Origin of the sequence: Brachybacterium sp. GCM10030268 (genome assembly GCF_042666305.1) — a bacterium.
Taxonomy (GTDB): Bacteria; Actinomycetota; Actinomycetes; order Actinomycetales; family Dermabacteraceae; genus Brachybacterium.
On the sequence record NZ_JBHTCW010000010.1, the window covers coordinates 1 to 111521 of the forward strand.

Genomic DNA, 111521 nt, shown 5'->3' on the forward strand with positions numbered 1-111521 from the left:
GTGCTTGGAGTGGTGCAGCTCCATGATCTGCCCCGAGATGGACGGCGCGAGAGCCCCGTAGTCGTAATCGAGATCCGGAAGCGTGTATTCCGCCATGTCGTTCCCTTTCGGTAGACGTTCGGTCGTGCTCGCGCGCTCCGCGTTCGAAGCGCATCGCCTCTCATCCTTCCACTTTTCGCCGCCCGTGGCAGGGCCGAGATCATCCTCGATCCGCTCCGCTCGGCAGCCGCCCGCGGGACAATGGGCGGGTGAGCGACGATGACCAGCGGCTGATCACGCCCTCCGTGCAGAGCGCGGAGGGCGCCGGCACCGACCGGACGTTCGACAGGTCGGTCGACGCACCACAGCACCGCGAGCTGCCGGAGAGCCTGCACCCGGCCACGCGGGCATGGTTCGCCCGGGATCTCGGTGCGCCCACCCCTGTGCAGTTGGGCGCCTGGGACGCCGTGGCCTCGGGCGAGGATGCCCTGGTGATCGCACCGACCGGTTCCGGCAAGACGCTGGCGGCCTTCCTGCGCGCGCTGGACGATCTCATGTTCGCCCCGTCGGCCGAGGAGCAGCGCAGGGAGCGCACCCGGGTCCTGTACATCTCCCCGATGAAGGCGCTGGGCGTCGACGTCGAGCGCAATCTGCGCCGCCCGCTCGCCGGCATCGCCGCGCAGGCGGAGGCTTCCGGACACGAGGCGGCACCGGTCCGAGTGGGCGTGCGCTCCGGGGACACCACCTCCTCCGAGCGGCGACGGCTGATCGCTCACCCGCCGGACATCCTGATCACCACGCCCGAGTCGCTCTTCCTCATGCTGACCTCCGCCGCGCGGGAGACGCTGATGGACGTGGACACCGTCATCCTCGACGAGGTCCACGCGGTCGCCGGCAGCAAGCGCGGCGTGCATCTGGCCTTGTCCCTGGCGCGGCTGGATGCCCTGATCACGGGTGGCGACGCGCCCGGCGAGCGCCGTCGGCCGCAGCGACTGGGCCTCTCGGCGACGGTGGAGCCCGCTGAGGAGGTCGCTCGCTTCCTCTCCCCCGCCGGAACCAGGGCACGGGTGGTCTCCCCGCCGGGCGCCAAGCAGTGGGACCTCGGCGTCACGGTGCCCGTACCGGACATGGACGACGTCGCTCCCCCGGCCGACGCGGTCGACGAGGAGGACGTCTCCGGCACGATCTGGCCGCACGTGGAGCGGGCCGTCCTGGCCGAGGTCGAGGCGCACCGCTCCACGATCGTCTTCTCCAACTCCCGGCGTCAGGCCGAGCGGATCGCCGAGCGGTTGAACCTCCTGCATCGACGGCTGCGCGCGAGCGAGCCCGAGGCGATCCTCGAACGTGCCGACCTCCAGGGCGACAGCGGTAGCGCTGAGGCCGGCGAGATCGCCCGCGTCCATCACGGCTCCATGTCCAAGGAGGCGCGCCGGCAGACGGAGGACCTGCTCAAGGCCGGGTCGCTGCGCTGCGTCGTCGCCACCTCCACGCTCGAGCTGGGCATCGACATGGGGGCGGTGGACTGCGTCGTGCAGGTCTCCGCGCCGTTCGCGGTCGCCTCGCTGCTGCAGCGCGTGGGCCGGGCCGGCCACGGGGTCGGCGACGTCTCCCGCGGGAGGCTGCATCCACTGCATGCGCTGGACGTCGTCCACTCGGCGCTCATGGTGCGCGAGGCGGCGGCGGGCCGGCTGGAGCCGCTGGAGGTGCCTCGCAACGCCCTGGATGTGCTGGCCCAGCACACGCTCTCAGCCGCCGCCCTGGACGAGCTGGATGTCGGTCGGTGGCTGGAGGTGGCCCGGTCCGCCCACCCCTATGCGGAGCTTCCCCGCAGCGCGTTCGATGCCGTTGTCGACATGCTGACCGGGCGATACCCCTCGACCGCCTTCTCCGAGCTGCGGCCCCGGCTGATCCACGATCGCGAGCGGGGCGTGCTGACGGCCCGGCCCGGCGTGCAGCGCCTGGTGGTCACCAATGCCGGCACGATCCCCGACCGTGGCCTGTTCCCGGTGTTCCTCGAAGCCGGCGCGGAGCAGCCCCGCCGGGTCGGCGAGCTGGACGAGGAGATGGTCTATGAGTCCCGCCGTGGTGATGTGATCACGCTGGGCACCTCGAGCTGGCGGATCGAGGAGATCACCCATGAGCGGGTCACCGTCTCCCCCGCCCCCGGATTCTCCGGGCGGCTCCCGTTCTGGCACGCCGACAACGCGACCCGGCCCCCGACCCTGGGTCAGGCGATCGGCGAGTACCTCGAGGAGCTCGCCGAGCAGGATCCCGGCGAGCGCGAGCAGGCGCTCACGGGCCTGGGTCTGGATCCCCATGCTCGCGCCCAGGTGCACCTGCTGCTGGAGCGGCAGAACCAGACCGCCGGGGTGATCCCCAGCAGCCGGCGCCTGGTCCTCGAGCGCTTCATCGACGATCTCGGCGACTGGCGGATCGTGGTGCACTGCGCGCTGGGCCGGCGGGTCACCGCCCCGTGGGCACTGGCGATCAGCGACCGGCTGCGGGAGACCGGCGGCTCGCAGGTCCAGGTCGTCGCCACGGACGACGGCATCGTGCTGCGGCTGCCGCAGGGTGCGGCCGCACCGACCGCGGCCCTGGTGCTGTTCTCCCCCGACGTCATCGAACAGACGGTCCACCACCTCGTGGGCTCCTCGGCCCTGTTCGCCTCCCGCTTCCGCGAATGCTCGGCGCGGGCGCTGCTGCTGCCGCGCCGGGTGCCGACCTCACGGGCGCCGCTGTGGCAGCAGCGACAGCGCTCGGCCACCCTGCTGGACGCCGCCCGGGACCATCCGGATTTCCCGATGATGCTGGAGGCGGCGCGGGAGTGCCTGCAGGACGAGTACGACGTGCCGGCCCTGACCGCTCTGCTCGGCGATCTCGAGGCCGGCCGCATCGAGCTGGTCGAGGTCGACGTCGACCAGCCCAGCCCCATCGCCCGCGCCGTGATGTTCGGGTACGAGGGCACCTTCATCTACGACGCCGACGCCCCGCTGGCAGAGCGCCGCACCGCGGCCCTGACCCTGGATCAGTCGGTCCTGGCGGAGCTGCTGGGGACCGTGTCGCTGCGCGAGCTGCTGGTGCCGGAGGCGATTGCCCGCGTCTGCGCGGACGCGCAGCTGCTCAGCCCCGAGCGCGCGATCCGGGACGCTGAGGATCTGGCCGACGCCCTGCGCCGGCTGGGGCCGCTGACCCAGGCGCAGGTGCTCGCGCGCTTCTCGCGCACCGGCCCGGTTGCCGATTCCGATACCGATACCGATACCGATGCTGCGCCCGCGCCCGACCCCGCCACCGTCCGCGGCGCTGTCGCGGAGCTCGAAGCGGCGGGCAGGATTCTGCGACTGCACTGGCACGACGACGAGCATCTCGCCCTGGTCGAGGAGGCAGGCCTGTGGCGGGACGCCGCCGGGAACGAGGTGCTGCCCAGCGGCGCTGAGGGACAGCTGCCGGCGGTGGTGCTCGACCCCGTCGAGGACGCCGCGGTGCAGGTCGTGGCGCGGTGGGCTCGCTCGCACGGCCCCTTCACGGCCGAGGAACTCATCGAGGATCTTCCGCTGCCGCCCGAGACCGTGCGGTCGACCCTCGCGGAGCTCTCCGCGCGGCGGGTGCTCTCCCGGGGCGGTTTCCTCCCGGGCCGCGAGAGCGAGGAGTGGGTCGATGCCGACGTGCTGCGGCGGATCCGACGGGCCTCGCTGGCCGCCTCCCGCCGTGACATCGCGCCCGTCTCGCCCGCTGCCTTCGCCACCTTCACGCTGGGATGGCACGGCGTGGGGAGGGAGCCGGCAACCCCAGCAACGCCTGCAACCGACCCGGATGCTGCCGCGGACGCAGTGGCGGACGTCATCGACCAGCTCACCGGATTGGAGGCGCCGTTGAGCGTGTGGCGGGAGGATCTGCTGCCCGTGCGACTGGGGGCCTCCGCCCAGCGTCTGCTCGAGGAGTCCCTGTCGCGCGGCGAGGTGGTCCTGACCGCCCGCGGGGGCGGCGGCTCCCGAGAGCCTCTGGTCAAGCTCCATCTCGCGGACGCGATGGCGCTGGGGATCGATGGCGAGGAGATCGCCGGGGCCCGAGCCGCCCTGGAGGCGGGGTCCCTTCCTCGGCTGGTCCTGGACGCGCTGGATGATGCCGTCGGCCCGGTGCGCCTGTCCGACCTGGCCGCCGCGGTGCGCCGACGGCGCGGGGATGACTCCTCCCTGTCGCTGGCCCAGGTGGCCGCGGCGCTCGAGGAGCTGGCCCTGGCGGGCCTGGCGACCCCTGGTTCGCTCACCGCGCTGCCGGGCCAGCAGGCCGCCTCCCGTCCCGCGCCCGCTCGGTCTCCCGGCCGCCGCGGCGGGTCCGCCTCCCGGCGGGGCCGACGCGGTGCCGCCCGGCTGTCGGCCTCCCTGCTGCGCGCGGAGAGCGAGGATTCGGCCCTGGCGTCGCTGACGGGACCGGCCGCCCGGGGGCGCTGGAGCGCGGTGCGGATCCCGGATGTCGACCCCTCGGCCCGCCGTGCGGCACGGGTCGCCCTGCTGATCGATCGCCACGGACTGCTGACCCGCGGCGCGGTCACCCAGGAAGCTGTCCCCGGCGGGTGGTCCTCGGTGTTCCGCGAGCTGGCCGATCTCGAGGACTCCGGCTCTGTGCGCCGCGGCTACTTCGTCGAGGGCCTGGGCGCCGCCCAGTTCGCCCAGGCCGCTGCCGTGGACCGACTGCGCTCGGCCCAGCCCGGCGGCCCCACGGTGGTCCTCTCCGCGCTGGATCCGGCGAACCCCTTCGGCGCGGTGCTCCCGTGGCCGGAGTCCCGCGCGGCGGGGCGGCCACAGCGTCGCGCCGGGGCGCACGTGGTGATCGTCCGTGGCCGGGCGGCCGCCTACCTCGAAGCCGGTGGCAGGTCGCTGCGGTGGTGGCTCGAGCACGACGAGGGCTGCGAGCACGAGGCGGCCTCGGCCCTCGCGCAGGCGGCCGATGCGGGGCGCCTGGGACGCGTCGCGATCGAGAAGATCGACGGCGTGGCCGTCACCGCCCCCGAGGCCGAGCAGACCGCCGCGTCCCGCCGAGCCGTGGACGCCCTGCTGCGCGCCGGCTTCTCCCGCGCCCCCAAGAGCCTCCGCTTCCACGGGCGGTAGGAGAGCGACCGTCGGCCGCTGAGTATCTCTGAGCGGTCACGATGTCCGAAAAGCACTGGACTGACCGGCCCGGGCCGTCGACGATGGCGGGTGACGCCCTGCGGGCGCCTCGTCCGACGGCCCGGCCCAGCTGCCCGGGCCGAGCACATCCTCGTCCGCCCCCGCCGACCACGTCCACGTCCAGGAGGCGCCCCCGTGAACGCCGACCGTGAAGCAATCCGCACCGAGGGCCTGGTCAAACGGTTCGGCGACAACGTCGCGGTGGACGGTATCGACCTCGTCGTCCCCCGCGGTGGGGTATACGGGGTGCTGGGCCCCAACGGCGCCGGCAAGACCACCGCCATCCGCATGCTCGCGACGTTGCTGCGGCCCGACGCCGGCCACGCCCAGGTGCTCGGCCACGATGTCGTCGCCGAGGCCCGCACCGTGCGCGAGAAGATCGCCTTGACGGGACAGTTCGCGTCGCTGGACGAGGACCTCACCGGCATCGAGAACCTGATGCTGTTGGGACGCCTGCTGGGCTACAGCAATCGCCGCGCCCGCTCCCGCGGCCTCGAGCTGCTCGACGCCTTCGGTCTCGATGACGCCGCCGGCCGCCAGGTCAAGAAGTACTCCGGCGGGATGCGCCGCCGCCTCGATATCGCCGGGTCCCTGCTGGTCACCCCCGAGCTGATCTTCCTCGACGAGCCGACCACCGGCATCGATCCGCGCAGCCGCAACCAGGTGTGGGACATCGTGCGCACCTTGGTCTCCGCCGGGACGACCGTGCTTCTGACCACCCAGTACCTCGAAGAGGCCGATCAGCTCGCCGACCGCCTCGCCGTCATCGATCACGGCCGCGTGATCGCGGAGGGAACCTCCGGACAGCTGAAGGCCCAGGTGGGCGCCGGGGCACTGAAGGTGCGGGTCGCCGACCCCGCGCAGCGGGAACTGGCGGCCGACGTCCTCACCCGCGCCACCTCGGCGGAGGCCACGCGGGAGCCGGATCCCTCGGCGCTGGTGGTGCGACTGGAGTCCACCAGCGGCGCCGCCGGCGCACTGCGAGCGCTGGAGGAGTCCGATGTCGAGGTCGAGTCCTTCGCTCTGGGCCATCCCAGCCTGGACGAGGTCTTCCTGGCGCTCACCGGTGAGCACGCCGACACAGCCCGCAGCACCGACGATGACGGAACCCGCGCCGACGAGGAGAGTGTGAGCACGTCATGAACCAGGCCACCGTCTCACCGGGCACCGCGACCGCGACGGCCCCGGACCGGATCCGCAGCGTCCTCGTCGCCCCCGGGGATCGTCCCCGCCGCGCCTCGGCGCTCAGCGCCTGCCTCACCTACGGCTGGCGTGCCCTGCTGAAGATCAAGCACGTCCCCGAGCAGCTGTTCGACGTGACGATCTTCCCGATCATGATGACGGTGATGTTCACCTACATCTTCGGCGGGGCGCTGGCCGGGTCGGTGGGTCAGTACGTGCAGTTCCTGATCCCGGGCATCTTCGTCCAGACCCTCATCATGATCACGATGTACACCGGGCTCACCCTGAACCGTGACATCTCCAAGGGAGTCTTCGACCGCTTCCGCTCCCTGCCGGTGTGGAGGCCCTCGCAGCTGGTGGGCGCGCTGCTCGGGGATCAGGTGCGCTATGCGCTGGCGGGAGTGATCATCTTGCTGGTGGGCGTGGTGATGGGATTCCGTCCCGACGGCGGCCTGATCGGGGTGCTGGCGGCCTTCGCCCTGCTGCTGGTGTTCTCCTTCAGCCTGTCCTGGGTGTGGACGATGATCGCGCTGATGGTGCGCAGCGAGCAGGCGGCGATGGGCGTCTCAATGTTCATCCTGATGCCGCTGACCTTCGCCTCGAACATCTTCGTCAGCCCCGAGACGATGCCGAGCTGGCTGCGGGCGGCCGTCGAGGTCAACCCGATCTCCGTGGTGGTCGGCACCGTGCGTGAGCTGATGAGCGGGACGTACGACGGCGGGTCGCTGCTGACAGTGTTCATCTACTGCGCCGCCCTGGTGGCCGTGTTCGGGCCGATCTCGATGGTGATCTACAACCGCAAGTCCTGAGCGGCACGATCCCTCAGGGCACGATCCGACGCGGTGCCCCCGCCTCGTCCGTGCCCAGCCAGCCCCGCAGGATCAGCACCAGCGCGGCGCCGGAGAGGACCCCGTCGGCGATCCCCACCGGCAGCAGCAGGACCGTCAGCACCAGCGTGACCGCACAGTTGACCAGAGACAGCACCAGCCCCCAGAGCCGGTTCCGCAGCAGCGCGATGCCGCCGATGATCCTCAGCGCGGCGAAGACTCCGCTGAGAGCCATCATCGAGTAGAGGTTGTCCTGGAGATACGCGAGAGCGAAGATCTCGGTGCGCTCCGTGATCACCTCCGGCGGGATGCGCAGGGCCAGCAGCGCCAGCAGGCCGAGGGCGGCGGAGGCCTCCATGAGGACGCCCTGGACCAGCAGCAGCACAGCTGCCACCTGCAGCTGCCGGCGCCGGGAGCGCGATGTGTTCTCCGCCATGGTGACCAGACAACCATTGCCCCGGTCACCGTGGGGCTCGTCCGTACGATCGGCCTGTCGGATCCTCGGTAGACTCCGGGGCCGTCAGCCTCCATAGCTCAATGGATAGAGCAACGGCCTTCTAATCCGTAGGTTGCAGGTTCGAGTCCTGCTGGGGGCGCCCCGCAGCTTCACCCGAGGGTGAAGCGTGCCGCCGCCGCGACCGCGAGGGTGAGGTAGGCCAGCGGAAACGCGATGTTGTGCAGCACGCGCTCGCTCACATGCCTCCAGACGGCGCCGACGTAGAACAGCACCAGGCCGGTGGCTGCCACGAGGCCTACCCAGGGCAGCCAGAGCAGCCCGACGACGAGGCCGAGAGCCCCGGCCGCCTTCAGAGCCGCGAGGAGGGGAAGCACGGATCTGCTCAGGCCGACCTCGTCGGAGTTCTCCAGCACGAACTTCGCGGGAAGGAGATCCGCCACGACGATGGCGATGATCGCGGCGATGCACACGACCAGGAGGACGTTCAGTACCGTGATCAGCATGGCGCGCTCATGCCTCGTAGTGCCCGAGAACCGTCGCCGGTTGCGGCGGCACCGGTCGCCCGACCCAGTCGGCGATCCTCTCCCGGACAGCCAGAGACTCGGGCAGGCTGGTCAGGGGATTCTCAGCGGCATCGCGCAGATCCAGCAGCAGCAGTATCTCCGGAGGTTCTCCTACCCGGATGGCCGTGTACTCCACGCCGTCCGGGGCAGCTACAGCAAGGGCGACGAAGAGCTCGTGGAGCGCTGATTCGATGTCCGCCAGACGGTTCGCGTGAGGTCGGAAGCGAACGATCTGTAGAGTCATGGTCAGGCCTCTCGTGCGGGGGTCGTCAGGTGGGGCTTCCTCACTCCTTCTGACGTCCCGCCCCCGACAAAGGTGACCCATGCTCGAGGATTTCGAGAACGTTCGGCCCCATCTGCTCGCCGTCGCCCTCCGCATCGTCGGCTCCGTGCACGATGCGGAAGACATCGTGCAGTCGGCCTACCTGCGTGCCCGACGGGCCGACTCCGCTGAGATCCAGAACCCGCAGGGATGGCTGACCACGATCACCGCGCGACTGTCTCTCGACCATCTCCGCTCCCAGCGGCGCCACCGGGAGCTTCCCCTGCCCGAGAAGGATCCCGCCGACGAGGCGCTCGCGCCCGAGGAGCACGCGCTCCGGCGCGACGACGTCTCCCGGGCACTGCTGGTCGTCCTCACGCAGCTCACCCCGCCCCAGCGAGTCGCGCTGGTCCTCCATGACATCTTCGGCGTCCCCTTCGAGCAGGTGGCCTCGGTGCTCGAGACCTCACCTGCTTCGGCGAAGAAGCTGGCCAGCCGTGCTCGTCATCGAATCGATCCCGAGCAGCCGACGGATCCGGCCGTGCACGCGGAGCACACGCGCGTCGTGGCCGCCTTCCTCGAGGCGGCCGGCAGTGGGGATCTCGAGCGGCTCACCCGCCTCCTCGCTCCCGATGCCGTGCGCGTCGCAGATCGCACTCTGCTTCCGTCTCAGACTCCGACCGTCGTGCACGGGGCGCGAGCCGTCGCGAAGGAGACCCGCTCGTTCCGCCACCGCATCCTCATGGGCGTCCCGCTCCTCATCGACGGTCTTCCCGGCGCGGTGATCGCTCCCGGCGGCATCCCGCTGATCACCGTCAGGCTGACCATCGATGGCGGTGCCGTCCACCGCGTCGATCTGGCCCCGTACCGTCGCGAGCATCTCCGTGTGCCGGGCACGACGTCGGGTGTGGTCAGGATGCTGCGAAGTCCGCGCGGTGGTCCCGTGCCCACTGACAGAAGGTGAGCGGCGGCCTGCCAAGGACCCGAGCGACGTCCTCCGAGACCGGTTCAGGAGTGTCGGCACTTGCAGCCCAGGCCGCCAGGATCATGTCGGCGAAGTCCTCTCCCACTTCTGCGGCCAGAGCGGGCCGCGCGTCAGCCGCCGTCTGCTCCTCCCAGACGGCGTCGTGCTCAGCCTCCTCGGCGATGACGCGGACCTGATCGATCTGGCTGATCGCCTCCGGTCCGGTGAGGACGTAGGAGCGGCCCGCGTGACCGTCGTCGACGAGAGCTCGCACGGCAACCGCCGCCACGTCCTGCTCGTGGACGAGCGAGCGGCGCATGCGGCCGAACGGCGCCCGCACGACTCCGCGATGGATCTGGTCGGACCACGCCAGGGCATTGACCGCCAGCCCGGAGACCCGCAGGAAGGTCCACTGGGGAACCGAGTCCCGGATGGCTCGCTCCACTGCACCCCAGACGCCGCCCTCCTCCGCCTCGGTCGCGGACAGGTAGACGACGCGTCCGACGCGACGAGCCAGGGCCTCGATGACCTCCCCCGCGCCGGCGGCCTCGTCGTCCGTTCCCGGCCAGATCAGGTAGGCGGCTGTCGCGCCCCGCGCCGCGGCCGCCACGTCGGCGGGACGCCTCACGTCGCCCGCCACGACGTCCGCCCCCTCAGGAAGAGCCGCTCGCTCCGGGTCGCGGGTCAGCGCTCGCACGCGATACCCCTCGGCGAGGAGCCCTGCTACGACGTGCCGGCCGGTGTTTCCCGTGGCGCCGGTGACCAGGATCGAGGGTGTCATCGTCTCTCCTCCGTGGTGGTCGTCTTCGTGCACTGACTCACACTGAGGGCTGAACAATGGTTGAAGTCAAGGGTGCCCGAGAGCCACGGAGATCTCCGACCGCACAGCCCGTCGGGCCCGATCGGCACCGGACATCGTCACCATGTCGGCACCGTGGCGGAGGAGGACTACGCTCGAGGACGGTCCATGGCTTGAGGCGTCGAGGCACCGCGCAGCTCTTGCGAGCGGGCGGGCGCGTCCAGTGTCCGAGCATCAGCCCGAGCATTCGACTCCCGAGGAGCCCCCATGATCATCAAGGCCCTCACGGTCGGCGGCATCGCCCTCCTGCTCGCGCTCCGGTTGTTGCGGGGACGCTTCGGGGCCCGCCTGCTCGGGGTCTCCGTCCGCGTCCTGAACGTGGTCTATCTCCTGGCGCTGGTGCTCGCCGCTGCCCTCGCGGTGATCTTTGAGGCGTGGGTGCTGCTGGTGGTGGTCGCCGTCCTGCTGGTGCTCAGCGCGGTCGAGGAGATCCGTCGGCGTGCCCGTCGCAGAGCCGACCCGCCCTCGCGCGCCCGCGATAGTGTGGTCCGGTGACATCCACCTCCTCCCGCGCCATCAACGACCGCATCATCTGGGTCGACTGCGAGATGACCGGCCTCGACAGGGAGCGCGACGCGCTCGTCGAGATCGCCGTCCTCGTCACCGACGCCGATCTGAACATCCTCGGCGAGGGCATCGACCTCGTCATCAAGCCTCCGGCCGAGGCTGTCGAGGGCATGGATCCCTTCGTGGTGAACATGCACACCACCTCGGGACTCATCGACGAGTTCGATGCCGGAATGAGCCTCGAGGAGGCCGAGGAGCTGTGTCTTGCCTACGTCCAGGAGTTCTGCCCCGAGCCGGGCAAGGCACCGCTGGCGGGCAACAGCGTCGGCACCGACCGCGTCTTCCTGGACCGCGACCTGCCGGTGTTCGCGGGCTGGCTGTCGTACCGCACGATCGACGTCTCCAGCTTCAAGGAGCTCGCCAAGCGCTGGTTCCCCCGCGTCTACTACAACATCCCCGCCAAGCACGGCGGCCACCGCGCCCTCGCCGACATCCGCGAGTCCATCCAGGAGCTGAAGTACTACCGCCAGGTGCTGCTGACCGCCGAGCCGGGCCCGACCACGGCCCAGGCGCAGGAGGCGTCCCGCACCTTCGAACTCACCGAGGAGACGTCCGTGACCCCTGCGCCCGGCCCCCACACCCCCTGGCTCGACCGCCTCTCACACCGCACCTGGCTGGAGGGCGAGGGCGATGAGCTGCTCGTGTTCGGCTCGGAATCGGTCCGCGAGGACGGCGGCTTCGCCTGGCTCGACGAGGACGGCGCCCCGGATCTCTCGCGCCCCTCCGAACTGTGGATCACCTGCCGGATGACGCACAGCTTCGCCCTCGGCCACCTGCTGGGTCGGCCCGACTTCGGCCGGTTCGCCGACCACGGCGTCGCCTCGCTGCGGGGCGTCTTCCTCGATGCCGAGCACGGCGGCTGGTTCGCCTCGGTGGCCGACGGCAAGCCCGTCGACGACTCCAAGCAGGCCTACGCGCACGCCTTCGTGGTCCTGGCCGCCTCCTCCGCTCTCGCCGCCGGCCGTCCCGGTGCCCAGGAGCTGCTGGACGAGGCCCTCGCGGTGCTCGACGAGAAGTTCTTCGAGGAATCCGCCGGCATGAGCGTCGATACCTTCGACCGCACCTTCACCGAGTGCGAGGAGTACCGCGGGATCAACGCGAACATGCACACGGTCGAAGCCCTGCTGGCGGCGGCCGACGTCACCGGTGAGCGTCGCTGGTTGGACCGCGCCGTGGGCATCATGACGCGCGCGATCGACGAGTTCGCCCGCGCCAACGACTGGGCCCTGCCGGAGCACTACGACACCGACTGGAACCCGCTGCTGGACTACAACCGCGACCAGCCGAACCACCCCTTCCGGCCCTACGGCGCGACCGTCGGCCACTGGATCGAGTGGGCCCGCCTGGTGCTGCACGGGCGCGCCGCACTGATCGCGGCCGACGGGCAGGCGCCGGAGTGGATGCTGGAGGCCGCCACCGCGCTGATGGAGAAGTCCGCCGCCAGCTTCGGCGCCGACGGAGCGCCCGGCTTCGTCTACACCGTGGACTGGGACGGCACCCCGGTGGCCCGCGAGCGGATGCACTGGGTCGCCGCCGAGGCCGTCGGCGCCGCTGCCGTGATGTACCAGGTCACCGGCGATCGCGTGTGGGCCGAGCGCTACGAGCAGTGGTGGGAGTACATCTCCACCTACCTGCTCGACGCGGACGGCGGCTCCTGGTTCCACGAGCTCGATGCGGACAACGAGCCCCAGGGCGTGACGTGGCCCGGCAAGCCGGACATCTACCACGCCTTCCAGGCCACGCTCATCCCCCGCCTGCCGGTCACGCCGACGCTTGCGGCGGCTCTGGCCGACGGCCAGCTCGATTCGAACCTCTGAGCCGGTCGCTGCGCTAGCCGCTCGACAGGACGACGCCGCTCCGGCGGCGTCGTCTCAGCTCTCGTCGAGCCGGTCGATGGCCGTCTGGAGCCGATCGATCTTCCCGTCGAGTTCACCGGTGCGGCCGGGACGGATATCCGCCTTGAGCACCAGCGAGACGCGGGAGCCGTAACGGCCCGCTTCATCGGTGGCGCGCCGCACGACGTCCATCACCTCGTCCCACTCCCCCTCGATCTCGGTGAACATCGAGGAGGTGCGATGTGGGAGGCCGGAGTCGCGCACGATGCGCACGGCGGCGGCCACGGCATCGTGGACGCTGGCACTGTCGGCGTCGTCGGTGAGCCGGCGTGCGATGGCGGGGTCGGAGGGTTCACCGGTGGGCTGGATGGAGAAGGCAACGATCATGGGTGCAGTCTCCGCCCCATGAACGCCCGGTGCAATGCGTCTCACATGCTCACCGGCGCTCTGGAGGCGGTGTTCGAGGCTCGGAGACGGTATGCTCGTCTCTCGTTGCGGGCCACGGTTCGCACATGGTGGTCGTAGCTCAGTTGGTAGAGCTCCTGGTTGTGGTCCAGGCGGTCGCGGGTTCAAATCCCGTCGATCACCCCATCTGACCTGCGGAAACAGGTCCAACGTGCCGTCCGGAGATCGCTCTGGACGGCACGATTGCTCCCAAGCTGACTTCACGGCGCCAGCGTCGCGCTCACCAGGAACGCCTTCTTGCCGTTGTGTGCCGCGCGCGGCCATGATGAAGCATGGACATCGACGAACTGCTCGAACTCGAGCACCAGGGCTGGGGCGCGCTCTGCGACGGCACCGGGGCGGACTTCTACGGCGAGATCATGACCGAGGACGGCGTCATGATCCTGGCCCACGGCTACGTCTTCGACCGGCAGAGCGTCATCTCCTCGCTGCGCGATGCCCCGACGTGGGACCGCTACGCGATTCGCGACGAACGGCTGATCGGCGCCGGTGCGGAGACAGCGATCGTGGTCTACTCGGCGCTCGCATTCCGCGGGGACGAGGAACCCTTCAACGCCCTCATGTCCTCCACGTACACGCGGCGGGACGGCCGGTGGCGGCTCGCCCTCTATCAGCAGACACCGGTCCCCGCCGATACATCTGCTCAGGCCTGATCCGGAACGGATCCGCCGGTGAGCGACGAATCGGACGTGCGGCGCCTGGCGATGGCGCTGCCGCAGGTCACGGAGAAGACCTCATACGGCACCCCGGCCTTCTATGCGGCCGGGAAGATCTTCGCCCGGATGCACGAGGAACCCGGCGTCCTGGTCTGCTGGCGCTCCGACCTCGACCAGCGCGAGGTGCTGCTGGCTGCCGACCCCGCCGCGTTCTTCACCACGCCGCACTATCGCGGGCACGCAAGCGTGCTGGTGCGCCTCGAGCGCATCTGCCCGGACGAGCTGGCGGAGCTGCTGGCCGAAGCCTGGGAGGCCCGGACCGGTCGCCGAATATGACCGCCTGGCCCCATGCCCACGCACTCACGGCTGTGACGACCATGAGAGCCGGAGGCGCGGGTCACTCGATGAGGACCTCGCGCATCTCCTGCCAGAAGCCGGTGACGTGGGCGCGCGCCGCCTGCTCCGCGCGGTCCGCGTCGCCCTCGATCACCGCGGTGAGGACATCGACGTGCTCGTCGACCGCCTCGTCCAGGCGCTGGACCCGTTCCAGGCCGAGGAACCACAGGCGCAGACTCAGAGTGAGGTAGGTGCCGAGGGTGTCCTGAAGGTAGCGATTGCGCGTGGCGCGATGGACGCAGTGGTGGACGCGCTGGTCGGTGCGGATCAGTGCGCGGATAGTCTGGGCCTGCTGGGCATGTCGGGCCTGCTCGATCTCCGCCAGCAGCTCCGCGGCCAGGCGCCGGTCCTCGACGTCGGCTCGCTCGGCCGCCAGGCGGGCGCCGAGCCCCTCGAGGTCGACCCGCACCTCGGAGACGTGCTTGAGATCGCGCACCTCCACCGGCGCGACCACCATCCCGCGACGGGCATAGACGGTGACCAGCCCTTCGTCGGCCAGGCGCCGCACCGCTTCGCGCACAGGGGTCCGGCCCAGCTGCAACCGGTCACGGAGCTCGGATTCATCGAGCCCGGACCCCGGCGGCAGGGCCAGGGTGACCAGCAGATCTCGGATGCGGTAGTAGGCGATCTGTGACAGCGACGCCGGGGTGATCCCGGGCGGGACGAGCACCGTCAGGCCGTCGAGCGCCCCGCCCCGACCGTCGCGGTCGTCGTCGTCGCGGTCTTCGTCGTCCGAACCCATGGCGTCACTCCCCTCGCTGATATATCTTGAGGATACCCACGGAGAGTTCGGGAGGACGCCATGGCACAGTTGCCGGACCGCGCAGACATCGTCGTCATCGGGGCCGGGGTGGTGGGCAATGCCGCTGTCCGGCATCTCGCCGACCTCGGATGGCGCAACATCGTCCAGATCGACAAGGGTCCCCTGCCGGACCCGGGCGGCTCGACGGGGCACGCCTCGAACTTCGTCTTCCCCGTCGACCACTCCAAGGAGGTCACCGACCTGACGGTGGACTCGCTTCGGCAGTACGAGGAGCTCGGCGTGCTCTCGATCTGCGGCGGCATCGAGGTCGCCCGCAGCCAGGAACGGATGCAGGAGCTCACCCGCCGCATGACCTCGGCGAGATCCTGGGGCGTCGAGGCGCATCTGATCAGCCCGGCCGAGATCCAGGAGCTCGTGCCGTACTGCAACGCGGACCTCCTGATCGGAGGGTTCCACACGCCCACCGGCGCGATCGTCGACCCGCTGGCTGCCGGCGCCCTCTTCCGCCAGTACGCGGAGGATCTCGGCGCGCTGACCGTCTGTCCCGAGACCGAGGTGACCGACATCCAGGTCACCTCCGGCAGGGTCGAACGCGTCGTCACCGACCGCGGCGAGATCGAGACCGAGCTCGTCGTCGTGGCCTGCGGCGTCTGGAGTCCACGGATCGCCGCGCTGGCCGGGGCATCGATCCCGCTCACCCCGGCCGTGCACCAGATGATCGACGTCGGCCCCATCCCCGAGCTCGAGCGCAGCGAGGAGTGGATCAGCTTCCCACTGCTGCGGGACATGGACTGCCTGATGTACGAGCGCCAGCGCGGGCCCGACCTCGAGATCGGCTCCTACGCGCACCGGCCGCTGCTGCACCGTCCCGAGGAGATCCCGCCCTACGGAGCGCCGGGTCAGGCCTCCCCGACCTCCTTCCCGTTCACCGAGGAGGATTTCACCCAGCAGCTCGAGCACGCACGGGAGATGTTCCCTCAGCTGCTGACCGACCCCGAGCCGCCCCGTCAATCGGCCCTGAACGGGCTGCTGTCGGTGACACCCGACGGCGGCGCGCTGGTCGGCGAGACCCCCGAGGTGCGCGGACTGTGGTCGGCGGCGGCCGTGTGGATCAAGGAAGGCGCCGGGGTGGGCCGCATGCTCGCCGAGCTGATCACCGACGGCGTCAGCGAGATCGACCACCACGGATCCGACATCGCCCGCTTCCACCCCGCCGCCCGCACCCAGGCCCACGTGCTCGCGCGCGCCGCGGAGGGCTTCCCGAAGATCTACGGCATCAGCCATCCCCGGGAGCAATGGCTCTCCGATCGCCCCCTGCGCACCAGTCCGTTCCATCCGCGCACCGACGCGCTGGGGGCCGAGTACTTCGAGGCCGCGGGGTGGGAGCGGCCGCAGTGGTACTCCTCCAACGCCGACCTGGTCGAGGAGTACACCGGGCAGATCACCCGGCGCGACAGCGAGTGGGACGCGCGGTGGTGGTCCCCGATCATCGAGGCCGAGCACCTGGCGATGCGCGAGCGGGTCGCGATGATCGACCTCGGCGCCTTCGCCATCTTCGACATCTCCGGGCCCGGCGCCCTCGCCCTTCTCGAACATCTCGCGATGGCGAAGGTCGACGTGAAGGTCGGGCGCGTGGTCTACACCCCCATGCTCACCCCCGCCGGCGGGTTCCGCTGTGACCTCACCATCGTGCGCCGCGGGCCCGAGGAGTTCCGGGTGATCACTGGCGGCGCCGAGGGCAGCAGGGACCTGAAGTGGCTGCGCGACCACCTGCCGGCCGACGGCACCGTGCACCTGGAGGACCGGACCTCGGCCCTCAGCACGGTCGGTGTCTGGGGCCCGCGGGCACGGGCGCTGGTCTCGTCGCTGACGACACATGATCTGTCCGACGCCGCCTTCGGCTTCGGCACCTCGCAGGACGTCGAGCTCGGCTCGGTGCCCGTCTCGATGCTGCGGATCTCCTACGTCGGCGAGTTCGGCTGGGAGATCCATGTCCCCAGCGAGCACGGTCTGCGCCTGTGGGACATGCTGTTCGAGGCCGGCCAGGAGCACGGAGTCCGTCCCGCAGGCATCGGGGTGTACGGCACCACGGGCCGCATGGAGAAGGCCTACCGACTGATGGGAGCCGAGCTCACGGCGGAGTACGACCCGGTCGAGGCCGGGCTGGCACTGCCGAAGGTCAAGCGACCGGATTTCGTGGGCAAGCAGGCCTACCTCGAGGCACGCGAGAGCGGCCCGGCGACCACACTGTGCACCCTCGCCCTCGAGCCACCGGCCGACGGGACGCCACCGCGCTTCATGACCGGCAGCGAGCCCGTCCTCACGCCGGACGGCGCCCCGATCGTCGACGCCCGCGGTCGGCGCTCCTACGTCACCTCCGCCGGCCCGGCACCGTCGCTGGGCCGCTATCTGCTGATGGCCTACCTGCCGCCGGAGCTGGCCAGCGAGGGGACCCGGCTGCAGGTGGAGTATCTCGGCGGTCATCACCCCGTCTCGGTGCTGACCGTAGGGCGCACGCCCCCGTTCGACCCCGAGGACACCCGGATGAAGGCCTGAGTGCGGCGCGCAGAGGGCACTCCTCGTCTCAGCCGGTGACCTCCACCCGGTGCCCGAGCCGTCGGGAGATCTCCCGGGCCCCGCTCAGCAGGGTCTCGGCGGCAGCGGGCAGCTCGTCCGGGGCGAGCCGGTACGTCGGCCCCGCGGCCGAGAGCGCGGCGATCACGGTGCCCTCGGGGCCGTAGATCGGGGCCGCGACGGCGTTCAGCCCCTCTTCGAACTCCTCGACGGCCTGAGCCCAGCCGCGCTCGCGGATGATCCGCAGTTCCCGCCGCAGCAGGTCGGGCGCGGTGATGGTGCGCTCGGTGAAGCGCTCCAGGTCGGCGGCGATCAAGGGCTCGGACTCGTCGCGAGGCAGATGAGCCAGCAGCATCTTCCCGCTGGAGGTGGCGTGCAGGACCGTCCGTCCTCCGACCCAGTTGTGCAGCGCGACCGTCCGGGTCCCTTCCGCCTGGTAGAGATTCACGGCGGATCCGGAGCGGTAGACGGCGAGGTTGACCGTTTCGCCGAGCTCTTCGGCCAGCGCGTCGCACACCGGGCCCGCCTGGTCGGTGAGGTCCAGCCCGGAGCGGGTCGAGGCCGCCAGCCGCAGCACGCCGACCCCGAGCTGCACGACGGAGCCCGCTTCGGAACGTTCGACCAGGTCATGATTCTCCAGCGCCCCCAGCAGGCGCGACGCCGTGGAGACGTGGACGTCGAGCTCGCGCGCGATCTGCCCCACGCCCGACTGCCCGTCGCGCGCAAGGATCTCCAGCACCTGCGCCGCTCGTTCGACCGACTGCACCGTTCCCGTTCCCGGCATGCGATTCCTTCCATCCCTCCTGCTGATACCGCCTGCTCGCAGCGCCCGTCCGACCGACGTCGCCGCGATCGTTGCGCTATACGCAAAGCATTGCGTATAGCGCATCCATGGTGTCACAGTGGAGTACGGACGCATATTGGAGGCACACGATGACCGTGAACCAGAACCCAGGCATGCTGCTCTACCCGCGTCTTCGCAAGTCCCCGTTCTTCTACGCATCGAGGCGTCACGGGGTCGCGAAGTACAGCGTCTACAACCACACCTACCACCCCCGCCACTACGGCGACCCGGTCGCCGAGTACTGGGCGCTCCTGGAGGGCGTCACCCTCTGGGACGTCGGCGTCGAGAGGCAGATCGAGATCTCCGGGCCGGACGCCTTCGATTTCACGAACTTGCTCGTCACACGTGACCTGTCGAAGTGCAAGGTCGGTCAGTGCAAGTACGTCTTCCTCACCGACCAGCACGGCGGCATCCTCAACGACCCTGTGCTGCTGCGGGTCGAGGAGAACCGCTTCTGGCTCTCCCTCGCCGACAGCGACATCCTGCTGTGGGCCCGCGGCGTCGCCACCTACGCCGGGATGGACGTGCAGATCGAGGAGATCGACGTCGGTCCCGTCCAGGTCCAGGGCCCGAAGTCCTACGCCGTGCTGCGGGATCTGCTCGGGGACGCCGTCGCCGACATCAAGTACTACTACCTCCACGACTTCCAGATCGACGGGATCGACGTGACCGTCTCGCGCACCGGGTACACCGGCGAGATCGGCTACGAGATCTACGTCCATAACGCCTCCCGTGATGCCGAGCGGCTGTGGGAGCTGGTCTGGGAGGCCGGTGAGCCCTACGGCATAAAGGTGATCGGCCCCTGCCATATCCGTCGCATCGAGGGCGGCATGCTCGCCCACGGTGCGGATATCACCGTGGGTACCAACCCCTTCGAGGTCGGGATGGGCTACGACTGGATGGTCGACCTGAACCAGGAGGCGGACTTCATCGGGAAGCAGGCCCTGACCCGGATCAAGGCCGAGGGGCCGAAGCGCAAGCTCGTCGGCCTCGAGATCGCCGGCCCGGAGCTGGGCTCGTACAACGACGGGTCGATGATCGATCGCTTCCCCGTCCATCACGACGGCGAACGGGTCGGCGAGGTCACCTCCGCCTGCCACTCGCCGCGCCTGGGCAAGAACATCGGCCTCGCACTGGTCCCGGCCGGACTCTCGGACCTGGGCACCGAGTTCACCGTCCAGACCGGCGAACCCACCGGGGCCGGTGGCGTCTCGGATTCCGAGCCCGTCGCAGCCGTGGTGGTGCCCAAGCCGTTCATCGACCCGACGAAGGAGCTGCCCAAGAGCGACGTCAAGGAGCTGTCCGGCAGTGGCGCCACAGCAGCCTGAGAGTTCCGCGCCGTGGCCGGTGGCCATGACGGACGCCCCGCAGTTCGAGGTGATCCCGCTGCCAGGCGTCGCCGAGGAGGCGGCCCGGCAGCTGCCGGCCGGTTCACGGGTGACCGTGACGGCCTCGGGGCGCCACGGCCTGGAGGCGACGCTGGCCACGGCGCGAGAACTCTCCTCTCTCGGATTCACCGCCATCCCGCATCTGGCCGCGCGGCAGGTGCCGGGCGAGTCCGCTCTGGAGACGATCCTGACGGGCCTGGAGTCCGACGGGATCGGGGAGGTGTTCGTCATCGCCGGGGACGCGGCCGAGCCCGCCGGGAGCTTCACCGGGGCCTCGGACCTGCTGGCCGCGATGGCCGGCACCGCGCACGGGTTCACGGTGGGCGTGGGCGCGCATCCGGAGGGTCACCCGTTCGTCGACGAGGAGGAGGCGATACGTCTGCTCCAGGAAAAGGCGGCCACCGCTTCCTACCTGGTCACCCAGATGTGCTTCTCCGCGCAGCCGCTGCTGCGCTGGACGCGGCAGGTCCGTGAGCACGGCATCGAGCTGCCGGTGCGTCCCGGGGTGGCGGCGCCGACGGGCATGAAACGGCTGCTGCGGATCGCGGGCAAGGTCGGCGTCGGGCCGTCGCTGCGCCTGCTGGGCAGCCACCGATCCGGGATCCGGCACCTGCTGGGCCCGGGGTCCTGGAGCCCCGATGCGCTGCTGACCGAGCTGGCCCCGGCGTTCGAGGATCCGGCCCTGCGGCTCGAGGGCCTGCACGTGTACACGTTCAACTCGCTGGAGACCACGGGCACATGGTGGGCCAGGCAGAGCCCTGAGCAGAGGCGGCCCGCGAGCTGAGCGGCGTCCCCATCGACGCGGCGACCGGGACGGTCCCACCACTCGCTCAGGCGGATCTGGCAGGGTCGGGAGGGCTCAGACCTCCCCCGAAGGGACCACGTGGATGGAACAGCTGGACCCGGGCGCCGACGACCCCACCGAGACGGTGCGCGACCTCGTGCGTGCGCGGCAGGACCGCGTGCTGCAGAGCCAGGACGATCCAGAGCTCCTGACCGCGCAGCTCCAGCAGGTCCACCAGGAGTTCACCAGGCTGCGGATGCACTACCAGTTCGGCATCGACGAGGTCGAGACGAAGGTCAACGTGCTGCGCCAGGAGTTCGAGCAGATCCACGACTACAGCCCCATCGAGCACGTCCGCTCGCGCCTGAAGTCCACCGAGAGCCTCCTGGAGAAGGCCGTCCGCACCGGCGGCGACATGACCATCGCGGCCATCCGGGAACGGGTCCACGACATCGCCGGGATCCGCATCACCTGCAGCTTCGTCTCGGACGTGTACTGGATCGCGGACATGCTCAGCCGGCAGCCGGATCTCGAGGTGCTCACGGTCAAGGACTACATCGCCGAGCCGAAGCCCAACGGGTACCGCTCGCTGCACCTGCTGGTGCGCGTGCCCGTCTTCCTCTCCGAGCACACCGAGCATGTGCCGGTGGAGATGCAGCTGCGCACGATCGCCATGGACTTCTGGGCCAGCACCGAGCACAAGCTTTCCTACAAGTACCGCCGGCAGCTCCCGGCCCACCTGCGTGCGGAGCTCGACGACGCCGCCCGCGTGGCCACCGATCTCGATGACCGCATGGAGCGGATGCGCCGCGAGATCCGGCCGATGCCCGAGCACGGCGATACGGACGGCGATGCCGACGGCGGCCGGCGCGGGGACGAGCCCGAGGGGTCGCGCGACGGCCGGGCCCCCGGCGCCTGACCAGCCCCTCTCCCCCGCTCGCCCCTGCGGTCCGCGCAGCGGCGGACCCCACGCCCTCGGTCCGCACGCTTCCGATCCGCACGGTCGGCGCGGTTCCGTGCCGGCGCCCCGCGACCCATAATGGCCGCATGAGTGACTCGACGAAGCGCGTACTGATCACCGGAGCGACCGGGGGCGTCGGCTCCCACCTGGCGGAGGACCTGAAGCAGGACTACGACCTGGTGCTGCAGGGCCGCAGCGCCGAGAAGGCCCCGCCGGGCACCGAGCTGCAGGTCGCCGACCTCGCCGAGTACGACAAGCTGGTGGCGATGATGGACGGCGTGGACACCGTGGTGCATCTGGCCGGCGCCGCCTCCCCCGAGTCCAGCTGGGATCTGGTGCTGGAGGCGAACCTCATCGGGCTGCGCAACGTCCTGGAAGCCGCTCGTGAGGCCGGGGTGCGCCGCATCGTCTTCGCCTCCTCCAACCACGCGATGGGCATGTACGACCGCCACGAGGAGTGGCCGGTCTACCCCCATCAGATCCAGCGCGGCGATTCCCTGTACGGCGTGTCCAAGATCTTCGGGGAGGCCCTGGGCCGCTTCTACTACGACGAGCACGGCCTGGACTTCATCGCACTGCGCATCGGCTGGGTCTCGGAGGATCCGCTCGAGGCCGACGAGGACGTCCTGCGCGCCATGTGGCTGAGCCCTTCCGACTGCGCCCGCGTGGTGCGACGCGCCATCGAGGCCGAGGTGCGGTTCGGGCTGTACTACGCGATCTCCGACAATCCCAACCGGCGCTGGTCGCTGACCAACACGACCCTCGAGCTGGGCTACCGTCCCCAGGATTCCTGGACGGATCTGACCGACACCCCGGAGAAGGTCGTCGAAGGCGGAGCGGACGTCCGCGACACCTGGCCCCAGGGGTCCTGACGCTCCTCGCCGCTGCGGGTCGCGCCGTTCAGCTCTTCGTCTCCCCCGCGACGACTGCCTGTGGGTCGAGATCCAGGCGGCGCAGCAGCTGCGCGTTGGCGGCGACCACGATGGTCGAGGCCGACATCAGCAGAGCGCCGACGGCCATCGGCAGCATGAACCCGATCGGGGCGAGCACGCCCGCGGCCAGCGGCACCGCGATGATGTTGTAGCCGGCGGCCCACCAGAGGTTCTGCGTCATCTTGCGGTAGACCGCCGTGGACAGACGCAGGACCGAGAGCACTGCGCGAGGGTCGTCGGAGGCCAGGACCACGCCGGCCGAGGAGATCGCGACATCCGTCCCGGCGCCGATCGCGATCCCGACGTCCGCCTGGGCGAGTGCCGGCGCATCGTTGACACCGTCTCCGACCATGGCGACCGTCCGGCCCTGCCGCTGCAGCTCCTCGACCTTCTCGCTCTTGTGCTCCGGACGGACCTCGGCGAAGACCTCGTCGATGCCGAGCTCGCCGGCGACCGCCTCCGCCACCGGACGTGCGTCGCCGGTGATCATCGCGACCCGGACCTCGCGGTCGTGCAGGGCTGAGATCGCCTCTCGCGATTCCTCGCGCACCTGGTCGCGGAGGCCGAGGGCGCCGGCGACCTGACCGTCGAGGACCACGTGCAGCACGGTGTCGCCGCGATCCGACCACTGGTCGGCCTGTGGCATCGGTTCGAGCCGGTTCTCCTCGAGCAGCTTCGGGCCGCCGACGGCCACCGCTCGTCCGCGGATGTCGGCGGTGACGCCGACCCCGGTGGAGGCGCGGAAATCCTCGGCGCGGGGCACCTCGAGCTCCCGCTCCCGGGCGGCGGCGATGATTGCGCGCGCCAGCGGATGCTCGCTCTCGGACTCGGCCGCCGCTGCCAGTGCGAGGAGCTCGCCGTCGTCCCCGTCGATCGCCTCGAGGTCGGCCAGGGCGGGTTCACCCCTGGTCAGGGTACCGGTCTTGTCGAACAGGACCGTGTCGACCGTGCGCATCCGCTCCAGGGCCGCACGGTCCTTGATCAGCACCCCGGCGCGGGCGGCGCGCTCGGTGGCGATCGAGACGACCAGGGGGATCGCCAGGCCGAGGGCGTGGGGGCAGGCGATGATCAGCACGGTGATCGTCCGGGTGAGCGCGAGGTCCGGGCTGCCGGCGAGCGTCCACACGATCGCGGTGAGGAGCGCGGCGCCGAGCGCGAACCAGAACAGCAGGGCGGCGGCCCTGTCGGCCAGCAGCTGTGCTCGCGTACTCGAGGACTGTGCGTCCGCGACCAGTTTCTGGATGCCGGCCAGCGCGGTGTCGTCACCGACGGCGTCGATGCGCACCGTCAGGGCGCTGTCGGTCGCGACGGTGCCGGCGACCACCGTCGCGTCGGCCTCGCGGTGGACGGGCTGGGATTCGCCGGTGATCATCGATTCGTCGACATCGGCCTCGCCGTCCACGACGGTGCCGTCGGCCGGTATGCGCCCGCCCGGACGGACCCGGACGTGGTCTCCGCGCTGGAGCTCCGAGGGGGCGACCCTGACCACATCATCGTCTCCGACCAGCTTCTCCGCCTCGTCGGGCAGGAGGGCGGCCAGGGAGTCCAGGGCCGAGGAGGTCTGGGCGAGGGAGCGCATCTCCAGCCAGTGGCCCAGCAGCATGATCACGACGAGGAAGGCCAGCTCCCACCAGAAGTCCAGTTCGGAGGAGAGCAGGCCGAGGCTGGCCCCGAGCGAGGCGACGAAGGCGACGGTGATCGCCATGCCGATCAGGAGCATCATCCCGGGGGTGCGGGAGCGGAGCTCCGAGACCGCTCCGGTCAGGAACGGCCTGCCGCCCCAGAGAAAGATGATCGTGCCCAGCACGGGCGGCACCGCGGCCAGGCCCGGGAGGGCCGGCAGGGTGTAGCCGATGAGGTCGGCGAACGTGCGGCTGAGCAGGACTGTCGGGAGGGAGAGGACCAGGCTGATCAGGAACAGCCGACGGAACATCGCGACGTGGTCCTCATGCCCGCCGTGCCCGCCGTGGCCCTCCTCATTCCCGTGGCCTCCGTGGTTCCCGTGATCCTGGTGATCCCCGTGGTGCTCGCGGCTCCCGCGGCTCTCCTGGCTCTTGTGCTCGTCGTGGCCGCCGGACCCGTGATGGGCTCCGCTGCCTCCGTGGGACCCGTGGCTGTCGTGCTCGCGCAGATCTGCCCGGGCATCGCCATCGGGAGTCGGGACGCTGCTCATCGTCATGTCCTTCCTGATCGACGCGGACCTGCAGGGCGGTGGGTCGTGCTGGGCGGCGGCACGGCGTCGAAAGGCGTGACGGCGTCGGACCGCCGGCCGCGACGACGCCACCGTACCCCCCAGGGGTATCGTAGGCAACGGCCCCGAAAGGTCTCGCACCCGGCAGGAGCTGGCGCCACGCTCCGCGCGATCAATCTCGTCACGCTTGACCTTTCATACCCCCCAGGGGTATAAATCGTGGAGAGACGACCGCCGGCCGGAGACCCCGTCGGCGCCCGAGAACACGAAGGAGAGCCTCATGAGCGCGACCGCGAGCCGATTCCAGGTCACCGGAATGACGTGCGGACATTGCGAGATGTCGGTGCGTGAGGAGGTCGGCGAGATTCCCGGGGTCCAGCACATCGAGGTCAGCCACGAGACCGGCGACCTGGTCGTCACCTCGGATCAGCCCGTCGAGGACGGCGACGTCCTCGCTGCGGTCGAGGAAGCCGGCTACTCCGCGACCCGGGCCTGAGAGCCGAAGCCTGGCGAACCGACCGGTCACCCGGCACGACCGGACGCCCGAGTCGACCACACCTCCCGTATTCGAACCCGCCTCCCGAGAGAGGACCCCATGCCCACGTCACCGTCCCAGCTGCCCCTCGGCGCCGATATCGAGCTCGAGATCGGCGGGATGACGTGCGCCTCGTGCGCCAACCGGATCGAGCGCAAGCTCAACAAGCTCGACGGTGTGACCGCCTCGGTGAACTATGCGACCGAGAAGGCGCGAGTCACGATGCCCGAGGGCTACTCCCCCGAGGATCTGGTGGCCGAAGTGGAGCGGACCGGGTACACCGCGACGCTTCCGCAGCCCGCGGCCGCCGACGAGGACCCGCACGGCGAGAAGCAGCAGGATCCGGAACTCGCTTCGCTGCGACAGCGGCTGATCGGATCGGTGGTGCTCTCGGTGCCGGTCATCCTCCTGGCGATGATCCCGGCGCTGCAGTTCACCTACTGGCAGTGGGCCTCGCTCGCCCTGGCCGCCCCCGTCATCGTCTGGGCCGGCTGGCCGTTCCACCGTGCCGCCTGGGTCAACCTCCGCCACGGCGCGGCGACCATGGACACGCTGATCTCGGTCGGCACCGCCGCGGCGTTCCTGTGGTCGCTGTATGCGTTGTTCCTGGGCTCGGCAGGCATGCCCGGCATGAGGCACAGCTTCGAGCTGAGCATCGCGCCGTCCGACGGGGCGGCGAACATCTACCTCGAGGTGGCCGCCGGGGTCACGATGTTCATCCTCCTGGGCCGTTACCTCGAGAAGCGGTCCAAACGACAGGCCGGTGCCGCACTGCGGGCCCTGCTGGACATGGGCGCCAAGGACGTGGCCGTGCTGCGAGGCGGCGAGGAGAGCCGCATCCCGGTCTCCGAGCTGGCCGTGGGCGATGAGTTCGTGGTCCGTCCCGGCGAGAAGATCGCGACCGACGGCACGGTGGTCTCCGGGCGCTCCGCGGTCGACGTCTCGATGCTGACCGGCGAAGCGGTCCCCGTCGAGGTGGGCGAGGGTGACGACGTCACCGGAGCCACCGTCAACGCCGGCGGCCGTCTGCTGGTGCGGGCCTCGCGGGTCGGCTCCGACACCCAGCTGGCGCGGATGGCCGCGATGGTCGAGGAGGCGCAGTCCGGCAAGGCCGAGGTCCAGCGACTGGCGGACAGGGTCTCGGCGGTCTTCGTCCCCGTCGTCCTCACGCTCGCCGTCCTGGTGCTGATCGGCTGGCTCGTCGCGGGGTTCCCCGTCGAGGCCGCCTTCACCGCCGCCGTGGCGGTCCTGATCATCGCCTGCCCGTGCGCGCTGGGCCTGGCCACCCCGACCGCGCTGCTGGTGGGGACCGGCCGCGGCGCCCAGCTGGGCATCCTCATCAAGGGCCCTGAGATCCTCGAGTCCACGCGCCGGGTCGACACCGTGGTGCTGGACAAGACCGGCACCGTCACCACGGGCACCATGACGCTCCTCGACGTCGTCCCCGCCGCCGGCGTGGACCGCGCGGAGCTGCTGCGCCTGGCGGGTGCCGTCGAGGACGCCTCCGAGCATCCCATCGCCCGGGCGATCGCGCGCGGCGCCGCCGAGGAGATCGGCACGCTGCCCACGCCGGCCGAGTTCGAGAACCTCGAAGGCCGCGGCGTGCGCGGCACCGTCGAGGAGAAGACCGTGCTCGTCGGTCGCGAGGGCCTGTTCGCCGAGCCGGTCCCGGGCGAGAGCTCGCACGGGCTGGATGCCGGGCTCCTGGATCCTGCCCTCACCACCGCGAAGGCCGACGCCGAGCGTCAGGGCCGCACCGCCGTGATCGTCGGCTGGGAGGGACAGGCGCAGGGAGTCCTCGTCGTCGCCGACACTGTCAAGCCCACCAGTGCGGAGGCGATCCGCTCGCTCCGCGCGCTGGGACTGACACCGATCCTGCTGACTGGGGACAACCGCGCCGCCGCGCAGCAGATCGCCGCGGAGGTCGGCATCGACGAGGTGATCGCCGAGGTGCTGCCTCAGGACAAGATCGACGTGGTCTCCCGCCTCCAGAACGACGGCAAGGTCGTGGCGATGGTCGGTGACGGCGTCAACGACGCCGCCGCGCTCGCCCAGGCCGACCTGGGCCTGGCGATGGGCACCGGCACCGACGTCGCGATCGAGGCGGCCGACCTCACGCTGGTGCGCGGAGATCTCCGCAGCGCGGCCGACGCCATCCGCCTCTCCCGGCGCACCCTCGCCGTCATCAAGGGCAATCTGTTCTGGGCCTTCGCGTACAACGTGGCGGCCATCCCACTGGCCGCGCTGGGGCTGCTGAACCCGATGCTGGCGGGGGCGGCGATGGCGTTCTCCAGCGTCTTCGTGGTCATCAACAGCCTGCGCCTGCGCGGCTTCGCGGGTCGGGCCGGGGACTCGCTCCCGGCGTCTCGCTGAGCGAGCGCTCAGGTGGCCCCAGCTGCCGCTGCGCGTGCGCTCTGCATCGCGGTGCCGGCACGGCGAAGGCCCCGCCGGGATGCCGGCAGGGCCTTCGTGGTGAGGATCGGGCGGGCCCGGTCCGGGGGTCACGTCATCGCGGAAGCCGATGAGCGTTCCCCGCTGAGTCTCGGGCTGCCCCTCAGTTGGGGCTCGTGTTGTCGGTCCCGCCGAGCTCGCGGAGGAACCGATGGCATTCCTTCGCACGCTCGGCGTCCTGTTCCATGACCTTCTCGAAGAAGGCTGCGATCTCCTCCTGCTCCGCATTTCGCGCATCGCGCACGTACTGGCCGTAATCATGGCCGGCCTTGAGTGCGTGGTACTGCACGGAGATCAGGTCGAACGTGACGTCGTCGAAACCAGTCTGTCCAGCAGGCATGCATTCCTCCTTCAGATCGGCCGGAGGGCGCACCAGGCGATTCACCTCCAGCGACGTGTCACCGGTAAACCCGGCTGATACAGGCTTAACACCGCCGCCGGGAACGGACAAGCCCCGCCCCGCGAATCGAGGTCACAGGCCTTGCCGAGTGGTCAGTGCCTGCTTGTTCGCGAAAGCCATCGGGTGGCCCCGGCGTTCTCCGACTCCCCCGGGGCGCGCCGTTCTCGGGCGGTCTCATCGACATTCCACAAATCCGCAGCGCCTCACGGCGAGGGCATTCCGCCGTTGACGTTCAGCGTCTCCCCCAGCACGTAGCTGGACTCCGGGGAGGTGAGGAAGACGTAGGCCGGGGCCAGCTCGGTGGGCTGACCGGCGCGGCCCAGCGGCGTGCTCTTGCCGAACTCGGGCAGGGCCTCCTTGGGCTGCCCGTCGGAGACCTGCAGCGGCGTCCAGATCGGCCCGGGCGCCACACCGTTGACGCGGATGCCGCGCGGGGCGAGCTGCTGGGCCAGGCCCTTGGTGAAGTTGTTGATCGCGGCCTTGGTCGAGGCGTAGTCGATCAGCGTCTCCGAGGGCTGGTACGCCTGGATGGAGGTGCTGTTGACGATCGTGCCCCCGGCGGGGAGGTGCTTCAGAGCAGCCTTGGTGATGCGGTACATCGCGTGGATGTTGACCTCGTAGGTGCTGACCCACTGCTCGTCCTCGAGATCCTCGAGGCTCTCGATGGCGATCTGGCGCCCGGCATTGTTGACCAGGGCGTCCAGGCCTCCGAGCTCGCGCACGGCGTCCTCGACCAGCTGGGCGCAGAACGCCGCGTCGGAGAGATCACCGGGCAGCAGCACCGCCTTGCGACCGGTCTGCTCGATGACGCCGGCGACGTGCTCGGCATCCTTCTGCTCGGCCGGAAGGTAGTTCATGGCCACGTCCGCGCCCTCGCGGGCGAAGGCGATGGCGACGGCGGAGCCGATGCCGGAGTCGGCGCCGGTGATCAGTGCCTTGCGACCCTCGAGACGGCCGGTGCCGCGGTAGGTGTCCTCACCGCGGTCGGTGCCGGGGATCAGTTCGGCGTCGAGACCGGGTTCGGGCTGGTCCTGCTTCGGCGGCGAGACGTCGGGGAAGCGGTCGACGGGATTGACGAGTGCGAGCTGGTCGTTCGAGGCCATATGGATCCTCTCCTCGGTGCGGTTCATCTGTGCGTGACGGCCACGGTGTGCGTGGCCGCCGGTCTGGGAGGCCCGATGGGCGGTCGCGGGACGCTGCTGTGGGACCACGTGCCGGACCGCAGGTGGCCGCCGGCTCGGGCCCGGCCGCCGGTCGCGAATCAGCTGGACGGTGCGGCGCCGGAGGGGTCGAGGACGACTTTGATGCACCCGTCGTGCTTCTTCTGGAAGAGGTCGTAGCCGACGGGTGCTTCCTCGAGCGGCAGGCGATGGGTCACCAGGTCCCCGACGCCGAGCGGATCGGCGGGGTCCTCGACCAGCGGCAGCAGGTCATCGGTCCACGAGCGCACGTTGCACTGGCCCATGCGCATCTGGACCTGTTTGTCGAACATGGTCAGCAGCGGCATCGGGCTGGCGGTGCCGCCGTAGACGCCGGACAGCGACACGGTCCCGCCCCGGCGGACGAGGTCGATCGAGGTGTGCAGGGCGGCGAGGCGGTCGACGCCGGCGCGCTCCATCATCGGCCCGGAGATCGCCTTGGGCAGCTTCGCGACGAGCGAGTGGGCCAGGCCCGCGAACGGGCTCCCCTCGGCTTCCATCCCGACCGCGTCCAGCACGGCGTCGGGTCCGCGGCCACCGGTCTGCTCCCGGATCTCGTCGACGGTGTCCTCGCCGAGGTCGAACACCTCGATGCCGTGACGCTCGGCCATGGCGCGACGCTCAGGAACGGGATCGACGCCGATCACACGAGCACCGAGATGGCGCCCGATCCGCGCGCCCAGCTGGCCGACGGGACCCAGCCCCATCACGGCCAGGGTCCCGCCGTCTGGCACGTCGGCGTACTTCACGCCCTGCCAGGCCGTGGGAAGGATGTCGCTGAGGAAGAGGTAGTTCTCGTCGGGCAGCTCCGCACCGACCTTGACCAGCCCGTAGTCGGCGTGCGGAACGCGGAGGTATTCGGCCTGGCCGCCGGGGACCTGTCCGTACAGCTTCGAGTAGCCGAACAGGGCCGCCCCGGAGCCGTACTCCGTGACCTGGGTGGTCTCGCACTGGGACTGCAGCCCGCTCGAGCACATGCCGCAGTGGCCGCAGGCGATGTTGAAGGGGACCACGACGCGATCACCGGGCCGGACGTGAGTGACGTCCTGGCCGACCTCCTCGACGATCCCCATCGGCTCGTGGCCGATGACGTCCCCGGGGCTCATGAACGGGACGAGCACGTCGTACAGATGGAGATCGGAGCCGCAGATCGCGGTGGAGGTCACCCTGATCACCGCGTCGGTGGGCTGCTGGATCGTGGGGTCGGGGACGTCCTCCACGCTCACGTGCTCGGTACCCTGCCAGGTCACTGCTCTCATGATCGTGTCCTCGCCTCGATGTCATCCGTGCGGAGATCTCCACGGTAGAGGCCTGGGGCGTTCACGTCCGCAGGGTCGACCGAAAGGTCTGGGTCGGCGGCAGCTCCGGCACCGGCGCGACCACCACGTCGTGGACCTTCCAGTCCAGGTCACGGATCCGATCGCGAAGCTCCGCGCAGTTCCCGGCCCCTCCCCCATGCTGCTCATGGGGGACGACGAACACCTCGGCGTGGAAGACGTGGCCCTCGTCGCGCACCCGAGCGCGCGCCTCGCGCACCCATGGCGCCGCTTCGGCATGCTGCTCGATCTCCAGGGTCAGCGGGTGCGGCTCGGAGTCGTCATAGGTGCGAGCCTCGGTGTCGGTGAGACCGCCGATCGAGGAGCGGAGGTTCTTCAGGCCGTCGCGGAGGATCGAGACGGAGACGATCAGTGCGCCCACCGAGTCCGCCCACCACAGGCCCAGGCCCACGCCCAGCACACCGCCGATCGTCGCGACAGCGGTGGTCCAGTCCGCCTTGTTCATGTCGGCGTCGGCGAACAGCACCTTGTCGTGCAGCGGCTCGGACAGCTTCAGCTTCATCCGGCCCAGCACCACCGGTCCGATGCTGGTGACGGCCATGACGGCCACCATCAGCCAGCCCGACCAGATGCCGTGACCGGCGATCACGGTCAGCCCCATCGGGGGTCGCTCGACCGTGACCAGCGTCTTGACCGAGTCGATGGACAGGTACGCGCCCATCACCAGCAGTGCGAGCGCAGCAACCAGATGGGCGACCCCGATGGAGCGGTGGAATCCGTAGGGGTGCAGGCGATCGGGCTGCTTGCGAATACGGCGGGTGGCGATCAGGAAGGCGATCGGGGGCAGCAGAGAGAGCATGTCCTCGGCCCAGGCCGCCCGCATCGCCTGGGACTGGCCTGCCACGAGGGCCACCAGGGCGACGGTGGCCGACATCCACGCCAGCGTGATCCATTCCAGGCGGATGGCGCGCTGCAGCGCCTTGCGCTGCTCCTGGCCCATCGCATCGCGGCCCGAACCGGTGTCCTCCTCGCCGCCTTCACCATCATGCTCGCTCACAGCTCACCAGCCTCCTTCGCGAGGAACCGCTCGAGATCGACCATCAGGGCATTCTCACCGGGCTGTACACCCATCACGATCTTCACCGTCTTGCCCTCGGGACCCTCGGTGGTCGTATAGGGCCGGGTCAGGGCGATCTTCGAGGACCAGGGTGCCTTCGAGGACAGACCGCCGACGACGAGGTCGAGCTGGCCGGCCTTCATCTTCTCGGCAAGGGTGTTCTCCCCCGCCGGCACCCAGGTGATCTCGGCGTCGATGGACTCGGCGTACTCGCTCACCAGCTCCACCTCGGAGCCGCTGACCTCACCCTCGGGACCGACCTCGGTGAACGGCGGGTTCTCGCTGATCCCGACGCGCAGCTCACCGCCGGTGGCGCGGTCGAGCGTTCCCTGCGCGTCTGCGGGGAAGTGGCCCTGGCATCCGGTCGCGGCGATGACCAGCATCCCGATGAGGACCAGGAATCGTGTGATCCGTGTGCTCAGCATGAAATCTCCTCCGATGCGGCCGGTCATGCCCCGACCGGCCCTGCACCGGGACACTGTAGGCACACCACGGCCGCTGCTGCGTCCCTCAGCGGCGGGACGGACCGGGAGGTAGATCCACGAGCCGGGTCCACGCACCGCGAGGCCCGCACCGGAGCGAGGGCTCGCCGGACGCACGCCCGCCTCCGACGCGCCCGGTCAGGCCGCGTCGGAGGCGGGCGCCGTGGGGTCGTCAGTCGGTGTTGCGGCCGGTGAGCTTGTCGCGCAGGCGATCGACCATGCCGACGCCCGGGCCGACGGACTTGTGGAACAGCTCCGAGTGCGGTGCGTTCGGGTGCGGCCGGGTCGGAGCGGCCTGCTTCGCCTTCTCGACCTTCTCCGCCATCTCCACGAGCTCCCCCTGGGGGATGTTCTCCCGCAGCTTCGGGAACTGCTCGTCCTCCTCGTCGTGGACGTGGTGGTCGAGCTTGTCCTCGAAGGTCTTGATGAGGTCGAGGAACTCGGCGCCGGAGGCGTCGACGTCCTCGAGCTGCTTCATCACGTCGACGAGCTCGTCGTGCTCCTGCTTGTCGTGCTCGACCTCTTCGTCGCCGCCGGGGACGTGCTTCTGCACCGCGGGGTAGACGATCATCTCCTCCGCCACCGAGTGACGCATGACCTCGGCGATCACGGTATCGGCGGTGTCCCGGCGCTCCTGCGGGTCGGGGTTTCCCTGGATCTGCCGCAGCAGGTCCAGCATGGCGTGATGGTCGGCGGTGAGAACGTCGACGACGTCCTGCTGCGAACTCTGCGTCTCGGTCACGGTGTCCCTCCGTCGGGTGGTGTGCGGGCACGACCGGGCCCCGCTGACGGGGCCGGACTCTCGTGGCCGACGCTAACGCCCGTGTGGCGTGAAGAACACCTTCCCGACCCGGCGGTCGTTCGGGCGCAGGCCCATCATCGGACGCACGGGGCGCGGATCGATCGGCGCCGCCCTCGGACCAGGTCGACCTGTAGAGATGCGAAGAGGCCCCACCGATCCGGTGGGGCCTCTCTCGCGGGTGCGCCATCAGGGACTCGAACCCCGGACCCGCTGATTAAGAGTCAGCTGCTCTAACCAACTGAGCTAATGGCGCGAACAGATGAAGACTTTACCCGCTCATCCCCTCACGTCCAAGGTGGGCGGGCGCTCTGTGAGCGAGCGAACAGGTCACCGGCTGGTTCCGCCTCGTACAGACGGAGCGGCCGGGCATCCAGGAATCGCCTAGACTCGACCATCCCAGGAATGTCGGCGCGCGAGGGTCCGGTGGACGCTCGGCGGAGGAGGTCGGAGTGAGGATCGCGGTCACCGGTGCCACGGGTGTGCTCGGGCAGGAGGCGGTGGAGGCTCTGGTCGCCGCCGGACACGAGGTCACCGGGATCACCCGCCGCGATTCCGGCGTACCGATCGTCGAGGGACGAGGCGGCGCGGCCGTCGTCGCCGACGTGTTCGACGCCTCCGACCTCGCCCGTGCCTTCCGCGGTCACGACGTCGTCATCAACACCCTCGCCCACGTGCCCGTCGGCATGGCCGGGCTGCGCCCCCTGGCCTGGCGGGAAGACGACAAGCTCCACCTCGAGGCGTCCGTCGCGATCGCCAAGGCGGCCGCCGAGGCCGGCGTGCGCAAGCTGATCCAGGAGTCCACCATCTTCCTGTACCCGGACAACGGGTCGGACTGGATCACCGAGGATCAGCCGCTCAGCGTCCACAACCAGGCGTTCCGCCCGCGGGTGAAGGAGATGCGGGCCGCGGTGGACTTCGCGACCTCCGGTCGCAGCAGCGTGGTGCTGCGCCTGGGCCAGCTGTTCGGCCGTGACCCGCACACCACCTACGCGCTGAAGGCCACCCGCTCGGGGGACCCGATCCTGCTGGGCCGGCCCGATGGATACGTGACGCTGCTGCACCACACCGACGCCGGCCGCGCCTTCGTGGCGGCCCTGCGCGCGGACAGCGGCTTCTACAACGTCGGCGGGGAGCCGATCCCCCGTCGGCGCTGGGCGAAGGACCTGGCCATGGAGGCCGGTGTCGATCAGCCCGCGAAGTTCTACCCGGAGATCACCCAGGCGATCGTCGGCACCCGGCTGGACACGCAGCGGCGTTCGCTGCGCGTCTCCTCGGTGCGCTTCATGTCGGAGACCGGATGGTGGCCGACGATCGGCCCCTCGACCCCGGGCTGGTCCCGCCGCTGACGCGGCCCGATCGGAGCCTCGATATCGGACGCCTCCGCCGTCGTGGCCGGAGCCGGTCAGAGCGTCCGCACGACCCGCGCCGGGCTGCCGACGGCGACGCTGCGGGCAGGGACGTCCCTGGTGACGACCGCTCCCGCCCCGATCACGGAGTCCGCGCCGATGCTGACTCCCGGCAGGATGGTCGCGCCTCCGCCGATCCAGACGTTGTCGCCGACGGTGATCGGCTCGGCCGCCTCCCATCCCTGGCGACGCGGCTCGGGTTCGAGCGGGTGGACGGGAGTGAGCAGTTGGATGTTGGGCCCGAGCTGACAGTTGTCACCGATGCGTATCTCGACCACGTCCAGTGCCGTCAGGTGATAGTTGACGAAGGTGCCCGCACCGATATGCAGGTTGCTCCCGTAGTCGAGGTACAGCGGGGCTCGCACATGCGCGCCCCTGCCGAACGTGCCGAGAAGATCACCGAGGATCTCCTGGGCTGTGTCGGGGTCCTCGGCGTAGTCGCGGTTGAAGCGCGCCGAGAGGGCCAGTGCCCGGCGATAGGCCGTCTGGATCGCAGGATCATCGGCGAGGTACCAGTCCCCGGCCCTCATCTTCTCCAGCGGGGAGCGCTGGTCGTTCTCGTCGACATGGAAGCTCTGCATGATCCGAGCCTAGGCGGAAGCAGCGAGCGGTCGTACCGGTCGGGATGCTCCGCGCGGCCGGCACGGCACCGGGGTCAGCGCGGCAGGCGCATCCCCAGGCTCGGCGCGGAGTCCACGAAGCCCAGGGAGCGGTAGAGCTTCTGCCCGGGTGGATCGGCGAGCAGGGTGATGTACGGATTCGGCGGCGCGGCGGCATCGATCCGGGCGATGAGCTCCTCCATCACGGCGCGGCCGAGGCCCTGACGCTGATGGTCGGGGTCCGTGGCGATGTCGGCGAGGTGGAAGTACCAGGTGCCATCGCTCAGCACCCTGCCCATCGCGGCGAGGGCGTCGTCGTCGGTGCGCACGGTGGTCCAGGCCCAGCTGGCCCTCAGCGCACCGGCGGCCTGTGCATGGGTGCGTGGGCTCAGCCCGACGATCTGCCGCAGGCGCACGTACTCATCGCTCGTGGGCGGCTCGTTCAGGAGGCGGTACCCGGAGGGGAGGTCGACGTGGTGGTGCTCGCCTGGTGCGGAGTGACGTTCGGGCATGCTCCGATCCTGCCATCCGCGATCCCGCGATCTGCGGGCACCGGTGCAGCTCGGCCGGGTCACACCGGACACAGGCACGCACTGCCACCGGCACTCGCTGGGATCGGCGCATGGCGGTCTCGGCGATACTCGTGGGATGAGCGCTCCGTCCACTCCCCCGGCCGACGATTCGCGCTGCCCGTGCGGCACCGGTGACACCTTCGGTGCGTGCTGCGGGCCCGTGCTGAGCGAGCGGCGGCGAGCAGCCACGGCGGTGGCGCTGATGCGCTCGCGGTACACGGCCTTCGCGATACGGCACGTGGACCATCTGCTGCGTACCTGGCATCCCACCCGGCGCCCCGACCGCGGCGACCTCGCGGAGTCCGTCGCGGCCGACGTGCGATGGCTGCGGCTGGAGCTCGGTGAGACGACCGGGGGCGGCCCGTTCGACCGCGAGGGGACCGTGGAGTTCACCGCCATCGCGCGCACGCCACAGGGCCGCCAGGAGCAGCACGAGGTCTCCCGTTTCGTCCGGGAGGACGGCAGCTGGCTGTACGTCGACGGTGCGCTGTAGAGGCAGCCGTCGAGGCTGCAGAGACTCATCGGCGCCGGCCGCGCGGGGCGGCCGGCGCCGAGTGCCGGATATCAGCGGGTCGGGCCCGGTGGTCGGGCCGGTTCAGCGACGCGCTCTGCGGGCCTGCTTCGCGCCGTGCTTCGCGGCGGCACGCGTCTTCCGCGCAGCGCGGTCTGCCTTCGTCCTGACGGGTGCGACCGTGGCGGCCGTCGTCGCCTTGGCCTTCCCCGTGGTGCGAGCAGCCTTCTTCGTCACGGCCTTCTTGGCACCGGCGACGTCACGCCTGGCCGCCGCTGTCTTCTTCGTGGCCGCTGTGCCGGCCTTCTTCTGCGCCGCCTCGGGCGCCTTCCCGTCGCCGCCGGACAGGACGATCGCCGCCGTGACGCCTGCACCGATGAGGACCACGCCGATGACGCCGCCCGCGATCGCTACCGGGAGCGTCACGGGGGTCTTCTCGTCACCGGCGGCGGAAAAACCCTTCATCGAACCGACGAGTTCGTTCTTCCAGCGGGTGACCGCGTTCTTGGGGTTCACACGGTCGACCAGCTCATCGATGTCCGACGCGAGGTTGTCCTGCCGGCGATAGGCCTCGTCGCGCATGTCGTCCAGGCTCTTCTTCTTGGCCACCACTGCCTCCGGGGGGTCGTCAGGGCTTGATTGCGCCGATCGTATCGCGAGCAGGCGTGCCGCTCGGAATCCTCCGCCGCGTGACTGGTCAGCCGAGGGCGCGGGTCAGCCGCGGGTGCGGGCGAGGAAGTCCTCTGCCCCACCGACGAGCTCGATGTGCCCCGTCGGAACGTCCGCCGTGGCCATGCGCGCGACCTCGGCGGCGAACTCCTCGACCGAGTACAGCTTGCCGGCGGCCTCGCGGCGCTGCTCCAGGGCGCCCGGGCGGGCACGGTTCAGCAGGGTCGCGGTGACGGTGCCCTCGATCATGTCGCCGGAGACGACGACGAAGGAGACGCCCCGGGCGGACATCTCGTCGATCCGTGCGGTCAGCGCGGTCTCGCCGGCGCGCTTGGAACGCGCGACCTGCTCGTACTCCGGCATGGTCTCGACGTCGTCGATGAAGTGCGCCTGGTGGCTGGTCACGAAGACCACCCGGCCGCCGGTCGAGAGGTGCTCGAGGCCGGCGCTGAGTGCGTCGTTCTGGGCGTCGCGGTTCAGGCGCATCGCGTAATCCTCGCCGAGGTCGGCCTCCATGCCGCCGGAGGCGTTCAGGACCAGCAGGTCCAGGCTGCCGTAGGTGTCGACCGCGGCCTGCATGAGGGCGCGCACGCCCTCGGTCTCGGTGAGGTCGGCGCCGACGGCGATTGCCGAGCCGCCGGCCTGCTCGATCTCGCCGACGACCTTGTTGGCGCGGGGTGCCTTCTGGCGGTAGTTGATGACCACGTTGGCGCCCTGCTCGGCGAGCAGCTTCGCGGTGGCGGCGCCGACTCCGCGGGAGGATCCGGTGACGACGGCGGTCTTGCCTGCGAGGGCGCTCATGAGCAACTCCTGTGATGATTCGTGGTGAGGATTCGAGATGACGAGGGGCGAGCGGCCGCACCCTCCGGGGACGGGCCGAGTGCATCGCGCCACCAGCTCCCCGAGCCTACCGGAGCATCCCCCGGTGGCCGATAAGCTGGGCGGGCGCGCGAGTGGCGGAACTGGTAGACGCGCTGGATTTAGGTTCCAGTGCCTGAGGGCGTGAGGGTTCGAGTCCCTTCTCGCGCACGCAGCCTTTCGTCTCTGACCTCACACTTCCCGACTGCAGTCGGGACTGCACAGGCGTGGTGGGCACGGAATGGGCACTGCACCCCCTGGGGTACGACCGCGATGGGCACTCATGGTTGTCTGGCCCTCGCGGCATGCTGGCCCCCATGAGCGACCTCGCTGTCTTCTCCGCGCATCAGGCCGCCGTGCGGATCGTGCACGGGCTGGTGAACCAGTATCAGCTCACGGTCGAGGGCCCGATGCCCGTTCGGTGCACTCCAAGCTCGACACGACGTTGCCTCAGTGAGCCGGGGCCGATTGCAAATTAATTGCTGGTGAACGGGTTTGAATGCCGACGCGCTGGGATCTGCGTCGGTGCCTGAACGGGTTGGGATCAGAGGATGGATCCGTTGTTATCGGACATAGCAACTCCCGGGCATCAGCAGGGTGCCGCGGGGTGCCATGTCGGACTGCTTTGTGGCGTGGTCTTGGGTTGCTGCGGGACGAGCGGAAGGTGGGGGCAATTCGTTTCGCCCCCACCTTCCACTGCTACGACGCGCGGTAGCTGCTAGCCCTTCTTCCCAAGGGCGGGCAGTGAGCGCTGCTCCTCGAGCTTCATAGCGACGCCCAGCACGAAGAATGTTGGCGCCCATTGACCGACGAATAGCCCCCAGCGGTCGGCCTGAGCGCGCGAGTCACTGGACTTCATGGCGGACATTGTCCACTGGGCGACCGTCAGGCCGATCGACGCAAAACCAGCGGTGTACATATGATCCGACCTCAGCCCGAGGTCGCTCAGCATTTTCAGCATGATGTTCTCCATTCAGTGTGGTGGTGCGGTGTCAGACGGGCGGGCCATATTGCTTGTTCAACGCGCCTGTCGCGGCCCGGTGGCCTACTCGACCAGGTTGAGCCGTTCCGCGGTGCCATAGAGACGCAGAGCGGGTCGGTGGGCTCAGGCGTCGAAACCCTCTCGATTACCCGTCGTGCTGGGTCGCGGTGACGGCGCGGCCTGGTCGACGGCGAGGGAGGAACGACAGCGCGATCATGGTGACGCCGAGGACGAAATGGAGCCAGTTATCGGCGGTGTTCAGCGGCACGAAGTTGGCCATCGACTCCTCGCCGATGACGAGGCCGTAGATCCACAGCACCAGGTAGACGATGCCGCCGATCAGCAAATAGAGGCGGGCGAGTGATGCGCGGCTGGCTAGGGCGACCCCTGCTACGCCGTACAGCAGGTGCACGACGTTGTGCAGGATCGAGACCTGGAAAATGCCCAGTAGCATCGCTTCAGAATGATGCCCCGCAAACTGCATCGAGCCGACGTCGGTGGTCAGGCCGGGGATAAACCCGGCTATCCCGACGAGGAAAAACACGACACCGTACACCAGAGCCGCGATCTGTACTGGAGTACGGCCGAGATCATTCACAGTGGGAGAGCGGTCAGGGGTATTCATCAACAATCCTCCGATCGCGTGAGCCTCGCTCAGGTGCCGCGAGGGCACGAGAAGCGTGACGTCTACGGGAGCTTCGATGACAGCGAGTGCACACTGATCATCCTGTCGACTGCGTGTACTGAGTCACAACCTAGCCCCAGGTGGGCGGTGGGCTCAAAGGAGCCGACCGATCGGAATGAAAACGAGCCGGAAGACTGGAGATCCGGGGGCGGCCGGGAGACCTCACTGCAAGCCGACAGGGTCCAGGTCGTTGCCCTTTGGGTGGACGCACGAGATCACGTGCTGGAATCGTCCAGCGGCGGCCCCTCGGGCGAGCCAGTACGCCTCGATCAGTAGCAGCACAGCACCGAGCACTACGATCGCCCAGACAAGCAACATCGTCAGTGCCCCTACGAGTGCGGGATCCATGACGCGATCATAGCTCCACCACGCAGAACACCCCCCCTCTCCCGGCGGGGGTTCGGAGAGCGGGGGCTTCCCGGAGGACGACTCGGTCGTCGAGGGGGGAGACGAGTCGCACCCGCAAGAACGGCTCCGTCCTCACCGCTCTGCTGGTGCCTGATCATCGCTGGAAGGGACTGCTGCACGGATAGGTGACAGTTGCGGTGTTATGCCGCCAGGGTGACGGTCGGGTTCATGATGGTCTCGTATTCGATGGGGGTCAATCGGCCCAGGCGGGCCTGCCGGCGGCGTCGGTGATAGGTGCGTTCGATCCAGCTGATGATCGCGATCCGGAGCTCCTCGCGGGTCCGCCAGCGACGCCGGTTCAGCACGTTCTTCTGCAGTAGAGCAAAGAACGATTCCATGGCCGCGTTGTCCCCGGCGGCACCGACTTGGCCCATCGATCCGATGAGGTGATGACAGTTGAGAGCGCGCACGAACTTCCGCGCCCGAAACTGCGACCCGCGGTCGGAATGCACGATGCATTCCACTGTGTCACCCCGTCGCGATGCGGCGCTGTCCAGGGCGTTCACTGCGAGGCGGGCTTTCATCCGCGAGTCCATCGAGTAGCCGACGATCCGCCCGAAGAACGCGTCTTTGATCGCGCAGAGGTAGAGCTTGCCCTCATCGGTGGGGTGCTCGGAGGGGGCACCTCCCGCTTGCGGGAGAATGTCGGTCAGCCACAGCTCGTTGACGTCATCGGCGGTGAAGTCCCGCTTGACGAGGTCATCGTGCACGGGCGGGCCCGGCCTCTTGCCATTCTTCCCCCGCTTTTCCCGAAGGCGGAGTACCACTGATTGTCCCGGCAGGTCCTCCACGCGGTCCGCTCACAGACGACCTCGCCACGCTCGGCCGCTTCACCGGCGAGGAATCTGTGCCCGAACTCGGGGTCGTCGCGGTGCGCGTCGAACAGCGCGTTCGCACGGTAGGCCTCGATCAGCTCGGTCTCGGTGACCTGTTGTTTCCGCCAGCGGTAGTAGGGCTGGCGGGAGAGCTTCAGCACCCGCAGGGACACCGCGACACGGATCTTGTCGGCGGCGAGCTCGCTCACGAGCGGGTAGAGCCTTTTGACGGCAGGTTCGCCTGGGACAGCTAGGCCGCTGCGTGGCGGAGGACCTCGTTCTCCTGCTCCAGCAGCCGGATCCGCTTACGGGCATCACGCAGCTCGGCCGACTCCTCGCGGGTCTTGCCGGGCCGGTTGCCGTCCTCGATGTCGGCTTGGCGCAGCCATTTCTGCAGCGTCATCTCGTGGACGCCGAAGTCCTTGGCGATCTGCGCGATCGTGACGCCGTCCTCGCGGGACCGGGCCACTCGCACGACATCGTCGCGGAACTCCTGGGGATAGGGAGCGGGCACGGTGCACATCCTTCCTGGCCGCCCAGCGGGCAAGCCAGATCAGATGTCACCTATCCGTGCAGCAGTCCCGTGCGGCAGTCCCAGCAGTGCGTCACTATCGCCCGATTGGGTGATGCTGATCGACCTTGATGGCGGATGTTCCGGTGCGTCGCTTGCCTCAAAGTCTAGGAGCGACGTCCGTTGTGTCGCTGCGGCGATCGCGGCATGGTGTACGGCACGGCTCTCATCCAGAAGGAGTTCCACAATGAAGTTGACCGTTATGCAGTTCGTGAGTCTAGACGGGGTCTCGCAAGGCCCAGGCTCGCCGCAGGAGGATCCCAGCGGAGGATTCACACGAGGCGGGTGGCTGGTACCGCACATGGACGCAACATTCGTGGATCAGGCTTCCGACTGGTTGGAGCATGCCGATGCGCTCCTGCTCGGCCGACGCACCTACGAGGCGTTTGCCCGTGACTGGCCCCAGATCACTGATCCCGCGGACCCCTTCGCAGTGCGGATGAACAATCTGCCGAAGTATGTCGCTACGCAGACCCTTGCTGACGGCGAGTGGAATCCCACCACCATCTTGACCGGGGATGTTGAGGCGCAGATCGCTGGCCTCAAAGCCCAACCAGGCCGCGACCTGCAGGTGCACGGTAGCTCGTCGCTGGCCCAGAGCCTATTCTCGGCCGGCCTCGTCGACGAGCTGCGGTTGGTCGTAGCGCCCGTGGTCGTAGGGCAGGGCCGACGGCTGTTCCCCGATGGCGCGGCCCCGCTCGGCTTCGAACTCATGAGCAGCCGCACGACACCTCAGGGGCTGACCATCCAGGTCTTCGAGACGCGGGGGAGGCCGGATTTCGCGGCCTACGAGGGTGTCTCGGCAGTAGGGTGAGTTGTCTCGAAGCCGCTCACGGTGCTCAGTTGCCGCTGAAGATCAGACGATATCGCGGCGCGGATGCACAGCACACCCTCAAGGTCTACGTGCGCGCCATCCGAGAGACCGCGTCGGCACACTACCGCCCCGATCAGATCAGATCAGATCAGATCAGATCAACGCATGGTGTCCTCCACAACTGGATGTGGCAACTTGGGCCCCTGCTCGCTCGCGTGCCTGGACGATCGTGGCCGAGTGGGAGGGCGCGCTCGTGGGTTTCTGCGACCTAACCGACGAAGCCGAGGTGGACATGCTGTTCGTCGCTCCCCGAGTCGGCGGACGCGGCGTCGCCCAGGAGCTGATCGCGGCGGCGCTGGCTGAAGCGCGACGGCGTGGGTGCACGCGTGTCACCACCCGAGCGAGTCGTGGCGCACGAGCTGCCTTCGCGCGGAGCGGCTTCGTGGTTGACCGTGAGAACCGTATCAACATAGTCCGTGGCATCCTGGTGCCAAACTTCGAGATGCATGTCGATTTGAACGGCGCATGAGTTGTGCCGGACACCTTTCGGCAGCCCGGTGACGACGAGGCAGCATAATCGCTGCGACGAGGAGGAAGAATCACATGGAAACGAGTCCTAACAAGCAGACCGTAGAGCGTTATCTCGATGGTTTCCGGCGCACGGATCATGATCAGATCTTGGCCTGCTTGACCGATGACATCCGTTGGACGGTATTTGGCGCTTTCGTACTGGAAGGAAAGGCTGCCTATGATGCCGCCATCGAGGGCCCGGGGTTTGCTGGAGACCCCGAGCTGGAGGTGGTGCGGATGGTGGAAGAGCACGAGACGATCATGGCTGAGCTTCGGGGGCGTGTGCCCCAACCGGATGGATCGATGAAGCGGTTGGCCATGGCAGAGGTCTTCGTGATGCGAGAAGGTCTGATCTGTGAGCGCCGGGCCTGGGTCGTTCCGCTGGCCGAGGGGGACGTCTGGTGAGTGTGGCACCCGAACTCTCCGGCGCGCGATTGTTCGCAGGCTTGGCCGTGAGCGACCTCGATGTCGCTGAAAGCGGGTTCGAGGCGTTCTTTGGTGCTCCGGCATTCGCGCCGAATGAGACCGGGCGCGTCTGGACAATGTCTGATCTATGTCACATCTACACCGAGCTCGATCCAGAAGGTGCGGGGCGCTCTCGAGTCACGCTCTTCGTCGAGGATCTGCCGGGCTTCACCGCTCGTGCGGCTCGCTACGGTCAAGTCCCGGGTAGTGGTGTAGCGGTCCTTCGATGAGAGGGGTCAGGCTGTCAGGGCGGGTAGGGAGTTGGTGGTCATCTCCTTCTCGGGGGTGGTGGTGATGGTCAGGCGGCAGCGGGCGAGGACGTCGAGGCCGAGGTATCGGCGGCCTTCGGCCCATTCGTCGGTCTGTTCGGCCAGGACTGCGCCGATGAGGCGGACGATCGCGTCGCGGGTGGGGAAGATCCCGACGGAGTCGGTGCGCCGGCGGATCTCGCGGTTCAAGCGTTCGGTGGGGTTGTTCGACCAGATCTGGACCCAGACGTCCTTGGGGAAAGCAGTGAACGCAAGGACATCAGCTCGGGCGGCGTCGAGGTGCTCGGCCACAGCCGGAAGCTTCTCGCCGACGTAGTCCAGCAGCCTCTCGAACTGGGCGTTCACCGCCGCGGCGTCGGGCTGGTCATAGACGCTGTGCAGCATCGCCTTCACCGCAGGCCACATGCCCTTGGGGCAGATGCCCATGAGGTTCGCCGCGTAGTGGGTCCGGCACCGCTGCCAGGACGCGCCAGGCAGATGGGCGGCGATCGCTTCGACCAGCCCGGCATGGGCATCGGAGGTGACCAGGCGGACTCCGCCCAGGCCGCGGGAGACGAGGTCGGCGAAGAAGCTGTTCCAGGCCGCGCCGGTCTCGGAGGTTGCCACCCGCATACCGAGGACCTCGCGGTGCCCATCGCCGTTGACGCCGGTAGCGAGCAGGACCACGGCGTTGATCACCCGCCCTCGCGAACCTTCATCGTCAGCGCATCAGCGGAGACGAACGTGAAGGGCCCAGCCTCGTCCAGGGGACGGTGGCGGAACTGCTCGACGTGCTCGTCGAGATCTGCTGCCATGCGACTGACCTGCGACTTCGAAAGCGAGTTGATGCCGAGGGTCTTCACCAACTTGTCCATGCGGCGGGTGGAGACACCGGCGAGGTAGCAGTCGGCGACCACGGTGATCAGGGCGGATTCTGCGCGTTTGCGGCGCTCCAGCAGCCACTCGGGGAAGTACGTGCCGGTGCGGAGCTTGGGGACGGCGACATCGACCGTGCCCACGCGGGTGTCGAGGTCACGGTGGCGGTAGCCGTTGCGTTGAGCGACACGGTCGGTGCTGGGGCGGCCGTACTCAGCGCCGGCGACCGCGTCGGCGTCCGCCGAGAGGAGGTCGTTGATGATCGTTTGCAGCATGCTGCGCATCAGATCCGGGGAGGCCTCGGCCAGGGCTTCACCGAGCAGGCCGTGAGGGTCGACAATATGAGGAGCGGTCATCGTGATGACTCCGTTCGAGAGTGCTGTGGAAGGTTCACTCGAAGGATCACACGGTGGCCGCGTCCCCGTCCGGGACGATCACGGCAGCCACCGCGCTACACCACTATGCGGGACTCAACTCTCGCTACGGGATCTATGCCGCTTACGTCGCCCGTCGGGCGGCCGAAGGCAGGAGCAAGCGCGACGTCGTCCGTTGACTGAAGCGCTACGTCATCCGCGAGGTCTACCACCTCATCAAGGTCAACCCCCGAACCGGCGAGATCGCGGTTTTACAACTACCGCACCCTCGCAGGCGCCGAGAACGCAACGGCCGGATGGGTTAACTGGTACAACAACCGGCGCCTCCACGGCTCTCTCGGGATGCTCACCCCGATAGAGTTCGAGACGCTTTACTACGAGGCCCTCACCCGAGGGCCCGAACCCGCAAACCAGTGGCAGAGAACCCGGCCGGTTCACGGAGAAGCCGGGGGAACGGCAGGGAGGCGTGAACCCACGGTGCCGTGCGTATACGCTGTTCCTGACGACGTGAGAGCGGGTTTCGAGTCCCTTCTCGCGCACGGAACACACCCCTTTTCCGAGGAGACGCTTCATGACCCTGTTCGGGCTCGTCCGCCATGGGCAGACGGACTACAACCTCCACAACCTGTTCCAGGGCTCCTCGGACATACCGCTGAACGAGACCGGTGTCGAACAGGCCCACCGCGCCTTCGACGAGCTGCCCGACATGGTCTGGGACGTGGTCGTCTCCTCGCCGCTGCAGCGCGCCGAGCACACGGCGCGGATCATCGCAGCGGACCACGGCATCCCCTTCGGCGGCACCGAGGCGAAGCTGGTGGAGATCGACTGGGGCGAGGCCGAGGGCCGGCCGGTCGAGGAGATGCAGGAGCTCTACCCCGACCGGTCCTTCCCGGGCCGCGAGGACTACCAGGCCGTCGCCGACCGCGGCTATGACGCGCTCGAAGCGCTGGAGGAGCGCTTCCCCGGCCAGAAGGTGCTCGTCGTCGCGCACGGCACTCTCATCCGGTTCCTGCTGTCGGGCATCATCGAGCGGCCCCTGCCCTCGATCCCGAACGCGACCCTCTCGGTGATCGAGCTCGAGGACACCACCTGGCGGATCCGCATGATCGCGGGCAGAACGGTCGACAACGAGGTGGAAGTCCCCTCCCGCGACCGCAACCCCCGATTCTTCGCCGAGAAGCCCGAGGCGGCCCAGGCCGTCGCCGACCAGGACCCGACCGACGCTCTCCAGGGAGGTACCCGATGACCAACCGCACCGCCGTGGACACCGAGGGCGCATGGTTCGAACCCGAGGGCATCGAGGAACTGCGTCGCCGTCTCCCGATCCCGTACGTGGACATCGTGCCGGTGCGCACCGACCTGGACGGCAGCGTCGTCGAGGTCGGACTGCTGCTGCGGGCCGACGGGGGCGGGCAGATCGTGCGCGCCATCGTCTCCGGGCGGGTGCTGATCCACGAGACGATCCGCGAGGCCATCTCCCGGCACATCGAGAAGGACCTGGGGCCGATGGCGCTGCCGCGCATCCCCGTCTCCCCCGTGCCCTTCACGGTCGCCGAGTACTTCCCCACCCCGGGGATCTCGCCGTTCCACGATCAGCGCCAGCACGCCGTCTCCATGGCCTACATCGTCCCGATCGACGGGGAGACGGCCCCGCAGGAGGACGCGCTGGAGATGGCGTGGTTCGGGCTCGACGAGCTGCTGGCGGAGCCCTCTCCGCTCGAGGAGATGACCGGTGGCCGCGACCTGATCGTGCGCCGTGCCCTCGCCTACGTCGGCGCCACCTGAGGCGCTGACGGCCCGCTCGCGGGAACTGACCTCGTCCCTCTAGAGAACGCGTCGGGCCGCATCCAGCAGGATGCCGACCAGCTGCGTGAGCTCTTCGAGCGCCTGCTCGGGAGATTCCTCCGGCGCGCTCCCCCGCCGCGCCGGGCGGCCCTCCAGGGCCGTCTCGGCGACGTCGGCGGCGAGCTTCCAGCGCAGGCAGATCGCGGCCTCGCACCCACGGCGAGCGGCAGCGACGTCGGCCTCCGCGTCTTCGGAGCGCAGCCCCTCGACATAGGCGTCGAAGGCGTCCTCGACGAGCGAGCGGACCACGTGCGCCGACGCGTCGCCGCGCCGGACGGAGGCGAACAGCAGGGACGCGAGATCCGCGCCCACCGGGCCCGGCCCCACCGACTCCCAATCGATCAATACGCTGCGACCGCCGCTGCGCAGAGTGTTCGCGCCCACCGCGTCGTGGTGGCACAGCGTCTGCGGAAGCGCCTCGAGAATCGTGCGCACACGGGGCTGCGCGCGGATCAGCTCCTGTGCCTCGCCCACGCGGCCGGTCCACGAGAGGCTCGATGGCGTCCTCGCGCGCTCCAGAGTGGCCAGTCCGGCCTCCATCGCCTCCGGCTGCGCGTGCCGGTCGATCCAGCCGGTGAACAGCCAGGGGTGAGACGGGACCCGGTCCAGCCACCGTCCCGCCATCGCGCCGAGATCTCGCGAGATCGCCAGCAGCGACCCGCCCTCCAGGGGCCGGGGCGCCTCGTCGCGGATCTCTTCGAGCCACAGCGTGATCCGGCCGTCGGCCTTGACCTGCGAGCCGTACAGGCGCGGCGCCACCAGCGACGGTGCCAGGTCCTCGAGCAGGCCGGAGGTGTAGGCGGCGTGCTCGCGTCGGCCGTTGTCCAGCAGGTACGGCGAGGCCGTGGCCGGGCCCTCGGTCACCTTCTCGATCAGTGACCAGGGCCGGCGTCCGGTGCCGGTGACGGCCGCACCGCGCAGCCGGTGCACGTCACGGTGGGCCAGGAACGCGTCGTAGTCCAGGGGTTCGCGTCGAACGTCCTCGAGATCGACGCTCGAGGTGCCGATCATGGCAGCGACGGCCTCGCGCCACGGCGCCTCCGCTGGGTTCACGCCGTGCGCCGTGACTTCTCAGCCCAGGAGCTGGGCGACGTGCTCGGCGATGGCGCGGAAGGCTTCGCCGCGGTGGGAGATCGCATCCTTCTGCTCGGGGGCGAGCTCGGCGGCCGAGCGTCCCTCCCCGTCGGGCAGGAAGATCGGGTCGTACCCGAAGCCGCCCTCGCCGTGGCGCTCGCGAAGCAGCCGGCCGGTCATCACGCCGCGCTCGACGATCTCGGTGCCGTCGGGGGCCACCAGCGCCGCCGCGCACACGAACCGTGCCGTGCGGTACTCGTCGGGGATGTCCGCGAGCTGGGCGAGCAGCAGATCGTTGTTGGCCTCGTCGTCACCGTGGCGCCCGCTCCAGCGAGCCGAGAAGATGCCCGGGCAGCCGCCCAGCACATCCACGGAGAGGCCGGAATCGTCGGCCACCGCCAGCAGGCCGGTCGCCTCGGCGGCGGAGTGCGCCTTCAGCAGGGCGTTGCCCTGGAAGGTGACCGCTTCCTCCACCACGTCCGGCAGGTCGATCCCCGCCGAGGAGATGACGGCTTCGGCCTCCAGGCCGGGGACCGCGGCCACCAGGATGCGCTGCAGCTCGTGCAGCTTCTTGGCGTTGTGGGTGGCCAGGATGACCCGGGCTCCCTCGGGCACGCCGGCGACGCTCGCGCTCATCGCGGCTGGTCCAGGGCCTCGCGCTGGATGCCGGCGAGGGTGGTGCACCCGCCGGTGGCCAGGTCGAGCAGGGATCCGAGCTCGGTGCGGTCGAAGGGGGCGCCCTCGGCGGTTCCCTGGATCTCGACGAAGGACCCGGCGCCGGTGACCACGACGTTCATGTCGGTCTCGGCCTCGACGTCCTCGCGGTACTCCAGGTCCAGCAGCGGACGCCCGCTGACGATGCCGACACTGATGGCGCTGACGGAGTCGGTGAGGATCTCCCGGGCGGCGGGGAGGGAGGTGTGGCGCTTGCCCCAGGCGATCGCGTCGGCCAGGGCGACGTAGGCGCCGGTGATCGCGGCGGTACGGGTGCCGCCGTCGGCCTGGAGCACGTCGCAGTCCAGCTGGATCGTGTTCTCCCCCAGGGCGTCGAGGTCGATGACCGCGCGCAGGGAGCGGCCGATCAGGCGGGAGATCTCGTGGGTGCGGCCGCCGATCTTGCCCTTGACGCTCTCGCGCTGGGACCGGGAGTTGGTCGCGCGCGGGAGCATCGCGTACTCGGCGGTGACCCAGCCCGAGCCGGAGCCCTGCTTCCACCGCGGCACGCCCTCGGTGAAGGAGGCGGCGCACAGCACACGGGTGCGGCCGAACTCGATCAGGGCGCTGCCTTCGGCGTGGTCGAGCCAGTCGCGGGTGATGCGCACCTCGCGCAGCTGATCCGGGGTGCGGCCGTCGACGCGGTCACCGGCCGGCGCGGGCTCGGTCTGGGTCTGTGAGCTCACGGAGCTCCCTTCGTGGGGATGTTCAGGCGGACACGTCGAGGATATCCATGGGACGGACCACCTGGATCGGGCCGTCGTGGGCGGCGCGGGCCTCTGCGAGGGTGACGGCGGGCTCGGTCCAGGCCGGGATGTGGGTCAGCGCCAGCTGCCCGACGCCGGCGCGGGTCGCGCACTGCCCGGCGCGGCGGCCGGTGAGGTGGACGCCGCTGAAGCGGTCGTCGCGGCCCTCGATGTACCCGGCCTCGCACAGGAAGAGGTCCGCGCCGACGGCCAGGTCGTCCAGGGCCGGGCAGGAGTCGGTGTCCCCGGAGTAGGCGAGCACGCCGCCCCCGCCGGTGATCCGGAAGCCGTAGGCCTCGACGGGGTGGGTCACCGCGCGCACCTCGATGTCGAGGGGGCCGATGGAGAAGTCCCGGCGGTCGGCGAGGGCGTGGTAGGCGAACGGCACGCCGTCGACGCCGGCGGGGACGTACCCCTCACGGCACAGCACCGCTGAGAGCCGGTCCGGCAGCGGCTCCGGGGCGTGGATCGGCAGCTGCGGGAGGTCGTCGCGCTCGTGGTAGGCCCAGAACACCTCGAGACCGGTGAGGTCGAGGTAGTGATCGGGGTGGAGGTGGGAGATGATCACCGCGTCCAGCTCCGCCGGGTCGATCACGCGCTGGAGCGGGCCGAACGCGCCGGAGCCGAGGTCCATCAGCACCCGCCAGAGGCGGCCGCTGGTGTCCTCCTGCTCGATGAGGTAGCTGGAGGCGGCGCTGTCGGGGCCGGCGAAGCTGCCGCTGCAGCCGATGACGGTCAGCCTCATGCCGAGACCACCGGCAGGGAGGCGGTCATGTCGAGCGTCGGCCCGAGGAAGCGGCGCGAGAGGCGGGCGAAGGACTCGCTGCCATCCCCGTCGGCCGTCTGGGCGAAGACGTGGCGCGGCGAGCGCTCCGACTGACGCAGCTGGTCGGTGCCGCGCAGCTGGCGGTAGACGTCCAGCGCGGTCTCCTCGGCGGAGGAGACCAGGGTGACGTCCGGTCCCATCGCGTAGCTGATCGGGCCGGCGAGCATCGGGTAGTGGGTGCAGCCCAGCACCAGGGTGTCCACGCCGGCCTCACGGACCGGGGCCAGGTACTCCTCGGCGACCTCCGCGACGACGTCGCCCATGGTGACCCCGTTCTCGACGAACTCGACGAAGCGGGGGCAGGCCTGGGTGACGATCTCCAGATCGGGCGCCGCGGCGAACGCGTCCTCGTAGGCACGGGAGGTCACCGTGCCCTGCGTGCCGATCACGCCGATGCGGTTGTTGCGGGTGGCGGCGACGGCGCGGCGCACAGCGGGCTGGATCACCTCGACCACCGGCAGCTGATAGCGCTCGCGGGCATCGCGCAGCACGGCGGCCGAGGCGGTGTTGCAGGCGATCACCAGCAGCTTCACGCCGTGCTCGACGAGATCGTCCATGATCCCCAGCACCAGCGCGCGCACGTCGGCGATGGGGCGGGGCCCGTACGGACTGTGCGCGGTGTCGCCGATGTAGACCAGCTCCTCCTGCGGCAGCTGGTCGAGGATGGCTCGGGCCACGGTCAGCCCGCCCACCCCGGAGTCGAGGATCCCGATCGGCGCGTTGTTCATCCCGGCAAGGCTAGTGTCGCGGGGTCCCCGAAACACTCGTGGCGCGCTCACTGGGTGCAGTTTCACAGTCGCGCCCCTGCGCGACCCAATCGTTCCTCGCGGACCACGACGGGCTCACAGTTCGTCGCTCAGTCCACTATCCAACCGACTGAACTCCTCCCGCTCACCCTGCGCGGCCCGCTCGTTCCTCGCGGACCACTGCGGGTTCGCCGGTCGTCGTTCAGTCCAATGCCCGCAGCAGGCTCTCCTGCAGCCACGACAGCAGCTCGTAGACGGCGATGACGATGTCGGAGCCGACGGTGTCGTCGTCGGTCTCGCTCGCCCCCTCCACGCGCTCGCCGATCTGCTGCAGCATCCGCACGGTGTCGAAGTCACCGTCGCGCTGGAGGTCCAGACGGTCCGCGAGCACGATCCGCACGTCGTTCAGCGCGCGCAGCACCGCCAGGGCGTCGTCATCGTCCAGCACGACCTCGCTGTGCTCGCTGCCGCTGGCGTCCAGGATCGCCATCACGCGGCGGAGGTCGGCGAGCTTGCCGTCGGCGAGGTCCTGCTGACCCAGCCGGCGGTACTCGGCGGCGAGCGTCGGATCCTCCGAGGCCGCCGGGAACAGGCGCTTGACGGCGGAGTCCGCGGGCTCGCGGGCATCGCGGCCTGCGAACTCGGCCTCCAGCCGGCGCAGCGGGTCCTCGCTCTCGGCGGCACGACGCAGCGGATCGGCATCCGAGTCGATCCCGAGGTCGCCGCGGATCAGCTCCGCGGTCTCCTGGGCGACCTGGGCGATGATCGCCTTCTCCTCGCCGTCGAGCCGGCAGGCCAGGGAGCCGTCGGGCCGACGGCGGAACGCATGCGCCATCAGTCCTCCTCCGCCTTCTCCAACGTGGCCCGCAGGCCGTAGGAATGCATGGCCTGCACGTCGGTCTCCATGCGTTCGCGGGACCCGCGCGAGACGATCGCCCGCCCCTCCTCATGGACCTGTGTCATGAGCTGCTCGGCGACCAGGCGCGAGTACCCGAAGTAGCGGCGGAAGACGAAGGTGACGTAGCTCATCAGGTTCACGGGGTCGTTCCAGACCACCGTGCACCAGGGCCCCTCGGCGTCCATCGTCAGCTGGTTGCTGTGGGAGAGATCGGTCAGCGAGCCCGTGTCGGGCTCAGCCCGCGGCAGCTCGACCGGCATTCGTGCTCCTCCTGTGTCCCGCCACGTCCCGATCTGCCGGGACGCGGTGCCCGTCGAGTCTACGGGGCGCGCCCGGCGATCTGCTGGCCCGGCACGCATTACGGTGGACACTGTGACTTCCGCCCTGCTCACCGACCTCTACGAGCTGACGATGGTGCAAGCTGCCCGCCGGGCCGGCACCGCGTCGCGACGCTGCGTCTTCGAGGTGTTCACCCGTTCCCTGCCCGAGGGCCGCCGCTACGGCGTCCTCGCCGGCACCGGCCGCGTGCTCGACGCGATCGCCGACTTCCGTTTCGACGACGCCGATCTGCGCTATCTGCGCGGGGCGGGCGTGCTGGACGAGGACACGCTGGAGCATCTGGCCCGGTACCGCTTCTCCGGTGATGTCCACGGCTACGAGGAAGGTGAGCTGTTCTTCCCCAGCTCCCCCGTGCTGCGCGTCGAGGGCACCTTCGAGGACGCGGTGATCCTGGAGACGGTGGTGCTCTCGATCCTCAACCACGACAGCGGGATCGCCTCGGCCGGCTCGCGCATGATCACCGCGGCCCGCGGCCGCCCCTGCATCGAGATGGGTGGGCGCCGCGTCCACGAGGACGCCGCCATCGCCGCCGCCCGCGCCGCCTACGTCGTCGGCTTCGCCTCCACCTCGAACCTCGCGGCCGGCGCGCACTACCGGATCCCCGTCGCCGGCACCGCGGCGCATTCCTTCACGCTGCTGTTCGACAGCGAGGAGGAGGCCTTCCGCGCCCAGCTGGTCTCCCAGGGAACCGGCACGACGGTGCTGGTGGACACCTACGACGTGGAGACCGCGATCCGCACCGCGGTGGACCTCGCCGGGCCGGAGCTCGGAGCGGTGAGACTCGATTCCGGCGATCTCGCCGAGCAGGCCGGCGAGGTCCGTCGACTGCTCGATTCGCTCGGGGCGACGACGACCCGCGTCACCGCCACCGGGGATCTGGACGAGTACCGCGTCGAGGAGCTGGCCTCCTCCCCGCTGGACGGCTACGGCATCGGCACCCGCCTGGTCACCGGCGGCGGCCACCCCGCGCCCGGGTTCGTGTACAAGCTGGTCGAGCGCGAGGGGGCCGACGGGGCGATGCACCCCGTCGGCAAGCAGTCGCTGGACAAGGCGACGCTCGGCGCCGGCAAGCGTGCCTTCCGGATGCTGGTGGGCGATCGCGCCCACGCGGAGCTGGTGCTGCCCGGCGAGGCGGAGATCGCCGAGTTCGAACGGGAGCTGACCGCGGAGCTGCTGGCGGCCGAGGCCAACCCGGACTGGAGCCGCACGAATCTGCGCCCCCTGCAGGTCCCGATGATCCTCGGCGGCGAGCCGACGGACCCGCTGCGTCCCCCGGAGCGGGTCGAGAAGGCGCGTCAGCGGCACGCGGACTCGATCCGCGAACTGGATCTGCCGGCCGACGACGGGCCCGACGGCCCGATCGCCATCCCCACCGTCACCGACGGCGTCGAGGCGGCACGGGTTCTGCGCTGACGCGCTGACCGGCAGCGCCCCCTCAGCGACGGCCGACGAACCAGCCGCGCACGATGTCGATTCGCGCCTGGATCTGCTCGGCACTGGCCTGGGCGACCGCCGGCCCGCCGCTGCGGCTGCGCAGCGTGTTGTGCACCGAACCGTGCGGAGTGCCGGACTTTCGCGACCAGGCCGAGACCAGGGTGCTGAGCTCCTTGCGCAGCTCCATGAGTCGGCGATGATCCACCACGCCCGGCGTCTGCGGCTGCTCGGTGGGCCCGCTGCGCTGACGGCGGGCCTGCTGCTCGGCCTGCTGCTGCTGGAGGACGGTGCGCATCTGATCCGCATCCAGCAGGCCCGGGATGCCGAGGAATCCTTGCTCGTCCTCGCTGCCGGCCATGCCCCCGGCGCCGTACTCGCCGCCGTCGAACAGGACCCGGTCGAAGGACGCCTCGGACTCGAGCGCCTCGAAGGACATCTCGAGGTCCTCGCTGGCCTTCTCGGAGCGGTTCGCCTGCTCGATGAGGCTCTCGTCGAGGCCTGTGACCTCGTCGGGCCGACGGTCCAGCACGTGATCGCGCTCGGCCTCGAGCTCGCCGGCGTGGGCCATCAGGATCGGCACCGTCGGCAGGAACACGCTGGCCGTCTCGCCGCGGGTCCGAGAGCGCACGAAGCGGCCCACGGCCTGGGCGAAGAACATGGGGGTCGCCGTGGAGGTGGCGTAGACGCCCACAGCCAGGCGCGGCACGTCCACGCCCTCGGAGACCATGCGCACTGCGACCATCCAGCGATCGTCGGACTCGGAGAAGGCCTCGATGCGCCGGCCGGCGCCGGCATCGTCGGACAGGACGACGGTGGGTTCCTGGCCGCAGATCTCCTGCAGGGTCGCGGCGTAGGCGCGGGCGGCCTTCTGGTCGGTCGCGATCACCAGGCCGCCGGCGTCGGGGACGTGGCGGCGCAGCTCGGTCAGCCGTCGGTCCGCGGCCGAGAGCACCGACTGGATCCACTCCCCCTTGGGGTCCAGCGCGGTGCGCCAGGCCTGCTGGGTGATGTCCTTGGTCTCCATCGCCCCGAGCTGCGCGGAGACCTCGTCACCGGCCTTGGTGCGCCAGTGCATCCGGCCCGAGTAGGTCATGAACAGCACGGGACGGACCACGTGATCGCGCAGCGCCTCCCCGTATCCGTAGACGTAATCCGCCTTGGAGCGCAAAAAGCCCTGGCCGTCGTCCTCGTAGGTGACGAACGGGATCTGCGAGGAGTCGGAACGGAAGGGCGTACCGGTCAGCGCCAGGCGCCTCGTCGCGGGGTCGAACGCCTCGCGCACGCCGTCGCCCCAGGTCAGTGAGTCGCCGGCGTGGTGGATCTCGTCGAGGATCACCAGGGTGCGATCGGCCTCGGTGCGGGCCCGATGCAGCGCGGGATGCATGCCCACCTGGGCGTACGTCACCGCGACGCCCTGGTAGTGGGAGCCGTGAGCGCCCTGGGCATTGGTGAAGTTCGGGTCCAGGGAGATGCCGACGCGGGCGGCGGCGTCGGCCCACTGCGTCTTCAGATGCTCCGTCGGCGCGACTACCGTGATGCGCCGGACGGTGCCCTCGGAGAGCAGGCCGGCGGCGACCTGCAGGGCGAAGGTGGTCTTACCGGCGCCCGGGGTCGCGACGGCCAGGAAGTCCTTCGGGGCGGTGCTGCGGTAGAGCTCGAGCGCCTCGGACTGCCAGGCGCGCAGCTTGGGAACCGTGCCCCAGGCGGCGCGTTCGGGGTAGGCCGGCGGCAGCGATCGCGCGGCCGCCTCGGAGGGCTGGCGGGGATCGTTCGCGGAGAACAGGGGGGAGGTATTCACAGCGTGCACCACGGTACCGCCGCGGTACGACGACCCGCCGCCGGGTCCGATGTGAGGAAGTCAGCTCTCCCTCAGCGCCGCCCGCCGAAGAAGCCGCGGAAGCCGCCGCCGCGCCCGGAGCCGCCCTTGCTGTCGCCGCCGCCGTCCTGCGGTTCGCGCATGCCCTCGTAGATCTCCTTGCACTCGGGGCACACCGGGTACTTGTCGGGCGAGCGCCCGGGGACCCACACCTTGCCGCACAGCGCGATCACGGGCGTGCCGTCCAGCGCCGCCTGAGTGATCTTGTCCTTGCGCACGTAGTGGGCGAACCGGTCGTGGTCACCGTCGTCGGTGGTCTGCTCCTGCTCCTGCAGCTGCCGGTCGAGGACCGCGGTGCTGCCCGGTGACGCGCCCGGGTCATCGCTGTACGGGTCCATCCGGGACGGATCGGACGTGCTGGAGGACATGGCAACTCCCTCGGTCGATGTCGTGCTGGGGCGAGCTTAGCGGCCCAGCCTCCACGGAGACAGGCGTCACCCCTGGAACAATGCCCGCCATGGACGCTGTCGCCGAGTTCCTCCGCCGTCTCCCGCACGAGGTCCGACGGGTGGGCGGCTCCCTGCCGTGGCGCGTCGGTCTGCTCGCCCTGGCGATCGTGGCGAACGCCAGCTTCTATCTGCCCTCGATCCCCGCGGGCACCCCGGGCGCCGGCGTCCCCGGCCTGGACAAGTCAGTCCACCTGCTGCTCTTCGCCCTGCTCGTCTGGGCGGCCGGCCGCCTGCTGGCACCGCACAGACGATTCCCCATGGGATGGGTGGTGATCGCCGCGTTCGCGCACGCCCTGCTTATCGAGCTCATCCAGCTGATCGCCCTGCCCCGACGCACGGGCGACGTCGTCGACCTCCTCTTCGACGTCCTCGGCATCGCGCTCGGCGTGGGCCTGTGGCTCGCAGAGCGTCGGCGCCACCGGGACGCCGCGGAGCACGATCCTCTCGGCGAGAGGGACCAGGAGCGCGGGGAGACCGCCTCCCAGCACTGACGCCTCGGCGGAGGGTCAGCCGTTCGGCAGCTCAGCCGTTCAGCGTGATCTCGTCCGCGTAGACCGTGGGCATCGCGCCCGTGATCGTGTCCACCGTTCCGGCGTCCTCCCGGGCCACCTGCTCCACCGCCCCCGCGACGGATTTGGTGACCCCGTCGTGGAAGACGCTGGGCACGATGTAGGTCGGATTCAGCTCCTCGGCGGTGACGACGTCGGCCAGCGCGTTGGCCGCCGCCAGCAGCATCCGGTCGGTGACCCGCGTGGCATGGGCGTCCAGCAGTCCGCGGAACACCCCGGGGAAGGCGAGCACGTTGTTGATCTGGTTGGCGAAGTCGCTGCGGCCCGTGGCGACCACTTCGGCGTACTTCGCGGCCTCGGACGGGTCGATCTCCGGGGTGGGGTTGGCCATCGCGAAGACGACCGAGCGCTCGGCCATGGTCGAGACGTCCTGTGCGGTGAGGATGTTGCCGGCACTGACGCCGATGAAGACGTCGGCCCCCTCGATCGCGTCACCGATGGTCCCGGTGAGCTCGCGAGGATTGGTGACCTCCGCGATCCACGGCAGGCGACCGGCGAGGTTCTCACGGCCCTCATGGATGATGCCGTCGATGTCGGTGACCACGACGTCGCGCGCGCCGGCGGCGCGCAGCAGGCGCAGGATCGCGGTACCGGCCGCGCCGGCCCCGGCCAGGACGATGCGAGCGGTGGTCAGGTCCTTCTCGACGACGCGGAGGGCATTTCGCAGGGCGGCCACGACGACGATCGCAGTGCCGTGCTGGTCGTCGTGGAAGACGGGGATGTCCAGTTCGGCGCGCAGACGGTCCTCGATCTCGAAGCAGCGCGGGGCGGAGATGTCCTCGAGGTTGATGCCCGCGAACACGGGGGCGATCGCCTTGACATGGGCGACGATGTCGTCGACCGAGTGCGCGTCCAGGCAGATCGGGAAGGCGTCGATGCCGGCGAACCGCTTGAACAGCGCGGCCTTGCCCTCCATCACGGGCATCGCGGCCAGCGGGCCGAGGTCTCCCAGCCCGAGGATCGCGGAGCCGTCGGAGACGACGGCGACGGTGTTGCGCTTGATGGTCAGTCGCCGGGCGTCCTCGGGGTTCTCGGCGACGGCCTTGACCACGCGGGCGACGCCCGGCGTGTAGACCATCGAGAGGTCGTCGCGATGCCGGATCGGCATCTTCGACTCGACGGTGAGCTTGCCGCCGAGGTGGGCCAGGAAGGTGCGATCCGAGACCTTGCCGAGCTCGACGCCCTCGATCGTCCGGAGATCATCGACGACCTCCATGGCGTGGTCATGGCCGGCGGTCAGCACGGTGATGTCGGCGCGCATGCGCTCCGGCCCGGAGGCGGAGACATCGAGCGCGGTCACGGAACCGCCGTGTCTCTCGATGCGCCCGGTGATGTCGCTGACCGCGGCGGATCGCGCCGCGAACTCGAGGCGGATGGTGATGGAGTAGCTCACGGAGGGCATCGGTGACATGAGGCACAGCCTAACGATGTCGGCGGCTCAGCGGCGCACGCACCGACCCGCGGCGGAGCGACGATTCCGGCCGCCGCTCACGATCTCAGGCGGTGAACGGCGCGACCTTGCGCGAGTACCGGTCCATGATCGTCCGTGCGCTGGTGACCTGCTCGGCGTAGCGCTCGGGGTGGGCCGAGGCCTGCACCGTCTGAGCAGCCTGACCGGGCTCCCAGCTCGCGACGTCCGGCACCGCCTGGAGGAGGCCCGGCGCGGACGAGATCTCGCCGAGGCCGAGGAAGGCGTCGATGGCCTTCTTCTTGTGCCGCACATCGGCCGCGCTCCCCCAGCCCATCGAGGGCCGCTGCTGGAACAGACCGCCGGAGTCGAGGTCGACGGCGGGCTCGTAGTTGTACAGCCAGGACTCCACGATGGCGGTGATCAGCGTGACCGTGGTGACCGCCTCCTCGAGGCCGTGGCCCTTGCAGACGGCGATGATGAACTGCGCGTTCTCCACCTGCCACTGGTCCATGGCACCGATCTCGAAGCCCTCGCGGGTCTCCTCACGGGTCATGAACGCCTCTGTCCACGTCTCGCCCTGCGCGGAGGCGGGTGCGGCGACGGCGAGAGAGGTCAGCGAGGCGAGCCCGACCGTCCCGGCGGCGAACAGGCCGCGGCGGGACAGCGGTGCGGAGGCCGCGGCGGACCGGCCGGCGGAGGACGAAGCAGGCAGGAACGAAGAGAGAAGACAAGAGAGCGGCACCCTTCGGGCTCGAACAACAGTGGAAGGCGCTCGGCACCTTCCGAGCTCCGCCAACGTAACGGGATGATCACGGGGTGTGAATACCCGGCGCAGCGCCAGGGTTTTCACCGCGACCTCGAGTTTCCCTTCCCATGACCGTGGGACAAACTCCTGCACACTTTCATCACGTGACGTCTGGGCAGGCCATGCGGTGATTGCACCGACCCCCCGGCCCAGAAGTTCCGGCACCGCCGTCACCACTCGCACAAAAAGGCAAAGCTTCCGAATGCGTCGTGGAACACGCCGCCGAGGTGGTCTGCACCACGGCGGATATATGCGCTCCGGCACACTGGAGGTCATATCTCCGCGCCGGGATCCCGAGTGCGGCGTATTCGGGCATATGCCCGTGAGTCGCCGCGGCATTCGGGTCGATGCCGAGCCGTGCGAGAACGCCCCACGGGGACGGTGAGGCCTCCGGGGGCGGCGGCTCCGGAGCGCGCCTGCGGTCAGCGACCGTCGCCGGTGGACAGCTCGGCGATCGCCTTGCGGATCCGCTTGTCCGAGACGGTCTGCTTGGTGCCGAGCTGCTGGGCGAACAGGCTCACGCGCAGCTCCTCGAGCATCCAGTCGATCTCGCGGGCGTCGGGCTGGGCGCGCCGACGGGGCGAGAGCTTGGCCCGCTCGGTGTGCCAGTAGTTCGTCAGATCGGCGATCTGCCAGGCCAGCTGCTCGTCGCGGCGCGGGTTCTCCGGCAGCTTCTCCAGGCGGATCGCATCGGCTTCGAGGTACCGGCGCAGGTCAGGCAGGTGATCGATGCCGGTGCGGGAGATGAACCCGTCACCGAGCAGCGAGGCGGCGTGCTCTCGGATCTGCGTGAGGTGGGAGAGCACGGCCAGGGACGGGACCCGGCTGAGCTCCTTGTGCAGGCGCGCGCTGACGGCGAGGGCCGAGGCGGCATCCTTCACCGCCTGGGCGGCCAGAGCGTCGTGCTCGCTGCGCACCCGGTCCAGCAGCTGGTCGTACTCGGCGCGCGTGCGCACCTGGGCCTCACCCGCCAGATGCGAGGTGGCGGCGCGGGACGCGTCGGCGAGCATCGACGCCGTCGAGGAGTAGTCGGAGCCGGAGACGGCGAGCTTGGTGGGGTTGGGCAGCGCGTTCAGCACGGACGAGAGATCCGCACCCAGCTCGCGGTCCAGCAGCGCGATCACGCCCTCGCGATGGGCGAGTGCCTGTTCGTCGGCGGTGGTCAGCACCGCCAGGTCCACGCGCTCGAGCCGCCCGTCGGCGCCCCGCCGCGCCACGAGGGAGGGGTACCCGGTGACCTTGAGCCCGCCGACGGTGGATTCGTGGACGGCCGGGATCCCCTGCTCGGGGAACGTGGGCAGATCGGTCCGGGCGAGGTCATCGCCCTGGGACGAGACGGAGGCCTCGACCCGCTTCTGCAGTCGCTGCTTCAGAGCCTCGAGGTCATCGCCCGAGCCGATCTCGCGGCCCTTGGAATCGACCACTCGGAAATGCATCCGTAGGTGGGCCGGCAGCTTGGTGAGGTCGAACTCCGGTCCGTACAGCGGGAGGTCGTCGGGGACGCCCGGCAGGTCCACGAGTTCGTCGGCCGCGGCCTCGACGAACGGCTCACCGCTGTCGGGATCGTCGTCGTGGAGTTTCGCGGCCACCGCCTTCGCCCGCTCCGGAGCCGGGACGAGATGGCGACGGATCTGCTTGGGCAGGGAACGGATCAGCTCGGTGACCAGCTCCTCGCGCATCCCCGGGACAAGCCAGTCGAACCCGCGCGGTTCGAGGCGGTTCAGCACTGCCAGCGGCACGGTGGCGGTGACCCCGTCGGCGCCCTTCGCACCGAGCTCGCCGAAGGAATAGCTCAGCGGCAGGGTGATGTCGCCCTGGACCCAGGTGTCGGGGAAGTCCGCGCGGATCGCCTCGGTGACATCCTCGTCCGCGGCCAGCAGGTCCCCTTCGGTGAGGGTGAGCAGGTCCGGGGTCTCGTGGCGCTGCTTCTTCCACCAGGAGTCGAAGTGCCTACCGGAGACGACGTGAGCGGGGATCCGCTCGTCGTAGAAGCGGAACAGCTGCTCGTCCGAGACCAGGAGATCCCGGCGGCGGGTCTTGGCCTCGAGCTCCTCCAGGTCGCTGATCAGGGCGCGGTTGTCACGGAAGAAGTGGTGGCGGGTGCGCCAGTCCCCCTCGATCAGCGCGTTCTGGATGAAGATCTCGCGGGCCGCGACCGGGTCGATGCGGCCGTAGCCGACGACGCGATCGGCGACGAGGGGCACCCCGTACAGGGTGACCTTCTCGTGCGCCATGGCGCTGGCACGCTTGGAGGACCAGTGCGGGGCAGAGTACGAGCGCTTGACCACGTGCGCGCCCGTCTCCTCGGCCCAGGCGGGATCGATGCGGGCGGCGGTGCGGCCCCACAGGCGGGAGGTCTCCACGAGCTCCGCGACCATCACGTAGTCGGGGCGCTTCTTGGCCAGCGCGGATCCCGGCCACACGGCGAACTTCGCGCCGCGGGCGCCGCTGTACTCCCGGGTGCGCTCGTCGTGGAGGCCGACGTGGGAGAGCAGCCCGGCCAGCAAGGACTGGTGGATGGCCTGCGGGGAGGCGTCGTTGTCGTTCGCCGAGAGATCGACGTCCTTGGCCATGTCCCGCAGCTGGGAGTGCAGATCCCACCATTCGCGGATGCGCAGGTAGTGGAGGTGCTCGGCGCGCACCTCGCGGCGGAACGCGCTGCCGGAGAGCTCCTTGCGGCGCGCCTGGAGATGGTTCCACAGGTTCAGAAAAGCCAGGAAGTCGCTGGTCTCGTCCTCGAAGCGCTTGTGCTTCTCCTTCGCCTGCTGCTCCTGGCCGAGCGGCCGCTCACGCGGATCCTGGATGGACAGTGCCGCCACGATGATCAGCACCTCGCGCAGGGCGCCCAGACGGTGCGCCTCGATCAGCATGCGGGCCATCCGCGGATCCAGCGGGAAGCGGGCGAGGGTGCGGCCGACGGAGGTCAGCTGCCGCCCGCCGGGCTGATCGGGGGCGGCTTCGAGGGCGCCGAGCTCGTCGAGCAGACGCACGCCATCGGTGATGGCGCGGGAAGCGGGCGGCTCGACGAACGGGAAGGATTCCACGTCCCCCAGCCCGAGGCTGGTCATCAGCAGCACGACGGAGGCGAGCGAGGTGCGCAGGATCTCCGGTTCGGTGAACTCGGGCCGTCCCTCGAAGTCCTCTTCGGAGTAGAGGCGGATCGCGATGCCGGGGGCGGTACGGCCGGAGCGGCCGGAGCGCTGGTTCGCGCTGGCCTGCGAGATCGGTTCGATCGGCAGGCGCTGGACCTTGGTGCGCTGGGAGTAGCGGGAGATGCGGGCCAGGCCCGAGTCGATGACGTAGGTGATGCCCGGGACCGTCAGCGAGGTCTCGGCGACGTTGGTCGACAGGATGATCCGACGGTAGGTGCCCGAAGGCGGCGGGGAGAAGATCTTCTGCTGGTCCTGCGCGGACAGCCGCCCGAACAGGGGCAGCACCTCGACCGGCAGGGCGCTGCGGCCCCTCGTGCCGCGATCGAGGTGCGTGCTCAGGGCATCGGAGATCTCGCGGATCTCGCGCTCTCCCGGGAGGAAGACGAGCATGTCGCCGGGGCCCTCGGCGGCGAGTTCGTCGACGGCGTCGATGACGGCCTGGGTGAGGTCGCGCTCGATCGAGTGGACGTCCTCGAGCTCGTCGTCCTCCTCGACCTCCGCCTCCAGCACCAGCGGCCGGTAGCGCACCTCGACCGGGTAGGTGCGCCCGGAGACCTCGATGATCGGAGCCGGTTCCGTCTCGCCGGAGGGTAGGCGCTGCCCGAAGTGCTCGGCGAAGCGCTCGGGGTCGATGGTCGCCGAGGTGATGATGACCTTGAGATCCGGGCGCTGCGGGAGGATCTGCCGCAGGTACCCGAGGATCACGTCGATGTTCAGCGAGCGCTCGTGGGCCTCGTCGATGATGATCGCGTCGTAGCGCTTCAGCAGCCGGTCGCGGCCGATCTCCGCCAGCAGGATGCCGTCGGTCATCAGCTTCAGCCGGGTGCCGCGACCGGTCTCACGGGTGAAGCGGACCTGGAAGCCGACGGTCCCCTCCCCCAGCTTCTCGCCCATCTCGCTCGCGATGCGCTGGGCGACCGAGCGCGCGGCGATGCGTCGTGGCTGGGTGTGGCCGATCAGGCGCTTGCCCTGCCCGTAGCCGAGCTCGAGCAGCATCTTGGGGATCTGGGTGGTCTTGCCGGAGCCGGTGGCGCCCGCGATCACGACGACCTGGTTCTCGCGGATCGCCGTCATGATGTCCTCGCGGCGCCCGGAGACGGGCAGCTCGGCGGGATAGGACAGGCGCGGGCCGGCGGCGGTGGAGGGCGTGGTCATGGCGCCTCCACTCTACGGGGCGGAAGGCCTGCAGGCCCTCGTGATTTTCGTCGGCCCGTCGACGCCTCGACCCGCGAGCAGCCGCCGCGCGCCGGGATGCCCCGACGCGGTCTACCATCGACGGGCGGGCCCGCGGCGGCGGGCCATGACCCGAGGAGGACTGCTGCCGCGATGATGCGTGCCCTGCGCAAGACCGAGCCCGGCCCGGGCCTGACCATGGTGGAGCTGCCCGAAACGGAGTGCGGCCCCTGGGACGTGAAGATCCGCGTGCTGCGCGCCGGCATCTGCGGCACCGACCTGCACATCCTCAGCTGGGACTCCTCGGCCGAAGCCATGTGCGACACCGTCCCCTTCACGCCCGGCCACGAGTTCTACGGCGAGGTCACCGCGGTCGGCGAGGAGGTCAGCGACGTGCGGGTCGGCGACCGGGTCTCCGGGGAGGGCCACGTGGTGTGCGGGACGTGCCGCAACTGCCGCGCCGGGCGCAAGCAGATGTGCATCCGCACCCGCTCGGTGGGCGTCCAGCGCGACGGCGCGTTCGCCGAGTACGTCGTGGTCCCGCACCTGAACGTGTGGGTCCATGAGCACGACGCAGGCACCGAGGTCATCACCCCGGAGCTCGGAGCGGTGTTCGACCCGTTCGGCAACGCCGTCCACACGGCCCTGAAGTTCCCCCTGATCGGTGAGGACGTCCTGATCACCGGCGCGGGGCCGATCGGTCTGATGGCGGCTGCCGTCGCCCGCCACGCCGGCGCCCGCTACATCGCGATCACCGACCTGCACGAGCACCGCCTCGAACTGGCGCGCTCGATGGGCGTGGACCTGGCGGTCAACGTCGGCCGCACCACCATGACCCAGGCGCAGCGGGAGCTGGGCATGAAGGAGGGCTTCGACGTGGGCCTGGAGATCTCCGGCCAGCCCAGCGCCCTGCAGGAGATGATCGCCAACATGAACCACGGCGGCCGGGTCGCGCTGCTCGGGCTGCCCTCGCGGCACTTCGAGCTGGACTGGACCACCGTGATCACCCACATGCTCACGCTGCAGGGCATCTACGGGCGCGAGATGTTCGAGACCTGGAACGCGATGAGCGCGATGATCTCGACCAGCCCCCTGCTGCGCGAACGCGTTCTGGCGACCGTCTCGGACGTGCTGCCCGCCTCGCAGTGGGAGCGCGCCTACGACATCGCCGGGTCCGGCAGCGGCGGGAAGGTGCTGCTGGACTGGGAGAACCTCGACTGACGTGCCGCTGAAGAGCGGCCGAGAGATAGGGAGCACCGTGTACTCGGACCTCAAGGACCAGCTGACCGCCGAGCTCGCCGAGATCGACGAGGCCGGCACGCTCAAGCGTGAACGGGTGATCTCGAGCCCGCAGAGCAACCGCATCACCGCCGGCCCGCTCGGGCAGGAGGGCGCGGAGGTGCTGAACTTCTGCGCGAACAACTACCTGGGCCTGGCCGATCATCCGGAGATCATCGCGGCCGCGAAGCGAGCCCTGGACGAGCGCGGATTCGGCATGGCCTCGGTACGGTTCATCTGCGGCACGCAGGATCTCCATCTCGAGCTCGAGCGCGCCGTGTCCGGATTCCTCGGCACCGAGGACACCATCCTGTTCTCCTCCTGCTTCGACGCCAACGGCGCCGTCTTCGAGCCGTTGTTCGGCGCGCAGGACGCGATCATCTCCGATGAGCTGAACCACGCCTCCCTCATCGACGGCATCCGGCTGTCGAAGGCCGCTCGCTACCGGTACCGCAACGCCGACCTGGAGGATCTGCGCGCCCAGCTCGAGGCGACGCGGGCCCAGAACGATGGCACGGGCGCACGGCGCACCATCATCGTCACCGACGGGGTGTTCTCGATGGACGGCTACCTCGCGCCGCTGCCGGGCATCTGCGACCTCGCCGACGAGTACGGCGCCCTGGTGCTGGTCGACGACTCCCATGCCGTCGGGTTCATGGGAGCCACCGGCGCCGGCACGCCCGAGCACTTCGGGGTCTCCGACCGGATCGACCTCTACACCGGGACCTTCGGCAAGGCCCTCGGCGGGGCCAGCGGCGGCTACGTCTCCGGGCGGGCCGAGATCGTGGCGCTGCTGCGGCAGAAGGGACGGCCCTACCTCTTCTCGAACTCTCTGGCCCCCTCGATCGTCGCCGCGACCCTGACCGCGCTCGAGCTGGTCGAGGGCAGCGCGGACCTGCGGGCGACGCTGATGCGCAACACCGAGCTCTTCCGGCGCCGGATGAGCGAGGAGGGCTTCGACCTGCTCGAGGGCGAGCACGCGATCGTCCCGGTGATGTTCGGCGACGCCGCGCTGGCCGGCCGGATCGCCGACGCCATGCTCGAGCGCGGCGTCTACGTCACGGCGTTCTCCTACCCCGTCGTCCCCCGGGGCAAGGCCCGCATCCGCGTGCAGCTCTCCGCTGCTCACAGCGAGGCCGACGTCGAGGCCGCCGTGGCCGCGTTCGTCGACTCCCGGGCGGCGGTGCAGGGCTGACCGTCCCCGGCAGGACGTTCCCGCGGGAACGCCTCGGCAGCCTCACGGATCGTTCCCGCGGGAACGTCTCGCCGCGGTCGTGGCCCCTGAGCGGGCGCCGGGCTCCACGTGCCACGGGCTCGTGGTCCCCGGGTCAGCCCTCGTAGTGCGCCGCGCTGCCGTACAGAGGCTCGGTGAAGGCGGAGACCTGGTCACTGCGGTCCCCCGCCTGCAGCTGGTAGGTCACGAACGCCCCGAACCCGTCGGCCGCCGTCCGCTCGGCCAGGTCCCGCACGAACGCCGGTTCGTCCGAGCCGGAACCGGGGGTGAGGTCGACGGCTGCCGCTCCGTAGCGATCGCGCGGCAGGCCCGGCACCGGGTACTCGCGGTACGCCCCGTAATAGGGATTCCACGCGTAATCGATCATGTCGCCGACGCGCACGCCCTGGTACTCCTGGCGCTCGGCGGAGGGCCCGATGACGTAGAACGTGATCAGCCGGTTCGGCAGTCGCTTGCGCAGAGCCTGGACGAAGTGCACGAAGGAGTGGTCGTTGGGCTGACCGGTCCCGTTCTCGCCGTACCGGGACCACTCGTCATCGATGTCCACGCCGTCCAGCCCGTACCGGCGCACCGTCCCGGCGACCTGCTGGGCGAAGCGGTCCGCGGCGGCCCGGTCCGGGAAGTTCGCGAAACCCGCCCCCTGGTGATTGCCCAGCAGCGAGAGAACTACCTTGATCCCCTTCTCCTGCAGCGGGCGGATCGTGGTCTCGGCCTCGTCGAGCACGTGCTGCACGTTCTCGTTGCAGTGGAGGTAGGCGGAGGTGCCGTCGTAGTTGATGTTGGCCGCGAAGATGGAGGCGATGTCGAAGGCCGCGGTGCCGTCATCGAGGGTGTACGCGCCGGCGTTCTCCAGATTGTTGTGGTTGACCTCGATGTAGGCGACCGAGGCGATGCGGCCCGGATCCCGACGCGGCGGGGCGGCGAGGGCGGGCGCGGAGAGCGCCGCGCCTCCGAGGGCGACTCCCCCCAGTCCGGCGAGCAGTGTTCGGCGATGCAGCATGGGAACGATGACCTCTCGACGTGTCCGACCGGTCCGCGGCAGCGCGGCGGTCCCGGCGCGATGGGTGGAAGCACAGTAGCAACCGCGCGCGAGAGCGTTCCCGCGGGAACGTCTCCGCGCCTCCGCTCAGCTGTACTGAGTGGCCAGCCCCTTGTCCTTGGCGGCGTGGAAGGCCTCGTGCCGATCGTCCCGCAGTTCGATGATCTCGGTAGCCCGGTCGTTGCGGCCGTCGACGATGACCACGTAGGTGACCGGCTCGTCCTCGGGCCAGTACGCCTCGAGGGTCTGCTGCGTGTGCTCGGTGGCGTCCCGGACCTCCAGCGGGGTGTATACCGCCGGGTCGCCGGTGGACAGGCGGCGCCAGGCCTCCCCCGGGTCCTCGCGCAGGTCGAGCATCAGGGTCTCGAGCGGCCGGCCGTCACGCAGCCGCCACACTCGGTTGCGCCCCGCCAGCCACAGCATCGTCGCCGGGGAGCCCACGAGCAGCACGCCGGCACCGATCACCAGGGGCCACATCCCCTCCACCAGGCCCCAGATCACCAGCGCGAGCATGATGACGGCGGAGAGCAGGGCATTGAGGAGGAAGAAGCGCGACTGCGGGTGCGTGGCGAGCTCGAAGCGGTCGGGGCGGCTGGCGAGTGCCGGGTCACCGGGGCGGGGCATGAACGTCTCCTGGTCGAGTGAGTAGTCCTCCGCGGCAGTGTAGGGCCGGGCGAGGCTCGGGGAGGCTGATTCCGCCCGATCGACTCAGCCCTGCTGCTGGGGGTACTTGCCCTCGGCGGCGATCCGCTTGTTGAGCTCGGCGAGGTACTCACTCTCGTCGAAATCCAAGGGCACCTCGCGCCCGGTCCAGGCCGAAAGGTGGATCGCGTTGGCCAGGCGCACCCCATGGATGCCGTCGGAGCCGGGAGCGAGCAGATCCTCTCCGAAGAGCACGTGGCGGGCGAAGTTCTCCAGCACGCCGGCATGCTGGCCGCCCCAGACCGAGGAATCCTCGATCGTCTCGGTGCTGACCAGGTCGCCCTGCCCGGCGGTGTTCCCGCGCATCAGCTCGCGGGCGCTCTCGGGGGTGGTGGCGTCGGAGATCTCCTTCTCGCTCTTGGCGTAGCGGTGCACGGTGGCCGTCTTCGATCCCTCGACGAGGATCTTGCCGCGGCTGCCGAGGATCTCCAGCCGGTCGGTCCCCTTCATGTCGTGGGTGCAGGTGATGAAGGTGCCGGTGCGGCCGTCGCCGTAGTCCACCAGCGCCGTGACCTCGTCCTCGACGGCGATGTCGCGGCGGAATCCGAAGCCGGCCTTGGCGAACACGGACTTCGGGATGCCGCAGATCCACTGCCACAGGTCCAGCTGGTGCGGCGACTGGTTCACGAGGACCCCGCCGCCCTCTCCGCCCCAGGTGGCGCGCCACGCGGACTGCTCGAAGTAGCCCTGCGGACGCCACCAGGTGGTGATGATCCACGTCGAGCGCAGCACCTCACCGATCTCGCCGGCCTCCACGATCTCCTTGATGCGCCGGTACAGCGGGTTGTTGCGCTGGTTGAACATGATCGCGAACGGCACCTCCGGGTGCGCGGCCGCGACCTCGTTCATCCTCCGCACCTGGCTCGTGTGCACGGCGGCCGGCTTCTCCACCAGGGTCGGAAAGCCTGCCTCGATCGACGTGATCGCGGCCGCGGGGTGCTCGTAGTGCGGGATGGTCGTGACGACCGCGTCGACGGACCCCGAGGCGAGCATCTCGTGCAGGGTCGCGAACGTCGGCACCCCGGGGTGCGTCTCGCTCGCCGCGGCACGTGCTGCCGGATCGGTGTCGCTCAGGGCGCCGAGGCTCATGTGCGGCACGAGACCCTCGGCGATGAACCGCGCGTAGGCGGAGCCCTGCGTGCCCGTTCCGAGGATGCCCAGGCGCACCACCGGCTCGGTTCGGGGGGCTTCCGCACCGGAAGTGGACGTCGTCGTCATGTGCTGCGCCTTTCATCTCGCCTCTGCCGCAGCGACCGGAGCAGGCCGCCATCAACCAGAGTCCTGCAGGACTGACCCGAGACTGGGGTCACATCGCAGGATTCCACAGCAGTTGCACGCCGTTGCACGGGCAACCTGCGGCAAACCTCCGATATGACCCGCGCCACTGGATACCGTGGCGGCGATGAGCGGCGGTCGGACCGCCGTCCCCGGGCGATGCGGCCCGGACCGACCCAGGAGGTTCCCATGGCACGAATCGGCATCCAGCTCATGATGCTCAAGGACCACGTCGCCCGCGACGGCATCACGGCCGTCCTGGAGCGCGTGAAGAACACCGGATTCCAGGTCGTGGAGGTCTCGCAGATCCCGATGACCGAGGACAACGTGGCCGGCATGGAGGCCGCGCGCGAGAGTCTGGGCATCGAGTACGCCGCGATCTCCGGCAAGACGTCCGTCCCCGCCGGCAGCGACGACCTCAGCCTCGCCGAGAACTTCGATCGTCATATCGAGGATGCGCGGCGCCTGGGCACCTCTCTGATCCGCATCGGGATGATGCCGCGGGAGGCGATGCGCTCCCGCGACGCCCTCCTGGCCTTCTGCCGGGAGGCCGACGACTACGCGCGGCGCCTCGCGGACGAAGGGCTCAGCCTCAGCTATCACAATCACCACGTCGAGTTCGCCATGATCGATGGCACGACGGTGCTCGACATCATCCGCGAGCAGGCCCCGCATCTGCGCTTCGAGATCGACTGCCACTGGGTCCAGCGCGGCGGGCGGGATCCTGAGCGCACCCTGGCGGCTTTCGAGGGCGTCCTCGACCTCGTCCATCTCAAGGATTACCGCATCGTGCTGCCCGGTCAGGAGCTCTTCGACCGGCTGGACAGCGGCGACGGCGCCGCCTGGGGCGAGTACTGGGCCCGCGACATCGTCCAGTTCGCAGAGGTCGGTCAGGGCACGCTGGACTGGAAGCCGGTCATCGAGCAGGGCATCGCCTCCGGCGCGCAGCACCTGCTGATCGAGCAGGATCAGACCTACGGGCGAGACATCTTCGAGTCGCTGGCGATGAGCCGGGCCCACCTGGTCGAGCTCGGCTACGAAGAGCTCATCACCGGCTGACGGCGAGGCTGGCCGAAGGGCATGCGAGCAGGGCATGAGAGCCGGGCATGAGAAAGGCCCCCTCCCCCGCACGTCAGTGCAGGTGAGGGGGCCTTTCATCGTGAGTGCAATGGTGGAGACGGCGGGAATCGAACCCGCGTCCGATAGTGCGGAGCGAGGGCTTCTCCGGGCGCAGTCCGTAGTAACGCTTTCTCAGTCCCGACGCTCGCACGGACACGTCGTCGGCGGACTCAGTCACTCTGAGTTGTTCACCCGACCCCGATGACGAGGGCCGGAAGCAGTGGCTCCTTAGATGATGGAACGACCCGGGTCAGGAGCAAGCCCGGGGTTCCAGACTGCTATCGCTGATCAGGCAGCGAGAGCGAAGTCAGTGCGCTTGGGTTCGGCACTTATTGGTTTCCAGAGGACATTAACGAGATGACTCTGGGTTCTCGACCCGCTTCCCCTCGCTGGACAACTACCGTCGAAACCGATCGTCCCCCAGCGTGGGTGGCAGCACAGATTGTGACGGCCTCGAAGGCCGCCCATGCACTCACTCTGCAGTTGTCAAACACCCACGAACGACGGGTCTCCCCGTGCGTCGTGCATCTACTCTACAGGGCCCAACCCCGCAGCCGAAGAGTTTATTCCTCAGCTCACGGCGAACTGCGGCCGGGCTGGACGGCGCAGCCGAGCCCGCGAGACGATACGGCGATGATCGGGTTCTCGGCGGCAGGCGTGCAGGTTCGGCTCGACGACGACACCCTGCGGGAGGTCGTGGAGGATCCGACGGCATTGGCCCAGTGGTGCGCGTCGAACCCGGAGGATCCCCGCACAGCCGCCTACCTGCGGATGCTCGGCCGGCTCGAGGAGGCCGCCGTCGCGGCACGCCGGAGTCTCGAGAGCACCGGCCTCCCACCGCTGGTCCGAGCCGTCCGGCGGGTGCGCTACGGGCACGTCCTGCAGTGGCAGGGGGCCTTCGTCCCCGCCGAGGAGCAGTTCGACCTCGCCGCGGAGGAGACGGGGCTCGACGATCCGACGTCCCCGTCGTCGCTGTCGGTCCTCGCCTCCGTCTTCCAGCACCGTGCGAAGTGCCGGTTCGAGCATGCCGCGCACGAGCTGGCGGCCGACCGGCCGCGTGCCGCGGGGATGCTGAGACAGCGTGCGCTCGAGGACGCCCGGCGTGCTCTGCTGATGCGGGAGAACCTCAGCGGTACCGATGACGCATCCTTGGACGCCAGCCGGCAGGTCGTCGCGCGGCTCGAGCGCGCTGACTGAGAGCAGCGGAGATCAGTCCTCGTCACCGGCGGCATCGGCCTCGGCGACGTCCAGCGCGACCAGCAGGCCGGGCTCCGAGTCGAGGTACCACACGCCCATCGCCTCGGCCCCGAAGGTCACCTCGGGGTCGTGCTCCCAGGCGACGGTGCACTCGACGGGCTCGGTCGATCCTGCCGGCAGCGGCTCGGAGCATTCCGGGGCGACCATGGGTGCATCCAGCACCCCGTAACCGTTCTGGCTGTTGACCGTGGACTCGACCGTGGCGGCGAGTTCGTCGGCGGGGACCTCCTCCGCGTTGAACATCGAGCCCTGGCCGACGCCGACCAGGTTGCTGCCCTGATCCGTAAAGACCTCGAGGGCGTCGTCGGACGGGGGTTCGCCCACGCTGACCAAGAGCGCCGGCGAGCCGGCGGGATCGTACCCGGAGGGCGCCCGGACGGCCATGACCGTCAGGTCCTGCTGCCCGTCCAGGCCTTCGATCGCGAACTCCGCGGTGCAGTCGACGGACGCCCCGTCCTCGTAGGTGAGGTCCCCGTCGCACGAGGGTTCGGATGCCCCGTCGACCGCGGTGTGGTCGGCGAGGATCTCCGCGATGTCTCCTGCTGCGGCGCTCCAGGTCTCCTGGTCCGTGTCGACCACGTCCGAGACGCCGTCGACGATATACAGCACTGCGGGTGGGCGGTTCATCGCCGCGCCACCGGCCCCGTCCCCGTCGGAGGGCTCCGCGCCCTCCTCTCCGTCCGACGGCTCGGTGTCCTCGCCGCTCGCAGCGGGGTCCTGGCCATCGCTGGCCGAGGTTCCGTCGTTCGAGGTCGGGGCCGCGTCCTCGCCGGCTGATGTGCAGGCGGCGCTGGTGGTTGCCAGCGCCAGGGCAGCGGCGGCGACCAGAGCTCGACGCAGGGGCAGGCTCGAACGCATGGACAGGCCTCTCGTGATCGACCGCAGGAAGATCCGCGATGCATCGGTGGCGTCGGTGATCACCGACACATCGCGACGCTATCCAGCGGACACGATCAAAGTCAAAAGAGGGTAAAGCCTCGCGTCAGGCGAGCTCGGCTCAGGCGAGCTCGCGTCGCCGCATCGCGCGCTCGGCCTCACGCATGTCCTGCTTCTCGCGCAGCGTCTGGCGCTTGTCGTACTCCTTCTTGCCGCGTGCCAGGCCGATGAGCACCTTGGCATGCGATCCGAGGAAGTACAGCTCCAGCGGCACGATCGTGAATCCCTTCTCGCGGGACTTGCTCGCCAGCTTCACGATCTCCTGCTTGTGCAGCAGCAGCTTGCGCTTGCGGCGGGTGGCGTGGTTCGTCCAGGTGCCCTTCACGTACGGCGCGATATGCACAGCGTCCATCCACACCTCGCCGCCGTCCACGTAGCAGTAGCCGTCGACCAGAGACGCTCCCCGCTCACGCAGCGACTTCACCTCGGTGCCCGTCAGCGCGATCCCGGCTTCCCAGGTGGCATCGATGAAGTAGTCGTGACGTGCCCGCTTGTTCGAGGCGATGAGCTTCTTCTCGGGACCGTCGGCCGTGCCGGTCTTCTTCGCCGCAGCCTTCTTCGCCGCCATGATGTCCCTCCGACCTGCCATCGATCCACTGTGCATGCCCGGCTGCGCTCTGGGTGCAACCGGACGTCCCAGCTTACGCCGTGGCGTCTGTGCGACGCGAGCGAATATGGCCGGTCAGTCACGCCCGGCCGGAGGGCCGGGCCGATCGGGCCGGAACCGCCGCCTGAGCTTCCGGGCCGACGGGACGCCTCACATGTACTTGGTGGGATTGACGGCGTTGCCGTCCTCATGGATCTCGAAGTGCAGGTGGCAACCCGTCGAGGAGCCGGTGGTGCCCACGTACCCCACCGTGTCCCCGGCGGAGACCTGCGCGCCCACGGGCAGGGCGTAGCTCTGCAGGTGGTGGTAGGAGCTGGTGATCAGGTGGCCGTTGTGGATGCCGTGACTGAGGATGATCTTGTTCCCGGCCCCGCTGTTCCAGGTGCGCTGGATGACGCGCCCGGAGTGGGTGGCTCCCACCGGGGTTCCGCAGGCCGACGGGAAGTCGACACCGGCGTGGAGCTTGCGGGTGCCGTAGATGGGGTGGACGCGCCAGCCGAAGTTCGAGTTCAGTCGGCCGCCGACCGGGTGCTGCCAGGCGCCGCCGGTGTTCGCAGAGCCGCTGGAGGAGTCGCCTCCGCTGCTCTGTGCCTTCTGCTGCGCCCGCTCCTCACGCTCGCGCTCCTGCTGCGCGAGCTCCTCGATCTCGTCGTCCAGCGTGCTGCTGCGCGTCTCGAGCTCGGACTCCTGGTCCTCGTACTCGGTCTTCTTGTCCTCGAGCTCGTCCCGCTGGCGCTTCTGGTCCGCGTAGAGGTCATCGAGGTCCTGCTTCGCCTGCGCGGCCTCATCCTCGGCGTCCTCGCGGCGCTGGACGGCCTCCTCGGCCTCCTGCTTGAGGTCGTCGATCTCCTCGCGCACCGCGGTGAGCCGGTCCGCCGAGTTCTCGGTGACGGACTGGTCGGTGCGCAGCGTGTCCAGCCGCGACCCCTGCGAGGAGAGCGTCAGCCGGTAGTTCATCGAGCGGTCGACGGTGTCCTGCGGCTCCTGCCCGCCGACGTAGACGCTGGAGGGGTTGGGGACGCCGCCCCCCTTGTACGCGGCGATCGCGACCTCGGCGAGTTCCTCATCGCTGCGGTCGACCTCTTCCTGACCGGACTTGACCTCGCCCGAGAGCTCTTCTTCCTCCTCCTGGGCCGCGTCCAGCCGCTCCCCGGTCTCGCGGTCCTCCTCGCGCGCCGCTTCCAGCTCCTCCTGAGCATCCTCGAGATCCTGCTGAGCCTGAGGGATCAGCAGCTCGGTCTCGGCGAGCGCGAGGTAGGTGTCGGCCAGGTCCTCGTTGACACCTTCGAGTTCGAGGCGCAGGTCCTCGAGCTGCTGATCGACCTCCTCGCGCTCGGCGATCTTCTCGTCCTTGTCCCCGTCGGCCGCGGCCGGCGGGAGAGGGGACAGCAGCGGGACGAGGGCCAGGGCCGCGACCGCGAGGAAGCCGGCCGGACGCCGCAGGATGTTCTGGGACATGCTCACACCTTCAGATAGCGGTTCAGGGAGACCACGGACGAGGCGATGGACAGGACGGCGCCCAGCGCGATCAGGATCGGTGCGGCCCAGATCAGGTCCTCGGCGCCGACCGTGACGAGCTGCTGACCGAGGGTCGGAGCGAGCCAGCCCTGGACGATGTAGTGCAAGCCGACCCAGAGCATCCCGGAGGCGATCACCCCGCCGATGATCGCGGCGACGGCTCCCTCCAGCAGGAACGGCAGACGGATGAAGAGGTTGGAGGCGCCGACCAGGCGCATGATCGCGATCTCCCGGCGCCGGTTGGCGACGGACATGCGAATCGTCGTGGCCACCAGCAGCAGGGCGGCGATGAGCATGAGAACGGCCAGTCCCAGCGCGAACATGGTCGACTGGTTCAGCACGTCGATGAATGGCGCGAATGCGCTGAGCAGGTCGGTGACCTCGTCGACGCCGTCGCGGCCCTGGAAGAACTCGACCACCGCAGCGGATTCATCGGCGTTCTCGAGGGTGATGTGGAAGGAGACGGGCATGTCCTCCGCGGTGAAGTTGGAGACGAATCCCTCCCCCGCGAACTGCTCCTGGTAGATCGACAGCGCCTCGTCCTGACTGCGCTCGGTGTACGAGGAGATGTACGGGGAGAGCACATCGCCCTCCAGCGCCTGCCGCACGGAGTCGATCTGCGCATCGGTCGCCGCGCCACCGGCGCACGAGGAGGAGGTCGAATGCGGCGAGCACAGGAAGATCGTCACCTGGGACTGCTCGACCAAGGTCGACTTCATGTCCATGATCTGCTTCTGCATCAGCAATCCGGTGCCGACGAAGGTCAGCGAGACCGCGGTGACGATGACGACGGAGATGACCATGGCGATGTTCCGCCACAGGCCCGTGAAGATCTCGCCGAGGATGTACCGCGCCCTCATCGCCGCCTCCCCTCGTCCTCGTGCTCATGCTCGTGTCCGTCCTCGGCGAAGGGATCCTCCTCCTGGGCGCGGCGGGCGTCGCGCTCGTCGATCAGCTCCTCCTCCAGGACGTCGCCGGAGCGCGCGTCCTCACCGGTCGCCATGGCGTCATCGCTCAGCGAATGCTCGCCGCGACGACTGGAGTCGTCCGGCAGGTTGCCGGAGATGACGCTGTGGGGCACGACGGTCTCGTACAGCCCGGCAGCCTCGTCGCGAACCACCCTGCCGCCGACCATCTCGACCACGCGGCGACGCATCCGGTCCACGGCCGCCTGGTCGTGCGTGGCCATGACCACGGTGGTGCCGCGCTCGTTGATCTCGGCGAGCAGGTCGAGGATTCCTTCGGCGGTCGAGGGGTCGAGGTTGCCGGTGGGCTCGTCGGCAAGCAGGATCGAGGGCCGGTTCACGTAGGCGCGAGCGATGGCCACACGCTGCTGCTCACCACCGGAGAGTTCGTGGGGCATCCGACGCCCCTTGTCCTCCAGGCCCACCATCTCGAGCATCTCGGGGACCAGGCGGCGCACGACCTTGCGAGGCGTGCCGATCACCGCGAGGGCGAATTCGATGTTCTGGTAGGCCGTCTTCGAGGGCAGCAGCCGGAAATCCTGGAAGACCATGCCGATATCCCGGCGCAGGGACGGCACCTTCCATGACGGGATGCGCGAGAGGTCCTTGCCGGCCACGTACACCGTGCCGCGGCTGGGCGCGGTCTCCTTGAGGACCATCCGCATCATGGTCGACTTCCCGGATCCGGAGGCCCCGACCAGGAACACGAATTCCCCGCGGGTGAACTCGATGTCGAGATTCTCCACCGCGGGGTGCTGACCTCGCATGTACGTCTTGGTGACGTTGTCGAAACGGATCACGGGAGCCTGTCACATCGGGGGAACGTGGTGCCGTTCCAGAGTAGGGCCGCACTGCCGCGACGCGCCGCAGGCGCGATGAGCTGACGAGTCAAAACCTGGTCAAAGGCGGGTGCGGGCGCTCACCGTCGCCGATCCGGGGCCTCACCGGCCCGGGCAGCTGACCGGCCCCGTACAGCTCGCCGGGCCGGTGGAGCCCGTCGGTCCGGTGGATCTCGTCGGGCTCGGGGCAGGCGGCGGGTCTGCCCGCCTCAGTCGGCGAGCTTGCCCTGCTCGGCGCGCCAGCGGATGCCCGCGTCGATGAACTCGTCGATCTGCCCGTCGAACACTGCGGAGGGGTTGCCCTCCTGGTGCTCGGTGCGCAGGTCCTTGACCATCTGATACGGGTTCAGCACGTAGGAGCGCATCTGGTCGCCCCAGCTGGCCTTGACGTCGCCGGCCAGCTCCTTGCGCTCGGCGGCCTCCTCGGCCTTCTTCAGCAGCAGCAGCCGCGACTGCATGACGCGCAGGGCGGCGGCGCGGTTCTGGATCTGGGACTTCTCGTCCTGCATCGAGACCACGGTGCCGGTGGGGATGTGGGTCATGCGGACTGCGGAGTCCGTCGTGTTCACGGACTGCCCGCCGGGGCCGGAGGAGCGGAACACGTCGATCTTCAGTTCGTTCTCGGGGATCTCGATGGAGTCGGTGGACTCGATCAGCGGGATCACCTCGACGGCGGCGAACGAGGTCTGGCGGCGGCCCTGGTTGTCGAAGGGGCTGATGCGCACCAGGCGGTGGGTGCCGCCCTCGACGGAGAGGGTCCCGTAGGCGAACGGAGCGGTGACCTCGAAGGTGACGGACTTCAGCCCGGCCTCCTCCGCGTAGGAGGTGTCCATCACCTTGGTCGGGTAGTTGTGGCGCTCGGCCCAGCGCAGGTACATGCGCATGAGCATCTCGGCGAAGTCCGCCGCGTCCACCCCGCCGGCGCCGGCGCGGATGGTCACCACGGCGCTGCGCTCGTCGTACTCGCCGGAGAGCAGGGTGCGCACCTCGAGCTCGTCGAGGGTGCGGTGGATCGAGGTGAGTTCGCGCTCGGCCTCGGCGAGGGTGTCGGCGTCGTCCTCCTCCTCGGCGAGCTGGACCATCACCTCGATGTCCTCGATGCGCTGGGACAGCTCGCTGATGCGGCGCCGCTCGGACTGGGCGTGGGAGAGATTCGAGGAGACCCGCTGCGCGTTCTCGACGTCGTCCCAGAGGTCCTGGGCCGAGGCCTGCTTCTCCAGGTCGGCGATCTTGGCGTCGAGCGCCTCGATGTCGGTCACCTGCTCGATCGACGACAGGGTCGACCGCAGACGGGGGATCTCTTCGGAGAAGTTGATGGAAGCCACGAGGGGTGAGTCTACGGCAGAGGTCCGGATCGGGCCGAGGCGATCGCCCTGTTCAGCAGTGTCCGCCGTGATTCATGTCCTGCCCGGCTCCGCATCCGGCGCCGAGCTCGCGTCCCCGTCGCCGGAGTCGGAGACCGAGCCGCTGGACAGCCATCCTCCGACGTCGCGGCCCACCTCCACCAGCCATACCGGCGCATTCTCCATCGCCTGCTGCGCCGAGCCGGCCCGCGAGAGCAGGTCCCAGGCCCGGGTGATGCCCGCCTCCCGCAATTCGTGGGCACTCAGGGTGATGGCACCGGCCACGGCGGCCACGGGCAGGCCTCTGTCCCGGGCGCGGCGCGCGACCTCGGCGGGCCCCTTGCCCTGCAGGGTCTGTGCGTCGAGTTTTCCCTCGCCGGTGATCACGACGTCTGCGCGTTCCAGGAGGCCGTCGACCCCGGCCAGCTCGAACACGGCGTCGGCTCCGGAGCGCTGCTCGGCGCCCAGCAGGAACAGGGCGTACCCGGTCCCGCCCGCCGCGCCGGCCCCGGGCAGGTCGAGACGGGTGTGCTCAGGGTCCAGCAGGGCTGCGGCGCGGGCCAGGATCCCGTCGGCGTGTTCGATGTCCGCGGCCGAGAGGCCCTTCTGCGGTCCGTAGACGGCGGCAGCGCCGTCCGGCCCCAGCAGGGGGTTGGTGACATCGCTCGCCGCGACGAGGGTGACGCCGTCGAGAGCGGCGCGCGCCGGGCCGAGATCGACCGAGGCGAGGGTGGCCACGCCGTCGAGGCCAGGGCCGATCTCGAGCCCCGCGGAGGTGCGCAGGCGTGCCCCGAGGCCTTGCAGCATCCCGGCTCCGGCGTCGGTCGAGGAGCTCCCTCCGAGGCCGACGGTGATCGTGCGAGCTCCGGCGTCGACGGCCGCGAGGATCAGCTCGCCCAACCCCCTGGTGGACGCGGTGCGCGGTGCGAGCGTCCCGCCCAGCAGGGCGCGCAGGCCGACGACCTCGGCGAGCTCGACCACGGCATCGTCCCCGTGCAGTGCCCACTGCGCCGGGCGCAGCTCGCCGGTCGGTCCCGTCGCGGTGGTGATGCGAGGCTGCGCACCGGCGGCGATGGCGGCGTCGACGGTGCCGTCCCCGCCGTCGGCGATGGGGCAGCGCAGAACCGTCGCTCGGGGTGCCGTCTCGGTGATCCCGAGGCTGAGGGCGTCCGCGACGTCGGCGGCGCTAAGGCTTCCCTTGAACTTGTCCGGGGCGATGAGAACGGTGGGGGCGGGAGGTCGGGGCGGCACGGCGGTCATCGGGCTCTGGCTTCTCCTTCGACTCTCAGGGGGATGGACGTCCCGGTCCCCCGGGTGAACCATCCCACCAGAGGCGGGTTCGTGGTCGCGACCAGCGTGACCCGGACCGTGCCGTCCGCATCGACCGAGACGTCCGCGACGTGCAGGTCCTCGGTCCGGTCGCTGCGCAGCGGATAGTCGCGCAGCTGGTCCTGCGCGGCCCGGCGCGCGGAGCCGGCATGGATGGCCGCGCCGTCATCGGGATCGTAGATGCGGGCGGGGTCGACCGCCTGGGACGCGGCCAGGGCCGCGCTGTCCGCGGCGTCCTGGAGCCCGTTGCGCTCGAGATGGACCCCTGTGACCGCTGCGCCGACGCCGGTCACCATCAGGATGACCACCAGCACTCCAGTGGTCAGGACGGTCATCGATCCTCTCGCATCCCGCAACCGGGCGGCGAGGCATGTGCCCGGGCCCGTCCGGCCGTGCCCCGCCATCAGGACCCCGCCCGGTACCGGTCGACCTGGACGGCGTGCGCTGCTCCCACGGCGACCGGGCCGTCGTTGCCGAGCACCGGGCCGAGCCCTGGCACCTGGACGGGGATCCGCACCTGTGCGGTCACGGTCCCTCCCGGCGTCGCGCACGGGTCCTCGCTGCAGCTGATCTCCACCACGTCGCTCGCGGCGAGCCGGTAGTCCCCCAGCACCAGCGCAGCGTGCTCTTCGCTGCGGGCCGCCGCGACCCGGGGGTCGGACTGGGTCGCGTGGATGCGGGCAGCGTCCCGTGCGATCGTGTCGGCTGCGAACACAGCGGACTGGACCGAGCCGAGTGTGAGCACGAGATAGAGCGACGGGATCAGGAGAGCTGCGGCGAGCACGACGAATTCGACCAGAGCGTTGCCGTCCTCGTCGGCCGGCCGGCCGACGCTCACCACGATTCCTCGTCGATCGAGCGGCCCTGGACGGTGAGGCCCGCAGACGGTCCGAAGAGCCCCACCAGCGGCAGTTCCGCGGTGACCTCGACGTGGATGGTGCCGTCGGGGTCCTGGACCGCGGTGGACTCCGCCTCGAGTGCTGAGCCGAAACGATCCTCGATCAAGCGCTCCGTGCGATCGGCACCGTCCTGGGGCGTCGAACCGACCAGAGCGGCGTGGTGCGCTCCCTGCACGGCTGCGTCGATGAGCGTGTTGCGGGTGTGGACGATGAGTGCAGCCTGGACGACTCCCAGCGCGATCATGATCACCAGCACGGCGACCATGGGGAACTCGGCCACCGCGGCGCCGTGCTCTGCTCGCAGCCGCTCCGCCACGTGCTGCCGAGGGCGTGCAGAACGGCCCTGCCGTCGGTGCGAGGGCAGGTCAGGGAGAGAGCGGGCCGAGGCGTTCACGCTGGTGAGAGTTCGCTCTGGTCGGTCACATGGACCCGTCGAGGAACGGGGCCATGGCGTTCTGGAAGATTTGGACGATCTGCTCGGAGGCGACGGCCCACAGCGCCACCACGATGCCGGCAGTCATCAGCGTGATGAGAACCCAGCCCGGTACGTCCCCGCGTGTGGAGCTGAGCCGGGCGAGCAGCCGGGCGGTGAGCGTGGGCCGGCTCCGATCGACCTGGGGGCCCGATCGCGGGATCGCGCGGGTGGGGTCGCTTTCGCAGGCCGGGCGGGCGCGGCGGTGAAGCGTGGTGCGGTGGATGGTCATGCGTGCCTCCTCGGGCTGGGCCGGGCAGAGCGCCCGGATGGGATGACGGATGGGAAGTCAGTCGTCGGGCTCAGGCGCTTGACCTGAACGGCGGATGGGTGGCGGCAGGCCCCGGAGGCGGTCACAGCGAGATCTCCAGCACGGCGAGGCCCGGGAAGATGGCGAAGACGATCACCAGGGGAAGCACGAAGAACACGACGGGCATCAGCATGTAGATCTCGCGCCGGCCCGCGGTCTCCATGAGCTCGCGTTTGGAGGACTCACGGGCATCCTGCGCCTGGGCGCGCAGCACGTCGGCCAGAGGCGTCCCACGCTCGATGGCGATCGAGACACCTTCACCGAACCGCCCCAGCGATGGCAGCGGCGTACGAGTGCCCAGCGAGGTGAGCGCCTGGGAGATGGTCGTGCCGGCCCGGATGTCGGCGACGGTGGCGGCGAACTCGTCCGGCAGGGCTCCGGAGGAGGTGCGGGCGACACGCTCCATGGCGGCGATCGGGCTCTCCCCGGCTGCCACCGCGAGGGCCAGGAGATCGGCGACCGTGGGGAACTCGCGGATCATCCGCGAGGCTCGGCGCTTGATCTCGACGCCCAGGAGGTAGTCCCGCAGCAGCACTCCGCTGAGCGCGCCGAGTGCGACGATCAGAAGCCCCAGCAGCGGACTGGCCCCGCGCAGGCCGATGGCGCCGAGGGCGAGGACGATCCCGGCCGCCAGGCCGATCACTCCGAAGACGACCTGCTCGATGCGGAACGAGTCGGCAGAAGCGCGTCGCCCGGCCAGTCGCAGGCGCCGCTCGAGCTGGTCCGCTCCCCCGGTGAGACGTTCGAGAACGCCGAGGACCCGGTGGGCGACCGGCCCCAGCAGGTTCTCCGCGACGATACGGGCACGACTGGTCGCAGCCGGTGCCTCGAACAGCGATGTGGACCGTGAACTGCGGAGGTAGGGGTCGATGCGCGCCGCCAGGTCGCGCGAGCGGAGCCACGGAAGCTGCCCGGCCACCAGCGCCAGGCCCATGCCGAGCACCAGGCCCAGTGCCGCGCCGACCAGTACAGTTCCGGATCCGGTCATCGCAGCACCCGCTCATCCTGCGGCAGTCGCGCGATCTGGATCATGATCCGGTAGGCGACCAGGGAGACCGCCGCACCGACGAGGATCATCACCATCCCCATCGGGGAGTCGTAGGCCTGCGCCGCCTGCGGCCTGGTCGCCATCAGCGCCAGCACCACCCACGGGGCGGCGAGCGCGAGACGTGCCGCGTTGACCGTCCAGGACTGGCGGGCCTCGAGCTCGGCCCGCGTCCGGGCGTCCTCCCGCAGGAATGCGGCGAGGGTGCGCAGAAGACCGCCGAGGTCCGTGCCGCCGACGTCGCGCGTGATCCGCAGCGCCTCGACGATGCGGTCGCCGACGGGGTCTGCCAGGCGCACCTTCAGCCGATCGAGACAGGCGGCGAAGTCGCCGCTGGCCTGGTAGTCCAAGGAGAACTCGACGAAGGCGGGGCGAAGCTCCTCCGGACCCTTGCGGCTGAGCTGGACGAGGGCTTCAGGCAGCGAGAGCCCGGCGCGGATAGCGGAGTTGATGTGGTCGACTGCCTCCGGCCACACTTCGCGCATCGCCGTGGCGCGACGGCGGGCAGCGGAGTGCAGCAGCACCGGGGGAAGAATCATGGTCGCCGTCCCGATCGTCACGGAGGGGACCACGGCGGCGGAGACGGCCCACAGCGCGGCCGCGACCACCAGGCCGAGGCCTGCGCTGAGTGCGGGCACCGCGGCCGGCGGGACGGACGCGAGGCCGACGGCGATGAGATCGTCGCGGACCCGTTCTGTCACGGCAGTGACCAGACCGCGACGGGTCGGGCGGGAATCCTGCTCCCACAGCGACCACCAGATCGCCAGCAGGCCGAGCCCGAGGACCAGCCCGAGGAATGCGCCGTCGCTCATGCCGCCTCCGCACGCCCCAGCAGTGCCGTCAGATCGAAGCCGGCACGTGCGAAGCGGTCCGGATGCGGCGGGCGTCCGTCCCCGCGCATGAGCCGATCGCCGCGCAGGGAGAACAGGTCGGAGACCTCGATGACGTCGTCCTCCACCCGTCCGCTGAGGCCGGCGATCTCCCGAACGCGACGACGGCCGTCGGCCATGATGTCCAGGTGCACCACGAGGTCGATGGCGCTGGCCACCGTGGGCACGACGAAACGACTGGAGACGTTCTCCCCGGCCAGCAGCGGCAGGGTGCACAGCTTGGTGACAGCGTCGCGGGCCGAGTTCGCATGTATCGACGCGAGACCCGGCAAGCCGCTGTTCAGCGCGATCAGCATGTCCAGCGACTCGGCCTCGCGCACCTCGCCGACGATGACGCGGCTGGGGCGCATCCGCAGCGCCTCCTTCACCAGACGCCGCATGGAGATCTCCCCCGTCCCCTCGAGGTTCGCCTGGCGGGTCTGCATGGCGACCACATCGCGAAGCCCGAGGTCGAGCTCGAAGACCTCCTCGATGGTCACCACGCGCTCCCGTGCGCCCACGGATTGTGCGAGACAGCGCAGGAACGTCGTCTTGCCCGCGCCGGTAGCGCCGCTGGCGATGACGTTCAGGCCGGAGGCGATGGCCGCGTCGAGGAAATCTGCCGCCTGGGGCGTGAGCGACCCCAGTGCGACCAGCCCCTGCAGATCCTGTGCCTTCGCGACGAACTTCCTGATGTTGATCGCCCAGTGCGTGCGGGTCACGCTCGGGATCACCACGTGCAGGCGCGAGCCATCGGGCAGCAGCGCGTCGACGAAGGGGGTGCTCATGTCCAGCCGGCGGCCGGAGCTGACGAGCATGCGTTCGACGATCCCGCGCACCTCGGCGTCCCCCAGGACGATGGTGGTCAGCTCACTGCGGCCGTTGCGGGCGCAGAACACCTGGCTGGGCGAGTTCAGCCAGATCTCCTCGATGGTCGGATCATCGAGCATCTCCTGGAGCGCGCCGAAGCCGCCGATCCTCGCGGCGATCTCGGCGACCGTGGAGTCATCGCCGTGCAGTACGGGCACCTCGCCGGAGGATGAGCGCCGGTCGTAGTCGGCGACCACCTCGCGGATCAGCGGCTCGAGCTGGTCGGCGTGCGCATCGAGGCCGCGGCGGCGTATCAGCTCGCGCGACTCGCTCTCGATGATGGTGGCGGCATCCATCCAGTCCCCTCCCGGCCCCGTGTCCCCGGACCCCTCGTCCCCGGCCCGGTGTGTGCTGCATCTCGCACACGACCGCCACTGTATGCATGAAGGCAGATCCCCTGCTCGCTTCTCCCGAGAATTGTGGACAACTCTCTCAGCTCGCACTCATGGCAGGATGACAATGCATCCGCCCGCGAGATCGCCACACCCCAGGAGGCCTCCTCATGGCCGAGTCCCCCGGCACCAAAGCCCCGCGCCTGAGCGTTCCCACCCTCAAGTACATGGCCAAGCGCGTCCTCGCGGAGTTCTCGCGCGACGGCGGGACGGATCAGGCGGCCAAGCTCACCTACTACATGGTGCTCTCCATCGCACCGACGCTGCTGGCCCTGTTCTCCCTGGCCACGCTGCTGCTGAGAGGGTTCCAGGAGCAGATCGCCGATCTGCTCAAGGACACGATCCAGGCCGCCGTCGGCGGCAGCGGCATGCAGATGGGCGATGCCGTGGACTCGACGGTGGAGTCGCTGATGGGTTCCTCCACCGGTGGCACGATCGGTCTGATCATCGGTGTCGCCACGGCACTGTGGTCGGCGTCGGCCTATGTGAAGGCCTACGGGCGGGTGGCCAACCTGATCTACGAGATCCCCGAGGGCCGCGGCGCGATCCGGATGAACGCCTGGATGCTGGGGCTGACCGTGGTGATGATCCTGGGCATCCTGCTGATGCTCGTCTCCCTGCTGCTGAGCCAGTCCATCATCGAAGGCCTACTGGGCCCGATCGCCACCCCGCTGGGCATGAATGATCTGCTGATCTTCCTCACCCAGTCGTTCCTGCCCATCTGGGCGTGGGTGAAGTGGCCGGTGATCCTCCTGCTCGCCTTCGCGCTGATCTCGATCCTGTACTGGGGCGCGCCGAACGTGGACAAGCCGTTCCGGCTCATCTCGCCCGGCGGCGTGGTCGCGATCCTGGGCATCGCGTTCGCGGCCGTGGCGCTGTCGATCTACATGACCACGGTCGCGGGCTACTCCAGCTACGGCGCGATCGGCGGCATCATGGCGGTGCTGTTCGCCCTGTGGGTCATGAACATCGTCGTGCTGATCGGTGCGGAGGTCGACGCCGAGTTCGAGCGCGCCCGGGAGCTGGAGGCCGGGAAGCCGGCCGAGGAGAGCCTGGACCTACCCCTGCGCGAGGACAAGGGCGCCCAGAAGGCCGAGGCGAAGCACGAGGACCTCATCGACCAGGGGCGCGACATCCGCCTGCGCAATCTCCATCGCGACGCGGACGCCTACACGGGCGAGGATGCCCGACTCACTCCGCGCCACGGCGTGCCGACCGTGACGCCCGACCATGAGGGGACCGGTGGGCCCGACGAGTCCGACGGGGCGAACGGGACCGACCGGCAGCACTGACGCAGTCGACGACACGCGGTCTGTGAGCGGCCCGCGGGAAGGATTCTGAGCCCAGCAGGCCTGTCCCGCGGGATCCGACCGCGGTCTGACGCGCCCGCTGCCCCGCCCCCGTACCCTCGTGGCCATGACGAACGGACCCGATGCACGGCCGGACGCACCGGCCAGGCGCGTCCGGTTCCGCGACCCGTTCCGCTGGATCATCGAGAATCCCGGCAAGGTCGATGCGATCGTCTTCTCCGCTGCCGCATTCCTCGTGCTGCTGTTCGCCGCGGGCTCCGGAGGCATCGGCTGGTGGACCCTGTTCTCGCTGCCGATGATCGTCTCGGCCGCCGTCTGCCGGGTCCGGCCCGGGCTCGGCGTGATCCTCATCGGGTGCCTGGCCGTGATGCACGTCCCGGTCGTCCCGGTCGTCCTCGGAGACGTCCTCACGTTCTATGCGATGTTCTGCGCCGTCGCGTACGGCAGGCCAGCGGTCCACGCCCTGGGCATGGCGGCGGGGTTCCTCGGCGTGCTGGTCCAGTCGGGGTACTGGGGCATATTCCTCGCGAGCGACCCGTACGGGGATCCGCTCCAGGCGGCCGGGACATCCGCGGGCCTGTTCGTCGTCGGCATCGTCACCATCACCGCGATCTGGGCCCTGGCCAACCTTCAGCGTGCCCGGGTGCGCCAGCTGGCCCTCACCCGTGAGCGCGCCGAGCAGGCCATGCGTGAGCGCGAGCAGCGCACGGCGCTCGCGGTCGCCGACGAGCGTGCCCGCATCGCCCGCGAGATGCACGACGTCGTCGCCCACTCGCTCTCGGTGATCATCGCCCAGGCCGACGGCGGCCGCTTCATCGCCTCCCAGCAACCCGAGAAGGCAGGCGAGGTGCTGAGCACCATCGGGGAGACCGGCCGCGCCGCACTGTCGGACATGCGATCGCTGCTGGGCGTGCTCCGCCAGGAGGACGAGACCGGGTACGGACCCCAACCCGGACCCGAGATGCTCCAGGACCTCACCGAGCGGGTGCGCGCCGCAGGCCTCGAGGTCAGCCTCGAGATCGAGGGCCGGCTGGACGACCTGCCCCAGGCGCTGGGGATGTCACTGTTCCGCCTGGTCCAAGAAGCACTGACCAACGTCCTCAAGCACGCCGGGCCCGGTGCCAGCGCCGCGGTGCGGATCACCCGGAACCCCCAGCGCCTCCAGGTCGAGATCGTCGACGACGGCCAGGGCGCCGCTGCCGGCTCCGACGGGCAGGGCCATGGGCTCACCGGGATGCGTGAGCGCGTCGCCGTGTTCGGCGGGGTCCTGCAGGCCGGGCCCCTGCCGGGACACGGATACCGGGTGCTCGCCACCGTGCCTCTGGACGGCGCCGCGCCCTCTTCCGGCACGATCCCATCGGCGCCCGCCCGGTCCGCGCTGAGCCACTCCTCGCCGAGTCGGTCCCCGCAGAACCGATCCGTGCCGCCCCCTCCCGGGCAGGCTCCCTCCCCGAACCCCTGACGCATAGAGCCCCTGAGTCCCTGAACCCCTGAACCATCCGCATTCCTCCGGAGGAGACCCCATGACCGAGCCCCTCGACCGCCCCCTGCGCATCGCTCTGGTCGATGACCAGCCGCTGGTGCGCGCCGGGTTCGCCATGGTCATCGACTCGCAGCAGGACATGGAGGTCGTCGTCCAGGCGGCCGACGGCGCCGCCGCCGTCGACCAGCTCCGCGCCCGCACCGTCGACGTCGTGCTGATGGACGTGCGCATGCCCCGGATGGACGGGATCGAGGCCACCGAGAAGATCCTCGTCCAGGCCCCCGAAGGACGCGCCCCGCGCGTGGTGGTGCTGACGACCTTCGACCTCGACGAATACGTGGTCGCTGCGATCCGGGCCGGAGCCAGCGGGTTCCTGCTCAAGGATGCCCAGCCCGAGGATCTGCTCGGGGCCATCCGCACCGTGCACAGAGGGGACGCGGTGATCGCCCCATCGGCCACCCGCCGGCTGCTGGCCCGTGTGGTCGCCACCCCCGAGCCGCAGCAGAAGGACACCTCCGTCCTGGACGAGCTGACCGACCGTGAGCGCGAGGTGCTCACGCTCATGGGGCGCGGCTTCTCCAACCAGGAGATCGGCGCCGAGCTGTTCGTCGCGGAGGCGACGGTGAAGACCCACGTCGGACGGGTGCTGGCCAAGCTCGGGGCCCGCGACCGGGTCCAGGCCGTGATCATCGCGTTCGAGACCGGACTGGTCGCTCCCGGAGCCGACTGAGATGCCCGCCCCTTCGCGGATGGCCCGGTGTGTCAGCCTGCGGTATGACACCACCCCATCCTGTGGTCGCGGCCGCCTCGCAGCGTCGAGACCGCAGGAGGACGTCGGCCCTGGCCCCGGTACGGAAACATCGGTGGTGACCGCACACCTCCTCGCGAAGGACACCGATGACCGCCGAACCTCAGGCCGCCCCCGCCGCCCCCACCGGAGACGCCGCCCCCGCCATCGTCGCCCGGAACGTCACCCGCACCTACGGCACCGGTGCCGGGACGGTCACCGCCCTGGACGCGGTGGACCTCGACATCGCCCGCGGCGCATTCACCGCGATCATGGGTCCCTCCGGGTCGGGCAAGTCCACTCTCCTGCACACCCTGGCCGGTCTCGACGTCGTCGACCACGGCTCCATCCGGCTGGACGGCACCGAGATCACCGGCCTGGGCGATGACGCGCTGACCAAGCTCCGCCGCGAGCGCATCGGTTTCGTGTTCCAGTCCTTCAACCTGCTGCCGATGCTGAGCGCGGAGCAGAACATCCTGCTGCCGCTCGAGCTCGCCGGCAAGCGGGTGGACCGGGCCTGGCTGGAGACGATCACCTCCGCCTTCGGTCTCACCGATCGTCTCTCCCACCTGCCCTCGCAGCTCTCGGGCGGGCAGGTCCAGCGGGTGGCGATCTCCCGCGCGCTGGTCACCTCCCCCGCCGTCGTCTTCGCCGACGAGCCCACCGGCAACCTCGACTCGCACACCACCGAGGAAGTGCTCTCCTTCCTGCGGCTGTCGGTCGACGAGTTCGGCCAGACCGTCGTGATGGTCACCCACGAGCGCGAGGCCGCCGAGCGCGCCGACCGCATCGTGACCCTCGCCGACGGCCGCATCGCCAGCGACGAAGACCTGCGAGGGCAGCGCTGATGGCACTGCGCACCTCCGTGAAGCTGACCCCGCTGCGGCGGCACCTGGCCGCCGTCATCACCATCGCCCTGTCCTGCGCGTTCGTCGCCGTCATGGTGGTCGCCGGAAACCTCATGACTTCGGCGATGTCCACCCTGACCGCCCAGGACTACGAGGGCGCGGACCTTGAGATCCAGCGCCCGCTCTCCGACGAGGACTACGAGTCCCAGCAGCCTCTCGAGGCGCCGCAGGTCGAGGGCACAGAGGCCGTATGGCCCCAGCTGAGCAGCTCCCTCGTCCTCACCTCCGGCTCCGGCGAGGACATCTTCCTCACCTCCACGATGCTCCCGCCGGACGGGACCGGCCAGGAGCGCCTGTCCGAGGGACAGCTGCCGAGCTCGGAGTCCGAGATCGTGCTCGATACGGCCGCCGCCGAGCAGCTGGGCGTGGGCCTCGGCGACACCGTCACCATGCCCGCGGACATGTCCATGGACGGGCAGGAAGCCACCTTCACCGTGGTCGGCCTCGCCCCCGCGGCCGACGGATCGGCGTTCGGCGCGACCCCGCGCGTGCTCATCTCCGACGTCAACGCCGAGAAGCTGAACGGTCCGACCGAGGGGACGCTGACCGAGACCTGGCTGGCGACCGTCCCCGAGGGCACCGACCCCGCCGAGGTCGCGGCGCACGCCGACTCCGGCGACGTCACCGTGCGCACGGTGGAAGAGGCCGAGGAAGAGGCCACCCAGCAGGCCCTCGCCGGGTTCGGTGCCGTGGGCCTGATCCTCGCGGTGTTCGTGGTGATCGCCCTGTTCACCAGTGCCGTCGTCATCGCCAACACGTTCGCCGTCACGATCGCCCAGCGCACCCGCAGCCTGGCACTGCTGCGCACTCTCGGCGCCACCCGTTCCCAGGTGCGCGGCGTGGTGCTGCGCGAGTCGCTGACGGTGGGACTGATCGGCGGGGTCGCCGGCGCTCTCGGCGGGCACCTGCTGGTCCAGGCCGCGCTCGCCGCGGCCGCCGGGCTGGGCTGGCTCGACGGGGTCGCCCTGGTGCCCGTCAGCGTGCTCTCGGTGGCGCTCCCGCTGCTCGCGGGGATGCTGATCACCCTGGCGGCGAGCCTGGCACCGATGCGTGCAGCGACCCGGGTCGCTCCGCTGCAGGCGCTGCGCCCGGCCCCGCCCGTTCAGCACCGGGGTCTCGGCGTGCAGGGTGTGCTGGGGCTGGTCGCCGTCGTCGTCGGAGTCGCAGCGCTGGCCGGAGGCACCGCGCTGGCGCTCAACGGCACCGCGGGGCCGGGCATCCTGCTCGCCATGGCCGGCGGCGTGATCAGCTTCAGCGGTGTGCTGGCCTCCCTGATCGTCCTCACCCGCCCCCTGTCGGCTCTCGTGGCCCGGGTGATGGCCCGGATCGGGGGTCTGCCCGCGAGGATCGCCGGAGCCAATGTGGCCCGCAACCCCAAGCGCAGCGCCGCCACGGTCGCGGCCCTGCTGATCGGGACCACCCTGATGACGATGATGGCCGTCGGCGCACGCAGCGCCGAGGCGACCCTGACCTCCGAGCTCGACTCGCGCCGGCCCATCGACATGGTCCTGTCCGCCGAGCAGATGCCCGATGACGCCGCCGAGCAGGTGGCCGCGATCGACGGGATGGACGCCACGCACACTGCCGCGCGCGGGGACGTCGAGGTGGGAGCCGAAATCCCGATGACCCTGTACGGCGCCGACCCGGAAGCGGTGCGCGATACCTCGCACCGACCGGAGATGGCCGACGAGCTCCGCGAGGGAGTGGTCCTGCTCGGACAGGAACGCGCCGAGGAGTTCGGGCTCACCGACGGCCAGGTGCTGGAGATCGAGGGCGCCGACGGTGCCCCGCACGAGCTGCGCGTCCAGGTCGATGCGAATCTCCAGATGTCGCTGGTCACCCCGGGCACGCTCGAAGAGCTCGTCGGAGATGCGGCCACGCCGGTCGTCCTCGGCGACTTCGCCGACCCCGGCTCCCCCGACCGGGACGGCGTGGGCATGACCAATCTGGCGCGGGACATCCGGGACACGGCCGCCAGCGACGGCTTCGTCCAGGGCCAGGCCGACATGGGCGGTCTGGAGCGGGAGTCCTACGCACAGATCCTGAACGTCCTGCTGGGCATCACCATCGGGCTGCTCGCGGTGGCCGTACTGGTGGCGCTGGTCGGGGTGGCCAACACTCTGAGCCTCGGCGTCATCGAACGCACCGGCGAGAATGCGCTGCTGCGGGCCCTGGGCACCACCAAGCGTCAGATGCGCTCCATGCTGGGCTGGGAGGGCGTGCTGCTCGCTCTGGTCGGAGCGGTCCTCGGCATCGTGATCGGCACCGTCTACGGCGTTCTGGGCATCAATGCCCTGCTGGGCTCGGCCTACCCGGTCTCGGTCACGATCCCGTGGGGCCAGGTGGGACTGGTGCTGCTGCTGGCGATCGTCGCCGGCGGGGTGGCCTCGGTGCTGCCGGGGCGAGCCGCCGCCCGCACGGCCCCGGCCGCTGCTCTCGCCGGTGGCGAGTGAGCCCACGGGGGTGAGCTGACGCCGGATGGGCCGGCGGCTCGAGAACGGCCGCCAGCTCGAGGCGGGAGGGACTCGCACCGGACCGTTCCGGTGCGAGTCCTTTCGTGATCGGGCCCGCTCAGTCCTCGCCACGCGGCAGCGGCGTGGAGCGCACGAGCCGGGTCAGCAGCATGAAGAGGGCTATCGCCAGCACCAGAGCGAGCGTGCCCTGCCAGTACATCTGGCTGCGCAGCATGCTCGCGCCGACGAGAGCCTGGAACATCTGCCAGGTCAGACCGAAGCCGAGCCCGAACCGTCCCCGGGTGAGCACGGAGCGCGCCGCGACCGCGCAGGCGATCGCGAAGAGCACGAGGAACAGTCCCAGTCCCGTGCCGAGACGGGCCTGGAGCTGACCAGCGGTGACCATCACGAAGCAGAAGGTGGCGGCCCCGGTCAGCATCAGGGCTTCGACCACCAGCAGCACTGCGGCGCCCGGCCGGGTCCGGGGGCCTGGATCGGCGGCGTCGGCGGGGCCGGACACGCCGGTGTCCGAGGCGGCGGAGCTGCGTGCACGGGCGTCTCGGGGCATGGGGGAACTGTATCCGGCATCCCCCTCACCCGATCTCTCATCGCAGCTCGCGAGAGGCCCGAGAGGTCGCGGCGTGCCCGGGGCGCGTCCGCGGGCCGCTGCCCGGCGGCGCGAGGACCGGCCCGCCGAAGCACTCCATCGGCTCGAGCGCAACGCCTCCGTGCCGGGCATCACGCCCGCGATGGCACGGGATCGCGCCGTGTGGGAAGTACCACCCAGGTCGAGGACGTAGGCCCTTGTCGGCGCCGCGACCGGCTCAGACAATGGATTACGGCTCGAAACCGCCACCGTGACCCGCAGCAGCCTGTGCCGCTCACGGGTTCGTGGCGCCGAGCCGGTGACCCGACAACGCCCCACCCGGAGCGAACCTCGCCGCGTCGCACCCCTACGGGGCGAGGCGTGGCGTTCTGGAAAGAGAGAGTGACGATGGACTGGCGCCACCGTGCCGAGTGCCTCAACCATGATCCCGAGCTGTTCTTCCCGATCGGGAACACAGGGCCGGCGATCACGCAGATCCAGGAGGCGAAGGCGGTGTGCCAGCGGTGCGACGTCATGACGGCGTGCCTGAAGTTCGCTCTCGAGACCGGCCAGGACTCCGGCGTCTGGGGCGGCCTCTCCGAGGATGAGCGCCGCTCGCTCAAGCGCCGCAACGCGCGCGCCCGCCGCGCCAGCTGACTCGCGCTCCTGCGGCCCGCTCCCGGCTGCGCCGGTGACGGAGCCGCGGGAGAACAGGCTTGAGCCTCAGACGGTCAGCGGATCTCAGACGGTCAGCGGGTCCAAGTAGACGTCGATCGTGGCCCGGGTCCCGCCCTCGGGCCGTCCCTGCCAGGTCAGCGTCCCGCCGAGCTGACCCTGCACGAGCGTGTGGGCGATGTTCGTGCCCAGCCCGGTCGGTTTCGACCCGGCCATGCCGGTCCCGTCGTCCTCGATATCGATGACGAGATGCGAACCGGTCCGTTCGCTGCGGACGGTCAGGGTCCCCCCGGATTCGGACAAGCCGTGCTCGACGGCATTCGTGGCCAGTTCGGTCACCACCAGGGCCAGCGGCGTAGCCTCCTCCGCCCGGATCGACCCGACCCGGCCGATCTTCTCGGTGCGCACCTCCACCTGGGTCTCCGTCAGCCGCGGGGTCCCGGCGCGATGGACGGTGGCACTGGCGGCGTCGACGGCCAGGCGCAGGCAACGATCGATCACCTCGTCGAAGTGGACCGCTTCCTGGGAGCCCTGGAGCAGCGACTCATGGACCAGGGCGATCGTCGAGACCCTTCGCATGGCCTCCGTGAGAGCGTCGCGCGCCTCGTCCGTCTTCATCCGCCGCGACTGCATCCGTAGCAGCGCCGCCACCGTCTGCAGGTTGTTCTTGACGCGATGATGGACCTCGCGGATCGTCGCATCCTTGGTGATCAGCTCGCGCTCCCGGCGCCGCAGCTCCGTCACGTCACGCACCAGGACGATCGCTCCGGTGCGCTGGCCACGCTCGGTCAGCGGCACCGCGCGCAGCGAGAGGGTCCCGCCACGTGCCTGCATGTCCGAGCGCCAGGCGGCCCGACCCATCAGCACCAGCGGCAACGACTCATCCACCGGTGCTCGCGACTGCAGCACGTCGGTCGAGAGCTCGGCCAGGGTGATGCCCTCCATGTCCCCTTCGATCCCGAATCGGTGGAAGGCCGACAGCGCGTTCGGGGAGGTCCATTGGACGACACCGGCGCCGTCGAGCTCGACGACCCCGTCCCCGACGCGTGGGGCTCCGCGGCGCGGCGGGATCGGGGCGCCATCGATGGGAAACGCGCCGTTCTCGAGCATCGTCAGCAGCCGCATGCCGAGCTGGCGCTCCCTCACCGCGCTCGAGGACGGTGCCCCGTCCGCGACGGGCGATTCGACGGCCAGGACCGCGAGGGTCCGCCCGCTCTTGCGCACGGGCACCAGCAGGCCCGTGGCCTCACGGCCCTCGCGCTCGATCGGGACCATCTCGCCGGACGGCTCGGCGCCATCCAGCAGTGCGGCGATCTCGGAGCCGCCGGCATCCTCGAGGCCACTGCCCACAGGATCCTCGTAATACACGGTGGAACCGGTCGCAGGGCGGCAGTGGGCGACGGCGAGCGGGCCGTCCTCCCCCTTGATCCACAGCACGAGGTCGGATCGGAGCAGATCGGAGACCAGATTCCAGTCTCCGACCAGGTGCTGCAACCAGTCGGCCTCCTTCTCGGAGAGATCGCGATTGTCAGCGAGGAATTTGGACAGGCTCGGCATGGTCCCAGGGTAGTGCGCTGCGCTGAAAGCTCGTGTCGTACCGGGTGCGGAGCTGGCCTAGGCTGAGGGCTGACGAAACCCCTGGGGAGGACGAGGATGAAGCTTCGCGAGACACTGAACCTGCCGTTGTCGGCCCGTGCCGCTGCCGCCATGTACACCGATCCGGCATATGCCGAGATCCGCAAGCAGACGCTCGGCGCCACCCGCGCCGAGGCCACGGCCGACGGCGACCCGGCCGGCGCTTTCACCGTGCGTACCGAGCTCGCCATGCCGACCGACCGGGTCCCGGACGTCGTGCGCCCGTTCGTGGGGTCGTCGGTCACCATCCACGAGGTCCAGACCTGGTCCGCACCGGAGGCCGACGGCAGCCGCAGTGGCACCACGAAGCTCGAAGTCGCAGGCACTCCCGCAGGAATGACCGCGTCACTGCGCCTGACCCCGGCGGGCGAGCAGGCCAGCGGCGTCGTCATCGACGGGGAGCTGACGGCGAAGATTCCGCTGCTGGGTTCGCGATTGGAGAAGGCCGCCGCGCCCTACGTCACCAAGGTGCTCTGCGCGGAGGAGAAATCTGCCGCGAAGTACCAGGCGAGCGCCGCGCAGACGGACTGAGCCGGCGGCGCGTCCGGCTGAGTGACGGCCACGAGACGCTCGGCCGAGTGGCCGACGACGGGACGCTCCGCGCCGCGGCAGTCCGGCCCCGACGTGTCGGACGCGCCGGTTGTGGCCAGCTCCGGTCGTCGCCAGCTCCAGTCGTTTCAGCTCTCGAGCGTGCCGTCGTCCGCCGCGCCGTCGAGGAATGCCAGCGCCTCGGACCCTTCCGACGCGTCGAACCACAGCAGGGCCGGGTCGGTGTCGTCGGCTTCGGCCGAGGCGGCATCCAGCTCGGTGACGTGGAGGCTCGCGATCCTCGCGCGCGTGGACCCGCTCAGGACGATTCCGAACGCGCCGCCCTCCTCGTCGGCGGGCCGGGTGATCCTGTCGGGCACGTCGGCCGCGATCACGAGTGCCCGGTCTGACGCTGCACTCGCGCTGAAGGCGACGTGCACGGCGTCCTGCAGCGCCTCGTACTCCAGGTCCTCCTCGTCCTCGTCGGGACGATCCGCTCGGGCCGGGGTCGTCACGGCCCACGCGGCGCGCCCGGGTGCCAGCTCGAGGTCCGAGCCAGCGCTCTCCAGTGCGCGGCGGTCCCCGGTGGTCAGCGGCAGATAGATCCTCATACGGTCATCTTCTCACCCGGGCGACGGGATGGATTCCCCGGCGAGCGCCGGGGCACTCTGCCCGAGCACGGTCGGGGACGCCGCGATCTCCTGCAGCCCTTTGCGCAGGGCGGACCGCGGGGCGGCCTCGGCCAGCAGGGCTCCGTCCCAGGTCGCGGTGCGGCACGAGACCGGATCGTCCGGCAGCAGGCTCAGCGTGGTCACCGACACCCGCGACGTGATCAGGTCGCGGACCTTGTCTCCCGGGATCGGCGCTCCCACGCGATTGACGATCACGTGCAGCTCGTCCACTCCGAGCTCCTCGAGTCGCGCGTGGTCGCGCAGGAAGCGGGTGATGCTCACGGGGTCCGCCGTCACGACCGCGACCACCGCGTCGGCACTCTCCAGCGCGCTGATCGCGGCCGCATTGCGCTGCGGCGCCGCGGTGTCGTAGCTGAGCTCCTCGTCCTCTTCGAGCACAGCTGCCACGTCAGCGACCACAAGCCCTCCCCGACGGGCGAGAGCGTGCCAGACGCCGTCCATCGAGGTGCGCCGCAGCTCGGCCCAGCGAGCTGGGACCCCGATTCCGCTGAGCAGCCGCAGGCGCGGTTGTGCCAGCGGCAGGAGAGACTCCAGGGTCTCCTCGTCGAGGGTGTCCCGATCGTGGGCGCGGCAGGCGGCGACGAGGCCGGGAGTCTCGTCCAGGACGCCCAGCATCTGGCTCTGCGATGGCCCATAGGTATCGGCATCGACCAGGAGTGTCTCCTGACCGGCGAGCGCCGCCTCCGCGGCGAGGTTGACCGCGATCGTCGAACGGCCGCTGGAGCCCGTCGGCCCCCAGACGGCGACCAGCCGGCCGACGCGCTGCGCAGTCTCCGTGGCCGCCTCCTGCACCCAGGCGGTCGCGTCCTCCTCATCCGAGGCGACCGCTGCGCTCAGCGCCGCAAGGATCTCCTCACTCGGGGTGTCGGAGGGCAGGATGTGCCGCAGACCCAGACTGGTGCGTTCCGCGGTGTCCTGCGAACGCAGACCCACGACGGCGGCGTCCCGGAGCATCGCAGCGATCGAGTCACGCCCGAGCCCGCGCACGGAGACATCGATCAGCACGACATCACCGATCCCCGCGGCGACCACGGCCAGCGTTTCGGCGAGGTCGGCGCAGCGGCGCACCACGCGGGCCGTCCGGCTCCGGTCATGGGCCAGGTCGTGGACTATGCGCACCTCGTCCCGGCCGGAGGCGCAGAGCACGACGTCGATCACGGGTCGACTCCGTAGGCGCCGGGCACGCCGATCACGTCGAGCCGCTCCTCCTGCGAGAGAACCTCGAGAACCCCGGCCAGGCTGTCGCGGGGCACCAGCACCTCCACAGCCATCGACCTCATTCCCAAGGAGCTTCCCTCGTCGATGCTCCGGACCACAGCGTCGGAGACCAGCAGCTCCGCCGTCCCGGTGCCGCCGCTCTCGTCTCCCGGACCGGTGTGCCACAGCTCGACCGTGGCGCCCGGTCTCACGGATTCGGCAACGGTCTCGTCCACGGGGATCACGACCGGGCGCAGCGGGACATCACCTGCCTGTCCCACGGCGGACGTGGGAAGGAGTTCGCCGCCCTCGATCGTGCGGGTCGCCACCGCACCGTCAGGGATCGCCTCGAGGCTGCCGACGTAATGATCAGTGTGGTCGCCGAGCCGCATGTCGACGGTCGTGAGGTCATCCGGTGTGATCTCGTCCCCGGGGACGATGGCAGAGCGCGCGACGAGGACCGGTGTGGTCTCGGCCAGACGGGAGACCAGTAGGGCGCCCATCAGTACGCTGGCCAGCACGAGGACGATCCCGACGATCAGGCGCGGGTCCTTCCAGCGCGGCCGGCGCAGCCTCATCATCGGTGCGGTGGCCCCCACGGCATCCTCCTGCCCCCTGGCCGCGACCCGTATGGCCCGGCTCTGCCGGCGAGGCTACAACCCCTCGGCGCTCCCCCGGCCGTGTTCGCCGTGGAATGTGGACAACTCCCTCCGCGAGGCACCTGCGGCGACGTTGTCCACACCGCCTGATCGCCACAGGCGCCGAGGGTGCGAGAATATGCAGGTCTGCCAAGGTGGATCCGATCGGAAGGAGGGACGATGGCACCTCGTTTCGTACCGTTGTCCGATGTCGCCGAGATGCTCTCGATCTCTGCCTCACAGGCATATTCCCTGGTCCGGTCCGGCGAGCTGAGGGCCATCAAGGTCGGAGGGCGCGGACAGTGGAGGGTGGAGGTCTCGGAGATCGAGTCCTACATCGAGCGCAGCTACGCCGCGACCGCCCACGCCCTCGAGCAGGAGCGTGAACAGGAGCGGCGGACGTCGGACGAACGCCTCTGACTCGCTGCTCTCGATCGACCCGCGCCCAGACCCATCTGCCCCCGCCCCAGCTGCTTCCAGGCTCCGGTGCCCGGTTCCGCGCTCACCGCGGGATGACAGCGAGCAGGGCCGAGGTAGCCACGGTGATCCGGGTCGATCCGGGCACGGTGCCGGATTCTCCGGTGGGCAGGGAATTCACATCGACGGTGTCCGCACCCACGGCGGCGATCCGCGCCGTGATGCTCCCCGCCGCAGTCTCCAGTCTCACGGTGCTCCGGTCCCGCGCGATCGCGCGCAGCACCGACCCCAGTCCCAGCGGCGAGCGCAGAGACTCCTCCGGCGGCCGGGCGCGCGTGGATAACCCCTGCACCAGCGCGATGGCTCCCAGAGGGACGACGGCTCGCTGTCCGCTGCCCTCCTCCCGCAGCGAGAGCCACTCCTGACCGACGTCCTCGACCACCCCGGACAGCCGAAGGCTCTGGCCGAGATGCAGGGTGATCGAGTGCTCCCCGGCACCGCGCAGCCGATCGGCGAGCGTCAGCTGTGCGCGCTCGGCACGGGCCAGATCTTCGGAGACCGCTCGCATCTCTTCCCGCTCGTGGTGCGCGAAGCGCCCCTCGAGATCGTCGAAGATCCGCTCGAATCGCATGACGCCACTGTAGACGCGGCCGCCTCCGACACCGTTCCTCCCCCATCACGATTCTGCACAACCGTTGAACAGACGTTGTGCTGTGGGCCACGGCACGCTAGTTTGCTCTATAGCACCGTGAATGACACCAAACTGCATCAAACGACATGGACTGCAGAGGACGTGTCGCATCACGACGGGGGGACTCCATGGGGGTCGACGAGGACGCGGACGCGCCGCGCAGCACACGGCCTGCGTCGTCGCTGCTGAGCACCGTACTGGCGGCCGCAGGGACGATTGCGATGGCGACGACAGCATCCAGCCTGCTGCCCGCGGCGCTGACGGGCCACGGCGAGGAAGGACTGATCGCGTGGGTCCTCGTGGCTGCCGCCGGATCAGGCGCGTTGCTCTGCCTGTACCTGACCCTGGTGTGGGCACTCGCCTCGACCGTACTCATCGCGGGGCCGGCCACCCGGGTCGGCGCTGCACTGCTGGCCGCTCTGCGCCTGCTGGCACCCCGGATGGCACGCCGCGTGGCCGTCAGTGCGGCCGTGGCGACGACGGCCACCGGGCTGGCGCTCGTGCCTGCCACGGCCGCCAGCCCCGATGCGCAGTCCTCCGGTGCGGCGTCGCCGTCCTTCGCGATGTCCTCCGAGCTGACGCCCTCCGCTCCCTCCGAATCCGATCCGGACCCGGAGGCAGCGGCTCCCGCCTCGAGCGAGGAGGACGAGGGGACCCTGCCTGGGCTGGGGTGGGGCGACGGTCCCGCCGCCAGTGGCCACACGGATCCGGAGGGGCAGAACTCCCGGCCCGCGGACGGAGCTTCGGACCCGGAGCCGACGGAGGAGCCGGGTGCGAGCCCCGGTGCTGGCAACGCACCCGACAGCGGACCGGACGCGACCGGTTCGTCACCCCGGACCGAGGGGACCGTGATCGTGCGCCCCGGAGACAACCTCTGGAGCATCACGGACGATCTGCTCGGCACGGCGCCCGACGACCCCGCCGACATCGCCGCCGCGTGGCCACTGCTGTATGAGGCCAACCGGGGCGAGGTCGGAACCGATCCCGACCATCTCGAACCCGGGCAGGAGCTCACCGTGCCCTCGACCATTCCCATCCAGGAGCAGCCATGACGACCACCGACCAGCGCGCCGCCCGCGCGGGCGACGCCTCCGAGACCCTGCCCGCCGACGATCCCCGCGTGGTCGAACGGATGGTGGAGCCCGTGGCCCGCCGGGCCGTGGAGATCGTGCGCGACATGCGCCCGGAGAACGCACTGGCCCGGATCGTGACCCCGGAGGTCGCGAAGCTGCTGTCCCGCCGTGCGGCCCTGACGCGCCGGCTGCGGGCAGCTACGGGCTACGCTCCGCCGCAGCGACTCCTGGTCACCGGCGTGCGCACCTGCGTGGTCAACGAGCAGACCGTCGAGGCGAGCTGCGTCCTGCGCGAACCGGACCGCGCGCGATTCCTCGCGATGCGATGGGAGCTGCGGCACTCAGGATGGCGCGTCACGGTTCTGGAGATCGGCTGAACAGCCGAACGTCACCGCGACACGGCAGCGGTCTCGCCCGACGAGCCGAACAGCCCTTCGGGCGAGCCTGATCAGCGCCGGCGGCGACTGCGGCGCTGGGACCGGTTCTGCCCGGCTCCCGTGGGAGCGCCTTCCGGCTTGTCCTGCGGCGTATCACTGACGGCGCGCTCGCCGGCGGGAGCCTTCTTGGCTCGTCGTGCCTGTCGGCGACGCTGGGCACGAGAGAGCGTCGAGTCATCCTGGACGCCGGTGCCCTCCGCCGAGGTGTACCGCAGCTGCCCCGAGCTGGGACGGTCATCCAGACCCTTGGCGGTGATCACGACCTGGTTCTCCTCCGCGAGGACGTCCGAAGGCGCGTCGGCCTCCTCAGCGGATTCCTCCGGAGTCGCCGCCTGGGGCTCGTCGGCCTCGGCCTCAGTGTCGGCGTCGGCGCCTGTCGCCGAGCCCGAGCTGTCAATGCCCGCCCCCGCGTCGGCCGTCCCGTCGTCCGCCGCCTCGTCGGCGGCCTCACCATCGGCAGCCGCGGACGTGCCGGTACTGCTCGACGCTGCCGCCGCTCCCACCACGGCCTTCTGGCCGCCGGAGGGGCGCAGCAGGTTGCTCACCGATTGCGGGACCACGGATTCGGTCTTCTCGACCTGCACCTCGAGGTTGTAGATGTAGCCGACCACATCCTCCTTGATGCCCGCGATCATCTCGTTGAACATCAGGTGGCCCTCGCGCTCGTACTCGATGAGCGGGTCGCGCTGGGCCATGGCTCGCAGGCCGATGCCCTCCTTGAGGTAGTCCATCTCGTAGAGGTGCTCGCGCCAGCGACGGTCCATGACCGACAGCAGCACTCGCCGCTGCAGCTGGTGCAGACCCTCCTCGCCGAGCTCCTCGGCGCGCTTCTCGTACGCGACGCGGGCGTCGGCGAGGATCTCCTCCTTGAGCACGGCGGCCGTGAGGTCCTCCTTGCCGCCGACCTCTTCGATCAGCTCCTCCGCCGTGATCGAGACCGGGTAGGCCGGGCGCAGCGCGCCCCACAGCTCCTCGAGGTCGTAGTCCTCGGGGTTCTTGCCCTTGGTGTGAGCGTCGATGGTGCCGCCGATGACCTCGTCGATGAACCGCTCAACGTGCTCGTCGAGGTCCTCGCCCTCGAGGATGCGGGCGCGCTCCTCGTACAGCTTCTTGCGCTGCTTGGTCAGCACGTTGTCGTACTTCAGGACGTTCTTGCGGATCTCGGCGTTGCGCGACTCGATGGAGTTCTGGGCACGCTGGATGGCGCCGGAGACCATGCGGCCCGTCAGTGGGATCGATTCGTCGACCCCGCCGCGGGCCAGCAGGGACTCCGCCGCGCCCGAGTTGAACAGGCGCATCAGGTCGTCCTGCAGGGACAGGTAGAAGCGGGACTCGCCCGGGTCGCCCTGGCGGCCGGAACGGCCGCGCAGCTGGTTGTCGATGCGGCGGGACTCGTGGCGCTCGGTGCCCAGCACGTACAGGCCGCCGAGCTCGACGACCTCATCGTGCTGCTCGGCCACGGCCTCCTTGGCCTTCTCCAGCTCCTCGTCCCAGGCGGCCTCGTAGGCCTCAGGGTCCTCCTCGGCGTCCAGACCGCGCTTCTCCAGCGCGGCGTGCGCCATGAACTCGACGTTGCCACCGAGCATGATGTCGGTGCCGCGACCGGCCATGTTGGTGGCCACGGTGACGGCGCCCTTGGCGCCGGCCATCGCGATGATGGCGGCCTCACTGGCGTGGTTCTTCGCGTTGAGCACCTCGTGGTCGACGCCCTGCGCGGTCAGCAGCTTGGAGAGGTACTCCGACTTCTCGACGCTGGTGGTGCCCACCAGCACCGGCTGTCCCCGGTCGTGGCGCTCGACGATGTCCTCGACCACGGCGTCGAACTTCGCCTTCTCGGTGCGGTAGATGCGGTCGGGCTGGTCCTCGCGCTGCATCGGCTTGTGCGTGGGGATGGGCACCACACCGAGGGAGTAGGTGTTCATGAACTCGGCGGCCTCGGTCTCGGCCGTACCGGTCATGCCCGCGAGCTTGTCGTAGAGCTTGAAGTAGTTCTGGAGGGTGATCGTGGCCAGAGTCTGGTTCTCCGCCTTGATCTTCACCCCCTCCTTGGCCTCGATGGCCTGGTGCATGCCCTCGTTGTAGCGACGGCCGGCAAGGATGCGGCCGGTGTGCTCGTCGACGATGAGCACCTCGCCGTTGAGGATGACGTAGTCCTTGTCCTTCTTGAACAGCTCCTTGGCCTTGATCGCGTTGTTGAGGAACCCGATCAGAGGCGTGTTCAGGGACTCGTAGAGGTTCTCGATGCCCAGGTGATCCTCGACCTTGTCGATCCCGGACTCGAGCACGCCGACGGTGCGCTTCTTCTCGTCGACCTCGTAGTCGCGGTCACGGCGCAGCAGCTTCACGACCTTGGCGAACTCGCTGTACCACTTGTTGGCGTCACCGCTGGCCGGGCCGGAGATGATCAGCGGGGTCCGGGACTCGTCGATGAGGATGGAGTCGACCTCGTCGACGATCGCGAAGCTGTGCCCGCGCTGGACCCGGTCGTCCGGCGAGAGCGCCATGTTGTCGCGCAGGTAGTCGAAGCCGAACTCGTTGTTCGTGCCGTAGGTGATGTCGGCGGCGTACTGCTCACGGCGCTCGGCCGGAGTCATGCCGGACTTGATGACCCCCGTGGTCAGGCCCAGGCTGCGGAACACGCGGCCCATCAGATCGCTCTGGTAGCCGGCGAGGTAGTCGTTGACCGTGACGATGTGGACGCCCTTGCCGGCCAGCGCGTTGAGATACGCGGGCAGGGTGGCGACCAGGGTCTTGCCCTCACCGGTCTTCATCTCGGCGATGCTGCCGCGGTGCAGGGCGGCACCGCCCATGATCTGCACGTCGAAGGGGCGCTGGCCCAGGGTGCGGTCGGCCGCCTCGCGGACCGCTGCGAAGGCCTCGACCAGAATGTCGTCAAGGGTCTCGCCGTCCTCCAGCCGCTCCGTGAAGCGGTCGGTCTCCTCCCGCAGCTCGTCGTCGCTGAGTTCGCTGAAGACGTCCCCAGCCTGACCCACCTTCCGCGCGATGACTTCGAGCCGGCGCAGTTCCCGGCCTTCGCCGGCGCGCAGGATCTTGTCGAAGAGGTTGACCACTCGTGCTCCCGTGAATGTCTGTATACGTCCTCGCGGACGGTTGGTGCCTGACCCATCGTAAGCGTCAGGGCAAGTGGAGATGACGGGATGCGGGCACCGTCACTGCGCGGCGCCGTCCGCGGCGACCCGGGCGGACACCGCCGGGACACGATCTGCGGTGCCGGTGGGAGGATCTGCGGTGTCTATGGCAGACGGTGTCAGATCCTCCGCGTCTGCTGCGTCCGCTGGGTCTGCTGCGTCCGCTGAGTCTGCTGTGAACGCCGGCGGGGCCCAGGTCGCCGCCTCCACGTGCTCGGCCAGGGCACGTGCGAGCTCGCCGGTCCCGGGCCCGGTGAGCACATCGATCCGCTCGAGTCCCTGCCAGTGGGCCGCGCGCTGCAGTTCCCCCGCCAGCGCCCGGGCCACGGAGTCATCCCCGGGACGCTGTCGCGAGGGCAGGTGGGGCAGCGGTTCGCGGAAGGTGCCGCGGACCTCGAGCACGCCGCGGGCGCGGTCCGCCTTGAGATCCACCCGAGCCGGGATGACGTCCCCCTGCAGGAAGAGCAGCGAGTAGTACCCCGTGGTGCGGCGGTGTGCGGGGGTATAGATGCCGATGCGGTACTCCACGTCGAACAGCTGGGACAGCCGCGGCCGGTGGAAGACGATCGGGTCGAAGGGGCTGACCAGGGCAGCGGTGCGCAACGGGGTCGGCCGCGGCGCCTCCCGGTGCAGCAGCATGGGAAGGCGACCGGCAGGGTGGACGACCTCGACCTCGGTGAGCTCCCCGGTGGCCAGCAGATCCTCGACGGCGGGCCGCGCCTCGCGCATCCGCAGCCGGAAATAGTCGGCGAGCGCCCCGACGTCGGCGATGCCGAGCGAACGGGCCGCCAGGGCCACCAGCGCCCGGACCGCGTCGGCCTCGTTCTGTGCACCCGGCGTGCCAGAGACCTCCGGGGCCTCGGCCGTCGGCTCCTCCCCCGAGCTGCCGGACTCATCCTGCTCGCCGGCCGTCGCAGGGTCGAGCGCGGACGGGGCCGCGTCCTCGTCGAGCACGTAGAGCCGTTCGAACTGGGAATTGCGGCCGACGGCGTCCAGCGCTCCGGAGCGGAACAGGTACTCCACGGCCCACTGGCTGGAGGTGCGCCGCCACCCCCACCCGTCGCCGCGCTCGGTGTCGCCCAGATGCCGGGACACGGCCGCGGCGCTCGCGGGGCCGAGCTCACGGAGGGTCGCGAGGATGTTCGCCAGCAGCTGCGGCGAGGACGCCGCGGCCGCGCGCACTGCGCCCCAGTCCTGGCGGGCCGCGGCGCGACGGCGGAAGGCCAGCAGGCGATGAACCTCGTGGGTCGTATAGGCCGCCTCGTGGGCGAGGGCCTCGCGCACCAGTCGGGCCGGGCCGGGGCGGGCCAGCCGATCCAGCACCGCGGGGTCCCAGCTGCCGGTGCGCGTGAAGACCGGCAGGTGGTGGGCGCGGGCGAAGATGCTGACGGAGTCGATCTGGAGCAGATGGGTGCGGGCCAGGGTGCGTTCCAGCGCGCGGCGACTGGCGGCCGCCGACGGGACGGCCGTACGGCGCGCGGGCCCCATCCCTTGGGCGCGGAGGGCGATGCGCCGTGCCTGCGTCCAGCTGATCGTGGAGGTCACCAGTGGGTCTCCCTGTCGGGCGGTGCGGGGACGGAGGGTTCGGGACGAGGGGTCCCACAGCACCGGGCGGGAGGGCGCGTATCTCGCTCCTCCCGCCCGGAGGCGTCTCGGGGTCTCAGGACGACTGCAGCTCCGAATCGAGCTCGATCACACCGTAGTTCCAGCCCTTGCGGCGGTAGACCACCTTGGGGTTGCCGGAGTCGGCATCGACGAAGAGGAAGAAGTCATGGCCGACGAGCTCCATCTGGTACAGGGCATCATCGACGGCCATGGGTGTGGCGGGGTGCTTCTTCTCGCGGATCACCACGGGGCTGCCGGACTCGGCCACATCCAGCTCGGAGACGTCCGCAGGGTTCGCAGCCTCCGACTGGTCCGGGTTCTCGGGACGCTCGGGATCATCGGTCTCTCTCCGGGTCCCGTCGGCCCCGGAGACGCTTGCGCCGGCGGCGGCCCGCGGCTCGGTGGCGGGTTCCACCGGCGTCTCCTGGAGCGGGACGGGCAGTTCCTGGTCCGCGGGCATGGTGCGCACGCTGGCACCGGTTCCGTGATGGGCGCGGTCGCGACCGCGGTGACGGTCCTTGCGCCGGTCCCTGGCACGGCGGAGGCGTTCGAGCAGCTTCCCGTAGGCGATGTCGAGGGCGCCGAAGAGGTCGTCCGCCCGCGCTTCCGAGCGGATCACGGCGCCGTTGTCATGGACGGTGAGCTCGACACGGTCGCTGAGCTCGCTCTGCCTGGGGTTCTTCTCCTGTGAGATCTCCACATCCACTCGCAGCGCCGTGGGGGCGAACTGGGTGACCTTGTCGAGCTTGTCGGTGAGATGGCGACGGAAACGATCCGGGACGTCCATGTGACGTCCGACGACATTGATCTCCATGAGATGTTCTCCTCCAATCCGGGTGCGGCCGCTCTGAGCCCGGCCGCAGTGGCTCGTCGGCTGGGGTGCGCACCTCCTGAGAGAGAGGGACTCGTCATCCTGTGACGAGACGCACCAGCATGCCACGTTTTGCTCGACGTTTCCTGGCCTTGCGCCCCTGGGACCAAAAAAAATCCCGGCGTGCGCTGCATGGGGTCCGTGCGGATCCGCCGTGTTCCCGCAGGAGGGTGCGGCCATCGCTTCACGGTGCTGCGCCCGGCGGCACGGCCGGTGCCGGAACGCGCGCCGAGGCGATGACCACGGCGCCGAGCACCCTCGCCCCCGCCTCGGTCAGCGCCTCGTGCATCCCGCGCAGGGTCGCGCCGGTGGTGACGATGTCGTCGACGATCACCACCGGGGCGCGGTCCTCCCCGGCGCGCCGGGCCGCCGCCGGGGACAGCCGGATCCGACGGGTGCGGCGCTGCCGGGCTCCCTGCCCCTCCTGGCCGGTGGTGGGAACTGCTCGCAGCAGCCGGGCCCGGCCCGCGCCCAGCCGCGCCAGGTCCCGGGCCAGCTCGCCGGTGTGATCCTCGCCCCGGCGCAGCCGGGCGCTGCGGCGCGAGGGCACCGGCACCAGCAGGGGGCGCCTCACCCGCGCCTCGGCCGCCAGGGTGGTGACCGCCGGGGCGAGGGCCGGCGCGATCCGGCGGCCGAGATGGAGCATCCCGCCGTTCTTCCAGGCGAGCACCATGCGCTGCAGGTCGCCCGCATACTCCCCGAGGGCGAGCACGGGCAGCAGGCTGGTGTGGTCCACGCCGGCGGGACGGTGCGCCCCCTCCTCGCGGACGCGCGCCGCGGAGAGCTGCTGGAGAGCATCGCAGCAGGACTCGACGCGGACCGGAGGGGACTCCAGCGCCGCGGCGCAGCCCGGGCACAGCCAGGCCCCGTCCGTGCCGCACGGGCACTGCCGCGGCGCGACCAGTGCGCAGGTCTGGGCCGCGACCTCACGGATCCTCGGCAGCAGACCGCCTCTCGCATCGTCCATCTCCCGATCCCATCGCACGCCGACCCGGCGCACGAGGGGCCGGGGCCGTTCGGGGACGGACGAGCTGTGGGGAGGACAGGTGGCACGAGCCGATCAGCGGTGCCGCGCGCTGCCGAGGACGACCGACTCACCGGAGCCGCCCGCTCAGTAGAACCAGGGGTCGCGGGCCTCGAGGTCGACCGTGGTCCACCCGTCCCCGTCGTTGCGCAGCAGGGAGCCGTCGGCCGTGCCGGCCCAGATGGTCTCGCCGACGACGGTGCCGGCGATGCGGTCGGTGTCGGGTCGCAGCGACGGGAGCGGCTCGCGCCCGGTGGCGAAATCCACGATCTGAGCGCGCTGCTCGCCCGTGCCGGGATCGGAGCCGAGCACGATGACCGCGATCTCGTCGTACCAGCTGGCCTGGGTCACGTCCGAGAGGAAGGTGCGCACCTGGACCGGTTCGGTCACCGACTGCGGGACCCCGTTGCCGTCACGGATCACCGAGCACAGGTCCAGCCGTGACCCGCCGGCGTCGGAGGAGAGCACGATCATCCGGGTGGCATCGGCGGCGACGTCGAGCTCCTGGACCTCGCGGCCGTCCAGCCATGGGGCGTCGACCTTGGCGTCGCTCTCGGGTCCGTCGGCGGACAATGCCATCAGCACACCGGCGCTGGAGCGGGTGGAGGTCCACACGTACCCCGCGTCATCCACCCGGGGAGGGACGAACAGGCCCCCGGTGGCAGCCTCACGCAGCGGCACGGAGCCGTCGGTCGAGGCGAGCAGCACCACCGAGGCCTCCTTGGTCAGGGCCGCGGCGAGCACCCCGTCCTGGGCGATCACCGGAGATCTCAGCGCCAGCTCGGCCAGGTCCGGAACCAGCTGGGTCGCGGGGGCGTCGGTCCCGGGATCGGCGAGCGAGATGACGCCCGTCGGACCTGCCGCGATCGGGCGGTGCCCCGGCAGAGCGCGCTCGATCCCGGCGTCCTCGCTCGGAGCGAAGTCTGCCCCGTCCCGCACCAGCCGGACCCCCGAGAGGGTGCGCAGGGAGCGCAGCGAGGACTCCAGCTGCGTCAGTGCCAGCGCTCTGCGGCCCGGAGCGAGCGAGGCCACCGCGGAGGGGACCGTGAGCTGTGCGGTGCCGTCGGCGCCGGTGGAGACCTCGGTGTCGGCCACTCCGGAATTGCCGGGCACCTCGGTGTGCACGGCTCCGTCGAGGAAGTCGACCGGGCCGCCGCGGAGTCCCTCCAGCACGGCCTCCGCGCCGCGCTGGAGCGGGTACCACCGGTGGTCGGGCACGAGGTGCTGGGAACGGGCATCGATGAAGTAGAGCCGCGCCGGGGCGTACAGGGTCTCGAAGGCTGCCTCGGACAGGAAGATCCCATCGGGCACGTCGCTGAGGCGCCACTGGTCCTCGACCAGTTCCACGCCGACCTCGATCTCCCGCGAGGTCGGTCCCGCCAGCAGGCTGCGCACGCCTTCGGAGTCCACCAGCGCGAGGACCTCGAGAACGAGCACCATCTCGGTGTCGCTGATCGCCTCGACCTCCAGCTCTCGGCTGCCGGAGTAGACGGTGATCCCGGCGGTGGGCTCCCAGACCTCGCTGAGCTCGTCGGTGAGGTACTCGCGGGCGACGGCGAAGTCGCCCTCGGATCCCACCCCGGCCTGCACGAAGCCGGAGACGACCTGCTCCGCCGTGGCGTCCGCCGGCGGCGGGAGCGCCTGGACGTAGGGGACGCCGGGCTGGGAGCGTGCGCTCAAGGGACGGCTGTCGATCGGGGACGACGTCGGGATACGGGCGCAGGCGGCACCGAGGCCGAGCACGGTCGCGGCACCTGCCGCGCGCAGAATGTCGCGTCGGGCGGGGATCATCGCTCTCCTCCTGCCGTCGTGGAGCCGGGGCCCGGGCCGGGCTCGCCGGAGGGTTCGGTGAGGTCGGGGACCAGGCCGGGGCCGATGAGGATCTCCCCGGTGGGTGTGCTCGAGCTGCTCTCGCGGGCGTCACGGTCGAAGGAGCGCTCCAGGCGCAGCGGGGAGCGGGCCAGGGCGCCGCCGGGCCGGCGCGGGAGGGTCAGCCGGAACACGGCTCCCTCCTCCTCCTGGCCCCAGGCCTGGAGCCAGCCGCCGTGGAGTCCGGCATCCTCGACGGAGATCGACAGCCCCAGCCCGGTGCCGCCGAGGGTCCGCGCCCGGGACGGGTCGGCGCGCCAGAAGCGGTCGAAGACGCGCTCGGCCGCCTCCGGGGAGATCCCGTGGCCGTGGTCCTGGACCACCACCGCGACCGCGTCGTCGCTGAACCCGGTCTCCACGAGCACGGGACCGCCTGCCCCGTGCTCGATCGCGTTGGTCAGCAGGTTCCGCAGTATCCGGTCCACACGCCGGGTGTCGACCACGGCGTCCATCCCCTCCCCGGCCAGGCGGACGTCCAGCAGGCAGCCGCGGGCACCGGCGAGCGGCCGCACGTCATCGACGGCGCGGACCACCAGGGCGTCCAGATCCACCCGCTGCGCCTCGAGCTCGGCGGCGCCGGCATCGAAGCGGGAGATCTCCAGCAGGTCGGTCAGCAGCACCTCGAAGCGCTGGACCTGGGCCGAGAGCAGCTCCACGGTGCGCTGGAGCTCCCCGGGCAGCTCGTCGCGCTTGCCGTCCAGCACCGAGGCGGCCATCCGGATCGTGGTCAGCGGCGTGCGCAGCTCGTGGGAGACGTCGGAGACGAAGCGCTGCTGGACCCGGGAGAGCTCGGTGAGGTCCTCGACCTTCGACTCCAGGCTGCGGGCCATGTCGTTGAACGACTCCCCGACCCTGGCCAGCTCGTCCGCGCCGGCGACCTCGACGCGGCTGGTCAGGTCCCCTCCGGCCAGTCGCTCCGCGGCTCCCGCTGCCCGCTTCAGCGGTGTGGTCACCATGCGGGCGACCACGATCGCGATGCCGACGATCAGGGCGAGCAGCACGGCCCCGCCGCCGAGGATCACGCGCTGGACGAAGGCGAGGGTGTCCTGCTCCTCCTGCAGGGAGTAGACCAGGTAGAGGTCGTAGGATCCGACGCCGGGCACGAGGACCCGGGTGCCCACCAGCAGGGCCGGCTCGGTGTTGCCCTCGCTGTCCTCGCGGCCGATCGATCGCCACGAGACGGCGTCGGGATGATCGGCGATGGCGGCGGTGAAGTCCTCATCGACCTCGTCGAACAGTGTTCGGTCCGAGGAGGCGACCGGGAAGGCGACGCCGGAGGTCTGCACCGGGACCAGCGCCACCTCGCGGCGGTCACCGCCGCCCTGGCCGCCCGCGGTCTGGACGAAGGCGTTCGCCGCATCCTGCTGCTGGGTGCTGGTGGCGCCGGAGAGCTGCCCCAGGGTCTCGGTGAGGTCGCGGCGGACCTCCACCGTCTCCTCGAGGACGCGGTCGCGGCGCTGCTCGTAGAGGCCGTCGGCGATGACGGAGGAGAGGTAGGCGCCGACGGCGAGCATCGAGACGATCGACAGCAGCGTGGTCACCAGCACGACGCGCAGCGCGAGCGGCCAGCTGCGCGGATCCGCCGCGCGCGTCGCCGGTGCGGCCCGGGTGATCACGGATCCTCCGGCGATGTCAGGACACGCCCCCGGCGCGGTAGCCGACGCCGCGCACGGTGACCACGATGCGCGGGTTCTCGGGGTCGTGCTCGACCTTGGAGCGCAGCCGCTGGACGTGCACGTTGACCAGTCGGGTGTCCGCGCTGTGCCGGTATCCCCACACGTCGCGCAGCAGCACGTCACGGGTGAAGACCTGCCACGGCTTGCGGGCGAGCTGGGTGAGCAGATCGAACTCCAGCGGCGTCAGCGAGATCAGCTCATCGCCCCGGCGCACCTCGTGCCCGTCGACGTCGATGACGAGGTCGCCGATGCTCAGCTGCTCCGTGGTGGGCGGCTCGACCCGGCGCACCCGCGCCTTGATGCGGGCGACCAGCTCCTCGGGCTCGAAGGGCTTGGTGAGGTAGTCGTCGGCGCCGGCCTCGAGGCCCTCGACGACGTCGGCGGTGTCGGTGCGCGCGGTGAGCATGATGATCGGCACCCCGGAGTCCCGGCGCAGCCGCCGGCACACCTCGATCCCGTCCATCCCGGGGAGCATGAGGTCGAGCAGGACGAGGTCGGGGCGAAGTCGCGGGAACGTCTCCAGTGCGGAGGCGCCGTCGGGGGAGGTCGCGACCTCGTAGCCCTTGCCGCGCAGAACGATGCCGACCATCTCGGCGATCGCCTGATCGTCGTCGACCACGAGGATCCGTGAAGGCGTCGTCATGCGCCTCATTGTGCCACCGCACGACACATGGTCATCGACGTTCGTCGGATCGGGTACCGGGCCGGGAGTCCGTAAGTTGTCCTGCGAGGGCCCAGGAGAGAGCCCAGGACGGCACCAGCAGCAGGAGGAACCGATGAGCACCGGATGGACCGCACCGGGAACGAGCGGGAGCTCCGATCAGCCCGGCCCCGGAGCCCCGGAGACCTCCGAGGACGCTTCTCACGAGGTGCCCGGGGGCGCGAACGGCGAGGCGGGCCACCCTGGGGGACCACGGCGGGAGCTGGCCGAGAACGTCCCGCTGTTCCCGCTGCGGCCTCTGAGCCTCGGCGAGGTGTTCGGCGCCGCCGTGCGGATCTACCGGCTGCGCGCGAAGACCGTCCTCGGGCTCGCAGCGGCCGTCTACGGCGTCGCGTTCGCTCTGACGACGGTCCTGACCGGGGCGGGGATGGTTCCGTTCATCGGTGAGATGCAGGCCACCATGGACAACCCGGATGCGGCGCCCATCGGGCCGGATGCCTCGGATCTCGTCCTGACCGTCGTCTCCTCGGCGATCTCCGGGATCATCTCGATGTTCGCCGCATCCCTGGTCACCGTGGCCCTGACCCGCGTCGCGATCGGCGAGGCCACCGGTGAACCCGTCTCCGGCTCGCAGATGTGGTCCACCGCCCGGCGCCTGGCCGTGCCGGCGATAGCCATCAGCGCCCTGATCGCCGTGGCCTCGATTCTCGCTTTCTCCGTGCCGTTGGCGCTCGGCGCGCTGCCGGTGCTGCTGGTGCAGGAGGCCGGCGTCGTCACGATCGGCGCGGTCCTGCTCGGGCTGGCCCTCGGCGTGCTGGCCATGATCTGGATCTGGGCCCGCACGATCCTGGCCGTCCCGGCACTGGTGGTGGAGGACGCCGGGATCCTGGGGTCACTGCGTCGCAGCTTCGCCATGACCCGGGGGCGCCGGCTGTGGCGGGTGCTGGGGACGGGTGCGCTGCTCTACCTCGTCTACACCATCGCCCTGCAGGTCGTCGCCGGCGTGTTCGGGTTCGTCGGCGGCATCGTCTACGTCGCGATCCTCCTGGGCAGCTCGATGCAGGCGCTCGTGGTCGCCATGACCGTGCTCACACTCATCACCATGATCGGCAGCTACATCGCGACGTTCCTGCTGGCGCCGTTCCTCTCGGCCGGGTTCGCGGCGGTCTACGCCGACAACCGCATGCGGCACGAGGCGTGGGACGTCGAGCTGACGCGGCGCTCGCGGGAGAACTGGGACACCGGCGGCATGCGATGAACCCTGCCGGCCCCCCGCCCCTGGACCCGGACGAGGCCCGCTCCCGCATCCTCGAGGAGCTGTCCAAATCCGAGTACGACGACTCCCCCGGCTTCGTCAGCTGGCTGCTCGGCGTGATCGAGCGGTGGCTGACGAACCTCGTCGACGGCATCGACGGCTCCTCCGCCGCCCAGGCCGGTCTCGCCGTCGCCGTGGCTCTCGCCCTGCTGCTGGCGGCGTTCCTGGTGCTGCGGCGCACCGGGCTGATCCGCCGCAGCCATACCCTCGCCGTCCCCGCGGGACTCGATGCGCAGCCGGTGCTCAGCGCCTCGGAGCTGCGCGCGTCGGCCCGCTCCGCCATCGATGCGGGCCGGACGGACGACGGCACGGTGCTCGCCCTGCGCGCGCTGGTGCGCGATCTCGACGAGCGCACCCTGCTGGACGTGGCCGCCGGGATGACGGCGCACGAGGCCGCGAACCGCGCCGCCCAGTCCTTCCCCGACCTTCGCGGCCGCCTGCTGCGCGGGGCCGATGCCTTCGACACCGCCGCCTACTCCCGCCGCGCGACGTCGCCGAAGCAGGCCGACGACCTGCTGCGTCTGGCCGAATACATCTCCGAGTCGACCCCCGACCTGTCGGCCGCCGACGAACGAGCCGCCTCATGAGCTCGCCGGCCGCTCCCCGCCCCGAGGCAGGGCGCCGCCGCCCCTGGCTCATCGTGCTCGTGACGCTCGCGGTGGTCGCCGCGGTGGTGGCCTCCATCGCCCGCGGCATCTACCGCGACGGACCGCTGGAGCCCGATGCGCCCACCGGACAGGGCTCGAAGGCCGTGGTCCAGGTGCTCGGAGATCTCGGCGTCGACGTGCAGGTCGAACGTCTCACGGCCGATACCGCCGACTCCCTCCGGGCCGGCCGCACGGTGCTGGTCGCGGCCCCGAACAGCCTCACCGCCGAACAGCTCGACGCCCTGGCCGAGGCCCACGAGGACGGGGGCGGCCGCATGGTGCTGGTGCAGCCGGACGAGATGACGCTGTCCTCCCTGAGCACGGGGATCAGTCCCGCAGGCGCCCTCCGCAGCCCCACCGAGCTGGAGGCCGGTGCCGGCTGCGGGGATCTCGCCCACGGGGCGCGCCAGCTGCGGGTGCCCGGTGAGGACGGGCTGCGGGGGCGCTCCACCCTGTACCGCGCCGGTGAGGGGGGCGAGAACTGCTTCCTCTCCGGTGACGGGGCCCTGGTGGTGGGCGAGGACCGTCTTCTGGTCCTC

General features: G+C 70.2%; 105 protein-coding genes, 4 tRNA genes, 1 other RNA gene and 4 pseudogenes (1 of these 114 running past the window's edge). 46 read left to right on the forward strand and 68 right to left on the reverse strand.

The features are described 5' to 3' along the window. Window positions 1-96 (reverse strand): annotated as a pseudogene (locus ACFQRD_RS13100) (superoxide dismutase); the annotation flags it as partial. A 152-nt stretch (window positions 97-248) separates the two neighbouring features. Here ACFQRD_RS13100 and ACFQRD_RS13105 point away from each other — a divergent pair. The 3 genes from ACFQRD_RS13105 (at window position 249) to ACFQRD_RS13115 (ending at window position 7135) form a co-directional block, all read left to right on the forward strand. Then, on the forward strand, window positions 249-5084 hold the full coding sequence (locus tag ACFQRD_RS13105) for a DEAD/DEAH box helicase (RefSeq protein ID WP_377017573.1): 4836 nt from the start codon (window positions 249-251) through the stop codon (window positions 5082-5084). A gap of 195 nt (window positions 5085-5279) precedes the next feature. Further along, window positions 5280-6287, forward strand: a complete 1008-nt coding sequence (locus ACFQRD_RS13110; protein WP_377017571.1) for an ATP-binding cassette domain-containing protein — start codon at window positions 5280-5282, stop codon at window positions 6285-6287. Further along, window positions 6284-7135 (forward strand): ABC transporter permease, encoded by an 852-nt coding sequence (locus tag ACFQRD_RS13115; protein WP_377017568.1) that lies wholly within the window; start codon window positions 6284-6286, stop codon window positions 7133-7135. Before ACFQRD_RS13110 ends, ACFQRD_RS13115 begins: the two co-directional genes overlap by 4 nt. Window positions 7136-7148: 13 nt before the next feature. Here ACFQRD_RS13115 and ACFQRD_RS13120 read toward each other — a convergent pair whose 3' ends face one another. Beyond that, the gene (locus ACFQRD_RS13120) at window positions 7149-7589 is read right to left on the reverse strand and encodes a hypothetical protein (RefSeq protein ID WP_377017566.1); all 441 of its coding nucleotides are present in this window, start codon (window positions 7587-7589) and stop codon (window positions 7149-7151) included. Between the two features lie 87 nt (window positions 7590-7676). Between ACFQRD_RS13120 and ACFQRD_RS13125 the strand changes: the two genes are divergently transcribed. After that, window positions 7677-7749 (forward strand) — tRNA-Arg (locus ACFQRD_RS13125). A gap of 10 nt (window positions 7750-7759) precedes the next feature. Here the strand turns inward: ACFQRD_RS13125 and ACFQRD_RS13130 are convergent. Then, the gene (locus tag ACFQRD_RS13130; protein WP_377017563.1) at window positions 7760-8113 is read right to left on the reverse strand and encodes a DoxX family protein; all 354 of its coding nucleotides are present in this window, start codon (window positions 8111-8113) and stop codon (window positions 7760-7762) included. Between the two features lie 7 nt (window positions 8114-8120). After that, complete coding sequence (locus ACFQRD_RS13135) at window positions 8121-8417, reverse strand: hypothetical protein (RefSeq protein ID WP_377017561.1); 297 nt, start codon at window positions 8415-8417, stop codon at window positions 8121-8123. A gap of 79 nt (window positions 8418-8496) precedes the next feature. On the opposite strand from ACFQRD_RS13135, the gene ACFQRD_RS13140 reads away from it, so the two are divergent. After that, window positions 8497-9399: a sigma-70 family RNA polymerase sigma factor gene (locus ACFQRD_RS13140; protein ID WP_377017559.1), complete on the forward strand. Its 903-nt coding sequence runs from the start codon at window positions 8497-8499 to the stop codon at window positions 9397-9399. On the opposite strand, the gene ACFQRD_RS13145 is transcribed toward ACFQRD_RS13140, so the two are convergent. Further along, the gene (locus ACFQRD_RS13145) at window positions 9347-10180 is read right to left on the reverse strand and encodes an SDR family oxidoreductase (protein WP_377017556.1); all 834 of its coding nucleotides are present in this window, start codon (window positions 10178-10180) and stop codon (window positions 9347-9349) included. The two genes, ACFQRD_RS13140 and ACFQRD_RS13145, sit on opposite strands and share 53 nt — an antisense overlap. Window positions 10181-10465: 285 nt before the next feature. Here ACFQRD_RS13145 and ACFQRD_RS13150 point away from each other — a divergent pair, with 285 nt between their 5' ends. Further along, a complete protein-coding gene (locus ACFQRD_RS13150; protein ID WP_377017554.1) occupies window positions 10466-10753 on the forward strand; it encodes a hypothetical protein in 288 nt (95 codons plus the stop codon). Continuing rightward, window positions 10750-12642, forward strand: a complete 1893-nt coding sequence (gene orn, locus ACFQRD_RS13155) for an oligoribonuclease (RefSeq protein WP_377017553.1) — start codon at window positions 10750-10752, stop codon at window positions 12640-12642. The genes ACFQRD_RS13150 and orn overlap by 4 nt, the downstream gene beginning before the upstream one ends. A 54-nt stretch (window positions 12643-12696) precedes the next feature. Here the strand turns inward: orn and ACFQRD_RS13160 are convergent, their stop codons facing one another. Continuing rightward, the gene (locus ACFQRD_RS13160) at window positions 12697-13047 is read right to left on the reverse strand and encodes an MTH1187 family thiamine-binding protein (RefSeq protein ID WP_377017550.1); all 351 of its coding nucleotides are present in this window, start codon (window positions 13045-13047) and stop codon (window positions 12697-12699) included. A gap of 128 nt (window positions 13048-13175) precedes the next feature. Between ACFQRD_RS13160 and ACFQRD_RS13165 the strand changes: the two genes are divergently transcribed. The 3 genes from ACFQRD_RS13165 to ACFQRD_RS13175 all read left to right on the forward strand — a co-directional run bounded on the left by ACFQRD_RS13165 (window position 13176) and on the right by ACFQRD_RS13175 (window position 14117). Then, window positions 13176-13251: transfer RNA gene (locus ACFQRD_RS13165), tRNA-His, on the forward strand. Between the two features lie 146 nt (window positions 13252-13397). Then, the gene (locus ACFQRD_RS13170; RefSeq protein WP_377017548.1) at window positions 13398-13778 is read left to right on the forward strand and encodes a nuclear transport factor 2 family protein; all 381 of its coding nucleotides are present in this window, start codon (window positions 13398-13400) and stop codon (window positions 13776-13778) included. Window positions 13779-13796: 18 nt separating this feature from the next. Further along, window positions 13797-14117, forward strand: a complete 321-nt coding sequence (locus ACFQRD_RS13175; protein ID WP_377017545.1) for an MmcQ/YjbR family DNA-binding protein — start codon at window positions 13797-13799, stop codon at window positions 14115-14117. A gap of 61 nt (window positions 14118-14178) precedes the next feature. On the opposite strand, the gene ACFQRD_RS13180 is transcribed toward ACFQRD_RS13175, so the two are convergent. After that, a complete protein-coding gene (locus ACFQRD_RS13180) occupies window positions 14179-14919 on the reverse strand; it encodes a GntR family transcriptional regulator (RefSeq protein WP_377017543.1) in 741 nt (246 codons plus the stop codon). Between the two features lie 60 nt (window positions 14920-14979). Between ACFQRD_RS13180 and ACFQRD_RS13185 the strand changes: the two genes are divergently transcribed. Continuing rightward, entirely contained in the window at window positions 14980-17496 is a 2517-nt protein-coding gene (locus ACFQRD_RS13185; RefSeq protein WP_377017541.1) for an FAD-dependent oxidoreductase, read from the forward strand. A 28-nt stretch (window positions 17497-17524) separates the two neighbouring features. On the opposite strand, the gene ACFQRD_RS13190 is transcribed toward ACFQRD_RS13185, so the two are convergent. After that, a complete protein-coding gene (locus ACFQRD_RS13190; protein ID WP_377804507.1) occupies window positions 17525-18298 on the reverse strand; it encodes an IclR family transcriptional regulator in 774 nt (257 codons plus the stop codon). A 149-nt stretch (window positions 18299-18447) separates the two neighbouring features. Here ACFQRD_RS13190 and ACFQRD_RS13195 point away from each other — a divergent pair, with 149 nt between their 5' ends. The 4 genes from ACFQRD_RS13195 to ACFQRD_RS13210 all read left to right on the forward strand — a co-directional run bounded on the left by ACFQRD_RS13195 (window position 18448) and on the right by ACFQRD_RS13210 (window position 22363). After that, window positions 18448-19686: a glycine cleavage T C-terminal barrel domain-containing protein gene (locus tag ACFQRD_RS13195; RefSeq protein ID WP_377804509.1), complete on the forward strand. Its 1239-nt coding sequence runs from the start codon at window positions 18448-18450 to the stop codon at window positions 19684-19686. Next, a complete protein-coding gene (locus ACFQRD_RS13200; protein WP_377017534.1) occupies window positions 19667-20530 on the forward strand; it encodes a methylenetetrahydrofolate reductase in 864 nt (287 codons plus the stop codon). Before ACFQRD_RS13195 ends, ACFQRD_RS13200 begins: the two co-directional genes overlap by 20 nt. Window positions 20531-20633: 103 nt before the next feature. After that, on the forward strand, window positions 20634-21449 hold the full coding sequence (locus tag ACFQRD_RS13205) for a GTP pyrophosphokinase family protein (protein ID WP_377017532.1): 816 nt from the start codon (window positions 20634-20636) through the stop codon (window positions 21447-21449). Window positions 21450-21577: 128 nt separating this feature from the next. Continuing rightward, the gene (locus tag ACFQRD_RS13210) at window positions 21578-22363 is read left to right on the forward strand and encodes an NAD-dependent epimerase/dehydratase family protein (protein ID WP_377017530.1); all 786 of its coding nucleotides are present in this window, start codon (window positions 21578-21580) and stop codon (window positions 22361-22363) included. A 28-nt stretch (window positions 22364-22391) separates the two neighbouring features. Here ACFQRD_RS13210 and ACFQRD_RS13215 read toward each other — a convergent pair whose 3' ends face one another. Continuing rightward, window positions 22392-24596, reverse strand: coding sequence for a heavy metal translocating P-type ATPase (locus tag ACFQRD_RS13215; protein ID WP_377017528.1), 2205 nt, complete (start codon window positions 24594-24596; stop codon window positions 22392-22394). A 298-nt stretch (window positions 24597-24894) separates the two neighbouring features. Between ACFQRD_RS13215 and ACFQRD_RS13220 the strand changes: the two genes are divergently transcribed. Next, a complete protein-coding gene (locus ACFQRD_RS13220; protein ID WP_377017526.1) occupies window positions 24895-25110 on the forward strand; it encodes a heavy-metal-associated domain-containing protein in 216 nt (71 codons plus the stop codon). A 99-nt stretch (window positions 25111-25209) separates the two neighbouring features. Further along, on the forward strand, window positions 25210-27522 hold the full coding sequence (locus tag ACFQRD_RS13225) for a heavy metal translocating P-type ATPase (protein WP_377017524.1): 2313 nt from the start codon (window positions 25210-25212) through the stop codon (window positions 27520-27522). 181 nt (window positions 27523-27703) lie between these two features. On the opposite strand, the gene ACFQRD_RS13230 is transcribed toward ACFQRD_RS13225, so the two are convergent. From ACFQRD_RS13230 to ACFQRD_RS13260, 7 genes are all read right to left on the reverse strand, one after another. After that, the gene (locus ACFQRD_RS13230; protein ID WP_377017522.1) at window positions 27704-27940 is read right to left on the reverse strand and encodes an acyl carrier protein; all 237 of its coding nucleotides are present in this window, start codon (window positions 27938-27940) and stop codon (window positions 27704-27706) included. Window positions 27941-28203: 263 nt separating this feature from the next. Further along, entirely contained in the window at window positions 28204-29103 is a 900-nt protein-coding gene (locus ACFQRD_RS13235; protein WP_377017520.1) for an SDR family oxidoreductase, read from the reverse strand. 158 nt (window positions 29104-29261) lie between these two features. Beyond that, window positions 29262-30458, reverse strand: coding sequence for a zinc-dependent alcohol dehydrogenase (locus tag ACFQRD_RS13240; protein WP_377017518.1), 1197 nt, complete (start codon window positions 30456-30458; stop codon window positions 29262-29264). A gap of 61 nt (window positions 30459-30519) precedes the next feature. After that, window positions 30520-31476 (reverse strand): cation transporter, encoded by a 957-nt coding sequence (locus ACFQRD_RS13245; protein ID WP_377017623.1) that lies wholly within the window; start codon window positions 31474-31476, stop codon window positions 30520-30522. A 53-nt stretch (window positions 31477-31529) separates the two neighbouring features. Next, complete coding sequence (locus tag ACFQRD_RS13250) at window positions 31530-32018, reverse strand: substrate-binding periplasmic protein (RefSeq protein WP_377017516.1); 489 nt, start codon at window positions 32016-32018, stop codon at window positions 31530-31532. Window positions 32019-32247: 229 nt separating this feature from the next. Continuing rightward, on the reverse strand, window positions 32248-32817 hold the full coding sequence (locus ACFQRD_RS13255; RefSeq protein ID WP_377017514.1) for a hemerythrin domain-containing protein: 570 nt from the start codon (window positions 32815-32817) through the stop codon (window positions 32248-32250). Window positions 32818-33056: 239 nt separating this feature from the next. Further along, window positions 33057-33130: transfer RNA gene (locus tag ACFQRD_RS13260), tRNA-Lys, on the reverse strand. Window positions 33131-33326: 196 nt separating this feature from the next. Between ACFQRD_RS13260 and ACFQRD_RS13265 the strand changes: the two genes are divergently transcribed. After that, the gene (locus tag ACFQRD_RS13265) at window positions 33327-34223 is read left to right on the forward strand and encodes an NAD-dependent epimerase/dehydratase family protein (protein WP_377017512.1); all 897 of its coding nucleotides are present in this window, start codon (window positions 33327-33329) and stop codon (window positions 34221-34223) included. Window positions 34224-34279: 56 nt separating this feature from the next. Here the strand turns inward: ACFQRD_RS13265 and ACFQRD_RS13270 are convergent, their stop codons facing one another. Further along, window positions 34280-34864 (reverse strand): sugar O-acetyltransferase, encoded by a 585-nt coding sequence (locus ACFQRD_RS13270; protein ID WP_377804511.1) that lies wholly within the window; start codon window positions 34862-34864, stop codon window positions 34280-34282. Window positions 34865-34938: 74 nt separating this feature from the next. Continuing rightward, complete coding sequence (locus tag ACFQRD_RS13275; protein ID WP_377017508.1) at window positions 34939-35394, reverse strand: GNAT family N-acetyltransferase; 456 nt, start codon at window positions 35392-35394, stop codon at window positions 34939-34941. A 136-nt stretch (window positions 35395-35530) separates the two neighbouring features. On the opposite strand from ACFQRD_RS13275, the gene ACFQRD_RS13280 reads away from it, so the two are divergent. Beyond that, window positions 35531-35947 carry a YchJ family protein gene (locus ACFQRD_RS13280; RefSeq protein ID WP_377017506.1) on the forward strand — a complete coding sequence of 139 codons (417 nt, stop codon included), beginning with the start codon at window positions 35531-35533 and terminating at the stop codon, window positions 35945-35947. 102 nt (window positions 35948-36049) lie between these two features. Here ACFQRD_RS13280 and ACFQRD_RS13285 read toward each other — a convergent pair whose 3' ends face one another. After that, window positions 36050-36547: a hypothetical protein gene (locus ACFQRD_RS13285; RefSeq protein ID WP_377804513.1), complete on the reverse strand. Its 498-nt coding sequence runs from the start codon at window positions 36545-36547 to the stop codon at window positions 36050-36052. A gap of 132 nt (window positions 36548-36679) precedes the next feature. Next, window positions 36680-37435, reverse strand: coding sequence for an SDR family oxidoreductase (locus tag ACFQRD_RS13290; RefSeq protein WP_377017502.1), 756 nt, complete (start codon window positions 37433-37435; stop codon window positions 36680-36682). Between the two features lie 146 nt (window positions 37436-37581). Between ACFQRD_RS13290 and ACFQRD_RS13295 the strand changes: the two genes are divergently transcribed. Next, window positions 37582-37663: transfer RNA gene (locus ACFQRD_RS13295), tRNA-Leu, on the forward strand. 547 nt (window positions 37664-38210) lie between these two features. On the opposite strand, the gene ACFQRD_RS13300 is transcribed toward ACFQRD_RS13295, so the two are convergent. From ACFQRD_RS13300 to ACFQRD_RS13315, 4 genes and pseudogenes are all read right to left on the reverse strand, one after another. Continuing rightward, on the reverse strand, window positions 38211-38351 hold the full coding sequence (locus ACFQRD_RS13300; RefSeq protein ID WP_377792864.1) for a hypothetical protein: 141 nt from the start codon (window positions 38349-38351) through the stop codon (window positions 38211-38213). A 268-nt stretch (window positions 38352-38619) separates the two neighbouring features. Further along, entirely contained in the window at window positions 38620-39099 is a 480-nt protein-coding gene (locus tag ACFQRD_RS13305) for a DUF4383 domain-containing protein (protein WP_377017498.1), read from the reverse strand. A 222-nt stretch (window positions 39100-39321) separates the two neighbouring features. Continuing rightward, window positions 39322-39507, reverse strand: a complete 186-nt coding sequence (locus ACFQRD_RS13310; protein WP_377017496.1) for a hypothetical protein — start codon at window positions 39505-39507, stop codon at window positions 39322-39324. A 200-nt stretch (window positions 39508-39707) separates the two neighbouring features. Continuing rightward, a pseudogene (locus ACFQRD_RS13315) lies at window positions 39708-40896 on the reverse strand (IS3 family transposase). Window positions 40897-41155: 259 nt separating this feature from the next. Here ACFQRD_RS13315 and ACFQRD_RS13320 point away from each other — a divergent pair. The 4 genes from ACFQRD_RS13320 (at window position 41156) to ACFQRD_RS13335 (ending at window position 43032) form a co-directional block, all read left to right on the forward strand. Continuing rightward, window positions 41156-41767, forward strand: coding sequence for a dihydrofolate reductase family protein (locus ACFQRD_RS13320; RefSeq protein WP_377804536.1), 612 nt, complete (start codon window positions 41156-41158; stop codon window positions 41765-41767). Between the two features lies 1 nt (window position 41768). Further along, the gene (locus ACFQRD_RS13325) at window positions 41769-42296 is read left to right on the forward strand and encodes a GNAT family N-acetyltransferase (RefSeq protein ID WP_377804515.1); all 528 of its coding nucleotides are present in this window, start codon (window positions 41769-41771) and stop codon (window positions 42294-42296) included. 74 nt (window positions 42297-42370) lie between these two features. Further along, the gene (locus ACFQRD_RS13330) at window positions 42371-42742 is read left to right on the forward strand and encodes a nuclear transport factor 2 family protein (protein WP_377017489.1); all 372 of its coding nucleotides are present in this window, start codon (window positions 42371-42373) and stop codon (window positions 42740-42742) included. A 47-nt stretch (window positions 42743-42789) separates the two neighbouring features. Then, window positions 42790-43032, forward strand: coding sequence for a hypothetical protein (locus ACFQRD_RS13335; RefSeq protein WP_377804517.1), 243 nt, complete (start codon window positions 42790-42792; stop codon window positions 43030-43032). A gap of 6 nt (window positions 43033-43038) precedes the next feature. On the opposite strand, the pseudogene ACFQRD_RS13340 reads toward ACFQRD_RS13335, so the two are convergent. Then, window positions 43039-44282 (reverse strand): annotated as a pseudogene (locus ACFQRD_RS13340) (IS256 family transposase). A 276-nt stretch (window positions 44283-44558) separates the two neighbouring features. Here ACFQRD_RS13340 and ACFQRD_RS13345 point away from each other — a divergent pair. The 3 genes and pseudogenes from ACFQRD_RS13345 to ACFQRD_RS13355 all read left to right on the forward strand — a co-directional run. Next, a pseudogene (locus tag ACFQRD_RS13345) lies at window positions 44559-44708 on the forward strand (integrase core domain-containing protein); the annotation flags it as partial. Window positions 44709-44871: 163 nt separating this feature from the next. Then, a complete protein-coding gene (locus tag ACFQRD_RS13350; RefSeq protein WP_377017478.1) occupies window positions 44872-45546 on the forward strand; it encodes a histidine phosphatase family protein in 675 nt (224 codons plus the stop codon). Beyond that, the gene (locus ACFQRD_RS13355) at window positions 45543-46085 is read left to right on the forward strand and encodes a DUF4916 domain-containing protein (protein ID WP_377017476.1); all 543 of its coding nucleotides are present in this window, start codon (window positions 45543-45545) and stop codon (window positions 46083-46085) included. Before ACFQRD_RS13350 ends, ACFQRD_RS13355 begins: the two co-directional genes overlap by 4 nt. 39 nt (window positions 46086-46124) lie before the next feature. Here the strand turns inward: ACFQRD_RS13355 and ACFQRD_RS13360 are convergent, their stop codons facing one another. The 7 genes from ACFQRD_RS13360 to clpS form a co-directional block, all read right to left on the reverse strand. After that, a complete protein-coding gene (locus tag ACFQRD_RS13360; protein ID WP_377804519.1) occupies window positions 46125-47198 on the reverse strand; it encodes a phosphotransferase family protein in 1074 nt (357 codons plus the stop codon). A gap of 18 nt (window positions 47199-47216) precedes the next feature. Next, window positions 47217-47855, reverse strand: a complete 639-nt coding sequence (gene rdgB, locus ACFQRD_RS13365; RefSeq protein WP_377017472.1) for an RdgB/HAM1 family non-canonical purine NTP pyrophosphatase — start codon at window positions 47853-47855, stop codon at window positions 47217-47219. After that, the gene (rph, locus tag ACFQRD_RS13370; protein WP_377017470.1) at window positions 47852-48619 is read right to left on the reverse strand and encodes a ribonuclease PH; all 768 of its coding nucleotides are present in this window, start codon (window positions 48617-48619) and stop codon (window positions 47852-47854) included. The genes rdgB and rph overlap by 4 nt, the downstream gene beginning before the upstream one ends. A 22-nt stretch (window positions 48620-48641) precedes the next feature. After that, window positions 48642-49424 carry an MBL fold metallo-hydrolase gene (locus tag ACFQRD_RS13375; protein ID WP_377017468.1) on the reverse strand — a complete coding sequence of 261 codons (783 nt, stop codon included), beginning with the start codon at window positions 49422-49424 and terminating at the stop codon, window positions 48642-48644. Further along, complete coding sequence (gene murI / locus ACFQRD_RS13380) at window positions 49421-50233, reverse strand: glutamate racemase (protein WP_377017466.1); 813 nt, start codon at window positions 50231-50233, stop codon at window positions 49421-49423. Before murI ends, ACFQRD_RS13375 begins: the two co-directional genes overlap by 4 nt. Window positions 50234-50453: 220 nt before the next feature. Next, the gene (locus ACFQRD_RS13385; RefSeq protein WP_377017464.1) at window positions 50454-51086 is read right to left on the reverse strand and encodes a DUF2017 domain-containing protein; all 633 of its coding nucleotides are present in this window, start codon (window positions 51084-51086) and stop codon (window positions 50454-50456) included. Beyond that, complete coding sequence (gene clpS, locus ACFQRD_RS13390) at window positions 51086-51409, reverse strand: ATP-dependent Clp protease adapter ClpS (protein WP_377017462.1); 324 nt, start codon at window positions 51407-51409, stop codon at window positions 51086-51088. Before clpS ends, ACFQRD_RS13385 begins: the two co-directional genes overlap by 1 nt. 112 nt (window positions 51410-51521) lie before the next feature. On the opposite strand from clpS, the gene ACFQRD_RS13395 reads away from it, so the two are divergent. Beyond that, on the forward strand, window positions 51522-52901 hold the full coding sequence (locus ACFQRD_RS13395) for a nicotinate phosphoribosyltransferase (RefSeq protein WP_377804521.1): 1380 nt from the start codon (window positions 51522-51524) through the stop codon (window positions 52899-52901). Window positions 52902-52923: 22 nt separating this feature from the next. On the opposite strand, the gene ACFQRD_RS13400 is transcribed toward ACFQRD_RS13395, so the two are convergent. Beyond that, window positions 52924-54720 carry a DEAD/DEAH box helicase gene (locus tag ACFQRD_RS13400; protein ID WP_377804523.1) on the reverse strand — a complete coding sequence of 599 codons (1797 nt, stop codon included), beginning with the start codon at window positions 54718-54720 and terminating at the stop codon, window positions 52924-52926. A gap of 71 nt (window positions 54721-54791) precedes the next feature. Then, on the reverse strand, window positions 54792-55166 hold the full coding sequence (locus tag ACFQRD_RS13405; protein ID WP_377804525.1) for a DUF3039 domain-containing protein: 375 nt from the start codon (window positions 55164-55166) through the stop codon (window positions 54792-54794). 89 nt (window positions 55167-55255) lie between these two features. Here ACFQRD_RS13405 and ACFQRD_RS13410 point away from each other — a divergent pair, with 89 nt between their 5' ends. Next, on the forward strand, window positions 55256-55738 hold the full coding sequence (locus tag ACFQRD_RS13410; RefSeq protein ID WP_377804527.1) for a VanZ family protein: 483 nt from the start codon (window positions 55256-55258) through the stop codon (window positions 55736-55738). 31 nt (window positions 55739-55769) lie between these two features. On the opposite strand, the gene ACFQRD_RS13415 is transcribed toward ACFQRD_RS13410, so the two are convergent. From ACFQRD_RS13415 to hrpA, 3 genes are all read right to left on the reverse strand, one after another. Next, complete coding sequence (locus tag ACFQRD_RS13415; protein WP_377017451.1) at window positions 55770-57227, reverse strand: NAD-dependent malic enzyme; 1458 nt, start codon at window positions 57225-57227, stop codon at window positions 55770-55772. A gap of 85 nt (window positions 57228-57312) precedes the next feature. Continuing rightward, window positions 57313-57969, reverse strand: a complete 657-nt coding sequence (locus tag ACFQRD_RS13420; RefSeq protein WP_377804529.1) for a hypothetical protein — start codon at window positions 57967-57969, stop codon at window positions 57313-57315. 485 nt (window positions 57970-58454) lie between these two features. Beyond that, on the reverse strand, window positions 58455-62339 hold the full coding sequence (gene hrpA, locus ACFQRD_RS13425) for an ATP-dependent RNA helicase HrpA (RefSeq protein ID WP_377017447.1): 3885 nt from the start codon (window positions 62337-62339) through the stop codon (window positions 58455-58457). A gap of 174 nt (window positions 62340-62513) precedes the next feature. Here hrpA and tdh point away from each other — a divergent pair, with 174 nt between their 5' ends. Together tdh and ACFQRD_RS13435 are read left to right on the forward strand one after the other, a co-directional pair. Then, complete coding sequence (tdh, locus tag ACFQRD_RS13430) at window positions 62514-63578, forward strand: L-threonine 3-dehydrogenase (protein WP_377017618.1); 1065 nt, start codon at window positions 62514-62516, stop codon at window positions 63576-63578. Window positions 63579-63615: 37 nt separating this feature from the next. Beyond that, on the forward strand, window positions 63616-64830 hold the full coding sequence (locus ACFQRD_RS13435) for a glycine C-acetyltransferase (RefSeq protein ID WP_377017445.1): 1215 nt from the start codon (window positions 63616-63618) through the stop codon (window positions 64828-64830). 133 nt (window positions 64831-64963) lie between these two features. Here ACFQRD_RS13435 and ACFQRD_RS13440 read toward each other — a convergent pair whose 3' ends face one another. The 3 genes from ACFQRD_RS13440 to ACFQRD_RS13450 all read right to left on the reverse strand — a co-directional run bounded on the left by ACFQRD_RS13440 (window position 64964) and on the right by ACFQRD_RS13450 (window position 67828). Beyond that, entirely contained in the window at window positions 64964-65869 is a 906-nt protein-coding gene (locus tag ACFQRD_RS13440; protein ID WP_377017443.1) for an endo-beta-N-acetylglucosaminidase H, read from the reverse strand. A 126-nt stretch (window positions 65870-65995) separates the two neighbouring features. Further along, on the reverse strand, window positions 65996-66532 hold the full coding sequence (locus ACFQRD_RS13445; protein WP_377017441.1) for a hypothetical protein: 537 nt from the start codon (window positions 66530-66532) through the stop codon (window positions 65996-65998). An 84-nt stretch (window positions 66533-66616) separates the two neighbouring features. Then, the gene (locus ACFQRD_RS13450; protein WP_377017439.1) at window positions 66617-67828 is read right to left on the reverse strand and encodes a Gfo/Idh/MocA family protein; all 1212 of its coding nucleotides are present in this window, start codon (window positions 67826-67828) and stop codon (window positions 66617-66619) included. Between the two features lie 246 nt (window positions 67829-68074). On the opposite strand from ACFQRD_RS13450, the gene ACFQRD_RS13455 reads away from it, so the two are divergent. Further along, the gene (locus ACFQRD_RS13455) at window positions 68075-68944 is read left to right on the forward strand and encodes a sugar phosphate isomerase/epimerase family protein (RefSeq protein ID WP_377017437.1); all 870 of its coding nucleotides are present in this window, start codon (window positions 68075-68077) and stop codon (window positions 68942-68944) included. A 110-nt stretch (window positions 68945-69054) separates the two neighbouring features. On the opposite strand, the gene ssrA is transcribed toward ACFQRD_RS13455, so the two are convergent. After that, window positions 69055-69425: a transfer-messenger RNA gene (gene ssrA / locus ACFQRD_RS13460) on the reverse strand. A 212-nt stretch (window positions 69426-69637) separates the two neighbouring features. Here ssrA and ACFQRD_RS13465 point away from each other — a divergent pair. Next, window positions 69638-70201: a hypothetical protein gene (locus ACFQRD_RS13465; protein ID WP_377017435.1), complete on the forward strand. Its 564-nt coding sequence runs from the start codon at window positions 69638-69640 to the stop codon at window positions 70199-70201. A 12-nt stretch (window positions 70202-70213) separates the two neighbouring features. On the opposite strand, the gene ACFQRD_RS13470 is transcribed toward ACFQRD_RS13465, so the two are convergent. From ACFQRD_RS13470 to ACFQRD_RS13535, 14 genes are all read right to left on the reverse strand, one after another. Next, the gene (locus ACFQRD_RS13470; RefSeq protein ID WP_377017432.1) at window positions 70214-71188 is read right to left on the reverse strand and encodes a hypothetical protein; all 975 of its coding nucleotides are present in this window, start codon (window positions 71186-71188) and stop codon (window positions 70214-70216) included. Between the two features lie 70 nt (window positions 71189-71258). Next, a complete protein-coding gene (smpB, locus tag ACFQRD_RS13475) occupies window positions 71259-71765 on the reverse strand; it encodes an SsrA-binding protein SmpB (RefSeq protein ID WP_377017615.1) in 507 nt (168 codons plus the stop codon). Window positions 71766-71954: 189 nt separating this feature from the next. After that, window positions 71955-73262 (reverse strand): murein hydrolase activator EnvC family protein, encoded by a 1308-nt coding sequence (locus ACFQRD_RS13480; RefSeq protein ID WP_377017430.1) that lies wholly within the window; start codon window positions 73260-73262, stop codon window positions 71955-71957. 2 nt (window positions 73263-73264) lie between these two features. After that, complete coding sequence (gene ftsX, locus ACFQRD_RS13485; RefSeq protein WP_377017428.1) at window positions 73265-74182, reverse strand: permease-like cell division protein FtsX; 918 nt, start codon at window positions 74180-74182, stop codon at window positions 73265-73267. Beyond that, window positions 74179-75087 (reverse strand): cell division ATP-binding protein FtsE, encoded by a 909-nt coding sequence (gene ftsE, locus ACFQRD_RS13490; protein ID WP_377017426.1) that lies wholly within the window; start codon window positions 75085-75087, stop codon window positions 74179-74181. Before ftsE ends, ftsX begins: the two co-directional genes overlap by 4 nt. Window positions 75088-75335: 248 nt before the next feature. Continuing rightward, the gene (gene prfB / locus ACFQRD_RS13495; RefSeq protein ID WP_377017424.1) at window positions 75336-76451 is read right to left on the reverse strand and encodes a peptide chain release factor 2; all 1116 of its coding nucleotides are present in this window, start codon (window positions 76449-76451) and stop codon (window positions 75336-75338) included. 72 nt (window positions 76452-76523) lie between these two features. Then, on the reverse strand, window positions 76524-77729 hold the full coding sequence (locus tag ACFQRD_RS13500) for a glycerate kinase (protein WP_377017422.1): 1206 nt from the start codon (window positions 77727-77729) through the stop codon (window positions 76524-76526). Further along, complete coding sequence (locus tag ACFQRD_RS13505; RefSeq protein ID WP_377017420.1) at window positions 77726-78133, reverse strand: pilus assembly protein TadG-related protein; 408 nt, start codon at window positions 78131-78133, stop codon at window positions 77726-77728. The genes ACFQRD_RS13500 and ACFQRD_RS13505 overlap by 4 nt, the downstream gene beginning before the upstream one ends. Before the next feature lie 68 nt (window positions 78134-78201). Then, window positions 78202-78636, reverse strand: a complete 435-nt coding sequence (locus tag ACFQRD_RS13510) for a hypothetical protein (RefSeq protein ID WP_377017418.1) — start codon at window positions 78634-78636, stop codon at window positions 78202-78204. Continuing rightward, entirely contained in the window at window positions 78633-78977 is a 345-nt protein-coding gene (locus ACFQRD_RS13515; protein WP_377017416.1) for a TadE family protein, read from the reverse strand. The genes ACFQRD_RS13510 and ACFQRD_RS13515 overlap by 4 nt, the downstream gene beginning before the upstream one ends. A gap of 139 nt (window positions 78978-79116) precedes the next feature. Beyond that, window positions 79117-79401, reverse strand: coding sequence for a hypothetical protein (locus tag ACFQRD_RS13520; protein ID WP_377792898.1), 285 nt, complete (start codon window positions 79399-79401; stop codon window positions 79117-79119). Between the two features lie 121 nt (window positions 79402-79522). After that, window positions 79523-80467 (reverse strand): type II secretion system F family protein, encoded by a 945-nt coding sequence (locus ACFQRD_RS13525; RefSeq protein WP_377792845.1) that lies wholly within the window; start codon window positions 80465-80467, stop codon window positions 79523-79525. Further along, window positions 80464-81336, reverse strand: a complete 873-nt coding sequence (locus ACFQRD_RS13530) for a type II secretion system F family protein (RefSeq protein WP_377792844.1) — start codon at window positions 81334-81336, stop codon at window positions 80464-80466. The genes ACFQRD_RS13525 and ACFQRD_RS13530 overlap by 4 nt, the downstream gene beginning before the upstream one ends. After that, window positions 81333-82559, reverse strand: coding sequence for a CpaF family protein (locus ACFQRD_RS13535; RefSeq protein ID WP_377792842.1), 1227 nt, complete (start codon window positions 82557-82559; stop codon window positions 81333-81335). The genes ACFQRD_RS13530 and ACFQRD_RS13535 overlap by 4 nt, the downstream gene beginning before the upstream one ends. Window positions 82560-82765: 206 nt before the next feature. Between ACFQRD_RS13535 and ACFQRD_RS13540 the strand changes: the two genes are divergently transcribed. The 5 genes from ACFQRD_RS13540 to ACFQRD_RS13560 all read left to right on the forward strand — a co-directional run bounded on the left by ACFQRD_RS13540 (window position 82766) and on the right by ACFQRD_RS13560 (window position 89596). Then, on the forward strand, window positions 82766-83947 hold the full coding sequence (locus ACFQRD_RS13540) for a YihY/virulence factor BrkB family protein (RefSeq protein ID WP_377792840.1): 1182 nt from the start codon (window positions 82766-82768) through the stop codon (window positions 83945-83947). A gap of 124 nt (window positions 83948-84071) precedes the next feature. Continuing rightward, window positions 84072-85427: a sensor histidine kinase gene (locus ACFQRD_RS13545; RefSeq protein WP_377792839.1), complete on the forward strand. Its 1356-nt coding sequence runs from the start codon at window positions 84072-84074 to the stop codon at window positions 85425-85427. 61 nt (window positions 85428-85488) lie between these two features. Further along, window positions 85489-86178 carry a response regulator gene (locus ACFQRD_RS13550; RefSeq protein WP_377792837.1) on the forward strand — a complete coding sequence of 230 codons (690 nt, stop codon included), beginning with the start codon at window positions 85489-85491 and terminating at the stop codon, window positions 86176-86178. Window positions 86179-86345: 167 nt separating this feature from the next. Then, on the forward strand, window positions 86346-87083 hold the full coding sequence (locus tag ACFQRD_RS13555; protein WP_377792836.1) for an ABC transporter ATP-binding protein: 738 nt from the start codon (window positions 86346-86348) through the stop codon (window positions 87081-87083). Further along, the gene (locus tag ACFQRD_RS13560) at window positions 87083-89596 is read left to right on the forward strand and encodes an ABC transporter permease (RefSeq protein ID WP_377792835.1); all 2514 of its coding nucleotides are present in this window, start codon (window positions 87083-87085) and stop codon (window positions 89594-89596) included. The genes ACFQRD_RS13555 and ACFQRD_RS13560 overlap by 1 nt, the downstream gene beginning before the upstream one ends. Before the next feature lie 118 nt (window positions 89597-89714). Here the strand turns inward: ACFQRD_RS13560 and ACFQRD_RS13565 are convergent, their stop codons facing one another. Beyond that, on the reverse strand, window positions 89715-90164 hold the full coding sequence (locus tag ACFQRD_RS13565) for a hypothetical protein (protein ID WP_377017378.1): 450 nt from the start codon (window positions 90162-90164) through the stop codon (window positions 89715-89717). A 426-nt stretch (window positions 90165-90590) separates the two neighbouring features. On the opposite strand from ACFQRD_RS13565, the gene ACFQRD_RS13570 reads away from it, so the two are divergent. Then, window positions 90591-90839 carry a WhiB family transcriptional regulator gene (locus ACFQRD_RS13570; RefSeq protein WP_377017376.1) on the forward strand — a complete coding sequence of 83 codons (249 nt, stop codon included), beginning with the start codon at window positions 90591-90593 and terminating at the stop codon, window positions 90837-90839. An 84-nt stretch (window positions 90840-90923) separates the two neighbouring features. Here the strand turns inward: ACFQRD_RS13570 and ACFQRD_RS13575 are convergent, their stop codons facing one another. Further along, entirely contained in the window at window positions 90924-92414 is a 1491-nt protein-coding gene (locus ACFQRD_RS13575) for a sensor histidine kinase (RefSeq protein WP_377017374.1), read from the reverse strand. Window positions 92415-92510: 96 nt separating this feature from the next. Between ACFQRD_RS13575 and ACFQRD_RS13580 the strand changes: the two genes are divergently transcribed. Beyond that, the gene (locus ACFQRD_RS13580; protein WP_377017371.1) at window positions 92511-93023 is read left to right on the forward strand and encodes a DUF2505 domain-containing protein; all 513 of its coding nucleotides are present in this window, start codon (window positions 92511-92513) and stop codon (window positions 93021-93023) included. A gap of 146 nt (window positions 93024-93169) precedes the next feature. On the opposite strand, the gene ACFQRD_RS13585 is transcribed toward ACFQRD_RS13580, so the two are convergent. Genes ACFQRD_RS13585 through ACFQRD_RS13595 form a run of 3 tightly spaced genes read right to left on the reverse strand, consistent with a single transcriptional unit; the run spans window position 93170 to window position 95508 of the window. Next, window positions 93170-93631: a DUF6912 family protein gene (locus tag ACFQRD_RS13585; RefSeq protein WP_377017369.1), complete on the reverse strand. Its 462-nt coding sequence runs from the start codon at window positions 93629-93631 to the stop codon at window positions 93170-93172. A gap of 12 nt (window positions 93632-93643) precedes the next feature. Further along, window positions 93644-94870, reverse strand: coding sequence for a CpaE family protein (locus ACFQRD_RS13590; protein ID WP_377017367.1), 1227 nt, complete (start codon window positions 94868-94870; stop codon window positions 93644-93646). Next, window positions 94867-95508: an SAF domain-containing protein gene (locus ACFQRD_RS13595; RefSeq protein ID WP_377017365.1), complete on the reverse strand. Its 642-nt coding sequence runs from the start codon at window positions 95506-95508 to the stop codon at window positions 94867-94869. The genes ACFQRD_RS13590 and ACFQRD_RS13595 overlap by 4 nt, the downstream gene beginning before the upstream one ends. A gap of 219 nt (window positions 95509-95727) precedes the next feature. On the opposite strand from ACFQRD_RS13595, the gene ACFQRD_RS13600 reads away from it, so the two are divergent. Beyond that, window positions 95728-95967 carry a helix-turn-helix domain-containing protein gene (locus tag ACFQRD_RS13600; protein ID WP_377017363.1) on the forward strand — a complete coding sequence of 80 codons (240 nt, stop codon included), beginning with the start codon at window positions 95728-95730 and terminating at the stop codon, window positions 95965-95967. An 82-nt stretch (window positions 95968-96049) separates the two neighbouring features. Here the strand turns inward: ACFQRD_RS13600 and ACFQRD_RS13605 are convergent, their stop codons facing one another. Then, the gene (locus ACFQRD_RS13605) at window positions 96050-96595 is read right to left on the reverse strand and encodes a hypothetical protein (RefSeq protein ID WP_377017361.1); all 546 of its coding nucleotides are present in this window, start codon (window positions 96593-96595) and stop codon (window positions 96050-96052) included. Window positions 96596-96876: 281 nt separating this feature from the next. Here ACFQRD_RS13605 and ACFQRD_RS13610 point away from each other — a divergent pair, with 281 nt between their 5' ends. After that, the gene (locus ACFQRD_RS13610; RefSeq protein WP_377017359.1) at window positions 96877-97707 is read left to right on the forward strand and encodes a LysM peptidoglycan-binding domain-containing protein; all 831 of its coding nucleotides are present in this window, start codon (window positions 96877-96879) and stop codon (window positions 97705-97707) included. Next, window positions 97704-98105 (forward strand): Rv3235 family protein, encoded by a 402-nt coding sequence (locus ACFQRD_RS13615; RefSeq protein ID WP_377017357.1) that lies wholly within the window; start codon window positions 97704-97706, stop codon window positions 98103-98105. Before ACFQRD_RS13610 ends, ACFQRD_RS13615 begins: the two co-directional genes overlap by 4 nt. Window positions 98106-98176: 71 nt before the next feature. On the opposite strand, the gene secA is transcribed toward ACFQRD_RS13615, so the two are convergent. The 7 genes from secA to mtrA form a co-directional block, all read right to left on the reverse strand. Then, window positions 98177-101236: a preprotein translocase subunit SecA gene (gene secA / locus ACFQRD_RS13620; RefSeq protein ID WP_377017355.1), complete on the reverse strand. Its 3060-nt coding sequence runs from the start codon at window positions 101234-101236 to the stop codon at window positions 98177-98179. 99 nt (window positions 101237-101335) lie between these two features. Then, window positions 101336-102859 (reverse strand): winged helix-turn-helix domain-containing protein, encoded by a 1524-nt coding sequence (locus tag ACFQRD_RS13625; RefSeq protein WP_377017352.1) that lies wholly within the window; start codon window positions 102857-102859, stop codon window positions 101336-101338. Between the two features lie 115 nt (window positions 102860-102974). After that, window positions 102975-103733, reverse strand: coding sequence for a ribosome hibernation-promoting factor, HPF/YfiA family (gene hpf, locus ACFQRD_RS13630; protein WP_377017350.1), 759 nt, complete (start codon window positions 103731-103733; stop codon window positions 102975-102977). 241 nt (window positions 103734-103974) lie between these two features. Then, entirely contained in the window at window positions 103975-104757 is a 783-nt protein-coding gene (locus tag ACFQRD_RS13635; protein ID WP_377017348.1) for a ComF family protein, read from the reverse strand. Window positions 104758-104901: 144 nt separating this feature from the next. Next, on the reverse strand, window positions 104902-106605 hold the full coding sequence (locus ACFQRD_RS13640; protein ID WP_377792834.1) for an LpqB family beta-propeller domain-containing protein: 1704 nt from the start codon (window positions 106603-106605) through the stop codon (window positions 104902-104904). Further along, window positions 106602-108299, reverse strand: a complete 1698-nt coding sequence (mtrB, locus tag ACFQRD_RS13645) for an MtrAB system histidine kinase MtrB (protein WP_377804532.1) — start codon at window positions 108297-108299, stop codon at window positions 106602-106604. The genes ACFQRD_RS13640 and mtrB overlap by 4 nt, the downstream gene beginning before the upstream one ends. A gap of 16 nt (window positions 108300-108315) precedes the next feature. After that, the gene (mtrA, locus tag ACFQRD_RS13650) at window positions 108316-109011 is read right to left on the reverse strand and encodes an MtrAB system response regulator MtrA (protein ID WP_377017342.1); all 696 of its coding nucleotides are present in this window, start codon (window positions 109009-109011) and stop codon (window positions 108316-108318) included. 124 nt (window positions 109012-109135) lie between these two features. On the opposite strand from mtrA, the gene ACFQRD_RS13655 reads away from it, so the two are divergent. The 3 genes in view from ACFQRD_RS13655 to ACFQRD_RS13665 are tightly spaced (each overlapping or abutting the next) and all read left to right on the forward strand, a layout consistent with a single transcriptional unit that may run on beyond the window. Beyond that, window positions 109136-110278 (forward strand): glycerophosphoryl diester phosphodiesterase membrane domain-containing protein, encoded by a 1143-nt coding sequence (locus ACFQRD_RS13655; protein WP_377792832.1) that lies wholly within the window; start codon window positions 109136-109138, stop codon window positions 110276-110278. Beyond that, on the forward strand, window positions 110275-110922 hold the full coding sequence (locus tag ACFQRD_RS13660) for a DUF4129 domain-containing protein (RefSeq protein WP_377792831.1): 648 nt from the start codon (window positions 110275-110277) through the stop codon (window positions 110920-110922). The genes ACFQRD_RS13655 and ACFQRD_RS13660 overlap by 4 nt, the downstream gene beginning before the upstream one ends. Beyond that, window positions 110919-111521: the 5' portion of a DUF4350 domain-containing protein gene (locus ACFQRD_RS13665; RefSeq protein ID WP_377792830.1), read on the forward strand. It continues 558 nt past the right edge of the window; 603 of the gene's 1161 nt are visible here — the first part of the coding sequence; it begins with the start codon at window positions 110919-110921; its stop codon lies beyond the right edge, outside the window. The genes ACFQRD_RS13660 and ACFQRD_RS13665 overlap by 4 nt, the downstream gene beginning before the upstream one ends.

Excerpts from the sequence above, each read along its gene's own strand:
- ACFQRD_RS13185 (WP_377017541.1), top strand. The coding sequence starts at position 14,980 with ATGGCACAGTTGCCGGACCGCGCAGACATCGTCGTCATCGGGGCCGGG.
- ACFQRD_RS13285 (WP_377804513.1), bottom strand. The coding sequence starts at position 36,547 with ATGCGCGACGAGGCCTATCGCCGGCAGGACAACCTCGCGTCGGACATC.
- ACFQRD_RS13275 (WP_377017508.1), bottom strand. The coding sequence starts at position 35,394 with ATGCCCGAACGTCACTCCGCACCAGGCGAGCACCACCACGTCGACCTC.
- ACFQRD_RS13525 (WP_377792845.1), bottom strand. The coding sequence starts at position 80,467 with ATGACCGGATCCGGAACTGTACTGGTCGGCGCGGCACTGGGCCTGGTG.
- ACFQRD_RS13205 (WP_377017532.1), top strand. The coding sequence starts at position 20,634 with ATGGAACAGCTGGACCCGGGCGCCGACGACCCCACCGAGACGGTGCGC.
- hpf (WP_377017350.1), bottom strand. The coding sequence starts at position 103,733 with ATGGAGATCAATGTCGTCGGACGTCACATGGACGTCCCGGATCGTTTC.
- ACFQRD_RS13415 (WP_377017451.1), bottom strand. The coding sequence starts at position 57,227 with ATGTCACCGATGCCCTCCGTGAGCTACTCCATCACCATCCGCCTCGAG.
- ACFQRD_RS13225 (WP_377017524.1), top strand. The coding sequence starts at position 25,210 with ATGCCCACGTCACCGTCCCAGCTGCCCCTCGGCGCCGATATCGAGCTC.
- ACFQRD_RS13605 (WP_377017361.1), bottom strand. The coding sequence starts at position 96,595 with ATGCGATTCGAGCGGATCTTCGACGATCTCGAGGGGCGCTTCGCGCAC.
- ACFQRD_RS13585 (WP_377017369.1), bottom strand. The coding sequence starts at position 93,631 with ATGAGGATCTATCTGCCGCTGACCACCGGGGACCGCCGCGCACTGGAG.
- ACFQRD_RS13500 (WP_377017422.1), bottom strand. The coding sequence starts at position 77,729 with ATGACCGCCGTGCCGCCCCGACCTCCCGCCCCCACCGTTCTCATCGCC.
- ACFQRD_RS13375 (WP_377017468.1), bottom strand. The coding sequence starts at position 49,424 with ATGAGGCTGACCGTCATCGGCTGCAGCGGCAGCTTCGCCGGCCCCGAC.
- ACFQRD_RS13640 (WP_377792834.1), bottom strand. The coding sequence starts at position 106,605 with ATGATCCCCGCCCGACGCGACATTCTGCGCGCGGCAGGTGCCGCGACC.
- ACFQRD_RS13350 (WP_377017478.1), top strand. The coding sequence starts at position 44,872 with ATGACCCTGTTCGGGCTCGTCCGCCATGGGCAGACGGACTACAACCTC.
- ACFQRD_RS13115 (WP_377017568.1), top strand. The coding sequence starts at position 6,284 with ATGAACCAGGCCACCGTCTCACCGGGCACCGCGACCGCGACGGCCCCG.
- ftsX (WP_377017428.1), bottom strand. The coding sequence starts at position 74,182 with ATGAGGGCGCGGTACATCCTCGGCGAGATCTTCACGGGCCTGTGGCGG.
- ACFQRD_RS13160 (WP_377017550.1), bottom strand. The coding sequence starts at position 13,047 with ATGATCGTTGCCTTCTCCATCCAGCCCACCGGTGAACCCTCCGACCCC.
- ACFQRD_RS13150 (WP_377017554.1), top strand. The coding sequence starts at position 10,466 with ATGATCATCAAGGCCCTCACGGTCGGCGGCATCGCCCTCCTGCTCGCG.
- ACFQRD_RS13270 (WP_377804511.1), bottom strand. The coding sequence starts at position 34,864 with ATGCAGAGCTTCCATGTCGACGAGAACGACCAGCGCTCCCCGCTGGAG.
- ACFQRD_RS13570 (WP_377017376.1), top strand. The coding sequence starts at position 90,591 with ATGGACTGGCGCCACCGTGCCGAGTGCCTCAACCATGATCCCGAGCTG.
- ACFQRD_RS13450 (WP_377017439.1), bottom strand. The coding sequence starts at position 67,828 with ATGACGACGACGTCCACTTCCGGTGCGGAAGCCCCCCGAACCGAGCCG.
- ACFQRD_RS13445 (WP_377017441.1), bottom strand. The coding sequence starts at position 66,532 with ATGCCCCGCCCCGGTGACCCGGCACTCGCCAGCCGCCCCGACCGCTTC.
- ACFQRD_RS13575 (WP_377017374.1), bottom strand. The coding sequence starts at position 92,414 with ATGCCGAGCCTGTCCAAATTCCTCGCTGACAATCGCGATCTCTCCGAG.
- ACFQRD_RS13215 (WP_377017528.1), bottom strand. The coding sequence starts at position 24,596 with ATGAGCAGCGTCCCGACTCCCGATGGCGATGCCCGGGCAGATCTGCGC.
- ACFQRD_RS13210 (WP_377017530.1), top strand. The coding sequence starts at position 21,578 with ATGAGTGACTCGACGAAGCGCGTACTGATCACCGGAGCGACCGGGGGC.
- ACFQRD_RS13305 (WP_377017498.1), bottom strand. The coding sequence starts at position 39,099 with ATGAATACCCCTGACCGCTCTCCCACTGTGAATGATCTCGGCCGTACT.
- ACFQRD_RS13240 (WP_377017518.1), bottom strand. The coding sequence starts at position 30,458 with ATGAGAGCAGTGACCTGGCAGGGTACCGAGCACGTGAGCGTGGAGGAC.
- ACFQRD_RS13565 (WP_377017378.1), bottom strand. The coding sequence starts at position 90,164 with ATGCCCCGAGACGCCCGTGCACGCAGCTCCGCCGCCTCGGACACCGGC.
- ACFQRD_RS13535 (WP_377792842.1), bottom strand. The coding sequence starts at position 82,559 with ATGGATGCCGCCACCATCATCGAGAGCGAGTCGCGCGAGCTGATACGC.
- ACFQRD_RS13440 (WP_377017443.1), bottom strand. The coding sequence starts at position 65,869 with ATGCTGCATCGCCGAACACTGCTCGCCGGACTGGGGGGAGTCGCCCTC.
- ACFQRD_RS13250 (WP_377017516.1), bottom strand. The coding sequence starts at position 32,018 with ATGCTGAGCACACGGATCACACGATTCCTGGTCCTCATCGGGATGCTG.
- ACFQRD_RS13195 (WP_377804509.1), top strand. The coding sequence starts at position 18,448 with ATGACCGTGAACCAGAACCCAGGCATGCTGCTCTACCCGCGTCTTCGC.
- ACFQRD_RS13130 (WP_377017563.1), bottom strand. The coding sequence starts at position 8,113 with ATGCTGATCACGGTACTGAACGTCCTCCTGGTCGTGTGCATCGCCGCG.
- hrpA (WP_377017447.1), bottom strand. The coding sequence starts at position 62,339 with ATGACCACGCCCTCCACCGCCGCCGGCCCGCGCCTGTCCTATCCCGCC.
- ACFQRD_RS13635 (WP_377017348.1), bottom strand. The coding sequence starts at position 104,757 with ATGGACGATGCGAGAGGCGGTCTGCTGCCGAGGATCCGTGAGGTCGCG.
- smpB (WP_377017615.1), bottom strand. The coding sequence starts at position 71,765 with ATGGCGGCGAAGAAGGCTGCGGCGAAGAAGACCGGCACGGCCGACGGT.
- ACFQRD_RS13120 (WP_377017566.1), bottom strand. The coding sequence starts at position 7,589 with ATGGCGGAGAACACATCGCGCTCCCGGCGCCGGCAGCTGCAGGTGGCA.
- ACFQRD_RS13220 (WP_377017526.1), top strand. The coding sequence starts at position 24,895 with ATGAGCGCGACCGCGAGCCGATTCCAGGTCACCGGAATGACGTGCGGA.
- rdgB (WP_377017472.1), bottom strand. The coding sequence starts at position 47,855 with ATGAGCGCGAGCGTCGCCGGCGTGCCCGAGGGAGCCCGGGTCATCCTG.
- ACFQRD_RS13560 (WP_377792835.1), top strand. The coding sequence starts at position 87,083 with ATGGCACTGCGCACCTCCGTGAAGCTGACCCCGCTGCGGCGGCACCTG.
- ACFQRD_RS13600 (WP_377017363.1), top strand. The coding sequence starts at position 95,728 with ATGGCACCTCGTTTCGTACCGTTGTCCGATGTCGCCGAGATGCTCTCG.
- ACFQRD_RS13655 (WP_377792832.1), top strand. The coding sequence starts at position 109,136 with ATGAGCACCGGATGGACCGCACCGGGAACGAGCGGGAGCTCCGATCAG.
- ACFQRD_RS13170 (WP_377017548.1), top strand. The coding sequence starts at position 13,398 with ATGGACATCGACGAACTGCTCGAACTCGAGCACCAGGGCTGGGGCGCG.
- ACFQRD_RS13180 (WP_377017543.1), bottom strand. The coding sequence starts at position 14,919 with ATGGGTTCGGACGACGAAGACCGCGACGACGACGACCGCGACGGTCGG.
- ACFQRD_RS13545 (WP_377792839.1), top strand. The coding sequence starts at position 84,072 with ATGACGAACGGACCCGATGCACGGCCGGACGCACCGGCCAGGCGCGTC.
- ACFQRD_RS13140 (WP_377017559.1), top strand. The coding sequence starts at position 8,497 with ATGCTCGAGGATTTCGAGAACGTTCGGCCCCATCTGCTCGCCGTCGCC.
- ACFQRD_RS13385 (WP_377017464.1), bottom strand. The coding sequence starts at position 51,086 with ATGGCGCATGCGTTCCGCCGTCGGCCCGACGGCTCCCTGGCCTGCCGG.
- ACFQRD_RS13235 (WP_377017520.1), bottom strand. The coding sequence starts at position 29,103 with ATGGCCTCGAACGACCAGCTCGCACTCGTCAATCCCGTCGACCGCTTC.
- clpS (WP_377017462.1), bottom strand. The coding sequence starts at position 51,409 with ATGCCGGTCGAGCTGCCGCGGGCTGAGCCCGACACGGGCTCGCTGACC.
- ACFQRD_RS13135 (WP_377017561.1), bottom strand. The coding sequence starts at position 8,417 with ATGACTCTACAGATCGTTCGCTTCCGACCTCACGCGAACCGTCTGGCG.
- ACFQRD_RS13610 (WP_377017359.1), top strand. The coding sequence starts at position 96,877 with ATGGCGACGACAGCATCCAGCCTGCTGCCCGCGGCGCTGACGGGCCAC.
- ACFQRD_RS13280 (WP_377017506.1), top strand. The coding sequence starts at position 35,531 with ATGAGCGCTCCGTCCACTCCCCCGGCCGACGATTCGCGCTGCCCGTGC.
- ACFQRD_RS13555 (WP_377792836.1), top strand. The coding sequence starts at position 86,346 with ATGACCGCCGAACCTCAGGCCGCCCCCGCCGCCCCCACCGGAGACGCC.
- ACFQRD_RS13290 (WP_377017502.1), bottom strand. The coding sequence starts at position 37,435 with ATGAGCGCCCTCGCAGGCAAGACCGCCGTCGTCACCGGATCCTCCCGC.
- ACFQRD_RS13410 (WP_377804527.1), top strand. The coding sequence starts at position 55,256 with ATGGACGCTGTCGCCGAGTTCCTCCGCCGTCTCCCGCACGAGGTCCGA.
- ACFQRD_RS13355 (WP_377017476.1), top strand. The coding sequence starts at position 45,543 with ATGACCAACCGCACCGCCGTGGACACCGAGGGCGCATGGTTCGAACCC.
- ACFQRD_RS13465 (WP_377017435.1), top strand. The coding sequence starts at position 69,638 with ATGATCGGGTTCTCGGCGGCAGGCGTGCAGGTTCGGCTCGACGACGAC.
- ACFQRD_RS13320 (WP_377804536.1), top strand. The coding sequence starts at position 41,156 with ATGCAGTTCGTGAGTCTAGACGGGGTCTCGCAAGGCCCAGGCTCGCCG.
- ACFQRD_RS13540 (WP_377792840.1), top strand. The coding sequence starts at position 82,766 with ATGGCCGAGTCCCCCGGCACCAAAGCCCCGCGCCTGAGCGTTCCCACC.
- ACFQRD_RS13300 (WP_377792864.1), bottom strand. The coding sequence starts at position 38,351 with ATGAAGTCCAGTGACTCGCGCGCTCAGGCCGACCGCTGGGGGCTATTC.
- ACFQRD_RS13530 (WP_377792844.1), bottom strand. The coding sequence starts at position 81,336 with ATGAGCGACGGCGCATTCCTCGGGCTGGTCCTCGGGCTCGGCCTGCTG.
- ACFQRD_RS13455 (WP_377017437.1), top strand. The coding sequence starts at position 68,075 with ATGGCACGAATCGGCATCCAGCTCATGATGCTCAAGGACCACGTCGCC.
- ACFQRD_RS13330 (WP_377017489.1), top strand. The coding sequence starts at position 42,371 with ATGGAAACGAGTCCTAACAAGCAGACCGTAGAGCGTTATCTCGATGGT.
- mtrA (WP_377017342.1), bottom strand. The coding sequence starts at position 109,011 with ATGAGGCGCATGACGACGCCTTCACGGATCCTCGTGGTCGACGACGAT.
- ACFQRD_RS13480 (WP_377017430.1), bottom strand. The coding sequence starts at position 73,262 with ATGTCCCAGAACATCCTGCGGCGTCCGGCCGGCTTCCTCGCGGTCGCG.
- ACFQRD_RS13230 (WP_377017522.1), bottom strand. The coding sequence starts at position 27,940 with ATGCCTGCTGGACAGACTGGTTTCGACGACGTCACGTTCGACCTGATC.
- ACFQRD_RS13405 (WP_377804525.1), bottom strand. The coding sequence starts at position 55,166 with ATGTCCTCCAGCACGTCCGATCCGTCCCGGATGGACCCGTACAGCGAT.
- ACFQRD_RS13245 (WP_377017623.1), bottom strand. The coding sequence starts at position 31,476 with ATGGGCCAGGAGCAGCGCAAGGCGCTGCAGCGCGCCATCCGCCTGGAA.
- ACFQRD_RS13145 (WP_377017556.1), bottom strand. The coding sequence starts at position 10,180 with ATGACACCCTCGATCCTGGTCACCGGCGCCACGGGAAACACCGGCCGG.
- ACFQRD_RS13660 (WP_377792831.1), top strand. The coding sequence starts at position 110,275 with ATGAACCCTGCCGGCCCCCCGCCCCTGGACCCGGACGAGGCCCGCTCC.
- ACFQRD_RS13190 (WP_377804507.1), bottom strand. The coding sequence starts at position 18,298 with ATGCCGGGAACGGGAACGGTGCAGTCGGTCGAACGAGCGGCGCAGGTG.
- ACFQRD_RS13520 (WP_377792898.1), bottom strand. The coding sequence starts at position 79,401 with ATGACCATCCACCGCACCACGCTTCACCGCCGCGCCCGCCCGGCCTGC.
- ACFQRD_RS13505 (WP_377017420.1), bottom strand. The coding sequence starts at position 78,133 with ATGACCGTCCTGACCACTGGAGTGCTGGTGGTCATCCTGATGGTGACC.
- tdh (WP_377017618.1), top strand. The coding sequence starts at position 62,514 with ATGCGTGCCCTGCGCAAGACCGAGCCCGGCCCGGGCCTGACCATGGTG.
- ACFQRD_RS13580 (WP_377017371.1), top strand. The coding sequence starts at position 92,511 with ATGAAGCTTCGCGAGACACTGAACCTGCCGTTGTCGGCCCGTGCCGCT.
- murI (WP_377017466.1), bottom strand. The coding sequence starts at position 50,233 with ATGAACAACGCGCCGATCGGGATCCTCGACTCCGGGGTGGGCGGGCTG.
- ACFQRD_RS13310 (WP_377017496.1), bottom strand. The coding sequence starts at position 39,507 with ATGGATCCCGCACTCGTAGGGGCACTGACGATGTTGCTTGTCTGGGCG.
- ACFQRD_RS13615 (WP_377017357.1), top strand. The coding sequence starts at position 97,704 with ATGACGACCACCGACCAGCGCGCCGCCCGCGCGGGCGACGCCTCCGAG.
- ACFQRD_RS13550 (WP_377792837.1), top strand. The coding sequence starts at position 85,489 with ATGACCGAGCCCCTCGACCGCCCCCTGCGCATCGCTCTGGTCGATGAC.